Origin of the sequence: Halorubrum sp. Ea8 (assembly GCF_002252925.1) — an archaeon.
Lineage (GTDB): Archaea > Halobacteriota > Halobacteria > Halobacteriales > Haloferacaceae > Halorubrum.
Map to the genome: position 1 here is coordinate 1 of NZ_NHPF01000068.1, position 110429 is coordinate 110429.

A 110429-nucleotide genomic window follows, 5' to 3' on the forward strand; every position below is an offset into this window, starting at 1 on the left:
CCCGGCTCGCCGAGGCGGGTCGCCGCGACGAGCCCGGCGAGCCCGCCGCCGACGACGGTGGCGTCTCCGTCCATACGCCCGATTCGGGTCGAGAGCTTATAAGCGGCGGCGAGTCGGACGCGACCCGGCGAGTGCCGACCGGCGAGTCGCGCCGGCGGGGCGGGAACCGGGCCGTCGCGCGCTCCGGACCGCGTCGGTCACACCGCGCGTCGGTCACACCGCCAGCCGGACGTCCGGTTCCGCGGTGAACGAATCCACGCACCGGTCACAGAGCCGCAGGTCGAGCTCTCTGGAGCCGGAGTCCGCCTCGAAGACGAGCGAAACGCGGCCGAAGGCGGGAGCGCCGCAGTGGGTGCATCGCCCCGCCCGCGCGTCGGGACCCGGCTCCGACCCCGACGGGTCTCGACCGCTCATGTGCACCGGGCGCGGCCGCCTGCCCTCTCGGCTGACGGTCGCGGTCCTTCGGTAATCGAAGCTCGTGTGATCGACCTCCGTCGCGGTCCCGACCCGGAAGTCGTCGTCTCGTTCGCGATCGCGGCGGCTCCCGCGGTCGCGGTCGATATGGCAGATGGCCGCCAAGTCATCAGTGCTCGTTGATCTGTCGCGGAGTCGAATCAAACCGTACCCTGTCGGTGGCTTTCACGTACAAGCCGCTTTTATATACTTAATTAGCCGCGATTCCGACGCGCGTCCGGGAGGTCCAACGCGTCGTGGACGACGTTTCGCACCCCGCGCCGGACGCGCTCCGAGGCGGCCTGTTGGGTGATCCCGAGAGCCGCTCCGATCTCCTCTAAACTCGCGTCGCGCGGAACGTCGAAGTAGCCCCGCTCCGCGGCGGCGGAGAGCGCTTCGCGCTGCTCCGGCGTCCAGGGCTTCGACCCCCGGTCGGACCGTTGTTCCAGCTCGTAGATGCTGTCGATCCTGAACTCCGTGATGTCGTTGTCGGCGAGGTACTGGTAGAACTCGGCGACGTTCTGATGGTCGGGAAACCGGAGCCGCAGCCGCCAGAAGTCGTTCGTGCTCTTGCCTTCGAGCACCGCGCCGTCGGCGTCGACGATGCCTTTGACGACGTCGAGCTCGTCGGTCACCCACTCGACGCGGTAGAGGCGCTGGCGTTCCTCGGCGCCGTCGATCAGCAGCTCGTCGAGCACGGCGACCGAACGCGTCTTGTCGCTGGCCTCTAGCGACTCGGTGAGCGAGTCCAACGTCGCCGACTCCCCGGTGACCCACACGTACGGTATCACGCGGTCGCCGGTCGGAACGATGCGTTCGAGCTCGGCCTCCAGCGCGAGGTCGGCGACGAAGCCGCCGAGCTCGAAGCGGTCGACCGAGATGCCGAAGTCGACGAGGATGGTCATAGAACATGTTTCTAATACAATAGTTTATATGTTCCTCTCAGCAACAGTCACGGATCGGTACGGATCGGATCCGACCGACGGACCGCAGAGACCGGCTCCGAATCGGCGACGTCGCGCCCGTCCGCGCGTCGAGTGAGAAGCGATTAGTCGCCGCCGCCGCAAGGGTGCGTATGGAGTCGACGGAGACGACGACGGCGTTCCGCGGGCTGAAGAGTCGCGCGTCTGGCCGCGTTCACGAGACCGCGGACCCGACGGCGGTGTCGGCCGAGGAGCAGGCGCGCGGGCTCGACCCCGCCTACGACTACGACGCGGTCGACCCGGAGGCGCTGTTGGGGTCGCCCGAGGACGGCCCGGCGGGCGCAGGGCGCGGCCACTGGCGCTTCGACGCGCTGCTCCCGTTCCCGGCCGAGACGGCGATCTCGGCCGGCGAGGGCGCGACGCCGCTCGTCCCGACCGATCGGCTCGCCGACGAGCTCGACGTCGATTCGGTGTACGTCAAAGACGAGGGGCGGAACCCCACGGGGACCGTGCTCGACCGCGGCCTCTCGGTCGCGCTCACCGCGGTCGCGGCGCGGGCGGCCGAGGGCGCCGACGTCGAACCGCTCGCGTGCGCGAGCCCGGGCAACGCCGGGCAGTCGATGGCGGCGTACGCGGGCCGGGCCGACCTGCGCTCGTACGCGTTCGTCCCCTCGCGGTGCGCGTTCTCGAACAAGGCGATGACGAACGTCCACGGCGGCGACATGCGCGTGGTCGGCGGCCGGTTCCCCGCGGCGGCCGCGGCGGTCGACGAGCAGCTGGAGACCGACTACACCGACCTCGGCGAGTTCGCGACGCCGTACCGCCACGACGGCGCCAAGACGCTCGCGTTCGAGCTGGTCGCCGATCTCGGCGACGCGCCCGACGTCGTGGTCGTCCCGACTGGCTCCGGCGAAGTGATCGCGGCCGTTTATAAAGGGTTCACCGAGCTGGAGCGGATCGGCGCGGTCGACGCGGTCCCGCGACTCGTCGCCGCGCAGGCGGCGGGCTGCGCGCCGATCGCGGCGGCGGTCGAGCGCGGCCTCGACGAACCGGAGCCGTGGGAGACGCCCGACACGATCTGCGGCGAGCTGGAGATCGCCGACCCCGCGGGCGGCGCGGCCGCGGTCGAGGCGGTCACGGAGAGCGGCGGGACGGCGGTCGGCGTCGAGGACGAGGACGTGCTCGCGAGCGCGGTCGCCGTCGCCCAGAATGAGGTCATGGAGATGGGCGCTACCGGCGGCGCCGCGCCCGCCGGCGCCTGGGCGCTCAAGGAGGACGGATTCTTCGACGGCGACGAGACGGTCGTGCTGGTCAACAGCGACGCCGGGCTCAAGACGCCTGACGTGCTGCGCAGCCACCTGATGGGACAGGGTATCTGAGCGCGGGGGCGGCGAGCGCGGCCGGCTGGCCTCCACGCGCCGCCGCGGTCGCCGACGTCGGCCGGGGAACCGTTTTTACGTCGGCCCCCGTACATGAGAGTATGTACGTCCGCGACGCCAAAAACCGTGACGAGGCGTGGTTACTGGACGCGATCGAGCGGCTCGGGCTCGACGACGTCGCCTTCCGTTCGCGGGACTACGTGATCGCGGTCGACCAGGAGTCGGGCGACCGAGCCGGGTTCGGTCGGCTCCGGCTCCACCGCGGCGACGAGGGCGAGGAGAACCGGATCGAGCTCACCGGGATCGGCGTGCTCCCCGAGTGGCGCGGTCGTGGCGTCGGCGCGCACGTGGTCGAGCGCCTCGTCGACACCGCGGCCGCGGACGGGTTCGAGACGGTGTACGTCCTCACCGATCAGCCCGCCTACCTGACCCAGTTCGGCTTCGAGGAGGTCGACACCGACGAGCTCCCGCCGGCGCTCTCCGACCGGCTCGACGAGAAGCGAGAGTTCCTCGGCGGCGGCGTCGTCGGCCTGCGGCTCCCGGTCGACGCGTTCGAGATGCCGGACCGCTTCCGCGAGGCGTTCAAGGAGGCCGAGCCGGCGGAGTCGGCCGACGGCGACGAGACGGAGTCCCCCGAGGACTTCGGGATCGATCCCGAGTCGGCGACGTATAAGTACGACACCGGGCGGTGATCCGCGTCGAGGGCGCACCCGGAGCGCGGCCGCGACCCCGACCGCTTATCGCCCCGCCGGCCGACGACCGGATATGGACCTGATCGAGGCCGCGCGCGACGCGCTCGACGACGCGCACGTCCCGTACTCCGAGTACCGCGTCGGCGCCGCGCTCCGAACCGCCGACGGGACCGTCTACACCGGCTGTAACATCGAGAACGCGAACTACTCCAACAGCCTCCACGCCGAGGAGGTCGCGCTCGCGGAGGCGGTGAAGAACGGCCACCGCGAGTTCGACCGGATCGCCGTCACGTCCGGGGTGCGAGACGGCGTCACCCCCTGCGGGATGTGCCGGCAGACGCTCGCGGAGTTCGCGGCCGACCACCTCGTCGTCGTCTGCGACGAGGGCGACGGCGAGACGAGCGCGTACACGCTCGGCGAGCTGCTCCCGAACACGATCTCGGAGGGAACGCTCGACGACGCGAGGGACGTCTGAGGGCGGAGAGGAGGCCGAGCCGCCGGGCGGCGGATCGCGAGACGGAACTACTTTTAAACGGCTCGCCGAAGGGCGGAGACATGACCGACGAAAGCGAGACCTCCGCCGACGGCGCCGCCGGCGGCGACGGCGCCGCGGGCGACAGCGAGGACCCCAACGACGAGGCCGGCTACCACGTCGAGGTGGGGCCAGACGACGTCGCCGACGCCGTGCTCCTCCCCGGCAACCCCGAGCGCGTCGACAAGGTCACGACGCTGTGGGACGACCACGACGAGGTCGCGCACCACCGCGAGTACCGCACCGCGACGGGCAGCTACGACGGCGCGCCGATCTCGGTGACGTCGACGGGGATCGGCTCGCCGTCGGCCGCCATCGCCGTCGAGGAGCTCGCCCGGGTGGGCGTGGACACGTTCATTCGAGTCGGCTCCTGCGGCGCGATCCAGCCCGGGATGGACGTCGGCGACCTCGTGATCACGACCGGTGCGGTCCGGCAGGAGGGGACGAGCGACGAGTACGTCCGCGAGGACTACCCGGCCGCCGCCGACGGGGAGGTCGTCTCGGCGCTCGTCGCCGCCGCGGAGCGGCTGGGCCACGACTACCACACCGGCGTGACGATGAGCGCCGACTCCTTCTACGCCGGCCAGGGCCGTCCCGGCTTCGAGGGGTTCGAGGCCGCCGGCTCAGACGAGCTGGTCGCCGAGTTGCGGGACGCGAACGTGAAGAACATCGAGATGGAGGCGTCGGCGATCCTCACGATCGCGAACGTGTACGGGCTCCGCGCCGGCGCGGTCTGTTCGGTGTACGCGAACCGCGTGACCGGCGAGTTCCGCACGGAAGGCGAGTCGCGAGCGGCCGAGACCGCGAGCCTCGCCGTGAAGCTCCTCGCGCGTATGGACGAGGTCAAGCGGGAGGCGAGCGCCGACCGCTGGCACGCCGGGCTCTCGCTGTAGACCGGAAAGCAGTCCCCCGGTCTCGTCGCCCTCACGGACGTTCCAAAGCGACTTTACCCGCGCACTGCGGAACGATAGGCATGAGTACACAGGTCGTCGTCGTCGGCTCCGGCTACGCCGGGGCGGGTGCGGTGAAGGCGTTCGAAGACGAGGTCGGCGAAGGCGAGGCGGAGCTCACGTGGGTCTCGGAGCACGACTACCATCTCGTTCTCCACGAGGTCCACCGGGCCATCCGCAACCCCTCGGTCGCGGACAAGATCACCATCCCGGTCGACGAGATCAAATCGCCCGAGTCGGAGTTCGTGCAGGGGCGGGTCGTCAACGTCGACACCGACGAGCGCGTCGTCGAGACGGACGACGGGACGACCGTCGACTACGACTACCTGCTGCTCGGCGTCGGCTCCACGACCGCCTTCTTCGGCATCGACGGCCTGAAAGAGCACTCCCACCAGCTCAAGAGCCTCGACGACGCGAAGGCGATCCACGAGGACGTGCGGTCGGCCGCGGCCGAGGCGACCCGGTCCGACCCCGTCGAGGTCATCGTCGGCGGTGCCGGGCTCTCCGGTATCCAGACCGCGGGCGAGATCGCGGAGTACCGCGACAAGCACCGCGCCCCCATCAACATCACGCTCGTCGAGGGGCTCGACGAGGTCTTCCCCGGAAACGACGCCCAGCTTCAGGGCGCGCTCCGCCAGCGGCTGGAGGACGCCGACGTGGAGATCCTCACCGGCGACTTCATCTCGAAGGCCGACGAGGACGCGGTCTACCTCGGCGGCGGCGGGGACGAGGAGGCCGAGGAGCTCGCCCACGACGTCTTAGTCTGGACCGGCGGGATCACGGGCCAGCCGGAGCTGGAGAACGTCGAGGTCGAGAAGGACGAGCGCTCCAACCGGGTCCACGCCGCCTCCGACTTCACCACCAGCGACGACCGCGTGTTCGCCATCGGCGACACCGCCCTCGTCGAGCAGGGCGACGACGACGTGGCGCCGCCGACCGCGCAGGCCGCCTGGCAGGCCGCCGAGGTCGCCGGCGAGAACCTCGCGCGGGCCGCCCGCGGCGCGCCCCTCCAGTCGTGGGAGCACTCGGACAAGGGGACCGTCATCTCCGTCGGCGAGAAGGCGGTCGCTCACGACGTGGTCGGGATGCCGATCAAGACGTTCGGCGGCACCCCGGCGAAGCTGCTGAAGAAGTCCATCGCGGTGCGGTGGATCTCGAAGGTCTCCTCGCCCGGGCGCGGCGTGAGCGCGTTCGGCGACATGTAGGCTCGGCGGTCACGACGTAGGCCCGGCGGTCACGACGTAGGCTCGGCGGTCACGACACCGGTCGAAGCGGCTTTTCGCGGTCACCGGCTTTCGACTTCGACAGCGGCGGCGCTCTGGCCGTCGGCGGGTCGAGTGTGAGAGCGGAAGAGAGGTGTCGCCGGCGAGACCGTTGATTTCGGCGGTCGTCAGTGCTCGGCGGGCTCGTCGGGGGCGCGCATGTCGTCGATGCGGAGGATGAGGATGTTCGCGGTGTCGTCTTTCCCGTCGACGGTTCCGTCGATGACGAGCTTCGAGAGCGGCGTGGGGCCGACGGTGACTGAGTCGCCCTCGTGGAAGCTCCGGACGGAGCCCTGGACGTGGATCTCGGCGCGGCAGAGCTCGGGGTGGTGAACGCTGGAGAGGTCGATCCCGTCGACGTTGACGCCCGTTACCTCCTCGCCCTCGTGGAAGATCGGGACGTCGGCCGGCTCGTCCATGCGCTGGATGTCGAGCGCCTCGTACGCGTTCGAGGTTGGCTTGTAGCCGCCCTTCGGACCGGGGACGCCCTCGACCAGCTGGAGCGCTTTCAGGCTCTGCATCTGGTTGCGGATCGTGCCGGGGTTGCGGTCGACTTCCTCGGCGATCGCCTCGCCCTTGACGGCGTCTTCCTGTTCCCCGTACAGGTTGATGAGGGCCGTGAGGATGCTTTTCTGACTCGACGTGAGCTCGATCGATGACATGGTCGCGAATAGATTGCGGCACCGCTTAAATGCGATGGAAGCCCATTATAAACGATCGTGCGAGATCCGCCGATCCGCGCCGTCGACGGCTACGATCCATACGTCGACGGCTACGATCCGTACGTCGACGGCTACGACCCGTACCGTCTGCGCAGCCGGACGTACGCGAGCGGGCTCGAGAGCGCGACGACGACGCCGACCCCGATCAGGGCCAGTCCGAGGTCGCTCACGAACAGGGCGATCCCGGCGCCGACGAGGCCGATCACCGCCCCGGTGAAGGCCACGGCGATCATGCCGCCGATCGGTTCGATGTCGCTGCCGCTGACGTCGGCGGGGTCGAACTCGGGAGGTGGCTCGTCGGCGGCGTCGCTTCCGGCGTCGTCCTCGTCGGCGGCGGCGGAACTGCCGTCGCCCTCGTCGACAGCGCCGGAACCGCCGTCGGTGCCGCTCATACCCGACGATCGGGACGCGGCGACAAAACCGTGTGCGATCGCGTCCGGCGGTCGGTCCGGCTGGACCCCCGCCATTCAAGCGCCGGGACGCCGCGTCCACTGGTATGACCACCGTCAGGATCATCGGCGCGCCGACCGACTACGGGGCGAACCGACGCGGCGTGGACATGGGACCGTCGGCCATCCGGTACGGCGGGCTCGCCGACCAACTCGCGAGCGCGGGCGTCGAGACCGTCGACGCCGGCGACCTCGCGGTCCCGCGCGCGGAGGAGCGCGACCCGGACGCGGACGCCCCGAGCGGGGGGAAAGCGAAGTTCCTCGGGGAGACGGCCGACGTCTGCCGGCGCCTCGCGGACGAAGTGGGCGGAACGCTCGCCGACGGCGCCGTCCCGCTCGCGCTCGGCGGCGACCACTCGATCGCCATCGGGTCGCTCGCGGGGTCCGCGCGCGACGCCGACATCGGGGCCGTGTGGTTCGACGCTCACGCCGATCTCAACACGCCCTCGACGACCCCCTCGGGCAACGTCCACGGGATGCCGCTCGCGGCCGCGCTCGGCTTCGACGAGTTCGCGGGGTCGGAGTGGGCGAACGCGCCCGGGCTCACCCCGGAGAACGTCGCGCTCGTCGGGCTCCGCTCCGTCGACGAGTCGGAGGTCGAGGTCATCCGCGAGCACGGCTTCGCGGCGTACACGATGTCCGACATCGACGAGCGCGGGATCACCGACGTCACCGAGGAGGCGATGGCGACCGCGGGCGACGGCGTCGACGGCGTCCACGTCAGCCTCGACCTCGACTGGCTCGATCCCAACGAGGCGCCCGGGGTCGGGACGCCGGTCCGCGGCGGGGTGACCTACCGTGAGGCCCACAGCGCGATGGAGATCGTCGACGAGGCCGGCAGCCTCCGGTCGATGGAGCTCGTCGAGGTGAACCCGACGCTGGACCAGCACAACGAGACGGCCGAGCTCGCGACGGAGCTGGCGGCGAGCGCGTTCGGGAAGCGGGTGTTGTAAGGAGTGACCCGCGGCGGTCAGACCCCGCGGTCCAGCTCGTCGACGACGCGCTGGAGGTCGGCCTCGCGCTCGATCTCCCGTTTGATCTCCTCGCGGCGACGGACGGCCGCGGAGTCGGCGTCGTAGGCGCGGACGAACTCGGCGCGGGTGTGCTCGTCGAACGCGTGTCGGATCGCGAAGTAGCCGTCCGGGACGATCGTGCCGCACACCTTGCACTCGTGGCGCTGGTGGCCGTCGGTCTGGTGGACGATGGCCGACTCAACGTCGTCGAAGGCGGCGTCACAGCCGTCGATTCCGCACGTCCAGCGGGGCATGTGTTCCCGTCGCTCCCGCGGGGGATTAACCGTTTCCCCCGGCGGCGACGGGTCGTCGGCGCCGCCCGGGAGCGTCGGCGTCGGACGCGCTCGCTGTACCCCGCGCCGGAACCGGATCCGCTCGCCGTCGAACGATACCCCTTTGCTCGGGGACGCATATCGTGCATTCGTGACCCGATCGAGAACGCGCGTCGACGCCCACGTGAAGGTGCTCGACGACGACGTCGTGGCCCTCGCGAAGGAGCGGGGGATCGACGCGCTCGTGTACGCGCCACACTTCACCCGGCTCCGGACGGTCCAAGAGCGCGCGGGTCGGTACGCCGACGACGACCTGACGATCGTCCCGGCTCGCGAGGTGTTCACCGGCGACTGGGGGAACCGCCGGCACCTCCTCGTCCTCGGGCTGGAGGAGCCGGTTCCCGACTACATCACCTTCGAGGCGGCGATGGCCGAGTTCGAGCGGCAGGACGCCGTCGTGCTCGTCCCCCACCCCGGCTTCGCCACCATCTCGCTGACTCGGCCGGAGATCGCGGCGCACGCCGAGCGGCTCGCCGCGGTGGAGACGTACAACACCAAGCTCCTCCCGCACCAGAACGGCCGGACGCGACGGATCGCGGAGGTGACCGATCAGCCCGGGTTCGGCTCCTCGTACGCGCACCTCCCCGGCACCGTCGGCGAGGCGTGGACCGAATTCGAGGGCGACTTCGACGACGCCGACGCGGTCGTCGACGCCTTCCGACAAGAGCGTCCCCGGACAGTGGTCCACCGCGGCGGGGTCCGCCACCAGCTCCGCGGGCTCCTCGAGTTCGCGCACCTCGGCTACGAGAACACCTGGGAGAAGCTCGACCGGCTGTTCCTCTCCGGCGACGAGCCGACCCTGCCGACGAACGTCGTGTACGAGGGTCGGTTCAACGACGTGAGCGTCTACTCCGGGACGCTCTCGGACTACCGACCGAAGTGACGCGGCCGCCGTTCCGCGATCGCAGAGAAGTGAGACGCCTCAGACGCCGAGCCCCGCCGCCGCCTCCGAGGCGGCCGCCGAGAGATCGAGGTCGAGCGTCACGACGTAGGTGTGGAGCGCCCAGAACGCCGCCAACTCCAGCGCCGTGATGACGACGGTGACGAGGTCGGCGTACTTGCTGCTCGTCGTCACGCCGGAGGGGAGGCCGTACTCCGTGTCCGACAGCGGGTGGAACAGCGCGATCCCCCGGCGGCTCCCGACGACGTCGAGGAGGTAGTGGGTCAACACGCCGATCCAGACGTACTGGAGGTTCCCGAAGACGATCGGGTACGCGACGAAGACGGCGAGCACCGGGAGGCTGTGGAGGGTCTTCCGGTGGCGACCGAACGCGGTGTCGACGTCGGGGAACAGCGCCCCCAGCACGATCGGCACGGTGATCTGGGCGGTGGTCCGCGCCGTGGCCATGTCGAGCCCGGGCTCGATGACGAAGCCGAGTCCGAGCGCGAGCAGCAAGGCGTTGAGGACGTGGCCGCGTTTGTTCATACCACCGGGTGGCTGGGGCCGTAAGTGAAACCTCCGGATTCGGGCGACCGGCGGAGGGCGGTCCAGCCGGTCGCGCGAGCGCGCCGTCCGTTTGACTCGGGCGCGCCGCCGGTCGAAAGAGCCACGGCGGACGCCGCCCAGCGGTCGGTATGGAGTACGAGGAGCCGAAGTTCTTCCACGTGATGCAGTACGCGGCCGCGGCCGACCGCGACGTCATCGACATGGTGAGCGGCAACCCCGACTGGGAGCCGCCCGCCGCGCTGCGGGAGGCGCTCCGCGAGTACGCCGACCTCCCTCCGGACGCCTTCCAGTACCCGCCGAGCGAGGGCCTGCTGGAGCTCCGGGAGGCGATCGCCGAGCGGCGGAGCGTCGACGTCGACCGCGTCGTCGTCACGAACGGGACCGGCGAGGCGAACTATCTCGCGATGGCGCGCGCGTTCGATCGGGACGCCGGCGACGAGGCCGTCCTCCTCGATCCGGTCTACCCGTACTACCCCGGGAAGGTGGACATGCTCGGCGGCGAGGCGGCGCTCGTCCCGACCGAGCGCGACGGCGGCCTCGACGTCGCGGCGATCCGCGAGGCCGCGAGCGCGGACACCGCGCTGATCGTTTTGAACACGCCGAACAACCCCACGGGAGCCGTGTACGACCTCGACGCGGTTCGCGAGGTCGTCGAGATCGCGCACGCGGTAGACGCCCTCGTCCTCGTCGACGAGGTGTACGACCACTTCGACCAGACCGGCCGCTTCGAGTCGGCGCTGACGCTGGACTCCGACCGCGTGATCGTCACCAGCGGCTTCTCGAAGTCGATGGCGGTCACGGGCTTCAGAGTGGGGTACGGGATACTCCCGGCGGGCCACGTCGGCGACGCGAAGACGCGGCACATGCTCGTGAACGTCGCGGGCCCCCGGCCGTCGCAGTACGCGGTCCACCACGCGCTCGCGGAGACGCCGCCCGAGTACTACGCGGAGGCCCGCGAGCTGCTGGCGGACCGGGCGGACGCGTTCACCGACGCGCTCGACGCGGCCGGCGCGGAGTACAGCCGCCCCGAGGGCGCCTTCTACGTGCTGGCGCGCTTCGAGGGCTTCCCCGGGACGATGGCGAACGTGAAGCGGTTAGTCGACGAGGCCGGCGTCGCCGGGATGCCCGGCGAGGCGTTCGGCAGCGCGCGCGACGAGTGGATCCGGTTCGCCCTCGTCACCCCCCGCGCCGTGGAGGCCGCGGAGCGGCTGGCGGACTACTTCGGAGACTGATCCGCGGCGGATCGCGGTCGGCGCGTGCCTGCGAGGCCGCCTGGCGGCCGAGCAGCACGCGCGAGGGAGTCAGTCGCCCGGAGCGACGCGGAGGGCGACTGACGAGGCTGGGGAGGTTGAGGTGCGGGACGGTGCGGACGGGTGGGATTCAAAGGGGCAGGCGCGAGGCGGGCGGAGGCGACGCAAGCACCGTAAGGAGTGAGCGCAGCGAACGACTGAGGAGCGCAGCGAGCGTGCGCCCGCCTCGCGCCTGGGGCTTTGGCGGTGTTCTCCGTCGATCCCCGACCAGCGATTCAGTAACGTTCAACCGAAACGTACCGAACCGCGTCTAGCCGAAGTTCTCGATCTTCGCGGCGTCCGCGTCGCCGCCGGCGGCGTCGATTGCGGCCTCGGCGTCGGCCACCAAATCGGCGAAGCCGTACACGAAGACGGTCTCGCCGTCGACGCCCGTCAGCGCCTCGGCGACCGCGTCGTCGAGTTCCTCGTCGGCGTCGAGGAGGTGGATCGCGGCGCCGCGCTCCTTCAGCCGGTCCAGGCGGTCCGCGTGCGACACGTCGTCGTCGCGGTAGACGACCGCGGCCTCCGCGCCGTCGTCGAGCGCGCGCTCCGCGATGGCGACCGCCGGGCCGACGCCCGGGCCGCCCGCGATCACGACCGCTCGCGGCTCGCCGTCGTAGTGCTGGTCGCCGAACGGGCCCGAGAGCGTCATCTCCGTGCCCGCCTCCGCGTCGGCGAGGAACGCGGAGAACTCGCCGCCCTCCTCGGGATCGATGCCGACCGTGACCTCGAAGCTGTCCCCGACCGTGGGCGACGAGAGGGTGTAGAAGCGGGCGACCGACTCGCCGTCGATCTCGGTGCCGAGCCTGACGAACTGACCGGGTTCGGCGGCGAACCCGTCCGGCGCGTCGAACCGGAGGGCGTACGTGTCGCGGCCGACCGCCTCGACCGCGCTGACCGTCGCTGTCGTGTCCATACGACAGATCCGGTCGGCGGACACAAACGTGTTCCCGTCCGCGTCGGTGTTGCCCGCGTCTGAGACGACCGGCCGGTGACGGGCGCTCGGGATTCGACGAACGTCGAAAACCGACTGCGACGCAGAGGGTCGATCGTGAGGAAAAATGGAAAACGATCGTCCACCTGAGACGGTTTTAGATAGGAATTTTTTGTTGTATATCCATATATACGATTAAATATGGACGAATGTTTGAAAAGCCGCTGGTAGCTCCTTCCAGAAGTCTTTTGATGAGTCCGGCGAAAACTGCGACATAGCATGGCTGCGGACTTCAACTGGGCCGTCGGCGGGGAGGCCGGCGACGGCATCGACTCGACCGGGAAGATCTTCGCGCAAGCGCTCTCTCGGGCGGGTCGACACGTGTTCACGTCGAAGGACTTCGCCTCGCGGATCCGTGGCGGTTACACCGCCTATAAGGTGCGAACCTCCGTCGACAAGGTACAGAGCGTCGTTGACCGGCTCGACGTGCTCATCGCGTTGACCCCCCGGACCATCGAGGAGAACCTCGACGAGCTCCACGAGGGGTCGGTGATCATCTACGACGGCGAGCGGACCACGATGCAGGACGTCGAGATCCCCGGGGAGATGACCGGGATCGACGTCCCGCTCAAGCGGCTCGCCGAGGAGGCCGGCGGGGCGATCATGCGGAACGTCGTCGCGCTCGGCGCGGCCTGCGAGGTCGCCGATTTCCCCATCGAGAACCTCGACTCCGCCCTGGAGAAGCGATTCGCGGACAAGGGCCAGAAGCTCGTCGACAACAACAAGGAGGCCGCCCGCGCGGGGCGGTCGTACGTTGGCGAGGAGTACGACCACGAGTTCGACTACGACTTAGAGACCACCGACGAGGACTACGTCCTCCTCAACGGCGACGAGGCCATCGGCATGGGCGCCATCGCCGCCGGCTGCCGCTTCTACGCCGGCTACCCGATCACGCCCGCGACCGACGTGATGACGTACCTCACCGGCCGGATCGAGCGCTACGGCGGCCACGTCGTGCAGGCCGAAGACGAGCTCTCGGCGATCAACATGGCGCTCGGCGCGGCCCGCGGGGGCGCGCGGTCGATGACCGCGACCTCCGGGCCCGGGATCGACCTGATGACGGAGACGTTCGGGCTCATCGCCACCTCGGAGACGCCGCTCGTCATCTGTAACGTGATGCGCTCCGGCCCCTCGACCGGGATGCCGACGAAACAGGAGCAGGGCGACTTGAACCAGATGCTGTACGGCGGCCACGGCGAGGTGCCGCGGTTCGTGCTCGCGCCGACGACCATCGACGAGTGCTTCTGGAAGACGGTCGAGGCGTTCAACCTCGCCGAGAAGTACCAGCTCCCCGTCTACCTCACCGCCGACCTCTCGATGGCGGTCACCGAGCAGACGTTCTCCCCGGACACGTTCGACATGGACGCGGTCGAGGTCGACCGCGGCTTCGTCGTCGACGAGGCCGACATCGACGACCACATGAGCGACTCCGGCGGCTTCCAGCCCCACGAGATCACCGACGACGGGGTGTCGCCGCGGGCGTTCCCCGGCACCGCCGACGGCGCGCACATGTCCACCGGGCTCGAACACGACGAGCAGGGCCGCCGGACCGAGGACACCGAGATGCGCGTCGCACAGGTCGACAAGCGCAACCAGAAAGTCGAGACGGCCCGCGAGCGCGAGGACTGGAGCCCGCGCGAGTTCGGCGACGCGGACGCCGACACGCTCGTGATCACGTGGGGGTCGAACGAGGGCGCGCTCGCCGAGGCGGTCGAGATGCTCGACGACGAGGGGCTCGACGTGCGGGTGCTCTCGGTGCCGTACGTCTTCCCGCGGCCGGACCTCACCGACGACGTCGAGGCCGCGGAGAACGTCGTCGTCGTCGAGTGCAACGAACAGGGGCAGTTCGCGGACCTGGTCGAGCACGACGTGCTCGCGCGCGTCGACCGCGTGAACAAGTACAACGGCGTGCGATTCAAGGCCGACGAACTCGCAGCGGAGATCAAAGCGACCCTCGCGGAGGGGGCGGAGGCGTAACCAATGAGCTCAGACATTCGATTCACCGATTTCAAGTCCGACAAGCAGCCGACGTGGTGCCCGGGATGCGGCGACTTCGGCACCATGAACGGGATGATGAAGGCCCTCGCGGAGACGGGCAACGACCCCGACAACACCTTCGTCGTCGCCGGCATCGGCTGTTCCGGCAAGATCGGCACGTACATGCACAGCTACGCGCTCCACGGCGTTCACGGACGCGCGCTTCCGGTCGGGACCGGCGTCAAGATGGCCCGCCCCGACATCGAAGTGATGGTCGCCGGCGGCGACGGCGACGGCTACTCCATCGGCGCGGGCCACTTCGTCCACGCCGTCCGGCGCAACGTCGACATGACGTACGTCGTGATGGACAACCGCATCTACGGGCTGACGAAGGGGCAGGCGTCGCCCACCTCGCGCGAGGACTTCGAGACGTCAACGACCCCCGACGGGCCGAAGCAGCCCCCGGTCAACCCGCACGCGCTGGCGCTGGCGTCGGGCGCGACGTTCATCGCGCAGTCGTTCTCCTCCGACGCGCTCCGCCACCAGGAGATCATCCAGAAGGCGGTCGAGCACGACGGGTTCGGCTTCGTCAACGTCTACTCGCCGTGCGTCACTTTCAACGACGTCGACACGTACGACTACTTCCGCGACTCGCTGGTCGACCTGAAGGAGACGGACCACGACCCGGCCGACCGCGGCGACGCGAAAGACGTCATCCTCGACTCCGAGAAGGAACACCAGGGCGTCATCTACCAGAACGAAGAGTCGGTGCCGTACCACGAACAGCACGGCGTCGACGAGGACATGTCGGTCATCCCGGACGGCGCGCCCGAGGGCGCGACCGACCTCGTCCGCGAGTTCTACTGACGCCGCCGTCCGTCTTCGCGACCGATTTTTTGACGACCGGCGACCGCCGAAGCGCCCGACATTCCGACCTCGGCCGAGAGCCAAATTCCGGCGACGGAGCCGGCTCACGCCCTGTTCGTGACCGGTTTCAGCAAGCCTAATTACGTGGGTCCGAATTACGTTGTATATGGTTGATCGCTACGACGTCGTTATCGCGGGCGCCGGACCAGCGGGGGCGCAGTGCGCCCGCGACCTGGCGACACGCGACTACGACGTCGTCGTTCTCGAAACGGAGCCGGAGGCCGAGTTCCCCCGCCAGAGCAACAAGTCGACCGCGGGGACCTTCCCGTCGATGATGTCGGCCTTCGGGATCCCCGACGACGTCGTGATGTCGTACACCGACGACGTGGTCCTGGAGTCGCCGAACAGCTACTACGAGAGCTACCAGCCCGGCGCGGTCTTGGAGTTCGCCGACTTCAAGCGCTTCCTCGTCGAGGACGGCCGCGAGAACGGCGCGGAGTACCGGTTCGACTCGCGCGTCTCCCGCCCGATCCTCGACGACGACGGGGTCGTCGAGGGCGTTCGGTACGACGGCGACGAGGAGGTGTACGCCGAGGTGGTGGTCGATGCCACCGGCCCGGCCGCGCCGATCGCGAGCGCGCTCGACGTGGTCGACCTCGAACGGGAGAACCAGGCGATCGGCATCGAGTACGAGATGGAGGGCGTCGAGATGAACCACCCCGAGTACGCCGACCTGCGGCGGGCGATGATGCTCCGGCTCGACCACGACATCGCCCCCGGCGGCTACTCGTGGATCTTCGCGACCGGTGAGGACACCGCGAAGGTCGGCATCTGTTACATCCAGAACGACCGCCACCGCGAGTTCGCCGAAGAGGGGAAAACCGTCGACGGCTACCTCAACGACTGGATCGAGCGCGATCCCCGGTTCGCGGACGCCGAACAGATCGACGACACGATCCACCGCGGCTCCGCGCACATCCAGATGCCCGACGAGATGCACACCGACCGGTTCCTCGCGATCGGCGACACCGTGCCCACCATCGACCCGCTGTGGGGCGAGGGGATCCACAAGGGGATGAAGTCGGCCCGCGCCGCGGCCGCCACCATCGACCGGTGTCTCACCGACTCGGAGCGGCGCCTCGACGCCGAGAGCCTCGCCGTCTACGAGCGGCTCTGGCACCGGGACGTGGCCCCGCGGATGCGCGCCCGGCTGATGCTCACCCGACTGCTGTACCTCGCGCCGAACGAGCGGTACGACCGGTTCATGGAGGACCTCCGCCGGACCGACGACAACACGCTTGAACAGGCGAATCAGGGGAACAAGGCCGCGATGGCGAAGCTGCTCCACCTCGACGACCTCCCGTTGTTGACGAAGTTCGCCCGGGAGCGGTGGGGCGCGTAGGTCGCTCGGTTTAGAGGTCGGCCGCGTCGCGAGAGACCGCTGCCGCTCCGTCTACCGCTCGTCGATCGGAACGATCTCGGCGCTCTCGGGGCCGGTGTACCGGGCGCGCGGACGGATGAGGCGGTTGTCGGCCTGGTACTCGACCATGTGGGCGATCCAACCGCCGGCGCGGCTCATCGCGAAGATGGGCGTGTACATGTCGACCGGGATACCGAGCGAGTCGTAGACGGAGCCGGAGTAGAAGTCGACGTTCGGCGCGATACCTTTGTCTAACAGTCCTTCGTCGGTGAGGTACTCCTCGATCGCGGTGGTGTAGTCGAGCCACTTCGTGTCGCCTGACGACTCGGAGAGGTCCCGCAGCTTCTCCTGGAGGATCTTCGCCCGCGGGTCCTTCACTTTGTACACGCGGTGGCCGAAGCCGGGGATGCGCCGACCGTTCTCGCGGGCGTCTTTCACCCACGCGACCGGGTCCTTCGCGGAGTCGTCGATCTCGTAGAGCACTTCCATCACGTCTTGGTTCGCGCCGCCGTGGAGCGAGCCGGAGAGCGCGCCGATCCCCCCGGTGACGCCGGAGTAGACGTCGGCCAGCGTCGATCCGATCACCATCGCCGTGAACGTCGAAGCGTTGAGCCCGTGGTCGGCGTGGAGCGTGAGGGCCATGTCGAACGTCTCCTCGCTGACGGCGTCGGGCTCTGTGCCGGTGAGCATGTAGAGGAAGTTCCCGGCGTACGAGAGGTCCGGGTTCGGGGCGAGCGGCGCCTCGCCCTGACGCGCGCGTTCGAAGGCCGCGAGGACGGTGGGGACCTTCGCCGTGATCCGACGGCCCTGCCGGCGGGCCGTCTCCGTGACATCGTCGTCGTCCGTGTCCGCGTCGGGGTCGTACGCCGACAGCATGGAGGTCGCCGTCCGGAGGGCGGCCATCGGCCGCTCGCCGGCGTCGGCGAGGGTCCGGACCGTCTCGAGGACGTCGTCGTCGACGGCCCGCTCCGCGGCCAGGTTCGCGGCGAACGCGTCGAGCTCCTCGCGCGTCGGCAGCGAACCGTGCCAGAGGAGGTACAGCACCTCCTCGTAGCTCGCGCCGCGAGCGAGGTCCTCGATGTCGTACCCACGGTACACGAGCTTGCCGACCTCGCCGTCGACGTGGCTCAGCTCCGACTCCGCGACGAGGACGCCTTCGAGCCCGCGCTTTAACTCGTCTGACATGCAGTGACGTTCCGACCACCGCCAAAAAAGCGTTATCTTTCAGGAGGGATAAAGTTCGACGATCGACGAACCTCGGGGAGTCGAACGACGCCGATATCGGCGGGCGAGACGCGGCGTATCGGCCGCGTCAGCGAGCCGGAACGACCGTCACGGTTCGCTTGCGGTCGATCGCGTCCTCCAACTCCTCGGCGATGGCCGAGCCGCGGGACACCTGCACCTCGCCGCCGCGCCCCACGGTGGCGGTGAACAGGTACTCGCCGTCCGCGCGCACCTCCACCGTCTCGCCGACGCCGTCGTCGACGTCGATGACGACGTGCCGGGACGTGATCTCCGGCTGGACGACGGTGCCGCGCTCCTCGCCGACCTGTCCGCCTCGGCCGTCTCCCCCTCCGGCCGCGCCGCGGCTGCCGGCACCGGTGCCGCGCGAATCCTCCGGCTTCTCGTCGTGGGTGCGGACGTCGATCTCGATGCCGAGCCGGTTCTCGATGTCGCTGATGCGGCCGCCCCCCTTGCCGATGACGGTGCCGATGTCGCCCTCGGAGACGTACACGACCGCCTCGTCGTTCCCCCTGAGCTCGACGTCGACGTGGCCGTGCGCGACCGAGCGGATCTCGCGTTCGATCTCCTGTTTGGCGATGCGACCGACGCCGGTCTCGCTCTCGCCTTCGCCGTCCTCGTCGTTCAGCGGGACCGTGACGACCTGTCGGTTGAACGTGTAGATCTCGTACTCCGGACGGCCGGTCTCGAAGTTCGACACCTGGATGACCGGGCGGGCGAGGTCCTCGGCGGTGAGTCCGGCGGGCACCTTCACCTCGGTCGTCACGTCGTAGACCGTGTGGACCTCGCCGGCCTCGATGTACACCACGGTGTCGACGATCTGGGGGATCATCCCCAGCTCGACGCGGCCGACGAGCCGCTGGAGCGCGTCGATGGCGCGGGAGGCGTGGACGACGCCGACCATCCCGACGCCTGCCATCCGCATGTCGGAGAACACCTCGAAGTCGTTCGTCTTCCGCACCTCGTCGTAGATGGTGTAGTCGGGGCGGACTAAGAGGAGCGAGTCGGCCGTGTTCTCCATCTCGCCGCCGAGGGCGCCGTACTGGGTGATCTCCGGGCCGACCTGGAGGTCGCGCGGCTTCTCCATCGTCTTCACGGCGTAGTCGCTGTCGTTGAGGAACTCCGCGACCGCCTGCGCGAACGTCGACTTCCCGGCGCCGGGCGACCCGGAGATCAGGACGCCGCGCTTCCGCTCTTTGAACCGCTCGCGGAGCTCGTCGGCGAACTCGTAGTCGTCGAGCGTCGTCTTCGCGATCGGGCGGACCGCCGTGACCTCGATCCCGTCCGCGAACGGCGGTCGCGCGACCGCGATCCGGTAGTTCCTGAACTGGACGATGTCCATGCCGTCGTCGGAGAGCTCGATGAACCCCTCGTTGGACTGGCGGGCCAAGTCGACGATGGCGGTCGCCCACTCGTCCATCTGCGCCTCGCTCGTCGGCTCCTCGTCGATGATCTCGTACCGCATCTCGCCGAGGGCACCGCGCTTCGCCTTCGGCTTCGTCCCCGTCTTGAGGTGGACCGACATCGTCTCGTCGGTGAAGAACTCCTGAATCGGAAGCTCGTCGACGACGCCGCGGGCGACCGGCTCGACGTACTCGACGTCGATCCCCTTCGCGCGGGCGACCTCCGCCTGGACGATGTCGCTCGAGAGGAGCGTCGCGTCGTGGTCGGCCGCGATGTCGCGGATCAGGGCGTCGACGTCGCCCTCGTGGGCGTGCGATCGGGCGTCCCCGTCGGCGCGCTCGCCGACGTACCGGAGCTCGATCGTCCCCTCGTCGGCGAGGTCGGCGAGGCGCTTGAGCTCGCTCAGGCCGTCCCACCCCGACTCCAGCCCGTCGTTCGCCTGCGACTCCAGCTCTCCGACGACGGCCTCGGGGACGAGGACCGTCGCCCCCTCGTAGGTTCCGTCCGCGACGCGTTCGGACACGCGGCCGTCGACGACCGCACTGGTGTCCGGTACTACGTTCATACCGTGGTTCCGGGCGGGAGCGGTATAAGCGTGTTCGACCCGCGCGGCGTCCCGCTTTGCAGGGCCGAACCAGCGCCGCGGCCGCCGGGGCGCGACCGCTCAGTCGTCGGCCGCCGCCCGCGACTCGCGCTCCGATCGCAGCCGCCGGGCGTACTCGGTGAAGTTGTCGAACAGGCCCTTCACCTCGCAGGCGGCCTCGTGCGCCGACGGGGTGATGCCGTCGAGAACGGCGTCGACCCGGGCGTCGCCGAGCCGCTCGCGTTTCCCCTCGGTGACCTCGCGGGCGGTGTCGACGTCGTATTCCGGGTGGAACTGCACGCCCCAGCAGTGGCCGTCGCGGAAGGCGTGGACGCCGTGGTCGTTCTCGGCGAGCAGCGTCGCGCTCGGCGGGAGGTCGATCACCGCGTCGCCGTGGGTGGTGAACGCCGTGAACTCCTCGTCGATCCCGTCGAACAGCTCGTCGTCGCCGCGCCGACGCACGGCGTTGTACCCGATCTCGAAGCCGTCCATCCCCGCCACGCGCCCGCCGAGCGCCTCCGCGAGCACCTGGTGACCGTAACAGACGCCGAGCACCGGGACGCCGGCCTCGGCGGCGTCCGCGACGTAGTCCACGAGCGCGGGGATCCACGCCTCGTCCCAGTAGACCGACGACCGCGAGCCGGTGACCACCACGCCGTCGAAGTCGGTGTGGTCGGGAAGGTGTCCGTCGACCGCGTCGAACTCGACGAGGTCGGCGTCGAGCTCCCGTCGGAAGTTCCGCCGGGTGTCGGCGCCGTCGTGGGCCGCGTTCAGCAGGGCGAACCGAAGCCGTGTCATTGCCCGCACCGAGGCGGGACGGACGCAAAACGGTTGCGGCGGCGGGAAGCGCTACCGGCGTCCGGGAGGGGTCGATCCGAGGGGACCGAACGAGTCACCCGGAGAGCGGGTCGGCGCCGTGCTCCGCGAGCCACCCGGCCAGCGCGTCGTTGACCGCGGCCGACGCCTCGACGCCGACGAAGTGCCGCGCGCCCTCGACCACGTGGAGCTCGCCGCGGGGGAGCCCCTCCGCGAGCGTCTTCGCCGCCGACACCGGACAGACGGCGTCGTCGGTCCCGTGGACGACGAGCGTCGGCGTCGTGACCTCGTAGAGCCGGTCGGCGACGTCGAACGATTCGACGGCCGCGCGGTGCGCCTCGAACGTCTCGCGGTCGGCGTCCTCGGCGAGCCGCCACTCGGCGATCCGCGGGAGCGCGTCGGGGTGCGCCTCGCGGAAGTCGACGGAGAGCAGGCCGTGGAGGGATCCCTCCACCGCCGCCGGGTCGGTGGGATCGGCCCACACGCCGTCGGGGTTGTAAGCGTCGCCCGCGGGCGGCGTGCCGACGACCGTCAGGCTCGCCGGGCGCGAGGAGGCGAGCGCGGCCGTGAGCGCGACCATCCCGCCGAGGCCGTATCCGACGAGGTGGGCGTTCCGGATCCCCTCCGCGGCGCATACCGCGTCGACGTCGGCGGCGAGGTCTTCGACCGCGTACGGGCCGGGCGGCGCGTCGGACCGGCCGACCCCGCGCGTCTCGGGCGTTATCACCGTGTGCGGCCCCGCCAGCGCGGCGTGCTGCCAGCCGAACTGCCAGGCGCCGAGCCCGACGTCGCCGCAGAACACGACCGCCTCGTCGGGATCGCCCGCGTCCGGCGCGTCGACCTCGTAGCGGACCGAGACGCCGCCGTTGTTCGCGTGTGGCATGGTGAACTCGCGGGTGGTTAGGCCTCTTGGAGGCTCCGAAGGACGTCCGGCGCCGCCGCGAGCGCGTCGTCGAGGGCGTCGACGTCGGGGCCCCCGCCCTGCGCGAAGTCCGGGGGTCCGCCGCCGCCGCCGCCCACGCGGCCGGCGAGGTCGGCGACGACCTGTCCGGCGTTGACGTCGACGCCGTCGGGGACGCCGACGACGAAGCTCGCGGAGCCGTCCGCCCCGCTCCCGACGACCGCGACCTTCCCGTCGTCGACGTGCGCGTTCGCGGTCGCGCGCAGCTCGTCGGCGTCGCCGTCGAGCCGCTGGATCACGGCCGCGGCACCGCCCACGTCGACCTCCTCGGCGTCGGCGCCGCCGGAGGCCCGCGCGGCGGCGAGCTCCTCTTTCAGCGACTCGATCTCCTTGCCGCGCGCCTTCCACTCCTCGAAGAACCGCTCGGCCGTCTCGGGGATGTCGAGCGGGTCGACGTCGAGCACGCTCGCGGCGTCGTACAGCGCGTCCTCCGTGCGCTGGGTCGCCTCGATCGCCGCGCCGCCCGCGGCGAATACGATCCGCTCGACGCCGTCCTGGACGGGTTCCGTCTTCAGCACTTTGACGGCGCCGATCTCGCCCGTCCGCTCGACGTGCGTGCCCGCGCACGCCTGCACGTCGGCGTCGCCGACGTGGATCAGCCGAACGTTCGTTCCCGGCGGGACGCCGCCCTGGTAGAGGTCGAAGCCGTGCTCGGCCTCGGCCTCGTTACGGTCGGGCCACTCCTGGCGCACGGGCACGTCGTCGCGGACGAGCTCGTTGGCGACGCGCTCGATCCGCTTGACGTCCTCGCGGGTGATCCGCTCGTAGTGGCGGACGTCGAGCCGCGAGGAGTCGATCCCCTTCTGCGCGCCGGCCTGGCGGACGTGTTCGCCGAGCACCTCGCGGGCGGCGTGGCCGATCAGGTGCGTCGCCGTGTGGTGCGCGCGGAGTCGGTCGCGGCGGTCGCCGTCTACCTGGCCCTTGACGAACTCCCCCTTGCCGGGGTCGGCGTCGGTTCGATGGAGCACGACGCCACCTTCCTCCTGCACGTCGACGACGTCGACCGTCGTCTCGCCGGCGGTGAGCTGCCCGCGATCGGCGGGCTGGCCGCCGCCCTCGGGGTAGAACATCGTCTGGTCCAAGACGACGTCGTAGCCGTCCTCGCGCTCGAAGACGTCGAGGACGACGGCCTCGAACTCGGTTCGGCCCTGGTCGTCGTAGAACAGCTTCTCCGTCTCCGGGAGGTCGCCGAGCCGCTCGTCGGCCGCGTCTTCCGCCTCGTCGGCGTCCGCCTCCTCGTGGCGGTCGGCGACGAGCCCGTAGAAGTCGTCCGGCACGTCGACCGTCGCGCCCCGCTCGGCCGCGATGTCGGCGACCATGTCCGGCTGGATCCCGTGGGAGTCGTACAGCTCGAGGAGCGTCTCGGTCGGGATCGGTTCGCCGGTGCCGGCGTACTCGTCGGCGAGCGACTCCACCTTGCGGGAGCCGCGTTCAAGCGTCTCGCGGTACTTCCGCTCCTCGGTGCGGACGATCTCGCGGATCGTGTCGCGGTTCTCGTAGCCGAGGCGCTCGGCCTGCATGTCGACGAGCTCGTCGAGCGGGGCGTCGACGTCGACCTCGTCGACGAGCCGCTTCGTCCGCCGGAGCACCATCCGGGCGAGGTAGCCCGTGCCGACGTTCGAGGGGACGATCCCGTCGCCGAACATGTACGCGAGCGTCCGCGAGTGGTCGGCGATCGCGTAGATGGATTCGAGGGGCTCGACGAGCTCGCGGAGCCGGTCGACGTCGACGTCGAGCCGGTCGGCGATCTCGCCGCGCGCGTCTTCCACGTCGTCGACGTCGTCGATGTCGAGCCGACCGGAGAGCTTCGCGGCGCGGTGGACGAGCGCCTGCTCTTCCTCCGTGTGCTCGATCCCCGCGTTCTCCTTCAGGAAGTCGATCGCGTCGGGGTAGACGGCCTCGTACACGGTCGCCGTCCCCTGGCTCATCCACGTCCACCGCTCGAGCCCGTACCCGGTGTCGACGATGTACGTGTCCATGAACGAGTACGTGTTCCCGTCCTTCATTTCGTAGTCGCCGTCCGGGTCCCGCTCCATGCACATGAAGACGAGCGTCGCCAGCTCGGCGCCCTTGTAGATGACCTCGATCGCCGGCCCGGCGTTGCCGCCGCCGACCCACGGGTCCTCGATATAGGTGATCTCGTCCAGATCGGCGCCGAGGCTCTCGAACAGCTCGTCGCAGTACGCGACCGTCTCGTCCTTCCAGTACACCTCGCCGTGGTAGGCGTACTCGCCCTCGTCGACCTCCTCGCGCGTGTTGAACGCGTGGTGGGCCATCATCTCGAACGCCATCGTGTGCCGGCCGGTCTTGCCGACGTTGTCGATGTCCTGCATCCGGATGCACGGCTGCGAGATGGTGAGGGGGTTCGCCGGCGGCGGGGTCTGCCCCGAGGTGACGAGCGGCTGGAAGTCGTAGATCGACGCCTGCGTCAGGAGGACGTCGTCGCGCCAGCGGTTCGCCGCGACCGGGTACGGGTCGATCCGCTCGTGGCCGTGTTCCTCGAAGAAGGAGAGGAACGCCTCCCGCATCTCGGACAGCGACCGCGGCTCCGGGAAGCCGGGGTCGTCGATGAAGCTGTAGTCCTCGCAGGGCGGCTCCCCGCAGAGTTCGCGGTCGCCGTCTCGGGTCCAGAAGTGCGCGCCGCAGGAGGTGCACTCCTTCCGGACGAACCCTTCCTCCTCGAAGTAGTCGAGACGGTACTCCGCTTCGAGATCGCTCATTACAGGAACGTGACCCGTGTTCGTGCAAAAGGGTTCCGGGGTGGGTCGCGCCGGGTCGGCGGCCCGCGAGTCGGGGCGTCTCGAGCTCCCCCGACGAAGGGAATAGTTATCATCGCGTCGACCCGTTACCGGATCACAGTGAACGCCGCGCCGAGCGAAAGACCGGTCGTACTGGTCCTCGCTACCGATGCTCACATCTCAGCCGATCTCCCCGACGACGCGACAGCGCGATCCGCAGAGCCGAACGAGGTCGACGAGGAGAGCCTGCGCGACGTCGACCTCGCGGTCGTCAGCGACGCCGCCGGGCTCGCTCGCGTCCGCGACGGCCGCGAGTCCCTCCCGGTCGTCGCCCTCGTAGACGACCCGGCCGGTGACGTGGCGACGGCCCCGACCGTCGACGCCGTGTCGACGACGACCGCCGACGTGGCGGCGACCGTCCGGTGGCTCCTCGCGCGCGACGGGTCAGTCCGGTCCGATCCGTCCCGACCGCCCTCGCGGGTCGAGCGACTCAACGCCGGGGCGACGCGACTCGCGTCGGTCCGGTCCGTGGAGGAAACGCACCGGGCCGCGATCGCCGTCGCGGACGAGGTGTTCCCGCCGCACCACTGCCTCGTCGGCGTGCGCGACGGGAAGTGGATCGAGCCGATCGCGGCCTCGGCCGAGGTTCCGATCGAGGACTGCAACCGCGTCCGAGTCGGGAGCGGAGCCGCCGGGACCGTCGCGGTGACCGGCGAACCGGTCGTGGAACCGAATCCGAACGCCGAGAGCCCGTACGACACGGTTCTCACCCTTCCCGTCGGCGACGACACGGTCTTCCAACTGGTGACGGACGACCCGGACGGGTTCAGCGAGGCCGATCGACGCCTCGCCGGACTGCTCGCTTCTCACGTCGAGGAGACCCTCGATCGGATCCGGGCCGACGAGGCGCTCCGGAGCGAGCGCGACCGCCTGCTCGCGCTGTTCTCGAACGTCCCGGACCCCGCGGTCGCGTACGATTACGTCGACGGCGAACCGGTCGTCCACCGGGTCAACGACGCCTTCGAGGAGACGTTCGGCTACGACGCGGAGGCAGTCGGGGGCGAGTCCCTCGACGACTACATCGTCCCGGTTGAGGACGGCGCGGTCGAGGAGGCAATCGACCTCAACGAGCGGCTCCAACGCGGCGAGAACGTCCGGCGAGAGGTGACCCGGAAGACGGCGGACGGACTCCGCCACTTCATCCTGCACGTCATCCCGATCCGGCTCGACGCGGAGAACGCCTCCGGGTACGCGATTTACACGGACGTCACGGACCGGCGCGAGCGCGAGGCCACCCTCCGGGAGCAGAACGATCGGCTCGACGAGTTCGCGAGCATCGTCTCGCACGACCTCCGGAACCCGCTCGGCGTCGCGCAGGGGTACGTCGAGCTCGCGAGCGACACCGGCGACACGGCTCACCTCCCCAAGGCGGGCGAGGCGCTGGAGCGGATGGGCGAGCTCGTCGACGACCTGCTCTCGCTGGCCAGACAGGGCCGGTCGGTCGGCGAGACGGAGCGCGCCTCGATCGCGGCGCTCGCGAGAGACGCCTGGGCGAGCGTCGACACCGGCGGGGCCGAGCTGGTCGTGGAAGGGGACGTGACCCTCGACGCTGACCCCGCCAGAACGCGCGAGCTCTTCGAGAACGTGTTCCGGAACAGCGTCGAGCACGGCCCGACTGACGGCCGGGCGGAGCCCGGCGAGAGCGTCGAACTCGGGTCCGCCGGCGGCCGACCGACCACCGTCGACGACGGGTGCGCTGCGGAGGGCCTCACCGTCCGCGTGGGCGAGGCCTCGCCCCGATCGGACGGCGACGGAGGGACCGGGTTCTTCGTCGAGGACGACGGCTGCGGACTCCCCGAGGAGACGGAGCGCGTGTTCGACACCGGCTTCACGACGGACGAGGACGGGACCGGCCTCGGGCTCGCGATCAGCGAACGTATCGCCGAGGCTCACGGGTGGGAGGCGCGCGCGGTGACCGGCGAGTCCGGCGGCGCAAGATTCGAGTTCAGAACGTCGTAACCGGGTGCCACGACGCCGGTGCGGGACCGCGGCCGCGACGCGGGTCGCCCGGCGTCTGCGGCCGCGCGGGTCCGAAACGACCTTAGGCCGCGCGCTCGCCTCTCCGGTATGGTCGAGAACGTCGTCTATCCCGCGTACTTCGACGCCGAGCGGTCGCGCTCGGAGGGCCGCCGCGTGCCGGCGGACCTCGCGATCTCCGAGCCCACCGTCGACGAGATCGCTAAGGCGGTCCAGCAAGTCGGCTACGACGCTGTGATCGAGCGCGACAAGACGTACTCCCGCGAGTTCGAGCCGCGGGGCGCGGTCGTCGTGCGCGGCACCGAAGACACCGCGAAGAACGACCTCGTGCAGGCGGTCGCCGCCTACCTCGGGGTCATCCGCGAGTGACGATGCGGCGAGTCGGTACCGTGGTCCGCACCGCCGGGGGGCTCGCGATCGCCCGCGGCGACCGCGGCGAGGAGCCGCCGCGGATCGGCTCGGCCGTCGTCGACGAGTCGCTCTCGACGGTCGGCCGCGTCGTCGACGTTTTCGGCCCAGTCGACCGGCCGTACGTGGCCGTCACCCCGAACGACGGCGACGGGCTCGCGGCGCTCGTCGGCGGGAAGCTGTACGCGCGCTGACTCAATCTCCGGCCGCTGCCTCCCCGTCCTCGGCTAGAGCCTCCCCGTCTCCGGCCGCTGCCTCGTCCTCGCCGACCGTCGCTTCCCCCTCCACGACGTCGAAGTCGGCCAGCGTCTTCGTCGAGCGGACGAGCCGCTCCGAGACGATCAACTTCTCCGTGCGGTCCAGCCGCGCCCAGTCGAGCTCCGCGGGCGGCGACTCCTCGAACGCGCGGAACTGCTGAAACACCGCGTCGTTGACGAACCGCTCGAACGAGCCGCAGTTCGGACACGTCACCGAGAGGTGCGACGTGTCGAACTCCCGGCTCACGGTGTGATCCAGACAGTTCAGACAGCGGTACGTCCGATTCCTACTCATACTGGATATTAACACTGGACGCGGGAATACCTGCGGTTACCGGACGGCTGATCGATCGGAAAAAACGAAAAGCGGGCGCGAACCGCGACGCCGCTAGAACAGCGCCGACGCGGCGGCCTCGGCGGTCTCGATGACCGGGCCGAAGCCGGGTAACAGCAGCACCGTCGCGACTGCCGCGAAGACGACCGCGGCGTACAGCGCCGTCGGCCGCACGTCGATCGTGTCCAGCGCGGTCGGCGACGCGGGATCGTCGATGAACAGCGCCTTCACGACCCGGCTGTAGTAGTACAGCGAGATCACGCTGTTGACGGCGCCGATCGCCGCTAGCCACAGGAAGCCGTTGTCGATGGCTCCCATGAACAGGAAGTACTTCGAGAAGAACCCGGCGAACGGCGGGAGCCCGGCCAGCGAGAACATGAACACGGCCATCGCCGTCGAGGCGACGGGCGCGCGTTTGGCCAGCCCGGCGTAGTCCTCGAAGGTCCGGCCGACGCCCCACCGCTCCGCCATCGCGACGAAGAGGAACGCACCGGTGTTCATGAAGCCGTAGACGAGCAGGTGCGCCATCGCCGCGCCCATCACGGCGCCGTTACCGCTCCCGTCCGCGGAGAGCGCCGCGATGCCGATGAGCGCGTAGCCGGCGTGGCCAATCGAGGAGTACGCGAGCATCCGCTTGACCTCCTCTTGGACGGCCGCCGCGAAGTTCCCCAGCGTCATCGTCACAGCCGCCAGGATCCCGAAGGCGAGCACCCAGTTGATGTCGGCCGCCAGCGACGCGCCGACCGGGAACGCCTCGGTGAACACGCGGAACGCGACCACGAAGCCGGCCGCCTTCGACGCCGACGAGAGGAACGCGCTCACGGGTGCGGGCGCGCCCTCGTACGCTTCCGGCGCCCAGAAGTGGAACGGGACGGAAGCGGTCTTGAACGCGACGCCGCCGAGGATCATCACGATCCCGAGGCCGGCGATCCCGCTTCGGCTGCCGATCCCGTCGGCGTCGGAGGCGATATCGCCGAGGACGCCGGCGACCTCGCCGAGCATCAGCGACCCCGTCGCCGCGTACACCAGCGAGATGCCGAACAGGAAGATCGCCGAGGAGAGCGCTCCGACGAGGAAGTACTTCAGCCCCGCCTCGACGCTCCCGCGGTTCTGCTTCAGGAACGCGACGAGCACGTACGACGGCAGCGACACCATCTCCAAGGCGACGAACACGACCGCGAGCGAGTTCGCGACCGCGAGTAGCGACATGCCCGTCGCCGCGAACAGCGTCAGCGAGTAGAACGTCGCCGGGTTCGGGTGGTCGTGGAAGTAGTCGTGGGCCGCGACGACGACGAGCGACGTCACGGACGCGAAGATGGCCGTAAAGAACAGCCCAAGCGTGTCCACCTTGACCGCGTCGGCGAACAGCAGGATCGCGCCGCCGGTGTCGCCGCTCCCGGTCCCGGAGGCGACGAACCAGACCGTCGCGGCCAGCGATGCCAGCGCGCCGAGCGCGCTCACGACCGCCATCGAAGTGTTCGACCGCGTGTCGGGACGGAGCGTGTCGACGAGCAGCAGCGCGAGTCCGGTGAACCCGAGCAGCAGCACCGGCAGCAACGCCGTCACCTGCGGGAGCGAGTTAACCATCGATGCTCACCCCCTCGACCACGGGAACGGCGGCGTCACGGATCATCTCGAAGAAGATGTCGGGAGCGACGCCCAGCACGATGATCGCCACCAGCAGGACCGCAAGCGGGGCGACGTCGTGGAACGGCGCAGGACCGACCTCGTAGTCGGTTGAGAGCTCGAACGGCCCGAATAGCGTGCTCTGCATCGCCGACAACAGGTAGCCGGCGACGATGACGATGCCGAACATCGCGAGCGCCGTGAACAGCGGCGCGTACGGGAGCGCCGGCGCGGAGAACGACCCCACGAAGATGAAGAACTCACCGGCGAAGCCGGCCATCAGAGGCAGTCCCATGTAGCCGAACGCGCCGGCGACGAGGATGCCGACCGTGACCGGCATCCGGTCGGCCATCCCCGCCATGTCGCCGACCATCCGCGTGTGGGTCGCGTTGTAGACGACGCCGACCGCCATGAACATCAGCCCCGAGATGAGGCCGTGCGCGACCATCTGGAACGTCGCGCCGCCGACGCCGTACTCGGTGAACACGACAAGCCCGAGGATGACGTACCCCATCGACGAGACGGAGGAGTAGGCGACGATGCGCTTGAGGTCCTTCTGCGCGAGCGCCAGCATCGCACCGTAGATGACGCTGATGACGGCGATCGCGGCGATCGGGACCGCGAGCGCGGACGCCTGCTCCGGGAGCATCGTGAAGTTGAACCGGAGCAGCGCGTACGTCCCCATCTTCAGGAGGACGCCCGCCAGGAGCACCGACACAGGGGTCGGCGCCTCGACGTGGGCGTCCGGCAGCCACGTGTGTACCGGAACGATCGGGACCTTCACCGCGAAGCCGGCGAACATCGCGAGGAACGCGACCATCGCGATCCGGTCCGGCGAGATGCCGAACCAGGTTCCGAGTCCGCCGTCCGCGATTGCTTGGGTGATCTCCGGGAGCGCGAACGAGGTCACGGAGTCGCCGAGCGCGAACGTCAGCGACATGAACCCGATGAACATCAGCAGCGACGCCGCGTTCGTGTAGACGAAGAACTTGATCGCGGCGTACTTCCGGCGCGGGCCGCCCCAGACGCCGATGAGGAAGTACATCGGGACGAGGACGGCCTCCCAGAAGACGAACCAGAGGAAGAAGTCCAGCGCCGTGAAGACGCCGAGGAGGTTCGCCTCCATGAACAGCATGAGCCCGTAGAACTGGCTCTGGCGCGAGTCGATCGGCGTCCACGCGCTGACTATCGCCAGCGGGACGAGGAACGTCGTCAACACGACGAGCGGGAGGCTGATGCCGTCCAGCCCGACGAACCACGAGACCGAGCGGCCGCCGACTTCGAGCCACTCGATCTGGGTCTGGTAGGCGATGTCGCCGCCCGTGAGAGCGTTTCCGGAGCCGTTGAATCCGGACCAGAGGTACAGCGATCCCGCGAACGGGATCAGGCTCAGCGCGAACGCGAGCCGGCCCGCCCACTCGTTCGGCGAGAGGAGGACGACGAGCGCGCTCACGAAGACGACCGCGATGAGCGCTTCGAGTATCACAGGAACCACCCCCCGGTGACGCCGAGCACGAGAATCAGCGCGACCAGCCCCAGCGTGAGCAGCGCGGCGTACTGCGAGACGACGCCGTTCTGCACCTGCCGGATCCGGTCACCGCCGATGAGACTCACCGAGGAGACGCCGTTGACGACGCCGTCGACGATACCTTGGTCGAAGGTGTCGGCGCCGCCGGCGACGTCCTCGGTGCGATACGCGAGCCATACCTGCAGTTCGTCGAGGTAGTAGTTGTTGTACAGCACGTCTTTGATCCCGCCGAGTTTCGCCGTGTGCTCCGTCGGCGACGGAACGTTGTAGAGCCGCCACGCAACCAGCAGACCGGTCAGCGCCAGTCCGAGCGAGACGGCCGCACCGACGAGCACCGTGGCGACCTCGCCGCCGACGATGTACTCGCTACTGTACGGTCCGATGTCGCCGTAGTGGTGCGAGGAGAGCCCCTCAATTCCGCCCCAGTCGTTGTCGAGCCAGCGGTGGAGCAGGTCGATCCCCTCCAGTCCGAGGACCTTCTGGACCGGCACCATGTTAATGAGGCCGGTGACGACCGCGAGCGAGCCGAGGACCGTCAGCGGCCCCTTCACGTTCCATCGGACGGGTTCGGGGTCGCGCGCGGTGTCGGTGCGGGGCTCGCCGTGGAAGGTCAGGAAGACCATCCGGAACGTGTAGAAGGCGGTGACGGGGACCGCGAGCAGCCCCATCAGGTAGCCGCCGAACAGCAGCGGCTCGCCCGGCGCGTGGACGAGCGCCTCGTAGAGGATCTCGTCTTTCGACCAGAAGCCGGCGAACGGGAAGATGCCCGCGAGCGCCAGCGACCCGGCCAGGAAGGTGTAGTAGGTGACGGGCATCTTGTCCTTCAGCCCTCCCATGTCCCACATGTCTTCGTTGTGGTGCATCGCGATGATCACCGCGCCCGCGCCGAGGAACAGCAGGGCCTTGAAGAACGCGTGGGTGGTCAGGTGGAAGACCGCGGCCACGTAGCCGCCCGCGCCGAGCGCGAGCATCATGTAGCCGTACTGCGAGATGGTGGAGTACGCGAGGACCTGCTTCAGCTCGTCTTTGACGACGCCCATCGTCGCCGCGAACAGCGCGGTGAAGCCGCCGATGAAGGCGATGACCGCGAGCGTCGTCGGCGTCAGCGCGTAGAAGCCGTACATCCGCGCGACGAGGTAGACGCCGGCCGCGACCATCGTCGCGGCGTGGATCAGCGCGGAGACGGGCGTCGGGCCCTCCATCGCGTCGGGGAGCCACGTGTGCAGCGGGAACTGCGCCGACTTCCCGACGACGCCGCCCAGGACGAGCAGGCCGACGGCGGTGAGCCACGTCTGCAGGTCGAGTCCGCCGGGAGTCCACGCGACCGAGCCCTCGCCGGCGAGCGCCGCCTCGGCGAGGTGCGGGAACGACTCCGGCCCGGCGAACTGCGCCGTACCGAACGTTCCGATCACGGCGACGACGCCGACGAGGAAGAAGTAGTCCCCGAAGCGGGTGACGAGGAACGCCTTCTTCGCCGCCGACGGCGGGCCGGGCTGCCGGAAGTGGAACCCGATGAGCAGGTACGAGCAGAGCCCGACCAGCTCGAAGAACATGAACGCCATCAGCAGGTTGTCGGCGACGACGAAGCCGAGCATCGACGCCGTGAACAGGCCGAGACCGGCGTAGTATCGGGGGAGCCCCGTCTCGCCCTCGTCGTTCATGTACCCGAGCGAGAACACGTGCACGAGCAGCGCGACGAGCGTCACGATGACGAGCATGAGCGCCGACAGCGGGTCAACGAGGATGCCGAAGGAAAGCTCGACGTCCGTCGGGCCGATCCCGCCGGCGCTCGCCCACGTGTAGATGGTTCGATTCGCCGCCTCGCCCCCCGCGACCGTCGCGAGCACCCACAGCGAGAGCAGGAACGAGCCCGCCGTCGCCGCGATGCCGCCGAACGCGCCCCCCTTGGGGAGGTATTTGCCGGCACCGAGCGCGATCAGGAACGAGAAGAACGGGAGGAGTACGATCGCCGGAACGTATGAGAACACGTCTATCATGTTACCACCTCATCTCCGTTGGGACGGTCACGTCAGTGACCCCGAAGTTGCGGTATAGCACGAGGATGATGCCGATACCGATCGCGACCTCCGCGGCGGCGAGCGCGATGACGAACAGCGCGAACACCTGTCCCGTGAGGTCGCCGTAGTACAGCGCGAACGCGACGAAATTGATGTTCGCCGCGTTCATCATGAGCTCGACGCTCATCAGGAAGTACAGCGCGTCGCGCCGCGTGAGCACGCCGAACAGGCCGATACAGAAGACGGCGGCCGCGAGCAGCAGGTACCACTCCGGCGGAATCGAGGAGGCGACGGCGGTCATCAGCGCTCACCTCCGTCGCGGCCGCCGTCGGTAAACGCCTGTCCCACGGCGGCGATGATCGAGCCGCCCTCCTCACGTTTCGCCAGGTACACCGCGCCGTCGACGGCGACGTCGAGGGCGACCGCGGCGATCAGGAACGCGGCGAGGAACCCCTCGGAGGGGATCGTCGCGATGTCGTACTCGCCGAGGTTGAACAGGGCGTACCCGATGTTGTGGACGACGGACGCGTCGGCCGGGAAGCCGGCACCCCCTGCGGTGAAGTCCGCCGAGAGCGCCGTCAGGGCCATCGTGACGAAGAGGAGCCCGACCACCGCGGCGGGGACGAGGCGTCCCCCGCGGCCCGAGTCGTCGTCGCTCATGCGCTATTCACCTCCGTTTCCGTCTCCGATCGCGTGAGCATCACGCCGAACGTGACTAAGATCAGGACCCCGCCCACGTAGACGAGGATCTGCATGGCGGCGATGAACTCCGCCTGCAGCATCACGTAGTGGACCGCGACGCTCGTCAGGGCACCGCCCAGCAGCAGCGCGGCGTGGAACACGTCGCGCGCTAGGACGACCCCGAGGCCGAACGCCAGCGTGACCGCGGCGAACAGCCCGAACGCGATGGTAGGATAAACCATTGTGTTTGTCTCCTATGAGAACCCCTTTGAAGATTTCGAGACGCGCCCGCTACTGGTAGTCGACCTCGCCGTCGCCCTCCCCGATCCACGCGCCGCGATCGGGGTTCCGGGACTCCAGCGGGTCGATTCCCTTGTACCACGGGACGTTCTTGAGCTGTTCTTTGTTGAACACGAAGTCGTCCTTCGTGTCCGCGGTGAACTCGAAGTTCTGCGTCAGCAGGATCGCGTCGACGGGGCAGACCTCCTCGCAGAGCCGGCAGTAGATGCACTGCCCGATGTGGAGGTTGTACTGCTCCCCGTTACGCTGGTCGTCCTGCACGATCTGAATCGTGTCGTTCGGGCAGACGTTCTCGCACTGGCGGCACCAGATGCACCGCTCCTGGCTGAACTTGTGGACCCCGCGGAATCGCGGGCTCACCTCGGGCGCGTCCTCCGGGTATTCCACCGTGAACGTCGTCCCGTCCAGCGCGTGTTTCATCGTCGTCGCCATGGATTTCATGAGTCCGATCATATTACGCGATCACCCCCACGATTACGGCCGTGAGCACCAGGTTCGCGAACGACAGCACCAGCATTCCCTTCCAGCCGATCTCGATCAGCTGGTCGATACGGACGCGCGGCAGCGCGGAGCGGGCCCACTGCGTGAACAGGAAGAAGCCCCAGATCTTCACCACGAACCAGATGAAGCCGATGCTCTCCGGGCCCGGCCCGGAGGCGCCGCCGAGGAACGTCACGGCGAGGATCGCGCCGCCGAGGAAGATGTGCACGAACTCGCCGAGGTAGAAGAGGACGAAGTACGCGGAGGAGTACTCCGTCTGGTAGCCGGCGACGATCTCCGTCGGCGCCTCCGGGATGTCGAACGGGTTCCGGCCGATCTCGGCCATGTTCGCGGTGAGGAACAGCACGAACGCGAACGGGTTCACGAAGGCGTACCACGCCGGGATGTCGATCCCGGCGATCGTCACCAGCGTCGTCGTCTGCGCGCCGACGATACCGCTCATCTGGAGCGTGCCCGCGAACAGCACGACGGACATCGCCGTGACGATGAGCGGGATCTCGTACGCGAGGTTCTGCGCCACCGCGCGGAGCCCGCCGAGCAGCGAATACTTGTTGTTCGACGCGTAGCCCGCCATAACCAGGGATATCGAGGCGATGGAGGCGAACGCGAACACCAGCGCGAAGCCGACTTCGGGGTCGGCGAGGTGGAAGTTGATCGGGCCGAGACGACCCATCGGGATCACCGAGAAGCCGAGCAGTGCCGACGCGGGCAGGATGACCGGAGCGATGTCCCAGGAGGGACGGTCGACGCCCTCGGGAACGATGAGCTCCTTCGCCAGCAGCTGGACCGCGGACGCCGGGATGATCAGGAGGCCGAACGGCCCGACCCGGTTGACCGCGATGCGGTCGGTGAACGCCGCCGTGATCTTCCGTTTCGCCCACGGGCCGGCGACGCCGGTAAACGCGAGGACGATGTTCCCGACGACGGCCGCCGCGATCAGCGCCGCGACGACCTCGCCGAGCACGCCCGGCAACCCGAACGTCTCGGCGAGGAACTCGGGGAACAGCTGTGCGGGTGCCGTCCCCATCAGCGGTCCACCTCCCCGAGCACGATGTCGAGGCTCCCGAGCGCCGCGATGACGTCGGGGATGTACTCGCCGTTGGCCATCTCCGGCAGCGTCTGGAGGTTCGAGAAGCACGGCGACCGGATCTTGAACCGGGCCGGCTTGTCGGTGCCGTCAGAGCGGATGTAGATGCCGAGCTCGCCCTTCGCGGCCTCGACCGCCCGGTAGATCTCGGCGTCGTCGTCCGGCCGCAGCGTGCGGGGGACGTTCGCCTGGATGTTGCGCTCCTCCTCGGGCCAGTCCTCGAGCAGGTCGACGCACTGCTCGATGATCTTCGCGGACTCCTCGACCTCGCGCATCCGGACGAGCAGGCGGCTGAAGTTGTCGCAGCCGTCCTCCGTGACGACGTCCCAGTCGAGTTCGTCGTAGTAGCCGTACGGGTCGTCGCGGCGCAGGTCGTAGTCGACTCCCGATCCGCGGGCGACGGGACCGGTCGCACCGTAGTTCTTCGCGACCTCCGGCGGGAGGATCCCGGTGTCGATCGTCCGCATCTGGAAGATCTCGTTGGAGGTGACGAGGTTGTGGTACTCCTCGACGGACTCCGGCAGTTGATCGAGGAAGTCCCGAGTCTTCGAGAAGAACTCCTCGCGCGGCTCCGGGAGGTCCCAGACGACGCCGCCGAGCCGGAAGTAGTTGAACATCAGCCGCTGGCCCGTCAGGTCCTCCAGCAGGTCCTGCACGCGCTCGCGGTCGTTGATCGCGTACATGAACGTCGCGGTGAAGTCGCCGTTCACGTCGAGCGCGAACGTGGCGAGCGCGAGCATGTGCGCGGCGATCCGGCACATCTCGGCGCCCATCGTCCGGATGACCTGCGCGTACTCCGGCACCTCGATCTCGGCGAGGTCCTCGGCCGCGCGGGCGTACGCCCACTCGTTGAGCAGCCCCGCCGAGATGTAGTCCCAGCGGTCGGGGTACGGCATGATCTGGTGGCGGTACGTGCCGGCTTGTGCCATCTGCTCCTCACAGCGGTGGAGGTAGCCGATGTCGGGCTCGACGTCGACGACCTGTTCGCCGTCGAGCGTCGTCTTCAGGTGGAGGACGCCGTGCGTCGCCGGGTGGTGCGGCCCGATGTTCAGGAACATCGTGTCGGACTCGGAGTCCTTGTGGTGCTCCTGCAGCGGGTTCGCGTGCTCCGGCAGCGTGGCGATCTGCGGCCGGTCCTTGTCGTAGTCCATCGACAGGGGGTGTCCCTGCCACGTCTCGGGCAGGAGGATCCGGCGCAGGTCAGGGTGGTCGTCGTACTCGACGCCGATCAGGTCGTACGCCTCCCGCTCGTGCCAGTCGGCGGTGCGGAAGACGGGCTCGGCCGACTCAGAGACCGGGTCGTCCTTGTCGGCCGGGACGACGACGCTGACCTCCTGGGTCGGGTCGTCGAACTTCTTCAGGTGGTAGATCGACTCGTAGCGGTTCTCGTACTCCTGCGCGGAGACCACCGAGAGGTGATCGTAGCCCGCCTGTTCTTTCAGGGTCGAGAGCGTCTCCTGAACGGTGTCCGGTCGGATGACGAAGCCGGGGGCGTTCAGGTGGTCGTCGCGTTTGACGACGAGGTCGCCGAGGAGCGCCTCCAGTTCGTCCGGAGTGCGCTCGAGCGCCGCGTCGTCGGTGGTGTCCGGTCGTTCGAGGCTCATGGCGAATCAGCGAAGTTGTACCGCATGACGAGTTCGTCCTCGTCGATCTGGTCGGCGAGCTTGTCGACGAGCTCGTCCCGTTCGAGGTCGGAGAACTCCTCCAGTTCGTACGGCTTGACCGTCACGGGCGCGGCCTCGCCGTTGGCGACGCGCTCCTGCAGCTTCACGACGCCGTAGACGAGCGCCTCGGGACGGGGCGGGCAGCCGGGGACGTGGATGTCGATCGGGATGACCTCCTCGGCGCCCTTGATCACGTTGTACCCCTCCTGGAACGGGCCGCCGGAGATGGTACACGAGCCCATGCCGACGACGAACTTCGGCTCGGGCATCTGGTCGTAGACGCGCTTCATCCGCGGCGCGAACTTCGAGACGATCGTCCCGGGGACGATCATCACGTCCGCCTGTCGCGGCGACGCGCGGGGGACCCCGCTCCCGAACCGGTCGAGGTCGTGTTTCACGGCGTAGGTGTGCATCATCTCGATGCTGCAGCAGGCGATGCCGAACTGCAGCATGAACATGGAGGAGCCGCGACACCAGTTCAGGAACTTGTCGAACTTGGTGAGGATGAACGGCGAGGAGCCGAACGCCTCACGGAGGCGGGAGTTAAACCGGTCTCCCTGCCCGGTCATCCGGGCGTCTCGGGTCTCCGTTACGACTTGCGATTCGTCGGTGATGAATGGTTGATCGCTGCTCATTAGTTGAGGTCACGCTCCGTTTTTCTGCTGGTCGCGCGGGGACTCCGAGCCCAGCTGATCGCCCCCGACCGCCACGCCCAGACGAGCCCGATCGCGAGGATCCCGACGAACGCCAACATCGGCCACAGCAGAGCAGTCATCGGCACGCCGGCCTGGATGGCCGGGCGGTAGATGACGGCCCACGGGAACAGTAACACGGTCTCGATGTCGAACACGACGAACAACAGCGCGACCATGTAGTACTGGATGTTGAACCGGATCTTCGTCCCGCCAGTCGGGGTCTCGCCGGACTCGTAGGTGGTGCTTTTACCGGTCTCAGGCACGCTCGGACGGAGCAACGCCGACACTGTCATCATCCCTATCGGGATGAGCAGGCCGACGGCCGCCAAGGCGCCGATCGCTATCCAATCGCTCATATAGGTCTCCGTAACGTGCTGAGGTTTGGACCGCCCCCTCATAAGCGTTGAGTCTTCAGGGCATCGCCGCAAGGAGGCCGCAGACGACCGCGAGACCGCTCAACACCCGATCCGTCCGTGCTCGGTTCCGCGGTCGACCCGGTCGTCCGGACGCGTCCGAGACGATCCGTCGGGGGCTACTCCAGCAGACCCGTCCGAGGCTACTCCTCGTCTCGCGCGCGGAACCCGTCGATACCGAGGTCGTGGAGGTCGGCCGAGACGTCGGCGACGCCGCCTTTGAGGTCCTCGTGGTACGCGATCAGCCGCTCTTCGATGGCGTCGTGCTCGCGTGCGAGCACCTGTGCGGCCGACAGACCGGCGTTGAACGACTTCCCGGCGTCGACGGCGACGATCGGCGCCCCGGTGGGCATCCCGATCACGGAGTCCACCGACTTCTCCTGTACCGGCACCCCGATGACCGGGATCGGGTACGCGAGCGACGCGGTCATGTTCGGGAGGTCAGCGGACTTCCCGCCCGCCCCGGCGATCACCACGTCGAGGCCGCGGTCTCCGGCGGTCTCCCCGTAGGCGTACATCAACTCGGGGGTTCGATGGGCGGAGACGACGTAGCTCTCGTAGGTGAACCGGGCGTCCGGCGCCTCGTCGAAGTCGGTCTGCTCCGCGAAGCCGAGCTCCTCGAGCGCGTCGAACGCGCCTTCCATCGTCGGGAGGTCCGAGTCCGAGCCCATGATGATCCCCACGTCGGGAGTCGTTTCGGGATCGGCGTCGGACTCCGCTTCCGCTTCGAGCCGCCGGATAAGGTCCTGCACCGTTGGCATGGACGAGGGTTCGGCGGAGGGCTACAAGGAACCCTCGGATGCGGCGCAGCCGCCGGGTGCTGCGAGGCGTCAGTCGCCCCGGGGGATCAGACGCCCGGAGGACTAGTCGCCCCGGAACGTCGTCGCGTCGCGGAGTTCTCTCGCCCGCGAGAGGAGGGCGTCGCGGTCGCTTTCGCCGTCTCCGGTCACCGTCAGGTGTCCCATCTTCCGGAGCGGGCGGACGTCCTCCTTCCCGTACCAGTGGAGGTCGGCGTCGGGCGCCGCGAGGACCGATTCGGCGCCGCGGAGGGTCGCCGGTCCCGTCTCCTCGACGTCACCGAGGGCGTTCGCCGTGACCGCGGGCGCGGCGAGGTCGGTCGGACCGAGCGGCCATCCGAGGACGGCCCGGACGTGGTTCTCGAACTGCGAGGTCCGCGCGCCCTCGATGGTCCAGTGGCCGGAGTTGTGGGGGCGCGGCGCGATCTCGTTGACGAGCACGTCGCCCTCGCGGGTCTCGAACAGCTCGATCCCGTAGACGCCGCGTCCGTCGAGGAACTCCAGCACGTCGCCGGCGACCGACTCGGCCTCGGCGACGACAGCGTCGTCGGCGCGGGCGGGCGCGACGCTCTCGCGGAGGATCTCCTCCCGGTGGATGGTCTCCGTCACGGGGTAGGTACGCGTCTCCCCGTCGGCGCCTTTCAGCCCCATCACGGCGATCTCGCGCTCGAAGTCGAGGAGCTCTTCCGCCATCGCGTCCCCGCCGACCTCGTCGAGCGCGTCGGCCGCGTCCGCGGGGTCCTCGACGGGGACGTTCCCCCGGCCGTCGTAGCCGCCCTCGCGGGCCTTCAGCATGACGCCGTCGAACTCCTCGACGACGCGTTCGAGCCCCTCCCCGGTCGCGACCGCGACGAACTCCGGGACGGGGATGCCGGCGTCCGCGAGCGCCTCCTTCTGGACCAGCTTGTCCTGGATCGTCCGGAGGGTGGCGGGGTCGGGCTGGACGGGCACGTCGTGCTCCGCGCTCGCCTCGGCCAGCAGGTCCGGATCGGCGAGTTCGATCTCGAAGGTGAGCGCGTCGACCCGGCTCGCGAGTTCGTGGACCGCGTCGGGGTCGTCGAAGTCGCCGACGATCTGGTCGCTGACGACGGGAGCGGCCGGGCACTCCGGCGTCGGGTCGAGCACGACGACCTCGACGCCGAGCCGTGCGACCGCCTCGCCCATCATCCGACCGAGCTGTCCGCCGCCGACGACGCCGAGCGTCGGTCCCGGCAGAGTGATCGACATATACGGCCGCGTACCCGACGTTACTGCATAAATATTCCCACATCGGAGCGAGAAATACGCACGAATATGGGCACTTTCGAGCGAGGCTGGGCCCACGCAACCGTTTTCCGTTCGGGATTGCTCCTCGCAGGTGTGACCGCGATACGGGGACTCTACGAGCGGGTCGACGAGTGGGCGCGCGGCCTCTCCCGAGGGCGGTACGCGGCCCTGTTGGGAGCGTCGGCTGGCGTCGGCGTGCTCGCCGTCGGACGCGCGTTGAGCGGGGACGTCCTCCTCGTTCGGGCCCTCACGATGGCGCTCGTCATGTTCGGTCTGGAGTACACGTTCGGCGCCTTCAGCGGATCGTGAGACCTTTCAGCGGAACATGAGGCCCTGCGGAGCGAGAGACCAGTGACCGGAGCGCCGAGCGAACGCGGTCGGAGTCCGGTGGCCGCACCCGTCCGACACGTCGGCGACGCCCTCAGAGTTCGGCAGTCGCCAGGTCGCTCTCCAAGTCGTCTACGAACTCGTTGTACGCCTCGACGAATCCGCGGAACGAGTCGGCGTACTCGCGGACGTCGGCCGCGGAGGGCGCCTCATACTGCGAGAGGAGGTAGAGCCCGCCGGAACCCCCGACGCGGAGGTACGAGACGGTCCCTTCGTCCCACTTCAGCTCCCAGCGGTCGCCGTCGACGCGGGCGGTGTACGTCCCGTAATCGTCGCCCTCGTAGCGGTGGATCTCGCCGGCGATGAGGGTGCAGGTCTGACGGATCGCGCCCAGCACGCGGTCGCGCTCGGCGACGACTCCGTCCGTCGAGGCGGGCTCCGGGAACTCGGCGCTCACCCCGTCGAGGACGCCCGACAGCGACGCGACGTACTCGTTCCACGCGGCGACGAGGTTCGCGTAGTCGTCGAGGGCGGCCGCGAGGTCGGTCGGGTCCGGCGGCTGTTTCGTCGAGATGACGTACACGTCCGAGCCCGACTTCGGCGAGAACAGCAGGAACTCCAGCTCCCCGGCCTCGTGCTTGACGGTCCACGTCCCGCCCGGCGTCGACAGCTCCCGTCGACCGTAGTCGCCCCCCTGGAGCTTGGCGAGCTGGTAGGCGATCGTTCCGGCGTGATCGCGGACCGCGGCGACGATCTCGTCGCGCCGGTCGGCGACCGCGTCCGTGTCGCTCACGTCGAGGTCGAGCCCGAGGTCGGCGTGCGTGGTCACGATCGGTCTGGGCGCCACAAGGGGTTAATCGGTTCGGGTCGGGGGAGGGAGAGCCGACCCGCGGCCGCCGGTCACGCGATCGATTCCCGGATCTCTCGGACCCGCGCCGGCTCGTCGATCCCCGAGCGCAACACCACGGCGAACACCCCCTCGCCGTCCGGCTCCGGCGCGTCGCCGCTCAGTATCGCGTCCGAGCCGGTCTCCTCGGCGAGCCACCGCCGACCGTCGGCGATCGCCTGTCGGTTGAGCCACGCCGGCGGGCCGCCGACGACGAGGAGCGTCCGGTCCGCGCGGCCGTCGGGGACCTCGACCGTCGACTTGCCGCGGGCCGCCTTCCGGATCGTGGTCTCGATGGCCGACACCGCTTCGCCGGTGTCGACCTCGGCGGGTTCGTCCGAGCCGAACAGCCCGAGGCCGAACCGCGACCCCGACTCAGGCGGTTCGACCGCCTGCGTGGCGTGGCCGACCGCGGCGATCTCCCCGTCGTCGCCGACCGCGCGGGCGACGTCGCTCGCGTCGAGCACCTGCTGCGGGGTCGACTCCCGGTCGCTCGACTCGCCGGCACCGAACAGCGCCGCGATCCGGTCGGCGACGACGCCGTTCAGCCGGTCCCGGGCGTCGACGAGCGTCTCGCCGGGGCGGAGCCACGCGTCGTTGTCGAAGGGAAAAACGGCCGCACAGCGGTCAGAGAGCGCGTCGAGCGTCCGGGCCGCGTTCTTCTCCGCGAGGGGGCGACGCGGCTCGCGCTCCGCGGGTTCGGTCGCGCTCCCGCGGACGGGATCGACCTCGCTCGCCGCCGACTCCGCCGGCGTCGGGAGCGCCCCGACGGCGTACACCGAGACGTCGTAGAGGCGCGACAGCTCCTCGGCGAGCGCCGGCGCCGCCCCGGCCCCCGCGCCGCCGCCGAGGCCGACGACGATCACGAACGCCTCCGCGGCCGAGGGGTTCTCGTCGTCCATGACGCGGCCGAGCTCGCTCGCGTGGGCGTCACCGAGCCGCCTGCCGGCGTGGAGGTCGCCGTCGAGCCCGCTCCCGTCGGCCGCGTCGCCGAAGCGGTAGCGCCGCGACTCGTCGAGCGAGCGCAGGGCGTCGAGCGCCGCCGCGTCCGTGTCGAACGCGTTACACCCGTGCAGGAACCGGTCGTCGCCGTGATCGGCCGCGAGCCGGTCGGCGATCCGGCCACCGGCGCCGCCGAGACCGATGACGTGAAGACGCATACGTCACTCCGGTCGGCGAGCGGGGGCTTATCTCTTCGGCTCGGCGGCGAGCGGAAGCCCGCGCGGCCGCGGTGCGGGCGGTCAGAACTCGTCCAGTCGCCGCTGTCCGCGGGGGACCGCCGCCGGGCGCCCGTCGGTGTCGGTCTCGTCCGGGCTGCCGCCGAGCAACCGGATCAGCGCCGTGTCCGCGAAGGTGAGCGCCAGCACCAGCACGATCGGCGCGAGGAACAGCCCGTGGAAGCCGAAGACGACGGGACCGAAGATGTACGCGAGCATGAGCAGTCCGACGTGGGTCGTCTTCCCGCTGAAGTACGGCCGGAGCACGACGTCGGGGATCGTGTCGACGATGACCGCCGCGACGGCGAGGAAGACGGCCACGTAGGCGAGCAGCGCGAGGTCGTCGCCGCCCAGGAGCGTCGGTACCGAGGTCACCGCCGCCAGCGGGACGTACACGATCTTCATCCCGATCACGGGGATCAGGCTCGCGATCCCGGTGAGCGCGCCCGCGAGCGCCGGATACGGTACCTCGACCGGCGGCGGCGCGACCACGTTGTAGGCGGTGTAGGTCACGACGGCGATGATCGAGATCGCGATGACGTTGAGCAGGTTCCCGTACAGCACCGCCTCCAGCTCGGCGTCGGCCGTCTCGAGGTACTCTCGGACGACCGCGTCGTCGTCGAACGTGAGCAGCCACTCGTGGAACTTCGACCCGTCGAGCAGGAGGTAGTACGTGACGACGACGACGATGAGGAGGTTGAGCGCGAGCCCCCCGAGCGTGCTCGCCAGCAGCGGCGCCTGCTCGGAGACGAACTCGATCAGCGGATCGAGCTGACCGGAGCGGTACGCGGCGACCATCCCGTCGAGAGTCGGGTTCGAGAGCTCCGCCAGGTCCCCGACCCAGGAGTTCTCCGCGCCGACCGTCTCGGCGACCGGGTAACGCCCGATGAACCGGCGCGCCTCGATCAGCACCAAGAGCACGGTGTAGCCGATGAGCCCGATCAGCGGAACCCCGATGAGCGACAGGGAGACGGCGGCCCGGACGCGCGCGGGGAGGTGGAACTGTTCGAGCCTGTGGAAGAGCCGCCGCGTCGAGTAGTACAGGAACACGGCGACCGTGAGCGGAGCGACGAACCGGTACCCGATGAACCCCACGACGAGCGCGACCGCGATACCGAAGAGGGCGATGACGAACCGCTTCTGGTCCATGGCCGCTCGTCTCGGTGTGCCGACATAAAATATACGCCTTCGAACCGGACCGTCGACCGTCAGTCGTCGTCGAGGTCGACCGACCGACCGCCGGCGTCTCCGTCGACCGACCGGCCGCCGGCGTCCCCCTCGGTCGACCGACCGCCGACATCCTCGTCGACCGACCGACCGCCGGCGTCCCCGTCGCTCCGCGGGTCGATCCCACGGTCTTCCATCGCCTGCTCGAACCGCGCCGCCTGTTCGCGGTGCAGCGACAGGATCATATCAGCCAACACGCCGAAGATCAGCAGCTGGATACCGAGGACCGTCGCGCCGACGGCGCCGATGGCGATCACCTCGTGGCTCACGCGGAACGCGAGCCACTCGTAGAGGACGTACGCGGTCATGAGCGCCCCCGCGGCCGTCGAGACCGCGCCGACGCTCCCGAAGTAGAACAGGGGGTTGTTCGTCTTCGCCTTGCGGTACAGTTCGAGGAATATCACGCCGCCGTCGCGGATCGGGTGGAGGTTGGTCGCGGATCCCCCGGGGCGTTCGCGGTAGGTGATCGGGACGACCGCGACCGGCACCTGGTTCTTCACGCACTCGACCGCCATTTCGGTCTCGATCCCGAACCCGTCGGCGGTGAGGTGGAGCCGGAGGAACGACTCCCTGGTGAACGCCCGGTAGCCGGAGAGGATGTCCCGGTATCCCTCGCCGTGGATCGCGCGGAACGCGAGGTTGATGATCCGGTTTCCGATCCGGTTCAAGCGGGTCATCGCCCCCGGTCGCATGTCGGCGAACCGGTTCCCGATGACGTGGTCGACCTCGCCGGCCAACAGCGGGTCGAGCATCGCGTCGACGTCGTCGGCGTCGTACGTCGCGTCGGCGTCGGCCATCACGACGTACGGCGCGTCGACGTGGTCGCGCACCGCCTCGCGGACGGCCTGCCCCTTCCCGCGGCCCGACTGTTCGACGACGCGCGCGCCGGCCTCCTCGGCGGCCCCCCGCGTCCCGTCGGTGGAGCCGCCGTCGACGACGAGGACGTTCCCGATCCCGGCGTCGCGGAAGGCCTCGACGACGCGCGCGACCGTCTCGACCTCGTCCATCGTGGGCAGCAGGACGCAGACGTCGTCGTAGTCGCTCATGTCGGGTCGACGGCGGGCGAGTCCCTAAACTCTGCCCTTCCGACGCGACGATCCCCGGGAGCTGAACGCTCCGATCGTCGAGCCGCGCCGACGGTCCTGCGGCCACCCATACGCTCATGTGTCCGACGACAGATCGTGTGAGCATGTCGCATCCACCCGATCCCCACGTCGACGAACTGCTCAGCGCGGCGCGGACGGCGATCGGCGACGAACTCCGGAGCCTCACCTACTTCACCGCGGACGAGGTCACCCAGCTGTACCTCCGCAGCGACCTGAGCCGCACCGCGGACCTCGTCGGGTTCGCGGAGAACGAACGCCAGGGGTTCCACTCGCAGTCGCTGTACGCCAACACGCAGCTCGGCGACTACCAGTTCACCGTTCGCGTGTTCGAAAACGGGTATCTCACGAGGGTTATCGCCGGGGAACACGGCGTCTGGGTGACGACGGATTCGATGCAGATGGACCGGTTCGAGGAGCTCGCCAGCGCGCTCTCGGCGATCCTCCGATCGTTCGGCCCGGCGTGACGGTGGCGACTCGGTCCGGGGAAACGGACCGACCCGGATCCCGGTCGCTCAGCCGAGGTGGCTCTTCAGCTCCGGGACCAGCTCATCGGGATCGACCGGCTTGGTGACGTAGCCGTCGGCGCCGGCCTTCACCGCCTCCATCATCTTCTCCTGCTGGTCGACGCTCGTGCACATCACGACCACGGCGTCCGGCCAGCGGTCCTTGATCGCCCGCGTCGCCTCGATCCCGGTCATCTCCGGCATGACGACGTCCATCGACACGGCGTCGGGCTCGTGCGCCTCGAACAGCTCCACGGCCTCAGCGCCGTTCTCCGCCTCGCCGACGACGTCGAACGACCCCTCCAGCGCGTCCCGGACCACGGTCCGCTGGAACGAGGAGTCGTCGACGACGAGTACCCGCTCGGTCATGGCGAGTAATCGGCAATTGAACGGCATAAGCGCGCGGATCGCCCGGCGCCCGACCTCGGACGGTGCGTCCGCTCCGCGCAACAACACCTTGTATATTCGTCGAAGCGTATAATGAACATAGGAACAACGTTAAGGTGTATCCCGCGGTACTTTACCGCATGGAAACGCGGAAGGTCCAACGGCTGGGTCCGTCGACGCTGGCGATGACCCTCCCCGCCGAGTGGGCACAGGAACACGGCGTCAACAAGGGCGACGAGGTGTCGCTCCGGATGGGCGGAAAGGGAACGCTCACCGTTCTCCCGGAGTCGGTGAGCTCGGAGGAGTCGGAGGCCGTCATCAACGCCGACGGGCTCGACGCGCGGTCGCTGGAGCGGGCCATCGTCGCGCAGTACGTGCTCGGGCGACGCGTGATCCACGTCCGGAGCGAGGGCACCCTCGACAGCGAACACATCAACGCCGTCTACAAGGCCGAGACCCAGCTGATGGGGCTCGGCGTCATCGAGGAGACGCCGGAGGACATCTCCATCCGCTGTTCGGTCGACCCCGAGGACTTCACCCTCGACAACCTGCTCGAACGGCTGGAGAACACCGGGTCGACGATGCGCGGCGAGGCCGTGAAGGCGCTCGCCCACGGCAACCCCGACCTCGCGCAGCGCGCGCTCAACCGCGAGCGGCAGGCGAACAAGATCTTCGTCCTGCTGCTCCGGCTCATCTTCACGGCGTACCAGAACCCGAACCTCGCCCGCGCGGTCGGATTGGAGGAGGGGTTCCCCCTCATCGGCTACCGCTCCGTGGCGAAGAACCTGGAGCTCACCGCCGACAACGCGGAGGACATCGCCGACATCGTGATGGAGGCCGAGGGTCACACGCTCGACGTCGACAGCGCCACGATGCGGCAGATCCGCGAGTTCACCGATCAAGTGGACGACCTGACGGCGCTCGCGGTCAGGGCCGTCGTCGAGCGCGACTACGACCTCACCGTCGAGTGCCGCGACATGTTCGCTCGGCTGGAGGACCGCGAGCAGGAGATCCTCGGCGAGCTCCCGAGCGACCTCGACAACGACACGCTGCTGATGACCCGCGAAGTGCTCGTCAGCCTCCAGCACACCGCCGAGTACGCGATGCGAAACGCGGAGATCGCCGCGAACCTCGCGCTCAACGAGGAGTCGGAACACGTCGAGATCATCTGAGGCGTCGTCCGAGTCGCCGGTTTCGACCCCCGTCGGCCCGCGGCGTGGCCCAGTGCCGCGCCCGCGACGTGGCCCGGCGTCGCGCCCTTCGTATGAACTAAGTAGCCGCCCGCGAAGCGACGGGTATGAGCGAGGGATCTATCGAGTCTGACATGGAGATCGGCGTGGCGCTCGCGTTGGGGGCCATCGCGCTCGTTGGCACGGCGCTGATGTTCGGATACCCGTCGCAGCTGGGCCGCGCGTGGGGGTTCGCGGCGGCGTTCGTCTTCGCCCTCTGTTCGGTCGCCGCCGTGCAGCTGTTCGACTGAGCGACCGATCGACGAGAAACCGTTAAGGACGTCTGACGCCTACGTTCACGCCATGAGCGAGTACACCGAGGAAGAGCAGCGGATCCTCGCGTACCTCACGGACAGCGTCACCCGTGGCGAGCGGTACGTCCGCTCGAAGACGATCGGCGACGCCATCGGCCTCACGGCCAAACAGGTCGGCTCGCGACTCCCCCGACTGGCCGAGAAATCCGACGATGTCGACATCGAGAAGTGGGGCCGGGCCCGGTCGACGACGTGGCGCGTGACGCCGCAAGGGTGAGGGCGGTTCGGGCGTCCGACGAGTCCCTCCGCCATCGAGGCCGGTGCGAATCTGATCGACCCCTCCGCAGTCGAGGCCGGGGCGAATCTCTTCGGCCCCGCTGCCGGACTCGCGTGTTTTTAACCCCCGTAGCACCAACGGGAATGTATGACCGTCCGAGTCTCCCGGACGTTCGAGTTCGACGCGCCCGCGGACGACGTGTGGGCGTTCATCTCGGACGCCGAGAAGCGCGCCGGCGCGATCAGCGTGGTCGACACCTTCGACGTCCACGACGAGAGACGCGCGACGTGGCACGTCGCGCTCCCGATCCCGATGATCCGGTCGACGATCTCCGTCGAGACCGAGGAAGTCGTGCGCGACCCCCCGAACCGAGTGAAGTTCGTCGGCAAGTCGAAGGCGTTCCGCGTGACCGGCGAGCACACGATCACCGAGACCGACGGCGGCTGTCGGCTGGCGAACGAGTTCGTCGTCGACGGTCGACTACCGGGGGTCGAGTCGTTCTTCGAGCGCAACTTCGACGCGGAGCTCGACAACCTCGAAGACGCGCTGCGGGCCTCGATGGGCCCTAACGAATGAGGATCGCCTGCGTCCAGCTCGGCGTCGAGGGCGGCGCCGTCGCGGCCAACGTCGAGAACGCGGTCGAGCGAGTCCGCGCGGCCGGCTGTCCCGGTTCGCGGCCGTCGCGACCGACGCCGACGTCAACGTCCTCGCCGGGACCGTCGTCGAGGACCTGGCCGCCTCCGCGGCCGACGGGGTCGACGTCCAGGCGGCGGAGGGGCTCGCGAACGCGGCCGTGCTCTTCGACCGCGACGGGGAGCGCCGGCCCGTCTACCGGAAGCACCACCTGTTCGGGTACGGCTCCGAGGAGACCGATCGAATGGTCCCCGGCGAACGGGTCCCGGTCGTCGACTTAGAGGGCGTCCGCGTCGGCGTCACGACGTGTTACGACCTCCGGTTCCCGGAGCAGTTCCGCGACATGGTCGAGGCCGGCGTCGAGTGCGTGCTGGTGCCGAGCGCGTGGCCGTACCCGCGCGTCGAGCACTGGCGGACGCTCGGTCGGGCCCGGGCGATCGAAACCTCGCGTACGTCGCGGCCGTCAACGGAAGCGGCGCGTTCGACGGCGACGCGCTCTGTGGCCGGACGGCCGTCTACGACCCGTGGGGGACCACGCTCGCGTCCGCGGGAGAGGAGCCCGCCACGGTGACGGCCGAGGTCGATCCGGAGCGAGCGGCGGCGGTGCGCGAGGAGTTCCCCGCGCTGCGGGACCGGCGCTGACCGCCGACCACCGAGCGGCGGTCCCGAAGCCGCGGCCGCCGAGCGCGGACCGTCTGGTTTATACCGGAGAAGCGTTAAGGAGCATTCGCCGAAGTCCGACGCTTTTCTCGTTGGAGTTCGGCGACAACAACGCGCGCCCGTCCCGACCACTCGGGCGGCGACGCCGACGACAGCCCGGGGGTCCGCTGTCCGGCTGCCGCCCGCCCGCCTCCCGTCCACCCTTCGCCGTTCGCCGCGTCCCGCCTTCCCGTTCCGCCTTCCCTCTCACTGGCCACCGGACGATATTTGTGGCCCGTCGAGTATCGGTCTCGATAATTCGAGCGGTAGCTTCTTGTTCCGAATCGGACTGGTCGTAGACGCCGCGGACGAAACCGGCTGTCCCGTCCAGTTTCGGGCGGGACGGCCGGACACTCGCTTCCACCGTCCGTCGTCCGTCGGCCCTCGGGTTCGGGTCCGACCGCTCCCACACCGTACCCGAACCCGTTCTGCGGCGCGCGGCGAAAGTTATCGTTCCGACGTTCTCGGCACCTGATAGTCGATACCGTCGTTCGCGGCATCGGGTGCCTCCCGCGACGGACGCGGTTCGAACCCGCCTCGACCGGGTCGGCCCCGATCCGTCCGCCGAGACCGTCACTCGTCCGGAAGCGGAACGCGGCCGGACCGAAGCGCAAGGACGAAACCCCCCGATCCCGAACCGTCGGTCGAATGTTCCCCCGCGAGTACCGCGGCGTCGCCTTCGTCGTCGGCCTGTTCCTCGTCGTCCAGCTCGGCGCGCTGGCGCTGGTCCCCGAGTTCGCCGAGAGCGGGTACCAGGCGGTCGAGAACCCGGACGACCCGACGAACAGCCTCGTGTACGTTCTCGCGATCCTCGTCATGACGGGGCTGATGCTCGCCGCGTTCAAGTACAACTTCGACGGCGCGATCCGACTCCTCATCGTCGGCGTCTCGGCGTGGCTCTCCTGGTACGTCTTCTCCGCGCTGGTGTCTCCACTCGCCGCGGCCGTGCCGGCCGTCGCGGTCGGCGTCGGGCTCCTCGTCTACCCCGAGTGGTACGTGATCGACACGGCCGGGGTGTTGATGGGCGCCGGCGCGGCCGGGCTGTTCGGCATCTCGTTCGGCCTGCTCCCCGCGCTGATCCTGCTCGCCTTCCTCGCTGTCTACGACGCCGTCTCGGTGTACGGCACCGAGCACATGCTGTCGCTCGCGGAGGGAGTGATGGAGCTGAACATCCCCGTCGTGCTCGTCATCCCGCTGTCGCTGTCGTACTCGCTTCTCGGCGGCGACGAGGCGGAAGACGCGGACGGTCCCGACGGCGCGACCGTCGCCGGGGACGACGGGGTCGACGAGAGTGACGGGGGCGACGGGAGTGACGGGGACAACGAGATGGATCGAGGCGGCGAGCGCGCGGACGACGACGGCGCCGACGTCTCGGACCCCACGCCGATCGAGGAGCGCGACGCGTTCTTCATCGGCCTCGGCGACGCCGTGATCCCGGCGGTGTTGGTCGCGAGCGCGGCGACGTTCTCCCCCGCGGCCGGGCTCGCTGTCCCGCTGATCGGGATCAACCTCCCCGCGCTGCTCGCGATGGTCGGGAGCCTCGCGGGGCTCCTCGTGCTGATGAGTTGGGTGATAAAGGGCCGGCCGCACGCCGGACTCCCGCTTTTGAACGGGGGCGCCATCGGCGGCTACCTGATCGGCTCCGTGGTCGCCGGGGTCCCGCTCGCGGACGCGATGGGGCTCGCCGGGTTCCTCTGAGCGCCCGCAGTCGGACCGCGCGAGGCGGTCGGCGCGCCCGCCGGTCGACACCGTTTTTCCGTCGGTCGCCGTCGTTCGAGCCGTGTCCGATCCGACTCCGCACCACGTCGGCGTCACGGTCGCCGACCTCGACCGCGCCGTCGACTTCTACACCGAGACGTTCGATCTGGACGTCGCCGCCGAGTTCGCCGTGGGCGGCGAGGCGTTCGCGGACGCCGTCGCCGTCGACGGCGCGGCCGCCGACTTCGCGCACCTCGTCGCCGGCGGGGCGGGCGACGAGACGGTCGTCGAACTCGTCGCGTACGAACCGGCGGGCGAACCGACGCCCAATCCGGAACTGAACCGACCGGGCGCGATCCACCTCGGGCTCTCCGTGGACGACGTGGAGGGGTTCTACCGCGGTCTCGACGGCGACGTCGAAACCCTCAGCGAGCCGCGAACGACCGAGAGCGGGACCACGATCCTGTTCGTCGTCGACCCCGACGGGAACCTGATCGAAGTGCTCGACGCCTGAGGACGGAGAAAAGCGAGACCGGTTCTTACTTGACTTTCGTGCCCGGCCCGGCGTCCTCGTAGGTCGTGAGGAGGTCGGCCTCGTCGCCGGCAGCGAGCACCATCCCGTTCGATTCGACGCCGAACAGCTCCGCCTTCTCCATGTTGGCGAGCACGACGACCTTCGTCCCGGGCAGGTCGTCGACGTCGTGGAGCTGTTTCAGTCCGGCGACGATCGTCCGGGTCTCGGCGCCGAGGTCGACGCGCAGCTTCAGGAGGTCGTCGGCGCCCTCGATCCCCTCGGCGTCCTCGATCCGGCCGATCCGGATGTCCAGTTCCTGGAAGTCGTCGAAGCCGATGCGGTCGTCGCTGAGGGGCTCGATGTCGGTCATGTCGGTGTCGTCGGTCGCGTCTTCGTCGGTCGCCGCTTCGTCGTCCGATCCGTCCTCATCGCCGTCGCCTTCGTCGCCGTCGCCCTCGTCGCCGTCGGCCGCCTCCGCCTCGGCGACCCGCGACTCCAGCTTCTCGTTGAGCGCCTCGACGCGCTCGTCTTCGATCTGCTCGAACAGCTCGGTCGGCTCCGCGAGGTCGCCGGCGGGCCCCTCGCGGGCCGCGTCGACGGTGACCTCGTGGACGGAGCCGTCCTCGCCGAGCTGGGCCCACAGGCGCTCGCACTTCTCGGGGGCGATGGGCTCGAAGAGGACGGCGATCGCCTTCGCGATCGCGACGCAGTCGTGGATCACCCGCGCGGCCTCGTCCGGGTCCTCGTCGACGAGGTTCCACGGCTCGCTCCGCTGAATGTACTCGTTGCCGAACCGCGCGAGGTCGGTGACGGCGTCGCCGAGCGCGCGCACGGAGTAGTCGTTGACCGCGGCCTCGACGTCGTCGATCGCCTCTTCGATCCGGTCTCGCACCTCGTCGCTCGTCGCGTCCGCGATGGGCGCGTCGTCGTAGTTGCGGTGGGCGAAGAGGAGGGAGCGGTAGAGGAAGTTGCCGACCGTCCCCACCAGCTCGGTGTTGACGCGGTCGCGGAACTTCTCCCACGAGAAGTCGACGTCCTGCTGGAAGCCGCCGTTGGTCGCGAGGTAGTAGCGCAGCGGGTCGGGGTGGAACCCCTCGTCGAGGTACTCGTCGGCCCAGACGGCGCGGTCCCGGCTCGTGGAGAACCCCTTCCCGCCGAGGGTGACGAAGCCGCTCGCCATCACCGCGCGCGGCTCGGCGTGGCCCGTCGCCTCCAGCATCGCGGGCCAGAATATCGTGTGGTGCTGGATGATGTCGCGGCCGATCACGTGAACGATCTCGCCGCCCTCGGGGTGGGCGTCGCTCGCGCCCTCCAGCCAGGCCGCCTCCCAGTCGAAGGCGTCGGCGCCGACGCGCTCCGAGTACTGCTTCGTCGAGGAGATGTACTCGATGGGGGCGTCCACCCAGACGTAGAGGACGAGGTCGTTGTCGGCGGTTTCACCGCCTCCCCGAGGCGACTCCGTCGCCTCGCCGCCCGGGTAATCGATCCCCCAGTCCATGTCGCGGGTGATACACCAGTCCTGGAGCCCCTGCTCGATCCACTCGCGGGGCTGGTTCCGGGCGTTCGACGTCCCCTCGAGTCGGTCGAGGAAGCCGGAGAGGTAGTCGGAGAACTCCGAGACCTCGAAGAACTTGTGGGTGCGCTCGCGGTACTCGGCGGGGTTGCCGGTGATGGTGGAGACGGGGTCCTCGACCTCGCCCGGTTCGAGGTGGCGCTGGCACCCTTCGTCGCACTCGTCGCCGCGGGCGTGCGCGCCGCAGTACGGGCAGGTCCCCTCGACGTAGCGGTCGGGGAGGTACTGGTCGTCGACGGGGTCGTACGCGACCATGATCTCCTTCTCGTAGACGTGACCGGCGTCCTCCAGGTCGCGGACGAGCTCCTGGGTGACCGCGATGTTCGTCTCGTCGTGAGTGTGGCCGTAGTTGTCGAACTCGACGTTGAACTTCGGGAACGTCGCGGCGTACCGGTCGTGCCAGTCGAGCGCGAACGCCTCGGGAGAGACGCCCTCCTGTTCGGCGTTGACCGCGACGGGCGTCCCGTGCATGTCCGAGCCGGAGACGAACGCGGTCTCCTGGCCGAGTCGTTCGAGCGCGCGGCTGTACACGTCGCCGCCGACGTAGGTGCGCAGGTGGCCGATGTGGAGGTCGCCGTTGGCGTACGGCAGTCCACAGGTCACCACCGCCGGGTCGTCGGTGGGGAAGTCGTCGTGGCTCATGTGGTGGGTGTATCGAGTTGTCGTGGATACGGGCCTAAAGCCCGCTGATTTTCGGGTGGAATCGAGGCGGGTCGCTCGGTCGGGGGGGAAGCCGCGGCCGATCGCTCAGACGGCTTCCGCACGCGGGCACGGCGACGGTTCCGAGGGGACGCCCCTCAGGGTTCCATCGACCGTTCGGCGCGAGCGGTGAGCCGGTCCGGGTCGAGCCGGTAGAACTCGAACTCCACCCGGCTCGCCGGCTCGCCGAAGACGTCGACGATCGGTATCTGGTCCGTCCGTCCGAGCCCGGCGAGCGACTCCGTGGAGATCGACTCGTCGGTGGTCGACACCAGCCGACCGCTCGCCACCACGCTCTTCCACCGATCGTCGCGCTCGCCGTAGGTGACGAACGTGGTTCCGCGGTCGGTCGGATTCGCCTTTCCGCTCTCTTCCCCGACGGCGAGCCGGAAGTAAAACACCTCCTCGACGGGGTCGTATCCGTACGACACCGGGACCGAGTGCGGGGGATCGCCGGCGGCCGTCGACAGGGAGAGGACTCCCGTTCCCGACCGCCCGAGGAACTCGTCGCGCTCGTCGTCCGCCATCCGAACCGCGTCGGGATCGGTCATACCTGACGTTGGACGGGCGCGGTAATGAATGTCAGCCACGGATCACGGTGAGAGCGGGCCGCGTCGGTCCGCCTCGTCCCCTACACGATCCCGCGGACGACCGCGGCCGCCTCCGACGCGGTCGGGGCGATCACGTACACGATCGGCTCGACGCCGACCGCGCCGGTCTGGTAGAGGACGAGCGTCGCCGCGTCGTCGCCAGCCGGGAGGTCGGCCGCGGCGACCGCGCCGGCGACCGCCTCGCTGGTCTCGCGTTCGGCGTCGAACTCGACGGTCGGGTGCGACGCGGCGAGCGCCGCGACGGTGTCGGGGTCGTACCGGACGTTCACGGCGCCGCGGGCGGTCGACCCCGCCTCGCGGGCGGCGAGCAGGACCGTCGCGACGTGCTCGCTGACGCCGAACTCGGGTTCGCCGGGGACCATCGCCTGCCCCTTCACGTCGACGAGGCGGCCGGGGACCGCGGCGACGTCGTCGATCGTCCGGGCGTCGTCGAGGCACTCGGCGACGTTGGCGCCGACGTTCGGAATGAGCGCGGCGAAGCCGGAGGCGTTCGTCAGGGTGCGGAGCCCGCGCCGCACCGACCCGAGGACCCGCTCGCGCTCGCGGAGCCCGCTGTCCGGGTCGTGGACCGAGAACTCCACCTCGGCGTCGGCGAGCGCCGGCATCGCCTCCTCGTGGAGGTCCGCGAGGAGGTCGCCCTCCTCCAGACGCCGGATCAGCACCTCGATTTCGACGAGCGCGCCGACGGGGCTCAGGTCGCCGTCGGCGAGCCCCTCGCCGATTCGATCGACCAGATCGCGGACCCGATCGTCGGCGACGATCCGGTTGTTGCGGGCCACTTCGCCGTGGGCGTACTTCGAGACCGCGGACTGGGAGATCCCCAAGGCGTCGGCGACCTCCCGCTGCGTGAAGCCGCGGTCGCGGAGGTCCTCCGCCAGCATCGAGCGGACCGTCGGGAGGAACTCGTCGACGACGACCTCCTCGATGAACTTCATGAGCGGTCCCCCCTCGCCCCGTCGTCGCCCTCGGCGGCGCTCGTCGAGGTCCCCGCTGCGCTCCCGTCGCCCTCGAACTCCGGGTCGTCGCCGATCCGGGAGGCCTGCGGGCCGTCCTGGTCTTGGTACTTCGACCCGCGCTCCGCGCCGTACGGGCGGTCGGCGGGCGACTTCAGCTCGGTGAACGTGAGCTGGGAGACGCGCATCCCCGGCGAGAGCGCGACGGGCGCGGTGCCGAGGTTCGAGAGTTCGAGCGTGATCTGCCCCTTATAACCGGGGTCGCACAGGCCGGCGGTGGCGTGGACGACGATCGCGAGCCGCCCGAGCGACGAGCGCCCCTCGACGTGCGCGACGAGGTCGTCCGGGATCTCGACGCGCTCGGTCGTCGTGCCGAGCACGAAGTCCCCGGGGTGGAGGATGAACTCGTCGCCCTCGTCGACGGTGGTCTCAGTGACGTACTCGCCGACCTCGTCGGCCTCGGTCGGGTGGATGCAGGGGATGTTGGTGCGCTGGAACTCCAGGAATCGCTCGCCGAGCCGTAGGTCGACGCTCGCGGGCTGGACCTGCTGGTCGACGTCGCCGAGCGGCTCGACCACGAGGTCCCCCGCCGCGAGCCGGTCGAGGATGTCCGCGTCCGACAGGATCATGTCGGGAGACGGAGCCCGCTCGGCTTAAAAACTCCCGAATGCGGCGGCTCGCGGTGCGGGGGGTCACGGAGGTCACGGTGCGCGGGGATCGCGGGACGCCTGCGGCGCCGCGAAGGTGCGGCGACGCGAGGGTGAGGCAGGCCCTCACACCGCCGCGAGAAGGAACGCGAGCACGGCGAACGCACCGGCGACCGCACCCGCAGTCCCGCGGTCGAGGTCGTGGGCCGCTTCCAACCCCCCGACGACGATCACCCACTGGACCGCGATCACGACCGCCGAAGCGGCGAGCAGGGGCGCCTGCATCGCCTCGATCGCGGCGACGATCTCGTTCGCTATCGCCTCGATCGTGGCGCCGTCGACCGCCGCCGTCGAAAGCGCGTACCAGACCGCCGCGACACCGGCTCCGAGTCGGACGATTTCCGGGAGGATCGCCCACGCCGCGATCACGAACGAGTCGCCCACGGAGCCGCTCCCGCCGGCGAGGCGCGCGCCGCCGTGGAGGACGAGCGCGAAGATCCCCCACCAGATCGGCACACCGAACAGGCCGTACGCGACGTAGTCGCCGGTCGCGCTCCGGAGTTCCTCCCCGACGTCGACGTCGACCCGTTTCGGGCGGTCGCACCGCTCGCCGACGAGCGAGTCGTCGTCGCCGAACGCCTCACAGGTCGCCTCCGGCGGTCGGTCTGGGTTGTCGACGGTGACCTCCCGGTCGATCGTCGCGTCGAACGCCGCGCCGAGCGCGGCGATCCCGCCGACCGTCGAGACGGTGACGAGCAGGACGAGCCCGATCGCGACCGCGCCGGACCGCGAGCGGGCTCTCTCGAAGTGGCGGCGGGAGCGGTCGAGAAGCGAACCGACGGCTCGGGAGAGGGGGGCGATCGGGGAGGGCATAACCGGGGTATCCGCGAGGCCGGACAAGTGTCTTGTCCACCCGAGTCCCGAGCGGCCCCGGGGGGATCACTCGCGTTCGGTCTCGGTCTCGGCGTCGGCCTCGCGTTCCCCGTCGGTCTCCGCTTCCAAGTCGTCCCCGCCCGCGGCCTCGGCGGCCTCCTTCCGGGCGCGGTCCGCCGCGAGCTCTTTGTCGATGTCGTCCTCGACGTATCCCATCGACTCGACGGTGACGACGTTGCCGCCGCCGGGATCGACGACCATCACCTCCTCGCCCTCCTCGATCGTGCCCTCGATCGAGCGCGCGGAGTAGTAAGGGTTGAAGCCGCCGCCGGAGAGCTTCACCTCGCCGCCGGAGGTCGTCACGGCCTCGGTGACGGTGCCGGTCTTCCCTTTCAGCGAGTCGCTGTCGCTGGTCTGTTGCTGGCCCTTCCCGCCGTACAGGTCGAACTCGTGGTAGCCGTAGAAGGCGGCCGCGCCGAAGAGGAGCGTCAGCAGCGCCATGACGAGCGTGAGGCCCGCGCCCGCGATACCGAGCGACGTCAGCAGGAGCCCGCCAAGCCCCGCGCCGATCAGCGCGATACCGACGACGATGAAGTTCGCGCCCGGCGCGAGCGCCTCCGCCATAGAGAGCAGCAGGCCGGCCGTCAACAGCAGGAGGGGAAGCGTGTCCGGCCCGATCAGTCCGGACTGGAGGAGCGATCCGGCGCCCGTGATCAGATCCATGTCCGGACGTACGGCCGCGGCGGTATAAGTGGTAGTACGAGGGCCGGGCCGTCAGCGGCGAAAACGCGGGAACGCGCGCCGTCGGCTGAGAACCGGGGAAGACGCGCGCCGTCGACGAGGTGCCTCAGAACCCGAACACCAGCACGCCGACCGTGATCGCGACCCCGAGCGCGACGAACACGGCGTTCTCGACGTCGATGGGTCCGGGTTCGATCGGCTCCTCTTCGGGAGTGCCGGTGTCCTCCGTGACGCCGTCCGGGCCGACGTCGTCGACGGCGAACCGCCACTGGCGCTCGCCGGCGCCGTCGGTGTCCCGGGCCTCGTTCGCCCGGCTCCGCGTGTCGCCGTCGGCGTCCTCGTCGCTGGACATACCCGGTGATAGGCGCGTCGGTGATAAATGGCTGGCGGGTACGGGTCGGCGAGGGAGGCCGGCTATCGATTGCGCGCCGCCGCGATCACGTCGCCGTCGTAGATGACGCCGCGCTCGCCGTCGAGCGTGACCACGCTCCCGTCGGCGACGCTCTCGGGGAGCGTCGCGCCGGCGACCATCGGGACGCCGAGCTCGCGGGCGACGACGGCGGGGTAGCCGGTCATCCCCTCGCGGGCGTCGATGATCCCGACGAGCGCGTCGAGGTCACCCGAGAACTCGCCCTCGAAGCCGGGGCCGAGCGCGACGATGGAGCCCGCGGGAACCTCGCTCAGGTCGCCGTCGTCGGTCCGGTGGACGGGCGCGGCGACGCGGCCCGCGACCGCCGCCTTCCCGGTCACCAGCGTCTCGGCCGCGACGTGGACCTTCAGCGTGTTCGTCGTGTTCGTCCCCTCGAACTCGGTCAGCATCCCGGAGAGCACCACGAGCGTGTCCCCGGACGAGGCGCCGCCGGTGTCGAGCGCGGCGTCGACCGCGTTGTCGAGGATCGCCTCCATGTCGCTGGCGTACCCGGTCAGGACGGGTCGGACCCCCCACGAGAGCGCGAGCTGTCGCCGGACCCGGTCGTTCGGGGTCGTCGCGACCACGGGGACGCCCGGCCGGAACATCGCGGTCTTACGGGCCGTGAAGCCGGACTCCGACACCGCGACGACGGTGGACGCGCCGATGTCGCGGGCGAGGTAGCGGGCCGAGCGCGCCAGCGCCTCGGTTCGCGAGCCCTCCGCGGCGGCCGGGACGCGCTGCTCGCGCGTCTCGGCGTACTCGTCGCTGGACTCGACCTCGCGGACGATGCGGTCCATCGTCTCCACGACGTTGACGGGGTCGTCGCCGATGGCGGTCTCGCCCGAGAGCATCACCGCGTCGGTGCCGTCGAGGACCGCGTTGGCGACGTCCGAGGCCTCCGCGCGGGTCGGCCGGCGCGNNGGTTCTCGACCGCGCCGGCCCGCTCGATCTTCGCGACGACCGGGATGTCGTCGCCGCCGCGCTCCTCGAGCTCGTCGGCGATCTCGTAGACGTCGGCGGCGTTCCGCACGAAGGAGGCCGCGACGAAGTCGGCGTTCGTCCGGACGGCCAGGTCGAGCTCGTCCTCGTCCTCGGGCGTGATCAGGTCGACGTCGATGGCGACGCCGGGGAGGTTGACGCCCTTCCGCGAACTGAGCTCCCCGCCGGAGACGACGGTGGCGACGACGGCGTCGCCGTCGACCCGCTCGACGCGGCACTCGATCCGGCCGTCGTCGAGGAGGACCGTGTCGCCCGGGCCGGCGGCCGCGATGGAGTGCGTGAGCCCCACGCGCTCGGGAGTGGCGCCGTCGCCCTCCGCGAACGTCACCTCGGAGCCCGTCGCGAGCCGGATCGGCTCGTCGAGCTCCGCGGTGCGGACCTCCGGACCCTTCAGGTCGACCATCACCGCGAGCGGGTCATCGATCGCGTCGTCGACCGCGCGGGCCCGCTCGATGACCTTCTCGCGGTGGGCCGTCGTCCCGTGGCTGGCGTTCAGCCGGACGACGGACATCCCCGCGTCGGCGAGGGCGCGGATCGCGTCCCGGTCGTCCGACGCGGGACCGATCGTACAGACGATCTTTGCGTTGCGCATACCGCCGGGTTCGGCGCACGCCCGCAAAAAGGCACACGGTTGAGTCGGGAGCGAGTGAACGTTCGTGACGTTCGTCGGGCGTCGGACGCGGTCACGCGTTCGGTCAGGGAGTGAGTCCGACCGACAGCGCGAGGGCGGCGGCGCCGACCCCGAGGAACAGCCGGTTCGCTCGCGGGTTCGCCGCCGGCGTCAGGTCGAGCGTGACGTGCCACGCCGAGAGGGGGCGAAACGGCCGGATCCCCATCGGCGTGATCGCGTCGCCGGCGACGTGCGAACAGAGCGAGAGGGTCGCGACGCCGCCGACGAAGGCCGGGGTCCACGGCGGGAGGGCGACCCCGGTCGGCGCGCCCGCAGGGAGAGCGACCCCGGCCGCGAGCGCCGCGAACGCCCCCGCGGCGACGGCGAACGCGACCGTGTGCGTCGGGCCGCGGTGCGCGACCGGCAGTCGGTGGTCGAGGTCGGGGAGCGTCGAGCACGCGACGGCGACCGCCGCGCCGAGGACCGCCAGTCCGGGCTCGCCGGCGACCCGGACCGCCCCCGCGACCGGCGCGTACGCGAGCAGCGCGATGCCGACGTGGCCCCGCCAGTACATGGGTGTCGCTCTGCGGATACCGACAATAAATCCGTCGGGGGAGGAGCGCCGTCAGCGGGGCGCTGAGCGTTGGCGGGGGGAGGTGTTCGCGTCTCGGACCGCGCCTCAGTCGTCGGCCGGCGCGGGCGCGTCGCCCGCGGAGAGACGGACGTCGGGGCCGTCGACGCCGAGTTCGTCGAGCGCGGACTGCGCGGCGCGCTTCCCGGAGACGAGCATCGCGCCGAACGTCGGGCCCATCCGGGGGAGGCCGTGAGCGGTCGCGACCGCCATCCCGGTCGCGATCAGTCCGTCGTGGACGACGCCGGTGTGCTCGACGACTCGGTCCTCGCTCTCGCCGACCCACATGGAGTCGTGGCCGGGCGAGTCGTGGCCGGGGGCGCCGTACTCGCCGTCGCCGGTCTGGTCCATCCCGGTGTTGTGCTCCTTCGCGTGCTCGATGCCGGGCGCCGAGAGGACGCCGCGCTCGTCGAGCTTGCTGATCGCGACCGCGTCGTGGCCGGTCGCGTCGATCACGAGGTCGGACTCGACCGCGATGGGGTCGACGCAGGTTATCTCGCGCGGGAGCGCGTGGACGGGCGTCCAGTTCATCACGATCCCGCCGACGCGGTGGTCCTCGCGGACGACGAGGTCGGTGAACTCCGTCATGTTCTGGACGCGCGCGCCGGCGTCGCAGGCGGCCTTGATCAGCCCGGAACAGGCCTCGGGGCCGGCCGCCGTGTAGAGGCCGTCGACGTCCTCGACCGGCTCGTAGTCGACGTCGAGGTCGTCGAGGACCTCTTGGGCGGGGTCCCGGACGGTGACGGTGTTCATCAAGAACCCGCCGAGCCAGAAGCCGCCGCCGAGGTAGTTGTTCTTCTCGACGATCATGACCTTCACGCCGCGCTCGGCCAGCTCCTTGGCCGCCATCAATCCGGACGGACCGCCGCCGAGGACGATGACCTCGGAGTCGGTGAACTCGAGGAAGCCGTCGGTCCACTCGTTGCCGATCGCCTTCGTCACGTCGGTCTCGCTCACGTCGCTGAAGCCGTCGAATCCTTGCATACAACTTAGTGATATTACTTAGTTGTGAAAGGCGTTGCGGTCGATGCGCGGAGTACGGACCCGGCGATACGGTCGATTACTTATAAACAGTAACCGCTGGAACGGCAGCGAACGCCTCCGAAGCCCCGGCCACTCGGCTAGACGTGGTCGACAACGGATCGAAACCGAACGCCTCCAAAGCCCCTTTGAGTCCCGTCCGACCGCACCGTGATACGCCTCACGCCTCCCCGGCCTCGCGGTTCGCGCTCTCCGAGCGCTCACCGCGTCCCTCGCGGGCCCCTCGCGGTCGCCGATGGCGACCGCTCGGCGGCGCGCCGCCGCTTCAGTGTCTCAGTTGACTACCGATGTCAGACTCGCGAATCGAGCGCCCGCAGCGGGGTCGAAGCGTCGATATCTCCGCGTCTCTGGCTCGGTCGGCCCGTCCCCCGCGGCGCCCCCGACTCGTAGCCTTTTTACCCGCGCTGGCGGTAGACGGACTCACTATGGCTGAGGACAAGGCACGAAGCACCGGTAGTGCGGGCCGATTCGGCGCTCGCTACGGCCGGGTCTCCCGCAAGCGGGTCCAGGACATCGAAGAGGAGATGCGCAACGCGACCGTCGACGGCGACGACGTCACGCGCAAGGGCACCGGCATCTGGGTGAACGAGGAGACCGGCGAGACGTTCACGGGCGGCGCGTACCGCCCCGAGACGCCCGGCGGCCGCACCGTCCGCCGCTCCATCCGCGCCGCGCTCGCTGACGAGGAATAGGTAATGAGCTACAAGTGCTCCCGCTGTAAGCGAGACGTCACCCTCGACGAGTACGGCGGCGTGCGCTGCCCGTACTGCGGCCACCGCGTCCTCCTGAAGGAGCGCGGCGGCGACGTGAAGGAAGTGAACGTCGAGTAACCGTCCGGGCCGATCCGACCGTGACGGCGTCCCGCGCACACGAGGCGGTCCTCTCGTTCGCCTACCCCTCCGAGCGGCGCGCACGGCTCGTCGCCGACGCGCTCGCCCCCGAGGTCGGCGAGATCGACGACGCGCGCTCGGCCGCGACCGTCTCCCGCGACGGCGACGCGGTTCGGGTCCGGGTCGCCGCGGACGACCTCGTCGCCCTCCGCGCCGGGATCAACAGCTGGTCCCGACTCGTCGAGGTCGCGGAGCGGGTCGAGGCCGCGTCCGGTCGCGGGTAACCGCCGACCCGATTCGGAGATCCCCCGCTGTCCGCCCGCTCACGGTCCCTCTCCGGCGGTACGGCCGATGGGGACGAAGACGTGGGTTTTTCCGTCCGGACCGCCTCGCTTCGCCTATGCAAGGGAACATGCCGCCCGAGGCACAGGAGAAGATCGAGGAGCTTCAGGAACTGCAGGAGACCGCACAGCAGGTCGCCGAGCAGAGGGAGCAGGCGCAGACCGCGCTCAACGAGTCGAAGACGGCGCTCGACGCCCTCGAAGACGTCGACGAGGACGCCGGAATGTACCGCGAGATCGGCGAGGTCCTCGTCGAGACGGACTACGAGTCCGCCTACGACGACCTCGAGAACAAGGTCGACTCGCTCGAGGTCCGCGTCGAGCAGCTCCAGAAGCAGGAGGAGCGCGTCGAGGAGCAGTTCGACGACCTGCAGGGCGAGCTCCAGCAGATGCTTCAGGGCGGCGCCGGCGGCGGCGGTCCGATGGGCCCGGGCGGTCCGGGCGCGGGCGGCGCGTAAGCGTTCGATGAGCGACGAGCCGTCGGACGACGAAGTGGTCCGCACCGCGGCCGAGGCCGCGGAGGGCGTCATTTTCGCCCACTACGACCAGTCGGCGGTGACCGACCTCGACGTCACGGTGACGTTCGAGGAGGGCGTGCTCGACGTCGACGTCTACCTGAACGCCCCGGAGGACCCCGACCCCGACGCGGTCGCCCGCGAGGCGGCCGAGACCGCCGGCGAGGCGGTCGATGAGCTGTTCGCGGAGTAAGCGGTCGTTTCCTCCCGCTTTTCGACGAGTCCGACGAGCCTGGCGACGGGTCCGACTACGCTGACGACGGGTCCGACTATCCCGACGACGGGTCCGACCGTCGCGGCCTCGACGCGCGTCACGGGTCCGAGAGCGACGCACGGGAGCGGCGCGGTCCCCACGGGACCCTCACCGACAGCTATTAATCGAAGTATTGTGAACTGTTACCGCATGTCATCGAGCTACGGCGGCACGTCGGCGTTCGATCGGCTCCGTGCTCGGCTCGACGGAAGCGCCCTCGCCTGCGAGGAGTGCGGGTTCGTCGACGACGAGGGCGAGTGGGAGGCGGTCACCACCGGCGGGACCGTCGAGTACCGACGTGAGTGCCCGAGCTGCGGGACCGAACACGTCCACCGGTACCGGCTCTGAGCCGCGGGGGAAGACTCGGCCGCGATGTACGACGAGATCCTCTGTGCGACCGACGGGAGTCCCGGGAGCGATGACGCCGTCGAACACGCGGGCAGCATCGCCGAGTTGGCCGGCGCGCGGATCCACGCGCTGTTCGTGGTCGACGAGACGATCGCCGGCGCCGACCGCTGGGACGTGGTCGTCGAGCGCGAGGAGGAGCGCGGCGAGCGCGCGCTCGACGCCGTCGCCGCGGCCGGCGCGGAGCGCGGCGTTCCGGTCGAGAGGCACCTCCGGCGCGGCCGGCCGCACGAGGCGATCCTCGACGCCGCGGACGACTACGGGGCCGACCTGATCGTGATGGGGACGCACGGTCGGACCGGGGTCGGCCGGTTCATCGCGGCCGGGTCGGTCGCCGAGCGGGTCGTGCGACACAGCGAGGCGCCGGTACTGACCGCGCGGGTGGAAGAGTGAGCGGGGCCGAAAACGGGGGGAGCGTCTACGCCGACTCGCAGATCGAAACGAAGTTCTCGAACACCTCGTCGCCGCGCTCGGTGTGGGCGACCTCCGGGTGCCACTGGACGCCGTACAGGTCGGCCTCCGGGTTCGACATCGCCTCGATGCCGCAGACGTCGGAGGTGGCGGTCCGGGCGAACCCCTCCGGGAGCGACTTCACTTCGTCGGCGTGCGAGGCCCACACGCGGGTGTCGGGCGAGAGCGACCCGACGAGCGGGTCCTCGTCGTCGACGATCTCCACGTCGACGTCGGCGTAGCCGCCGTAGTCGCCGCCGCCGACCTCGCCGTCGAGCTCGGCCGCGATCAGCTGCATCCCGAGGCAGATACCGAAGACGGGGACGTCCAGATCGAGGTAGTCCGGCGCGTTGCCGACGCGGTCCATGTCGGGGCCGCCGGAGAGGACGACCCCGTCCGCCTCCACCTCGTCGGCCGGCTCCTCGGCCGAGACGATCTCGGTGTCGACGCCGATGTCGCGGAGCGCCCGCCGCTCGAGGTGCGTGAACTGGCCGTGGAGGTCGATGACGACGATCCGGGTCATGGCCCCGATTGACGGCTCCCGCACAAAAACGGCTCGGAACGGGCCGCAGTATCGTGGTGTTTTCGACGCTCTCGACGCCTCGGTAATGCACGAACGAGGATCGGTCGAGGGTCCGCGCCCCGCTCAGAGGTCGAGCGGCCCGCTCTTCGTGAACTCCCGGAGCAGCACGGTCGCGTACGATCCGCTCGGGAGCGCGAACGCGAACCGGGGGTCTCCGTCCGAGAACGCCACGTCGAGGTCGGTGCGCAGGAGGAGCGCCCGGCGCGTGCCCGCGGAGTCGAACTCGCCGGGGAGCGCGAAGTCGCCGGGCTCGATCCCGGCGTCGGCGAGGACCTCGCGCTCGATCTCGCCGGGCTCGCCGTCGCCGAGTTCGGTCTCGGTCCCGACGAGCGGAGCCGTCACGAACGCCCGGCCGCGCTCGCAGTGCCGGGAGACGACCGACACGCGGTCGGCGTCGACCCGCTGGAGTCGGTCTGTATCGGGGGCGTACAGCTCGTCGGGGGCGTCGCCGTCGGCGAAGCAGACCACGTCGCCGGCGACGGGGCGATCGAACGGGAGGCCGCGCCGGAGCCGCTCGCTCGCGATCCGGTTGAAGAGGAACGACTGGGCCGCGTTGACGAACAGGCGCTGGAGGTTCGACGGCACCGCCTCCAGCGCGTGCCACCAGTCCTCGTCGTCTGGCGGCGCGTCGGGGGCGACGCCGCGGTCGGCGAGCCGGTGGACCATCGAGCGCTCGAACCGGAGCTTGCCCGGGATCGCGTCGAGGCAGGCGCCCCAGTCGCCGTCGCCGGTACCGTCGGCGGCGGAGCGCTCGGCGTCGGCGACGTCGGCGGCGGCCGCCCCGCCCGCGATACCCTCCCCGGCGACCTCGGGGTTCACGCCGAACGCCGCGTCGACGCGGTCGCGCGCGGCCCGCGTGTCGTCAGGCTCCGTCTCGGCGGGGTTACCCGCGTACAGCCGGACCGCCTCGCGCGGGTCGTTCCGGGCGATCGCGAGCCCCACGACGTGGGTGACGGGCCGCCGGCTTCCGAACCGCTGTTGGCCGAAGTAGTTCGGGACGCCGACGGTCGCGCCGCTCGCGAGGTCGGCGTCGGCGCTCGCGGCGTCGGCCGAGTCGCTCTCGTCGCCCGCGAACCCACGGAGGTCGCGCACCGCGTCGGCGACGCGGCCGGGCGCCTCCCCCACCGCGTCGGCGACCCGGATCTCGAAGGCGTTGCCGGCCAGATCGCCGAAGGAGAGCCGCCGGCCGGCCCGACCGAGCGCCTCGATCTCGGCGCCGCGGATCGCGGGGAGGTCGTCGGGGTCGACCTCGCGGAGCGTGAACAGCTGCGTCGTGACCGCGCGCTTGTCCTTCGTGCCGGCCCACGAGACGCGCTCGCGGCTGATCCCGAGCGCGTCGGAGATCCGGCGCGCGAAGTCGTTCGTGTCCCAGTCGCGCAGCGTGACGCGGACGACAAGTTCGGGGTAGCTCCCGCGGTCTACGCCGAGCGGCTCCGGCTCGAACGCCTCCAGTTCGCGGACGCGGAAGTCCTCGGGAGACTCCCGGAGCCGGCCGCCGATCCCGTCGGCGTCACTGACGTAGTAGTCCATGCCGACCGCGCGCTCGGTCGGGTGCGCCTCGCGGAGGTCGCGTTCGGAGGCCATCTAGTACAGCGAGAGGTCGCCGGTCACGCGGTCGACGGTGTCGTCGCGGGCGGGCCCGACGGCGAGCGCGGTGACGGTCCCCGGCTCCAGTTGGGTGTGGCCCGCGTCTCGGACGATGGCGTACGGGATTCCCTCCGTCTCCGCCTTGTCGGCCAGCGCGAACAGCTGGCTCTCGGAGTCGCCCTTCAGCACGACCTTCTTCTGTCCGTCGCCCTGCCACTTCTTGCGGGCGCGGCGCCCCGCGTCCTGGTACGCCGACAGCGACGCGTGCGCGACCTGCGCGGCGAGCTTCCCCTCGCCCATGCCGATGTCCGTGCGGGCGACGATGGCCTGCTTCATGTCCCGTTCCACCGCCGCCGCGGGTTTAGCGCTTTGCTCTCGGCCGGACCGGCGGCCGACCGGCTGGACGGAGCGATGGCAAAAAGGAAGAGTGGAACCGCGGGGCGGTCGGCCGGCCTCAGTCGTCGGCGGGCGAGGCGCCGCCGGAGGCGGAGCCGAGGCCCGAGGCCATCTTGGCGACCGCGCTCTCGTTGTCGACGACCCACCGCAGGAGGAGGAACGCGAAGAGGTACTTCGCGATGATGTCCATCCCGCTGTACGCCCACGAGGTGATCGCGACGTCGAGCACCGCGAGCCCCTCGGCGCCGAGCGCCCAGAAGATCGGGTAGCCGAGCCACAGGACCACGGTGAGCACCTTCAGCGTGTTGAAGATCTCGGCGGTGCCGGCGACCTCTGCGTCCCGTGCCCACTCGGCGAGCAGGATGTAGAGGACGACGGCGAAGAAGGCGCAGCTGATGACGTACCAGACCCAGCGTAGCATGTATGAGGACGTGGTCAGCGCGGCCGCGAGACCGGTGACGCACATCCCGACGTCGGCCACGACGGCCGTGAACAGCTTCGTCATGTTCGAGCCGGCGAGCAGGCCGAGCGCGATGAGGATCATCGGCGTCGACAGCGCCCACGTGAGATACCGGCCCCACGGAGTGAGCACCTCCTGACCGGCCAGCGCGTGTCCGGCCGGCATCTCGAGGAAGCTGACCGTGAGTCCGGAGACGAGTCCGGTGTAGCTCGATATCGACACCAGCGGTACCATCAGCGTGGCGACGAAGATCAGCTGAGCGCGGGGGTCCTCCACGTTCCGGCCCATGTACACGAACAGGAGGATGGACAGGCCCGCGAGGGCGATGTTTATCCAGAGCGACGCGCTCAGGAGCTGATCGCTCTGAATCGCTTGGAACACGTCGGTTTGAGTCATTTCGAGCGGGACGATTCCCTGCGCGAGTAGGTCGGCCGCTGCTGTTTCGATCATGCGACGTACCTCCTTACGTCGCGGGACAATTAAATGGACCAACCTGACAGGTAAGGGTTTCTCAACGGATTCCGGTCTCGGCCGGAATAGTTCGAAAACCTCAGCTTCTGCGGCCCGATAATGAACGGTCGATCCAAAGTCTCCCGTTCATCGCCCGATCAGCGGAATCCGGTCGAAAGGACCGCCGGCGACGTCCGCCGCGACCGCGTCGGCGCAGTGCTCCCCGCTCAGCAGGCACATCGGGACGCCGATCCCGGGGTTGCTGCTCCCGCCGACGTAGTAGAGCCGGTCGACCCCCCGGACCCGCGGGCCGGGGCGGAGCGGTCCCGTCTGTCTCATCGTGTGCGCGAGCCCGAGCGCGCTCCCGCCCGGTCGGTCGAACCGGTCGGCGAAGTCGGAGACGGACGCCGACTCCTCGACGACGATCCGGTCGCGGAGGTCGGTCCCGGTGTACGACGCGACCGCGTCGAGGACGCGCTCGCGGAACGCGGCCCGGCGGTCGGGGCCGTCGTCCAAGCCTGGCGCGATCGGGACGAGCGTCACGACCGTCTCGTGGCCCTCCGGCGCGACCGACGGGTCGGTGCGCGAGGGCACGTTCACGTATATCGTCGGGTTCTCGGGCCACGCGGGCGACTCGAAGATGGCGTCGAAGTGGGGCTTCCAGTCGGTCGGCAGCGCCAATGTGTGGTGCGCCAGCGAGTCGAGGGACCCCTCCACGCCGAGGTAGAGCAGGAAGGCGCTCGGGCCGTACGTCCGCCGGTCCCAGTAGTCGCCGAAACGGGGCACCGCGCCCTCGGGGAGCAGCTCGCGCTCGACGTGCTCGGGCGGCGCGTTACAGACGACCCGGTCGTGGACGTAGCGGTCGCCGCCCAGCTCGACGGCGACCTCGTCGGGCCCCGGCTCGATTCCGGTGACGCCGACCCCCGTGTGGACGTCCGCGCCCTGCGCCGTCGCGACCGCCTCGATCGCCTCGATCACCTCGTACATCCCGCCGAGCGGGTAGTAGACGCCGTGCCCGAAGTCCACGTGGCTCATCAGCTGGTACAGGGCGGGGGTGTTGTACGGCGACCCGCCGAGGAAGACGAGGGTGTACTGGAGCAGCTGGCGGAGCTTCGGGTGCTCGACGTACGACGCGACGTGTTCGTCGAGCGTGTCGAACAGGTTGAGCTTGCGGCCGCCGGCGAGGACGTCGGTCGAGAGGTAGTCGCGGAACCGCGACCGCCCCGGCCGCACGAAGCTGTCCATCCCGACCTCGTAGGCCGTCTCGGCGTCGTCGAGGTACCGGCGAAACGCGTCGCCCGCGCCGGCCTCGTACGAGTCGAACAGCGCCGCGGCCGCGTCCGGGTCCGCGGGGACGTCGACCCGGTCCCCGTCGTCCCAGAACACGCGGTAGTGCGGGTCGAGCCGCTCCAGCTCGTAGAAGTCCTCCGGATCGCGGCCGAATCGCTCGAAGAAGCGTTCGAACACGTCCGGCATGAGGTACCACGAGGGACCGGTGTCGAACCGGAACCCGTCGCGTTCCAGCCGGCCGGCCACCCCGCCCACGCGCTCGCGGCGCTCGTAGAGCGTCACCTCGGCCCCGGCGTCGGCGAGGTGCGCGGCCGCCGAGAGCCCGCCGACGCCGCCGCCCACGATACCGATCGAGACCCCGTCGAGCCCGCGCGCTGTCATCGTCGATAGAACGGTTTCCGGCCGGGAGAGTCGTGTCCGTCCCACGACGGGGTTTTATAAATTCCACGCGCGGCTCGGTCGACGGACGTACTCGTTCGGGACCGTTCTTTTACCGGTCCGTCGGCTTAATTCGAACATGTCGCGGGGGTCACGTCGCTCGTCGTCCGCCGACGGTTCGACCGACCCCCACGCCGACGATCCCCCCGACGACGACCGCGACGGCCCGATACCCGACGAGCCCGCCGGCGGGTCGCGGGGCGTCCGCGCTCGCCTCGCCGTCCGGGACCCGCCGCACGCGCCGGTCGCCGAGGCGCTCCCCGACGGGACGGTCGCCACCGGCGTGGAACGCGTCCGCCTCGACGACGCCGTCGTCTCGGAGTTCCGCACAGAGCGGCCGATCGACGCGGATCCCGTGTTCGCGGCCGACGGCGAGTACGTCTACCGGATCCGGAGCCCTCCGACGGAGCCGTACCCCTGCCGGTCGATCGAGTCGCTCGGCCACCCGGTCTCCGACGTCACGGTCCGGACGGACCCCGACCGGATCCTGCTCACGCTCTCGTTGCCCACCGGCGACCCGATCGGCGACATCGTCGAGACCGTCGAGGCCACGGGGGCGTCGGTCACGCTCGAACGGCTCACCCGGTCCGGCGCGTCGGGCGACTGCGACCCGGTCGTCGTCGATCGGGACCGGCTCACCGACCGACAGCGCGAGGTCGTCCGGACCGCCCACCGGCTCGGGTACTTCGAGTACCCGCGCGAGGCCGACGCGGAGGCGGTCGCGGCGGCCGTGGGGATCGCCCGGTCGACGTTCGCCGAGCACCTCGCGGCCGCGCAGCGGCGGGTGTTCGACGAGCTCGTGGACCCGTGACGGGGGCCGAGCCGTCGGACGGAGCGGTCCGCCGCTTCCCGAGGCCCGCGACGGTTCCCACGCGGTGGGGCGAACCGCGATATTGAAACGACTGAAACCCCGAGGACGGGTATGCATCGCAGACGGTTCCTCCGGCGGATCGGGGCGGCCGGCGTCGGCACCGGGGCGACCGCGTCCCTCGCCGGCTGCGCCGGCGTCGGCGGCGAGCCGGACTACGACGTCGGGATGGTCGCGTCCGGGTACCGCCCCGCCGAGCTGACCGTGTCCGTCGGGGACACGGTCGTCTGGGAGAACACGAGCTCGCGGGCGCACACGGTGACCGCCTACGAGGCGGCGATCCCCGACGCGGCGGAGTACTTCGCCTCCGGCGGCTACGAGGACGAGGAGACCGCCCGCGAGGCGTGGGCGTCCGACTTCGGCGGCGGACTGGAGAACGGCGACCGCTTCTCGCACACCTTCGAGGTCGCCGGGCGCTACGACTACGTCTGCATCCCGCACGAGACCGGGGGGATGTACGCGACCGTCTTCGCGGAGGAGTGACGTGCGCCGCAGCCGTCGCGGACCGTCGGTCTCGTCCCCGACGAAACCCATTACCGCCCGCGACGCCAAGACGCGGTAACACACGCCCATGGACATCTCGACGCTTCTGGGGACCGACGTCCTGCTGTTCCTGGCCATCGGGCTGCTCGGCGGCGCCCACTGCATCGGCATGTGCGGCCCGCTCGTGACGGTGTACGCCGGCCGGATGCGCGAGGGGGACGGCCGGACCGACGGCGGGGGCGCGGCGAGCGGCGGGGCCGCCGCGTCCGCGGCCTCCGACGGTCGCGGGAGCCACCTCACGACCTACGAGGTCCGCCAGCACGCGCTGTTCAACCTCGGCCGCGCGGCGAGCTACGCGACCATCGGCGCGGCGCTCGGCGCGCTCGGCGGGGTCGTCCTCGTCACGACGGCGACGCTGACCGGCGCGGCGGAGCTCGTCCGGGGCGTCGTCGGCCTCGGCGTCGGCGCGGCCGTGATACTCGTCGGCGTTCGGTACGCGCTCGGCGGCGCGACCGGGGGGATCCACCTCCCGGGACTCGAACGAGTCACCGGCTGGCTCACCGGCCACGTCGACCGGCTCGCGAACGGCCCCGGCATCGTCGGGCTCGGCGCGGTCCACGGCCTCCTCCCCTGCCCGATCCTCTACCCGGCGTACCTCTACGCGTTCGCCAGCGGCTCGGCGGTCAGCGGTGGAATCGCGCTCGCGGCGCTCGGGATCGGGACGATGCCCGCCGTCTTCCTCTACGGCACCGTGATCGAGAGCGTCGACGCCGTCCACCGGCGCCGGATCCACCGGCTGCTCGGCGTCGCCTTCGTCGCGCTCGGCTACGTCCTGTTCGCGCACGGGCTGATGTCGGTCGGGATCTCCGTGCCGCACCCGCGGCTCCCGTTCTGGAACCCGCTCGACGCCGGGACGATGGGGGGGATGTGACCGATGAGCGCGCCCGACTGCACCCTCTGTGAACTCCCGACCGACGGCGTCGACGTGACCGACGACGCGGGCAACGAGTTCTGCTGTCCCGGCTGTCGAGACGTGTACGCGGCCCTCGGCGACGTCGACGTCGACGCCGACGCGGTTCGGGAGCGTCGACGCGCGGGCGACGAGGGCGGGGAAGCCGGGGGCGACGAGGCCGGCGACGACGTCCCGGCCGACCACGAGGCGACGTTCCTCGAGGTCGACGGGATGCACTGCGCGACCTGCGAGGCGTTCATCGAGACGGTCGCGACCCGGACGGAGGGCGTCAGCGCCGCGAGCGCCAGCTACGTCACGGACACCGTCCGGATCGACCACGACCCGGACGGCGTCTCGACCGACGACCTCTCGGAGGCGGTGAGCGGGCTCGGCTACAGCGCGTACCCCCGCGACGACGCCTTCGCGCGCCGGCAGGCCGACAACATGGCGACGGCCCGGCTCGCGGCCGGCGTGCTCGTCGGGATGGCCGTCATGCTGCAGTACATCGTCATCATCTATCCGACCTACTTCGCGTTCCCCTTCTACAACGAGCGCACCCTGGAGTACCTCGACCAGGCGATGTCGTCGACGTCGGGGACGTACTTCTTCATCGTGATCGCGGTCCTGACGACCGTCGTCCTCCTGTTCACCGGGAAGCCGATACTGCGGGGCGCCTACGTCAGCGCGAAGACGCGGTCGCCGAACATGGACCTCCTCGTCGCCATCGCGGCGGTGAGCGCGTACGTCTACAGCACGCTCGCGGTGATATTCGTCGAGTCGCCGTCGATCTACTACGACGTGACGGTCGCGATCATCGTGATCGTCACCGTCGGCAACAGCTACGAGGACTCGATCAAGAAGCGCGCGACGGAGCTCCTCTCGGACCTCACCGCGGTGCAGGTCGACAGCGCTCGGCGGGTCGTCGGGACCGGCGACGCCTCCGGCGGCTCCGATGCGGCCGATGCGGGGGCCGTCACCCAGACGGAGGAGGTCGCCATCGACGCGCTCGAACCCGAGGATCGCCTGCTCGTGCGGGCGGGCGAGCGCGTCCCGGTGGACGGCGAGGTCGTCGCCGGCGACGCCGCGGTCGACGAGTCGGTCGTCACCGGCGAGTCGATGCCGGTCCGGAAGACCGCCGGCGACGACGTGGTCGGCGGCTCCGTGGTCGCCGACGGTTCGCTGACGATCGCGGTCGGTCCCGACGCGAGCTCCAGCCTCGACCGCGTCGCGGAGCTCGTCTGGGACCTCCAGAGCGGGAACCACGGCGTCCAGAAGCTCGCCGACCGGCTCGCGACGGTCTTCGTCCCGGTCGTCCTCGCGGTGGCCGTCGTCGCCGCCGCCGCGAACCTCGCGCTCGGCAACGGCGTCACCGAGGCGATGCTCGTCGGGCTCACGGTGCTCATCGTCTCGTGCCCCTGTGCGCTCGGGCTCGCGACCCCGCTCGCGGTCGCCGCCGGGATCCGCGACGCGCTCGAGCGGTCCATCGTGATCTTCGACGACACCGTCTTCGAGCGGGTCCGCGACGCGACCACCGTCGTCTTCGACAAGACGGGGACGCTCACCACCGGCGAGATGGAGGTGATCGCCGCCGACGTCGACGACGACCTCCTCCGGCTCGCGGCCGCGTTGGAGGAGCGGTCGGCCCACCCGGTCGGCCGGGCCATCGCCGCGGCGCGAGCGCGCGGAGACGCTCGCGGAGACCCGGACGCGTCGCCCGCCCCCGCGGCGGTCGCCGACGGCGGGACGACCGAGTCGGCGTCGCCCGACGACGGAGCCGGCGCGACCGACGCGCTCGCGGTCGAGGGCTTCGAGAGCCACGCCCGCGGGGTCTCCGGGACGGTCGACGGGACCGACGTGGTCGTGGGCCACCCCGCCCTGTTCGACGAGCGCGGCTGGACCGTCCCCGACGAGATCCGGCGGGCGGTCGCCGAGGCGCGCGACGTGGGTCGCGTCCCCGTCGCGGTGGGGCGCGACGGCGCCGCCGAGGGCGTCGTCGTGGTCGGCGACGAGCTGCGCGAGGGGTGGGAGGAGACGGTGACCGCGCTCGCCGACGAGGGCGTCGACGTGGTCGTCCTGACGGGCGACGACGAGCGCGCGGCGACCGTCTTCGAGGAGCACGAGGCGGTCTCCTCGGTCTTCGCGGGCGTCCCGCCGGAGGGGAAAGCCGAGACGATAACGCGGCTGAAGGCGAGCGGGCTCACGGTGATGGTCGGCGACGGGACCAACGACGCGCCGGCGCTCGCCGCCGCGGACCTCGGGATCGCGCTCGGCGGCGGCACGGCGATGGCGGCCGACGCCGCCGACGTGGCGATCGTCGACGACGACCTCGGCTCGGTCGCGACCGTCTTCGAGCTGTCGCGGGCGGCCGGCCGGCGCGTGAAGGGGAACATCGGCTGGGCGTTCCTGTACAACGCGGTCGCGATCCCGCTCGCGGTCACCGGCCTGCTCAACCCCCTGTTCGCCGCGGTCGCGATGGGCGCGTCGAGCCTGCTCGTCGTGACGAACTCCTCGCGGGCGCTGCTGGAGTGACGGGCGGCGGGAGGCCGCGCTCAGTACATCAGCACGGCGGTGAGGAGCCATCCGACCCCGACGGCGACCGACGCGGCGGTCGGCGACCGGGTCGGTTCGGTCGGCGGGTTTCGGAAGAGAATCTCGTAGAGGACGAGCGTGGACACGAGGCTCCCGCCGGCGAGCCCCTGGTGAAGGGCCACCGCGGAGTGGACGCTCGCCCCGACACCGACGATCATCGCGGCCGCGATCACCGCGAGCAGCCAGTCGTAGTAGCTCGCCATTCCCTCGTCGATACTTGTGACTCAGTTGCCAAGTATCGCTCGTCGCTTCCCGCGAGCCGATAACCGAGGGCGCGGGCCGACGGATGACCGGAACCGCAACCGACTTTCCCCTCACACGACTACCCGGAGCCATGTCACAGCGACAGCGGTCCTTCGACGTACCGACCCGCGACGGGATGCCCGTGCTCGGGCTCGGCACGTGGGAGAACGACGAGCCGGCGCAGTGCACCGAGTCGGTGAAGACCGCGCTGGAGACCGGCTACCGCCACGTCGACACCGCCCAGATATACGGCAACGAGGCGGCCGTCGGCGACGGGATCGCCGCGGCCGACGTCGACCGCGACGACGTGTTCCTCGCCACGAAGGTGTGGATCGACCAGCTCGCTCCCGAGGACGTGGCCGCGTCCACCCGCGAGAGCCTCGAGAAGCTCGGCACGGAGTACGTCGACCTGCTGTACGTCCACTGGCCGGCGGGCGCGTACGACCCCGAAGAGACGCTGCCCGCGTTCGCCGAGCTCCGCGACGACGGCCTGATCGACCGGATCGGCGTCTCGAACTTCGAGCCGCACCACCTCGACGCCGCGACCGACGCGCTCGGCGAGGCGCCGTTCGCGAACCAGGTGGAGATGCACCCGCTGCTCCGGCAGGAGGAGTTGCGCGAGTACGCCGACGCCAACGGCGTCGAACTCGTCGCCTACTCTCCCCTCGCCCGCGGGGTCGTGCTCGACGACCCGGCGATCACTCACATCGCCGAGAAGCACGGCGTCAGCGCCGCGCAGGTGAGCCTCGCGTGGCTCCGCGAGAAGGGCGTCACCGCCATCCCGAAGGCGACGGGAGAGGATCACATCGTCGACAACTGGGCGAGCATCGGGCTCGAACTGGACGACGAGGACGTCGAGGAGATCGACACCCTCGGTCGGACCGACCGCCAGCTGAACCCGGACTTCGGCCCGGACTGGTAGTCGGACCGATGACGGCGCGGCCCCGTTAGGGACCGGTGACGGCGCGCGTCGCGCCCCTCATTTTCCGCCGACGTCCCGCTGTTGGAGCCCGGTCCACTCGTCGATCTCGAAGCTGTAGCCGCGGACGCCGCGCATCGGATGCGCTGACGAGAAGACGTTCGGGTGCCACGCGTTCTCCATCGCGCTCCGGAGCTCGTCCCACTCCCCCTCCTCGACGGCGGTGATTCGGCCGGTCAGCGAGACGCTCTGCCAGTCGTACATGGACTCGGCGCGGTAGACCAGAAACTGAGCTCGTCCCGCCTCGGTCACGAGCGTCTCCTTCCGGCTCTCGGACCCGAACAGCAAGAAGACGAAATACAGCGTCGCGTCCCCGTCGAAGCCGAACGAGATCGGGAGGAGATACGGGAGGTCGTCGGTCGGGAGCCCGAGCGTTCCGACCCCCTCCGCTTTGAGGAGCTCCCCCATCTGGCCCTCGCTCATCGAGGCCGCCGTGGACTCGGCGATTGCGTCGATGCCCATGATAGATAATGTTTGTCGTACAGCATAAGACTACTGCGACCCCTCACCGTCCCGTCGACGAGCCGAATCCCGGGGCGCTCGACGCGATATCCCGGGCGTCGGTCCCGCGCCGGCTCCGCACTTCACCCCGCGTCCGATCTCCATCTCAGACGCGTCGACTCAGACGTGCTCGGCGAGGAAGTCGACGACTTCGCGGTACGCCTCGATGCGGTTCTCCAGCTTCGCGAAGCCGTGCCCCTCGTCGTCGAAGATCAGCTTGCGCACCGGGACGCCCTGCTCGCGCGCCTCCTCGACGATCTGTTCGGCCTCGTCCACGGGCACCCGCGGGTCGTTCGCGCCGTGGAGGACGAACAGGGGGGAGTCGATGGCCTCGATGTTGTTGATCGGCGAGATCGACGCCAGGAACTCCCGGTCCTCGTCGAGCGAGCCGTACTCGGCCTCGCGGAGCTCGCGGCGCCAGTCGCCGGTGTTCTCCAGGAAGGTGACGAAGTTCGCGATGCCGACGATGTCGACGCCGGCGGCCCACAGCTCGGGGTACTCGGTGAGCGCGGCGAGCACCATGAAGCCGCCGTAGGAGCCGCCCATCGCGACGACGCGGTCGGGATCGACCTCGGGGTGGTCGTGGAGCCACTCGACGCCGGCCTCGACGTCGGCCACCGAGTCCATCCGCTTCTCCACGTCGTCGAGCGCGGAGTAGGCCTTCCCGTACCCGGAGGAGCCGCGGACGTTCGGTTCGAAGACGGCGTAGCCGTTGTTCAGCAGGTACTGCTTCACCGAGGCGAACGAGGGGCGGCGCTGCGACTCCGGCCCGCCGTGGATGTCGACGACGACGGGGTAGCCGCCCTCGGGCGGCTCCGTCTCGGGGACGGAGAAGAAGGCGGGGATCTCCCGGCCGTCGAAGGTCGGGTAGTGGACGAGCTCGGGCTCGACGAACGTGTCCGGCGGGATCCCGGCGGTCGAGGCGGCGGTCCAGCGCTCCGTCTCGCCGGTGGTCGCGTCGACGACGTAGGCGTTCGCGTTGTGGGTGCTCCCGGTCGCGGTGATCGCGAAGCGGTCGCCGTCCGGCCCGAAGCTCACGCCGCCGGCGACGCCCCTCGGGAGGTCCGGGGCCGGGAACGGGTCGATCCGGTCGGGGTCGACGAGCTCCCCGACCGTCAGCTCGGTGTAGCCGTCGACGTTCCGCGAGTAGACGACGCGGCGGGACTCCTCGTCGACCGCGACGCCGTCGACGTTCCAGCCGTCGTCGCCGCCCGGCTTCTCTGGGGCGTCGTCCGACACGTCGGCGCCGGCGCCGCCCTCGAGGGCCGACCCCTCGCCGGACGCGACCACGGTGAAGTCGCCGGTCGCGAGCTCGAGCCGCTCCAAGCGGAGCGTGTCGCTGTCGCGGTCGGTGACGAGGTACAGCGACTCGCCTTCCGGTCCCCACTCCGGACTGCCGTACCGGACGTCGCCCTCGTGAGGCGTGTGATGCGTCAGGTCGCCGCTCGCGACGTCGAGGGTGTACACGTCGTGATCGAACGAGGAGTGCGCCTCGTGGACGATCAGCCGGTCGTCGCTCGGCGACCAGCCCGCGACGGAGAGCCAGCCGTCGCCCTCGCACACCAGCTCGGCGTCGTCGCCGGTCGCGTCGCGGTCCTGCACGTACACGTCGAACACGGACTCGTCGCGCCGGTTGGAGGCGAACGCGAAGCGGTCGCCCTCGGAGTCCCAGCCGCCCCAGCGGTGCTTCGCCTCGGGGCGCTCGGTGAGGTCGACGATCTCGCCGGACTCGTAGTTGAGCCGGTAGAGCTGCGCGCGCTCGTTGCCGCCCTCGTCCATCCCGAAGACGGCCTCGGCGCGCTCGGGCGACGAGTCGACGAACGAGACCGCCTCCTCGAAGAACGTGTGCTGTTCGGGCCACCCCAGCGGCTCGTCGAGAGACCACACCTGGCCGGTGCCGGTCGTGTTCAGCAGGAAGGAGAGCCGACCGTCGGGCCCCAGGTCCGCTCCGCCGGCGTTCCGCACGTTGAGGTACCGTTCGATGTCGTACCGGTGCATGGGGTCCGGTTCCGCCCGCGGTGGGAAACCGTTTCGGGTGGCGGAGGGGCGGTTTCGGACCGTTCCCGTGCGCCCGACGACGTCCGCCCGACGCCGCCCCGATGCCGTGTCTTTTTATTCGGGCCCGTCGTCCGGTCGCCGTATGCGCGTCGCGTTCGCCTCGCTTTTCGCCCCGGGTCACGGCGACACGCCGGCCCGGGAGCGGACGCGACGAGTCGCCCGCGGACTCGCCGACCGCGGCCACGAGGTCGTCTGGCTCTGTTCGCGCTGGTGGGGCGGCGACCTCGACGCCTTCGAGGAGGACGGGATCGAGTACCGGTCGGTGACGACGGACCCGTCGCCCACGGCGTTCGCGGCGCGGCTCCCCGTCGCGCTCCGCCGCGTCGATCCCGACGTCGTCCACGCGGTCAACAGCCCGCCGACGCCGGGGCTCGGCGCGACGGTCGCGGGGACGCTGACGAGGACGCCGGTCGTCGTCGACTGGTGGCGCGACCACCCCGCGGACGCCGCCCGGCGGTACCGCTTCCTCGCCCGGGGCGCAGACGCGGTCACCGCCCCCTCGCGGACGACGAAGACGCGGGTCCGCGAACACGGGGCCGACGGCGACGACGTGCGGGTCGTCCCGGAGAGCGTCGACTTCGAACTCGTCGAGTCGGCCGGCGTCGACGACCGGTTCGACGCGGTGTACGCCCGACGGTTGGACCGCCACGCGAACGTCGAGACGTTCCTGCTCGGACTCGCGGAGCTCCGCGGACGCGACTGGACCGCCGCCGTCGTCGGCGACGGCCCCGAGCGGGAGCGGATCGAGGCGACCGCGCGCGACCTCCGGATCGACGACCGGGTGTCGTTCCTCGGCGACCTCCCGCGCCGCGAGCGCGTCGAGCTGTACAAGGGGACCCACGTCGTCGCCGCGACGGCGACGTGGGAGACGTTCGCGACCGAACTGTTGTGGGCCCTCGCATGCGGCTGCGTCGCCCTCGTCGAGTACCAGGCGGACTCGAGCGCCCACGAGCTCGTGGAGGGTCGCGAGCGCGGCCGCCTCGTCACGAGCCCGGCCGAACTCGCGGACGAGTTCGTCGCCGTCGGCGACCTCGAACGGAAGCCGATCGAGCGGGAGTTCGCGAGCTACGACCGCGACGCGGTGTTAGACCGGTACGTCGAGACGTACCGCGGGCTCCTCGGCGAGTGAACTGAAAAGGCGGGTCGAAATCTCGGATCGGCGACGCGCCCGCCGACCGCCGCGCGGTCGCGCCGAACGCCGACTACTCCTCGTCGCCGGTTATCGTCCCGCCGTACTTCATGAAGACGAACGCCAGCCCGAGCGTGCTCACCATCGCGATGAACGTGGCGATGCCGAGCGCGCGGGCGCCCTGCGGGACGAAGACGGCGTTCGATCCGCCGCCGCCGCCCGTCGACTCGGTCTCGATGTCCCCGCCGACGGCGAGGCCGGCGTGCATGCCGACCGCGGTGTGGGGAACGCAGTGGTAGTGCGTGATGCCGACGTCCTCCTCGCTCGTCTCGTACTCGTAGGTGTACCCCTCCTCGCCGACCGGGTCGCCGCTGTCGAGGCTGGCCGGGCCGCCGCCCTCGACGGTCTGGACGTTGTGGGCGCCGCCGTTCCCCGTCCATTCGAAGGTGATGGTCGTTCCCGGGTCGACCCACAGGAGGGTCGGGTCGAAGGCGAGACCGCTGTCGCCCGCGCCGACGGAGACGGTCACCTCGCTCTCGCCGCGGGCGTCCTGATACGACCCGACGTTCCCGCTGCTGGCCCCGCTCGGCCAGACCGGCTGTTCCTCCTGTGCCGCCGCGGTCCCCGCCGTCGCCGTCGCCGCCCCGGCGGCAGCGGTCGCGCCGCCCGCGGTCCGCATGAACGCGCGCCGGGAGACGTCGTCCGAGCTCATATCACCCGGTTCGTGACGGGTTGTAGTGAATATGTTGATCCGGACGCGGGCGGGATCGGCGTCCGGCCCCGCCGGCGAAGGCCGACGCGTCGGCGACGGGCGTATAAAAACGGCGCCCGTACGTCGGCCATGAGCTATCCGGTCACCTACTACTGTCCGCACTGCGGGACGCTCGTCGAGCTCGAACGCGACGGCTACCTCGCGGACAAGGCCGTGACGCCGTACCCCCTCGAGGGGTGGACGTACGTCGCCCCCGGGGAGCCGTTCGAGGATCGGGACGGCGTCGACGGCGTCAGATTCGTCTGCGGCGAGAGCGACGGGGTCGTCTGGGACCCGCACGACGGGGTCCGCGGGCCGGACGTCGGCGGGGCGGTCGCCAGCGACGGAGAGGGCGGGGACGAGCGGGAAAGCGAAGTCGACGACCCCGGCTGCGGCGAGCCGTTCTACCTCTCGTTCGTCCGGTACGACGAGGGACGCGAGATCGACCCGCGCGCCGAGAGCGAGCTGGTCGAGATCGACCCCGACCCGCGGCCGAGCGGACCGCGCGGGCCGAGCGGGCCGGGCGGCGTCGGAGACGACGGCGACTCCGACGGCGGGTTCTGGTAGCGCGAAACCGCGGACCGACTCCGGACGCCGATCCGTCACGATCGACCGTACAATTATCACCGTGAGGCGTGACGAGGCAGGTATGCCGGACACCAAATCGGGGCGCGACAAGCAGGCCCGCGACGAGGAGCGCCGACGGATCGAGCGCGACATCTCGGAGGCCCGCGAGCGCGGCGACGAGGCGGAACCGTCGGACGACGGCCCGGAGGAGTGTTACCGACGCGGCTGCGACGAGCCGGCCGCGTTCGAGGTCACCGAGCGGTATCAGGAAGAGACCGGAACCGGCGCCGTGGAGGCGACCGCCCTCCTCTGCGTGGACCACACGGCCGCGGAAGGGCCGGCCAATCTGGACAGCGCGTACGAGGGGTACGTCTTCCGCGTCGAACCGATCTCGACGGGCGACGGCGACTGAGCCCGGGAGTCCACGGCGGCTGAACCCGGGAGTCCACGGCGACTGAGCGGAGCCGACGGGCGCGCGACGCGGACGGCGGTGCCAACAGACAAACCCCTTAACCGGGGAGCGAAAAGTATCGAGCATGGAAAGCATCAATCGGACCGCGATCGAGCTCGTCGACGAGGCGCTCGACTTCGCCGGTGAGCTCGACGTCGTCGGCTACGAGCTGGAGAACGGCGCCACCGTCGTCGACTTCGGGATCGACGCCGCCGGCGGCGTCGAGGCCGGGCTCCTGCTCGCCGAGATCCAGACCGCCGGCCTCGCGAACCTCCGCACTCGCGTGGGCGAGGTCGCCGGCGCGCCCCGCCAGTACGTGGAGCTGTCGACGGACCACCCCGCGATCGCGCTGCTCTGTTCGCAGAAGGCCGGCTGGGAGCTCGACTTCGAGTCCGGTTACGAGGGGCTCGGCTCGGGTCCCGCCCGCGCGCTCGTCGGGCAGGAGGCGGAGTTCGAGCGCGTCGGCTACTACGACTCCTCCGAGTTCGCCACGCTCACCGTCGAGTCGACCGCGCTCCCGACCGAGGAGGTCGCCGAGCACGTCGCCGACCTCGCCGAGGTCGACCCCGAGGGCGTCTTCCTCCCGGCGTACGCGACCGGCTCGACCGCCGGCTCGGTCGCCACCGCGGCCCGCGCGGCGGAGCTCGCCGTCTTCCGCCTGCTGGAGCTCGGCTACGAGCCGACCGACGTGCTCCACGCGTCCGGCGCCGCGCCGATGGCGCCGGTGACCCGCGACGAGGACCTCGCGATGGGTCGGACGAACGACGCCCTCGCGTACGGCGGCGAGGTCCACCTGCAGGTCGCGCGCGACGACGACCGCTTCGACCAGATCGTCTCGACCGCCCGCGAGGAGTACGGCACCCCCTTCGTCGAGGTGTTCGAGGACGCGGGCTGGGACTTCTACGAGGTCGACGAGCGCGTCTTCGCGCCGGCGAAGGTCACCGTCGACGTCGTCGACGGCCCCGTCTACGCCGTCGGCGAGACGGACGAGGAGCTGCTCGCCGAGTCGTTCGACTACCGCTGAGACGGTCGCGGATCGACGTCGATGCGAATCAAGCCCGTCCCCGACCCCTCGGCCGCCGTCGACGACCTCCGCGAGCTCCAGCGCGCGGTGCCGCTCGTCCCCGGCAGCACCGACGACTGCTGCGCCCGCCTCCGCGACCGGTGCGGGCTCGCCGACCGGCGGGTCGCGAACGACTGGCTCGCGTTCCTCCGCGCGCTCGGACTCGTCCGGGAGACGTCGCGGGGGTTCGTGCGGACCGACGCGGAGCCGACCCCGGAGCTGGTCCGCGAGGGACTCCGCGAGGGCGTCCTGCTCGCGCCGGAGGCGCTGGCCGCTCTCCGGGAGGCCACGCCCGAGGACCCGGTCACGCCCGAGGCGCTGTTCGAGGCGACCCGCGAGTCGGTCCCGCGACACGACCGCGCTCGCGACCCGGAGTGGGAGGCGACGTGGCGCGACCGGGCGGCCCGGCTGCTGGCGTGGCTCGCGCTCGTCGACCTCGCCCGGCGGGTGTCGAACGACGGGGAGAGAGACGGCGACGCGGGGGGGACTCCCGCCTACGTCGCCGGCGACGAGGCGGAGACGTCTCCCTGAGCGCCCCGCGCGCAATCGGCGGGAGCGCCCCGCGACAAGCCTTTTAGCCGGCGCCGGAGAGGGTGTTCGCATGGGACGATTCGACCGGCGGGAGTCGCCGCTGTCGGTCACGTACGAGCCGACGAGCGTGAAGGACCTGCTCGTGGAGATGAAAGACACCGCGGAGCTGCTGATCGATCTGTCGTACTCGGCGGTGCTCCACGGGAGCCCGACGATCGCCGAGGAGGTCGTCGAGCTCGAACACCGGATGGACGTCCTCCAGATGCGCGCGCGGATGAGCCTCATGCTCGCGGCGCGGAGCCCCGACGAGGCCGAGACGCTCGCGCCGGTGCTCGGCGTGGTCGGCGCGGCGGACAAGATCTCCGACGCCGCGGGCGACATCGCGAAGATCATCACCGATGAGATCGGCCTCCCCGACGCGATGCGTGGCGCGCTCACGGGCGGCGTCGAGACGCTCGTCCGCGGCACCGTCGCGTCGGACTCCGGCTACGCCGGTCGCACGCTCAAGGACATCGACTTGGAGTCGAAGACGGGGGTCCGAGTCATCGCGATCCGGCGCGACGACGACTGGATCCTCAACCCCGGACCGAAGACGCGGATCGAGGTCGGCGACGTGACGCTCCTCCGCGGCCCGGAGACGGGCGTCGTCGAGGCGTACCCCGAGCTGGCGGGCGAGCCGTTCGAGCCGGCGGAGCCGGTCGAGCCCGCGATCGACGACCTGGAACGCGCGGTCGACTCGATCGTGCTGATGAAGAACCTCTCCGAGCTCGCGGTCGACCTGGCGTACGGCTCGATCCTGTTCAACAACGAGGAGCTCGCGGAGGAGGTGTCCAACCTGGAGATCGAGGTCGACGCGCTCCAGTCGCGGTTCGAGGCGTGGACCCTCCGCGCCGCGCGAGAGGCCGACGACCCCGTCTCGCTCCGCGGGCTGATCCACCTCGGCGTCGCCACCGAGGAGATCTCGGACGCCGCGGTGAAGATCACCGAAGGAGTCAGGCGCAACTTGGGCGTCCATCCCGTCGTGGAGATGGCGGTCCAGGAGTCGGACGAGATCATCACGCGGACCGTGGTCCGTGAGGGGAGCGCCCTCGCGGGGACGGGCGTGGAGAACGGCATCCCGACGACCGACGTCTCCACGAGCGTGATCGCGATCCGCCGTCCGGACGAGGGATGGCTGATCGGTCACGACATCGACACGGTCCTGCGTCCCGGCGACGCCGTCATCTCGAAGGGCACTCGCACCTCCGCCGAGGAGTTCGAGGCGCTCGCGTCGTGACCGCCCCGCCGACCGCGGACCCCGAGGGCCTCGCCCGCGCCTACTACGACGCGCTCGACGCCGGCGACTACGAGCGGCTCCGGGCGCTGCTCGCCCCGGACTTCGCCCAGCGACGCCCGGACCGCACCTTCGAGGGGCGCGACCGCTTCGTGGCGTTCATGCGCGACGAGCGGCCGATGACGGACACGACCCACGCCGTCGACGCCGTGTACCCGTCTGGCCCCGGCGTCGCCGTTCGGGGACGGCTGCTGGACGCCGACGGCGACGAGGTGTTCGCGTTCGTCGACGTCTTCGACGTCGCGGACGGGCGGCTCGCCTCGCTGGAGACGTACGCCGGCGACGGGGAGTGAGTCGTCACTGCGAAGCCGCTCTCACGCCCGGATCCGGTCGAGGTCGGCGACGAACGCTCGGAGCGCATCGCGGGTCACGTGGGGCATGCAGACGACGCGGAGCTCGCCCGCCGCCGTGCGCGACACCTTCCAGCCGGCCTCCCGGAGCGCGTCGAACTCGGCCTCGGGGAGCGCCGCGGCGACGAGCGGGAGCGTCGGCTCGACGACGTCGTAGCCGCGCTCGGCGAGGGCGTCGGCGAGCCACGCGGCGTCGTCGGTCGCGCGCTCCGCGGTCTCCCGGTAGCCGTCCGGCCACAGCGCCTCCATCGCGGCGACCGCGCCGGCGACGCCCGCGCCGCTCCGGGTGCCGGTCAGCGTGGCCTGCGACCGCGTCTCCAGGTAGGGCGTGTCGACCGCGAGCGCGTCCATCGCGGCCGGTTCACGGGCGAGAAGTCCGCCGGCGGGAACGGGGGCCTGTCCGAACTTGTGGGGGTCGATCGTCAGCGTGTCTATCGGGGCGTCGCCGAACGACCACGCGCGGTCGGCGAACGGAAGGACGAACCCGCCCCACGCGGCGTCGACGTGCATCATCGCGCCGGCGTCGTGGGCGATCTCGGTCAGCGCCGGGATCGGGTCCACGCGCCCGTACTCCGTGCTGCCGGCGACGCCGACGACGAGGGCGGTGGCGTCGTCGACGGCGGCGGCAACCGCGTCGGTCCGGGCCCGGTAGTCGCCGTCGACCGGGACCGTCCGGAGCTCCACGTCGAGCAGCTCCGCCGCCTTGTGAAACGAGAAGTGGCCGCTCTCGGGGACGACGACGTTCGCGTCGCTCGCGTCGTGTCGGTTGCGCGCAGAGCGGACCGCCTGCACGTTCGCCTCGGTCCCGCCGGCGGTGACGTAGCCGGCCGCGTCGGTCGGCTCGGGGTGGTCCGCGAGCGTCGCGAGCAGCTCGACCGCGCGCGTCTCCAGCTCCGCGACCGCCTCGTAGGTGGCCGGGTCGCCGGGGTTCGTCGCGAGGTAGCGCTCGGCCGCCTCCCGGGCCGCGGGGTGCGGCTCGGTACACATCGAGGAGAGCACGCGGTCGAACGACTGCGGCTCGGGCTGCTGCATTCGGAGAAACGTTACCGCGGAGGGTCTTACCCGTTCCGTTCTCCGGTGTCACGGTCCCCCGACGGGGAACCGCGGCCCGCGGCCGCCTGAGGGACCGGCCGCGTCAGCGCACCGAGTCGAGGAGGAGCCGCTGTTCCGTCCGCTTCACCTCGTGTTGCACGTCGCGGACGGCGTCGATGTTCGCCGAGATCGAGGAGACCCCCTCCTCGACGAGGAAGTCGACCATCTCCGACTTGGAGCCGGCCTGCCCGCAGATGCTCGTGTCGACGCCGAGCTCGCGGCACGTCTCGATCGTGTCGCCGATCAGCTGGAGCACCGCGGGGTGGAGCTCGTCGAACCGGCCGGCGACGTGCTCGTTGTTGCGGTCGACCGCCAGCGTGTACTGCGTGAGGTCGTTGGTGCCGAAGGAGGCGAAGTCGATGCCGGCGGCGGCCAGCCCCTCGATCTGCAGCGCGCTCGCCGGCGTCTCGATCATCACGCCCCACCGGTGCGTCTCGGGGTCGATGCCGGCGTCGCGCATGTGTCCCGTTATCGCTTCGACGTCGGTCGCGTCGTTGACGAGGGGGAACATCACCTCCAAGTTGTCGTACCCCATGTCGAAGAGGCGCGCGAACGCGGCGAGCTCCTGCCGGAACGGGTTGGGCTTGTCGAGGCTCCGCCGGATCCCGCGCCACCCGAGCATCGGGTTGTGCTCGTTGGGCTCCCCCTCGCCGCCCTCCAGCTCGCGGAACTCGTCGGTCGGCGCGTCGATGGTACGCACGCGGACCGGCCGCGGGTAGAACTCGTCGGCGACGCGGCGCACGCCCTCGATCAGCTCGTCCTGGTACGCGCGGGCGCCGTGGTCGTTGATGTACTTCTCGGGGGTCTTCCCGAGCGAGAGCACCATGTGCTCGATCCGGAGGAGTCCGACCCCGTCGGCGCCCGTCGCGGCCGCGCGTTCGGCCGCCTCGGGGATCGAGACGTTCACCTTCACCTCCGTCGCCGTCATCGGCTTTACCGGCGTCTCGGGGCGGGCCGCCTCCACGGGCTCGAACTCCTCGCCGGGCTCGGCCTCCTCGTCGACGCCGGCGCGGACGGTGCCCTTGTCGCCGTCGAGGGTGACCTCCTGGCCGTCCTCGAGCAGCCGCGTCCCGTTACCCGTCCCGACGACGGCTGGGACGCCGAGCTCGCGGGAGATGATCGCGGCGTGGCTCGTCATGCCGCCCTCGTCGGTGACGATCCCCGCGGCGCGTTTCATCGCCGGGACCATGTCCGGCATCGTCATCTCCGTGACCATCACGTCGCCCTCTTGTACCTGGTCGAGGTGGTCGAGCTTGTGGACGATCCGGACCGCGCCGGAGACGACCCCCGGGCTCGCGCCGAGCCCGTCGACGAGGACGTCCTCGTCCGCGCCGGCGGATCCGCCGTTGGCCGCGCCGGGCCGGCCCGACGCGCCCCCGACGGTGGACTTCTTCGGGGTCTCTCCGCCGGTCCCGCCCGCGTCCGCGCCGCCCTCGTCGCTCTCGTCCTCCTGAATCGTCGTGATCGGTCGCGACTGGAGCATGTATATCTCGCCGTCGCGGATCGCCCACTCGACGTCTTGCGGCGTCCCGTAGTGGTCCTCGACGCGCTCGCCGAGCGCGACCAGATCCCCGATCTCCGCGTCGGAGAGGACCCGCGCGGTGCGGCGCTCCTCGTCGACGTCGAGCTGGACCGTCTCGCCGGTCTCGGCGTCCTTCACCATCTCCACCTTCTTGTCCGCGACGGTGACCTGGTCGACGGCGCCGCGCTCGCGGTCGTACACGTAGTTGTCGGGCGAGACCGTGCCGGAGACGACCGCCTCGCCGAGCCCCCACGCGGCCTCGATGGTGATCTGCGGGTCGCCGGTCGAGGGGTGGCTGGTGAACATCACGCCGGACTTCTCGGCGTCGACCATCCGCTGGACGACGACCGCGATGTCGACGTCGGCGTGCGGGAACCCCCGCTGCTGCCGGTAGTAGATCGCTCGCTGGGTGAAGAGGGAGGCCCAGCACTCCTTCACTCGGCGGAGCAGGTCGTCCTCGCGGACGTTGAGGAACGTCTCCTGTTGCCCGGCGAACGAGGAGTCCGGGAGGTCCTCGGCGGTCGCCGAGGACCGCACGGCGACGAACGCCTCCTCCTCGCCGCCCATCGAGCGGTACCGTTCCAGGATCTCCTCGCGGACCTCCTCGGGGAACGGCGTGTCGAGGATGAGCTCTTCCGCCCGCTCCTCGGCCGCGCGGAGCGCGGCGGAGTCCTCGGGATCGACGTCGACGGCCGAGAACAGCTCCTCGTCGATCCCCGCCTCCTCGATGAAGGTCCGGTACGTGCCCGCGGTGACGGCGAATCCCGGGGGAACCGGGAGTCCGGCGCCGATGAGTTCACCGAGCGACGCGGCCTTCCCGCCGACGGTCCCGACGTCGTCGGCGTCAACGTCCTCCAGCCAGAGTACTGCCATTCGTGTACCCGGAGGATCCGCGAGCCGACCTATGAAGCTTCCGGCCGACACTTCGGTGAATAAAAGATTACTCAGTCGCGAGTTACGGGTGCGCCGAGGGCGGCGACCGAAACCGGACGTCACGGTCGGTCAACGGATCGAACGCGGGGAGGTGGGCCGAAGCGGGCGATCGAGAGAGGGCCGAAGCAGTCAGGGAACGACGAACCGTCCGTCGGTCCGTACCCGTTTTTCATCCCCGTTTATCGTATACTTACCCCCCGTCAAGAGAGTCAGCACCCGTAACGTGTTACAGGTGTTGTAACATCTCGCCACGAACGGTCACTCGTCGGCGAGCCGCTCGCGCTCCGCGCTCAGGATCCGCTCCCAGACGCCGAACAGCCGGCTGTTCAGGTCGTACCGATCGTTCACTCGGCGGACCCACGCGTCATCGGCGAACAGGAGGCGTTGGAACCGACGGACGGGCGGCGAGAGCGACGCCCGGTCGCCCCCGTAGTACGACACCGTCTCCTCGCGAGTCCGCTCGACGAGGTCGGGCGGGACGCCGATCCCGTCGGCCGCGGCGGCGTGGTTGAACCACTCCAAGTGTAACAGCGCGTCGGCCAGCAGGAAGCGGTCGCGGAACCCCGAGACCCCCGCGAGCGCGGGTCGGCCGTCGACGGTCACGTCCCGCGGGCGGGAGAACCGCGGGGCGGCCACCGTCACGCCGGCGGCTCCCGCGACCGCCGCGGCGACGCGCCGAAGGCGCCAGTCGCCGTACCGAACCGGAGCGATCAGCGCGAGCTCGTACCACGTCGGCAGCCACTCGCAGTACGGTTCGGAGAAGGCGCCGTCGGCGAGCAGCGTCGCCGCGACCGACCGCGCCTCGGCGGGCGACAGCGTCGTGTGATCGGTCCGGAGCCGCTCGACGACCCGCGCGCCGTCGACCGCGTCGGCTCCCGCGAACCCCATGCCGTCGGCGACGTGGCGGGTGTACGCGCGGCTCGCCGCGTACCAGTCGGCGAAGTCGGCGGGCGCCGTCAAGCGGAGGAGTCGGAGGACCGTGATGCGTCGGTTACGGCCGCGGCCGACAAAACCGCTCCGCCCCGTCGCCCCGTCCCGTTCCGTCTCATTCCGCCCTGTCCCGTTCCGTCTCGTCCCGTCTGTTCCATCCCGTCTCTCCCCGTCTGTTCCGTCCCGTCTCGCCCCGTCTCGATCAGCGCTCCGGTCCGGACTCGCTCGCGGTCGCGAGGTCGGCGTTGGGGTCGTCGCCCCCGGGGTGCTCGTCCGCGAGCGCCGCGTCGAGCCCCCACTCGTCGGCGCGCTCTGCCGCCTCCGCCCGCGCCTGCTCGCGTATCGCCTCGATCCGGTCGTCGTCCGCGAGGAACGCCGCGACGGCGTCGGCGTCGTCCGCCCCCGGGTCGTCCAGCCGCTCGTCGGGTGCCGCGTCGCGGGTGCGGTCGGCGAGCGCCGGGTCGTCCGCGAGCTCCGTCGCCGCCGCGCCCGGGGCGACGCGGAGCGCGTCTGCCTCGTGGGCCGCGTCGAGCCCGCCGCCGTCGACCGCGTACAGTTCGACGCGGTACGGGCCGGGCACCGCGAGCTCCGCGAGGGCGTCGGGACCGCCGCTGTCGGTGACGGTGTTGTACGCGAGCACGGGAACCCCGTCCGCGAAGGTGAGAACGCCGCGCGCGTCCCCCTCCAGGAGGAGCGTCTCCTGCGGGACGATCGTCGCGTAGCCCGTCAGACCGCGGTCCAGCGCCCGCGAGAGCGTCGTGGCCACGTCGGAGACGACGCGCGACCGGAGGAGGGTCCCGCGGGGGATCCGAAGCTCCGGGGCCTCGTTCGACTCCCCGGGCCCCGTCGGTCCGTCTGCGGACCCCGTCATGGCGTGTCCGGCACGACCGCGCTCCGGAACCGGTCGGCGACCGCGTCGCCGTCGCCGTCGCGCACGTCGAGTCGGGCCGCGGCCCGTCGGTAGCCGGCCGCCGCGTCGCTCTCCGGCGCGTGCGCGACGAGGGGCTCTCCGGCGCGGCGCGCGTCCCGGACCACGTCGCTGTCGGGGACGCGGGCGAGCACCGGCCCCCCGAAGTGGCGCTCGGCCTGCTCGGCCACGTCGGCGGCGTCTTCCCGGACCTTGTTGAAGAGAACGCCCGCAGTCTCCGTCCCGTACGAGCGGGCGTACTCCTGAACCTTCAGTCCGTCCGAGAGCGCGGGAATCGTCGGCTCGACGACGACGACGACCCGGTCCGCGAGGACGACCGGAAGCACCGCCGACTTCGAGCCGAGCGCGGCCGGCGAGTCGAGCAGGAGCACGTCGGTGTCGCTCGCGAGCTCGGCGACGACGTCGCGGAGCCGCTCGGGCTCGGCCGCCTCGAACCCCGCGAGCGACGTGCCGCAGGGGACGACGGAGAGGCCGAACCGTTCGTACGTCGCCTCCGTAACGCCGGTCGCGGTCCCCTCGACGAGCAGGTCGTGGAGGGTGACCGCCGCGTCGTCGAGCCCGGCGTGAAAGAGGAGGTTCGCCATCCCCGTGTCGGCGTCCACGACGGTGACGTCGTGTTCGTCGGCCAGCGCCATCCCGAGCGCGAGCGTGCTCGTCGTCTTGCCCGTGCCGCCCTTCCCGCTGGCGACCGCGAACGCCTCGACCATGCGCACACCTGTCCGGTCGCTCGGCTAAAGGCTGTCCATCGCGAGTGCGAGCGAGCGGGCGACCGCGGACCGGACGCCGCCGTGGGCCGGACGCGGCCGCGGGCGCGGGCCGAACCCCACCGGACAGCGTTTTGCCGTTCGGCGCCAATCCCCGACCATGCCAACCGTCATCGACGCCGACGCGTTCCGCGACGCGATCGACGAGCGCCGACGCGGCGAGCGGCCGTTCACGCTCGTCGACACGCGGCCCCGAGGGAGCTACGAGAGCTGGCGGATCGCCGACTCGGTCCACTACTTCTACAAGCCGTTCCACGAGTTCGACGTCGACGACTTCGAGGCCGAGACCGGGGTCGACGCGGACGACGCGATCGTCACCGTCTGCGCGAAGGGAAAGGCCTCGCTCGACTTCGCCGAGGAGCTCGAAGCGGCGGGCTACGACGACGTGACCGTCGTCGCGGACGGGATGCGGGGCTGGTCGGGCGTGTACGACCGGACCGAGGTCCCGCTCCCGGACGCGGGCGACGACCCGCTCGACGTCGTCCAGATCCAGCGGCGCGCGAAGGGGTGTCTCGGGTACCTCGTGGTAGGCGACCGGCCGGCGGACGGCGACGCTGAACGGGACGGCTCCGACGGCTCCGACCGCGTCGCCGTCGCTGATTCCGACGGCTCCGACCGCGTCGCCGTCGCTGATTCCGACGGCTCCGACCGCGTCGCCGTCGCTGTCGACGTCTCGCGTCACGGCGACGAGTGGCGGGCGGCGGCCGCCGAACGCGACGCGTCGATAGGGGCGGTCCTCGACACGCACGTCCACGCCGACCACCTCTCCGGTGGTCGGGCGCTGGCCGACGAGCTCGGCGTCCCGTACTACCTCCCCGCGGCGGCCGCCGAGCGCGACGTCGCCTACGCGTTCGAACCCCTCGCGCGCAACGAGACGCTCGACGTCGGCGGCGTGGCGGTGAAGGCGCTCGCGACCCCCGGCCACACCGATGACGGCGCGAGCTACCTCGTCGGGCGGTCGGCGGTTCTCACCGGCGACACGCTGTTCACCGACAGCGTCGGTCGGACGGAGCTGCAGTTCGCGGCGGGCGGCGACGACGCGGCCGGCGGCGGAAGCGAGTCCGCGGGCGCCGCGACCGGTGCCGAACGGCTCTACGACTCGCTCCACGCGACCCTGCTCGCGGAGCCGGACGGCGTCGTCGTCTGTCCCGGCCACTTCGCGGTCGGGAACGACGGGACGACCGGCGACGTCGAGCCCGGCGAGCCGGTGACGACGACGGTGGGCGCGGCGCGCCGGGAGCTCGACGTGCTCGGACTCGACCGCGAGGCGTTCGTCGACCGGATCACGGCGACGCTCCCGGAGAAGCCGCCGAACTACGAGCGCGTCATCGCGGCGAACCGCGGCGTGGAGTCGCTGCCGGACGAGACCGCGGCGATCGAGCTGGAGCTGGGTCCGAACCGGTGTGCGGCGGACGCGGGCGGGGAGTCGACGGCGGACGACTGAGTCGGCGGTGGTCGAGGCGCCGCCCGTCGCTGATCGATCCTCCACGGTATCGCGACGCGCGCTCCGGTTCGAGCGCCGCGGTCACCCGCTCGCGGTCACTCGTCGCCCGACCGGTTCGCGATCCGGGTCGCGAGCTCGCGCGCGGCGGCGACGCGGTCGTCGGCGTCCGGGTCACCGGTACCGTCGACCTCCGCGAGCAGCGTTCGGATCTCGTCGGCTCGCCTGGCGACGGTCGCGTCGTCGAGGCCGCCGTCGGCGATCTCCGCGGCCAGCGCCTGTGCCTCCCCGAGTCGCCAGCCGGCCTCGCGCTCCACGGGTAGCTCCTCGGTGGCCGCGAGGTGCTCGTGCAGCGCCGCGGCCGGGTCGAACTCGTCGCTCACGGTTCCGTCACTGTCACGTCACTCGTCGTGGATGAACACGAGCCGCTTCGTCTCGGTGTTACACAGGCAGAGGTCGATCCCGTCGCGGGTCGCGCCGATCTGCTGCCAGCCGTGGTCGCTGACGAACAGCGTCTGGAACACGCCGCGGTCGCAGTCCGGATTCGGGCAGCCGACTCCGGCGGCGTTCTTGTAAACGGTCGTCCCCCCGCCGGAGCTCTGGCGCACTAACCCGTCGCGCAGCGAGCGAAACTCCTCGGCAGACATCGGTCCGTCCGTGTCCTCGTCTCCCATGTCTTGGCGTTCGCGGGCCACGATATATAAACCGGCGGTCCGTGACAATCGATATCATGGCCGGCGCGCCGGTCGCTCGGGGAGTCGAAGGGATTCGCAAGCCGATCAGCCTCGCGGGTCAGTCGGACTCGCTGTTTGATCAGTCGGACTCGCTCTTTACGGCGTCCGCGTACGCGTCCGCGAGCCGGGTCGGCTCGGGGAGCTTGTACCCCGCGCACAGCGCGTCGACGAGTTCGACGGTCGTCTCGGCCGAGACCCGGTGTCCGGAGCTCACGTACAGGGGATTCACGCGGCGGCTGTTCGGGTACTGCCGCGACTGAAATGCGTGACCGATAACGGGGGCGACGTCGCCCGCGTCGGCGCCCCTCTCGATCGTCTCCACCGAGTCGTCCGCGCGGATCGGCGTCCGCCACCCCTCGGGCCGCTCCTCCGTCGTCGATTCGGGCTCGCCGCACAGCAGGCGCTTCGCGACGCCGACGCTCGGGACGTCGAGCAGGACGCCGACGTGGGTCGCGACGCCGGCCTCCCGGAAGTGGATCCGGCCGGAGCCGTCGCAGACCAACAGGTCCGGCTCGGCGTCTAACGCGTCGAGCGCGGCCAGCATCGGCTCCCCCTCGCGAAACGCGAGGAGACCCGGAACGTACGGGATCGAGAGCGGCGTGGTCGCGCTCGCGTACTCGATCACGGCGCCGTCACGGATCGCGACCGCGGCCGAGACCGCTCTGTCCTCGCCGTCGTCCGGGGTCAGGAACGCCTGATCGACGCCGACGACGACCGGCGCGTCGGGATCGCCGGCGTCTCGGTGCGTACCCGGGAGCGACTCCTGGCGCGCGTCCGGAAGCCCCTCGGTCAGATCCGCGGGCTCGTCGATCGCGACCGCGGTCGGGTCGATGCCGTGGTCGTCCGCGAACGTCGCCGTCGCGGCCAGGTCGCGCTGGAGCGACTCCATCTCGGCACGGGAGAGCGCGGGGTCCGGGAGGAACTCAGGGCGCGCGACGGCGTCGGGATCGACCGGCGACCGCTCCGGTGGGGCCATTTAAAATCGCCCGCCGGGACCGCCCGGACCACCGGGACCGCGCGGGCCGCGCACGCCTCCCATGTTCGTCCCGCCGGGACCGCCCGCGGACCGCGCGAGGCTCTCGTTGCGCTTCCCGAACGCGAGGCCGATCGCGAACCCGATCAGGTGCGCGAGGTGCGCGATGCCGCCGACGCCGCCCGTGCCGCTCTGGATCACGAGCACCGCCGAAATCAGGGCGATCCCCCACGTGAGGTACTTGATCTTCATCGGGATGACGAAGAAGAGGAGCACCTGCATGTTCGGCCGCCACACGGTGAGCACGCCTAAGATTGCGAAGCCGGCGCCGCTGGCCCCGAGCACGCCCGTCGTCGGCGCGCCGGTCGCGACCGCGAACAGGACGTGGCCGAGGCCGGCGAGGATCCCCGCGCCGAAGAAGAACGCCACGAAGCGGCGCGAGCCGACCGCGCGCTCGACGAGCGGGCCGAAGAACAGGATCACGATGCTGTTGCCGATGATGTGGAACAGCTGGAGTCGGGAGTGCGATAGCACGGACGTCACCCACGTCCAGACGCGACCGATCGCGTCCGACCGGAGGACGAAGATCTGACTGTGGGCGGCGTCGCCGAGGGTGAGCGTCACGACCCACTGCGCGAGGAAGGTGATCCACATCGCCGCCAACAGGGCGTACGTGGCGTTGCCCCGAAAGTAGCTCACCAGGCCGCCGGTGCTCGTCTCGCGGTCGATGCGGCGCTTGACGCGGTCCGCGACGCCCGCGGACTCGCCGCCGGAGGCGCTCGATCCGCCGGCCTCGACGCTCTCGTCGAAGCCGCTGTCGAACACCCCGCCCGGGTCGTTCCACTCGGAGAGGCCCGGACAGTTGTGGTTCTCCGGCAGACGGTGTTCGGCGCAGAACGTCTGTCCGCACCGCTTACACTGATACGGGAGGTTCTCGTACTCCCCACACACGTCGCACGTCGCCATTACCTCTACTTACGGGGGCCTTCCTAAAGCGGTTTGGCTCTCAGACGTGGTGGGCGGGAAAACGATTCGTGAGCAGGACGGCTATTTATAAGAACGAGAACGGGTTTCACCCGAGAACACCGACCTAGTACCGGCTGTTTGCATATAAACCGTCGCTGACGCGGTGGACACCGCCAAAGCCCGAGCCGCTCGGCGATACGTCTTCGACGACCCCACACCAAACGCCTCCAAAGCCCCGGCCGCGAGGACTCGCGTGACTCGCTGTCGTTCGAAAGGCGCGGAGCGCCTTTCGTGATGTCGTCAGAACGCCCTGCGTTCTGACTGCCAGCCGGGAATCTCTGATTTCCGGCGATGACGAAACGGCTCCGCCGTTTCGAACCACGCGCTTCAGTCGCTCGCGGTGCTCGCTCCTTCCAGTGCTCGCGTCGTCAGGCGTCGTCCTCGCGACTGCCCGCTTGAGTCCCGCCCCGCACAGCACCGCACCTCACGCCTCCCCAGCCTCGCCGGTCGCCCATCGCTTCGCTCGGGCGACCGACTCCAGCGAGAGACCGGAGGTCTCTCTGGCAGCCGGTGGCGACGCCGCCGGCGACCTCGCGCGTGCGACTCGCGCCCGTCGGGCGCTCGCCGGCACGCGCCGCCGCTGGTTGGTTTATGAGTGATCTACCGTTTATGAGTGATCTACCCGTCCACGTCGTCGCCACGCAGTCCGTCGACGAGGCCGCGGAGCGTCGCGAGCGGGTACTGCCCGGGCGCGGTCGCGTTCGCGGGGTCGACGGGCGCGTAGCCGATCTTCGAGCCGTAGATCGGGGTGACGGCGCGGGTGTGACGGCCGGGCTCGCCCATGCACATCGTCGCGACGCGGTGGCCGGCCGCGGTCGCCTCGTGGGTCGCCTCGATCATCGCGAGCGCGTCCCGAGGGGCGGTCGCGGTCGTTGCCAGCTTCCCGACGTCGCCCTCGCTCGCCGCGTCGGCGAGCAGGTCGACGAGCGCGGCCGGCTCCGGCGTCGACTCGAAGTCGTGGACGGAGACGACGACGCTGACCCCCTCCTCGCGGGCCGTGTCGCGAAGCGCGGTCGCGTGCGACTGCGCTCCCTGGGGCGCGTTCCCGCGGAGCGCCGCGAGCTCGACGTCGACCGCGGCGACCGCGTCGTCTCCGAGCGCGGTCGAGAGCTCGTCGTACCGTGCCACGTCCTCTGCCTCGCCGCCCTCCCACGACGCGCGGTTCGTGACGAGAAGCGGGAGCTCGCCGTCGTAGGCATCGAGCTGGACGAGCGGGGCGTCCGCGAGGTCCATCCGGAACTCCACGGCGTCGGCGTGCTCGCGGGCGCGCGGCTCCTCGGAGAGGTCGGCCGTGCTCGCGGTCAGGACGAACTCTTCGAACATACCAGGGCGTTCCGCGGCCGGGGACTTAGCTGTGTGCGTGCGCGTCGAGAACGGGCCGCAGAAACGGAGGACGCGAGAGCCTTACGCGACGAGGCCGTCCTCGGCCTCCAACAGCTCGTGGTACCGGTTCCGGATGGTGACCTCGCTGATGTCGGCGACCTCGCTGACGGCGGCCTGCGTCGTCTTCTCGTTGGTGAGGAGGGCGGCGGCGTAGACGGCGGCGGCCGCGAGGCCGACCGGCGACTTGCCGGAGTGGACGCCCTTCTCCTTGGCGTTGCGCAGGAGGCTCTTCGCGCGCATCTCGGACTCCTCGGAGAGCTCCAGGTCGGAGGCGAACCGGGGGACGTACTGCTCGGGGTCGGCGGGCTTCACTTCGAGCTTGAGCTCGCGGACGACGTAGCGGTACGTCCGGGCGATCTCGGCCTTCTCGACGCGGGAGACGTCGGCGATCTCGTCGAGGCTGCGCGGGACGCCGGCCATCCGGGCGGCGGCGTACACGCAGGAGGTGGAGACGCCCTCGATGGAGCGGCCGGGGAGCAGGTCCTCGTCGAGCGCGCGGCGGTAGATGACGGAGGCGGTCTCGCGGACGTTGTCCGGGAGCCCCTGCGCGCTGGCCATGCGGTCGATCTCGCCGAGCGCCTGCTTCAGGTTGCGCTCCTTCGAGTCGCGGGTGCGGAACCGCTCGTTCCACTTGCGGAGCCGCTGCATCTTCTGGCGCTGACGCGCGCCGAGCGACCGTCCGTACGCGTCCTTGTCGCGCCAGTCGATGTTCGTCGAGAGCCCCTTGTCGTGCATCGTGTTGGTCGTCGGGGCGCCGACGCGGCTCTTCTCGTCCTTCTCGCGGGAGTCGAACGCGCGCCACTCCGGCCCGCGGTCCACCGAGTCGGCCTCGACGACGAGCCCGCAGTCGGCGCAGACGCTCTCGCCGTGCTCCTCGTCGTTGATGACGTTGCCGTCGCACTCCGGACAGCTCAGCGTCTCGTCGGTCTGTTCCGATTCCTTCTCGTCGGTCTCAGTTCGGGAGCGACTCCCCCGCGTGTGTAATCGTTCACTCATGGCTAAACCCTCTCTCGGTAACTGAACACGGTCCGAGAGCGATCTTGCCCGATAGACGGTAGAACCGAACTTAAAACGACCGGAACGTGTCGCCGGAAACCCGACGAAAGGACACGATCTATCACGTGTTTTCGAGGTGCGACACGACCGCCGATCCTGACCGACCGTCGGCCGACGCACCGCGGGCTTCGCACCGACCGAAACGCTTGGGCCGTCGGCGCCCCGAGTCGGCGATCATGACCGCGCCCCGCGTCGTCTCGCTGGCCCCGAGCGCGACCGCGACCGTGACCGCTCTCGGCGCCGCCGACGCGCTCGTCGGCGTCACCCACCACTGCGACCCGCCCGCGGATGCGGGGTCGGCGCACGGGAGGGAGTCCCCGCTCGCCGTCGGCGGGTGGCTGAACCCCGACCTCGACCGCGTCGCCGACCTCGATCCGGACGTCGTCCTCACGAGCGACGGGCTTCAGACCGACCTCGCCGACGCGTGTCGCGAGCGCGGCTTCGACGTCCGCCACCGCGAGCCGGCGACGCTCGGCGAGGCGGTCGAGGCGTTCGCCGCCCGCGGCGCCGACGTGGGGCGGCCGGAGGCGGGAGAGCGGCTCGCCGCGGAGGCCCGCGGGCGGCTCGATCGAGTCGCCGAGGCGGTCGCGGACCGCCCCCGACCGACGGTGTACTGCGAGGAGTGGTCGGACCCGCCGATGGCCGCCGGCAACTGGGTGCCCGACGCCGTGCGCGCCGCGGGGGGCGGCTACCCGTTCGTCGACCCGGGCGAGCGCTCCCGCGAGGTCACTCTCGCGAGCGTCGAGGCGGCCGATCCCGACCACCTCGTCGTCCACGTCTGCGGGCACGGCGACCGGGTCGACCCCGCGAGCGTCGCGGAGCGCGACTGGACCGTCGACGCGCCCGTTCACGTGATCGACGACTCCCTCCTGAACCAGCCGAGCCCGGCGCTGATCGACGGCGTCGAGCGACTGGCCGAACTGTTCCACCCGGAGGCGTTCCCGGGGTCGACGTCGTAGCCGCGGCACCGACCCGCGGCGCCGACCCGACGGCTATTCGTACTCCGTCGCCCAACCGCCGGTATGCGAGTCGGCGTCGGCAGCGGCAACCCGGTGAAGCGGCGCGCGGTCGAACGGGTCCTCGAGTCGTCGCGGGGGCGGGACCTCGCCGCCGAGCGCTCCCCGGACCCGACGACCGTCGCGGTCGAGTCGGTCCCCGTTCCGTCCGGAGTGAGCGAGCAGCCGACCGGTCACGCAGAGACTATCGCCGGCGCGGAGAACCGCGCCGAGACGGTCCTCGACGCGGGCGCGTACGACCTCGGCGTCGGGATCGAGGGCGGCGTGGCGCGGTTCGACGGCGCCGAGGAGCTGTTCCTCGTCATGTGGGCGGCGATCGACGACGGGTCGCAGATGGGCCGCGGGAGCGGACCGAGCGTCGCGCTCCCCGCGGACGTTAGCGCGCGGATAGCCGGCGGCGAGGAGCTCGGTCCCGTGATGGACGACGTGCTCGACACGACCGGCGTCGCGAAACGCGGCGGCGCCGCCGGGGCGCTGACGGCCGGCCGGGTCGACCGCGCCGACGCGTTGGCGACGGCGGTGGCGGGGGCGCTCGGCCCGTTCGTGTCCGACCTGTACTGAGTCGGCGACGGGTCTCGGTCCCGCGGCGTTCGGTTTTCGTACCGAAACCGGGGACCGGTCCGGTGGTCGACGGTCTTTTTTCGGGGACGAATCACCCGACTGCGGCGTGTTAACCGGGTCTACCAACCCGCTTATGGGCGGACGTCGCCTGTATCGGGTATGAGCACGGTCCAATCGGACGCCGTCGTCGTCGAACCCGCCGGCCTCTCCGCGAAGCAGGCGCGGATCCTGCGCTACCTGCGCGAGAACGCCGGCGACCGGACGTACTTCAAGTCGCGGCTGATCGCCGACGACCTCGACCTCTCCGCGAAGGAGGTCGGCGCGAACATGGGCGCCGTCGCCGAGGCGGCCGCCGACATCGATGTCGAGAAGTGGGGGTACTCCTCCGGCACGACGTGGATGGTGACGGAGTAGAGGCGGGAAGGGTCGGAGAATAGCATCGTCGGCTACGGTTGTCGGCTACAGCCCGTCGACTACGGGCAGTCGATTACGGGTCGTAAGCGACGATTTCGGCTGCGTCGTCGGCGAACGCGACGGCGTCGGCGTCGAACGAGTCGGCGTATCGGACCACGAGCGTGAGCAGCCGTTCCGGCTCGGTCAGCACGTAGCCGTCGGTCCGGTCGAGCAAGCCGGCGTCGTCGAGCGCGCCGGCCGCGGCGCTGATCGTCGGCCGCGACACGTCCAGCGCGGCCGCGAGCTCCGCTCCCGTCGCGTCCGGGTCGCGCAACAGCGCGAGCACCATCCCGCGGGGCGTGTCCCGTCGGAGGTACCCGAGCGCTCGCTTGTCGAGGTCGTCGAACCGACCCGACGGGAAGTACCGGCGGTAGTCGGCGTCCTTCGTCGACTCGATCTCGCCCGCCTCCTCCAGCTTCCGGAGGTGGTACTGCGCCTCGCCGGTCCCGAGCCTGAGGTCGTCGCGGAGCTTCGAGAAGTGGGCGCCGGGGGTCGTCGGCACGTAGCCGCGGATCGCCTCGCGGGTCTCGTTGGCGTCGTCGCCGCCGTCGGCGCTCGCGGTCCCGACGAAGGGCGCGGCGGCTCCGATGGCGGCGAACCGCCGGAGCGTCTCGCGCTTCCGCCCGTCGAACCCATCAGTCACGCGAGAGGATAGTCGGCCGCGCGACAAAAGCACTTCGTTCGGGGCAGCGTCAGAATATCCGGTCGTTCGGGCGGCGATACGGGAGATACGTATCGCTGGCGACGGCGGTATCGGCGTCGCGGCCGATCAGGATTTTCGAGGTGGAGCCCCCGACCTCAAGGAGCGAACGGAGTGAGCGAGTAGGTCGGGGAAGAAACCGACATGGTACGACACAACCGCCACACTGCGACCGACCGATTCCCGTGTCTATAACTACCGTCGGGTACCCTCTGAAAACATGGATGTGCGTCGAACCGCCGTCGTGAAACTCGCCGTTTCCGACGAGCAACGCGACGCACTCCACCGAACCGCCGAGCAGTACCTGTACTGCGCGAACCGAACCGCCGACTACTGTTGGTCCGACACCTCCTACACCGAGTGTAAGACCAACAAGCGAGAGGTTCGTGACGCGCTCTATTCCGAACTTCGAGAGGAGACAGACCTACAGGCCCAACTTGTCCAAGCCGCTATCAAACGCGCTGTCGAAGCGGTCAAAGCGTGTGTCGAACGGTGGAAAAAGGGACAGCGCGTCTCTCAACCGACGTTCACCGCCGAAACGATGGACTACGACACCCGGAACGCAACCTTCTACCGGAACAAGGTGTCGCTGGCAACTGTTGAGGGCCGAGTCGAACCGTCGTTCGTTCTCCCGGCAGACAGTCCGACGCCCTACGAGCGGTACGTACTCTCCGAGAACTACGAGTTCCGCGAGAGTACGCTTCGGTACGACACGGCCACTGACGAGTTCTATCTCAACATTTCGATGCGACGGACAGACGGTGATGGGGTTTCGGAAGATACCGGGCACTCCGACCAAACTGTCCTCGGTATCGACCTCGGCGTCAATAGCCTCGCTGTGTCCTCAACCGGCACGTTTTGGCAGGGGGACGACTACGACCACTGGTGTCGTGAGTTCGAGAAGCGACGTGGCGAGATGCAACGGCGCGGCACGCAGGCCGCACACAAGGCCCTGCTTCGCCTCGGGAAGCGTGAAGAAGCCTGGCGCAAACAGTATATCCACACGATCGCCAACGAACTCGTCTCGGAAGCCGTCGAACACGACTGCGACGTGATCGCGTTCGAAGACTTGAGCGACATTCGAGAACGACTTCCACAGGCAGAGTGGCACCACGTCTGGGCGTTCCGACGCTTGTTTGAGTACGTCTCCTACAAAGCCCCTAAACAGAGTGTCTCCGTGGAACAGGTCGAGCCGAGCCACACATCCCAACGCTGTTCTCGGACGGACTGTGGGTTCACGCACGAGAATAACCGCCATGGAGAACAGTTTGAATGCCAGAAGTGTGGGTATGAGGTGAACGCGGATTACAACGGCGCAAAGAATATCGGGCTACGGCACGCTCGAAAGCGGACACACAGACTCCGTTCCTCGCCCAAGTCGGGGAGCGGAGACGCACAAGTAGACGTGCGTGTGAATGGTGGGACGTTGAACGGTGAGAGTCACCAGCCTATTGCTGGCGACTGATTGCCGGGAGTCTACATCAAAGTCTCATCACCAGAAATCTCTGATTTCTGGTTAGCAGTCAGAACGCGGCACGTTCTGACGACACCCTCAAGGACCGAGGCGCGGAGCGCCGAGGGAGTAGGGTGGGGTAGTTTACGTCTCGCGCTCGACCTCTTCGTCGACTGGCTCCTCGTCCATCTCCTGAATGACCTCGTCCGCGGACTTGATGTCCGCGCCGGCGCCGCCGGCCTTGACCGCTTCGGCCTCCTTCTCCAGCTCCTCGACGTCCATCTCGGCGGACTCCTCGATCTGCCCGAGGATCTCGTCGATGTCGTCGAGCCCGAGCATCTTGCGGGTGTCGTCGTCGAACTCCTGTCCCTCGAGCCCCTCCATGTCCTGAACGTCGGAGCCGGAGAGTGCCTTGCCGTAGCGGCCGACGAGGCTGGTGAGCTCCTGCGGGAGGACGAACGTCGTCGATTCGCCCTTGCCGATCTCTTCGAGCGTCTCCATCCCGCGCTCGATGATGGCGCGCTCGCCCATCGACTCCGCGGACCGCGCCCGGAGGACCGTCGAGATCGCGTCCCCCTGCGCCTCGAGGATCTGGCTCTGCTTTTCCCCCTGCGCCCGGATGATGTTCGACTGCTTGTCACCCTCGGCCTGCTCGACCGCCGAGCGGCGTTCCCCCTGCGCCTCGAGGATCATCGCGCGGCGGCGGCGCTCGGCGGAGGTCTGCTGCTCCATCGCCTGCTGGACGTCCTTCGAGGGGTTGACCTCACGGACCTCGACGCTCTCGACGCGGATCCCCCACTCGTCGGTCGGCTCGTCCAGCTCCTTCCGGATCTTCGCGTTGATCTCCTGGCGCTTGTTCAGCGTGTCGTCGAGCTCCATGTCGCCGAGGACGGCCCGGAGCGTGGTCTGCGCGAGGTTCGAGACCGCCTTCTTGTAGTCGTCCACCTCGAGGAACGCCTTCTTCGCGTCCATCACCTTGATGTAGACGACCGCGTCCGCCGTCACCGGCGAGTTGTCCCGCGTGATCGCCTCCTGGCGGGGAACGTCGAGCGTCTGCGTCCGCATGTCGAACGCGTACGTCCGGGAGACGAACGGCGGGATGAGGTTGATACCCGGTTCCAGCAGCTTCCGGTACTCGCCGAACACCGTGAGCGTCTTCTTCTCGTAGGCGTCGACGATCTCGAACGACTGCCAGAGCGTGATGACCACCAGCAACAAGAAGAGTAGGCCGATGCTCACCAGGCCGAAGCCGAAACCGGATTGGAGGGGAGTCGGGTCCATACCCCGAACTTAGGCCATCCCGTTCTTAATACTTCGCCCACGTGAGGGCTCGTTCCGCCGATTCTGGCGCAAGTCGCGGCCGCGGGTCACGCCCCGTCCGCCTCGAACCGCTCCGCGACGGCGTCGAGGGTCGCCCGCACCTGCCGCTCGTTGAACCGCCGGACCACGGGCTCTCCGAGGGAGGTCAGCGCGTTCTCCGGGAGGTCGTACTCCGCCGCGTACGTCAGTCTCGTCCCGCCGTCCGTCGGCTCGAACGTCAGGTCGATCGCGCCCGTCAGCCGACCGCGGAGCTCGAATGTCATTCGCTCGGTCGGTTCGTGGACCGTCTGGACGATCTCCCCGTCGATTCCGAGGCCCGCCATCCGGTAGGTGTACGCCAGACGCTTCCCGCCGTTCGGGAGCCGCTCGACGTCCCTGACGGCTTCGAGGCGGGGCGTGACGGCGGCGTGGTTGTGCGGGTCGTCGAGGAAGTCGAAGACGGACTGCGGGTCGGCGTCGATATCGGCGGAGTCGCGTGCGCTGAACATGGAGCGAACCGGTGTTCAGTTCCGCGAGCGCGGGTCGACGTACGCCTCGACGAGCTTGCGCTCGGCCGCCCGGAGGTGCTGGTGGAACGTCTGTCGGGTGATCCCCATCCGCTCGGCGATCTCGGAGCCGTCGACCGGGCGGGGCCACTCGAAGTACCCGTTCAGCTCGGCCGTCTTCAGCGCCGACCGCTGGCGGTCGGTGAGGCGGTCGTCGACGGCCGCCGCGAACTCCGTCAGGCTCCGGTCGCGACTCTCGCGCTCGACGCGGGAGCGGAGCTCGACGCTCTCGTACTCCGCGCGGAACACGTCGAGCATCCCGCGTACGTCCTGCTCTGGCGGCGCCTCGATGGTGATGCTCGCGCTCGTCGCGTCGGCGGTGGCCTCGACGACGACGCCGCCGTACTCCGCGAGCCGCGTCAGCGGCGGCGACTGGGTGGCGGTCACGGCGATCGTGACGTCGCCGTTCGTCTCCGAAACCAGCCGGGCCGACTCGACGAACGGAAGCGCCTCGACCTCGCTCACGTCCTCGGTCGGGTCCGACGCCCTGAGGTACAGCTCGCAGGCGTCGTCGTCGAGGCGCGTGGTGCCGAGGTGTTCGATCTCCCCGCCGAGCGCGGCGGCGACCCGCGAGAGCGAGAACGAGGGGTCCCCGATCGCGACCCGGAGCTCCACGACGCGGTCGGTCGTGAGGATGCGGGTCGTCTCCACCGAGTGGAGCCCGTTGGCGATCATCTTCCCGACCGACTCGCACACCTTCCGCTCGCGCCGGTCGAGGGCGTTCCCCTCGCTGCTGTAGATGCCGAGGAGGCCGTACCGCCGGTGGCCGTACGTGATCGGGACGACGAGGAGACGGGGCGCGCCGACCGCGCTCGGTGCGAGCCGGCCGTCCGAGCCGCTCCCGGCGGCCCGCCCGTGGACCTCCTCGGTCTCGATCGCCTCTCTGACTTCCGGCGGCGTCTCGTCGAGGGAGAACGACGCTCCCGCCTCGAGCGAGATCCCGCTCGCCGCGGTCACGTCCAGCCGCCCCGTCGCCGACGAGACCTCCGCGATCCAGCCGCCCATGTATCCCGGCTCGTCGGCGATCTCCTCGCAGACGCGCTCGGCGATCGTCTCCGAGTCCCGGCTCTCGACGAGTATCCTGCTGATTTCGCTGAGCAGTCCGTTCACCCGGCCGAGGACACGGTCGAGGGCCTGTCGCTCCGTGGCGAGCTTCTCCGCGCGCTCCTCCGCGAGCTGCTCCGCGCGCTTGCGGTCGGTGACGTCGTTCTGGAACCCGACGTAGTGGGCCAGGTCGCCGTCGGCGTCGTACACCGGGGCGACCGTCAGCTCGTTCCAGAAGGGGGTTCCGTCCCGTCGGTAGTTCCGGATCTCGACGGTGATCTGCTCCTCCGCCGAGATCGCGCTCGAGAGCCGTTCGACCGTCTCGGGGTCCGTCCCGGGACCCTGTAGGAAGCGGGGGTTCCGACCGATGGCCTCCTCGGTCGGATACCCCGTGTGATCTTCCCACGCGTCGTTGACGTACACGAGCGGGTAGTCGGGCAGTTCGGGGTCGCTGAGACTGACCCCGACGGGCGCCTCGCTCACTGCGCGGCTGACCTCCTCCACGCTGGGCTCGTGCCCCGAGACGTCCTGCTTGGCGCCCGGCGCGCCCTCCGCGGAGCAGACCGTCGAGACGTCGGTCACCAGGCGATCGATCGACGCGGAGCCGTTCTTGTGGAGGAACTCGTCGACGCCGCTCTCGAAGGCGGCCTCCAACACTTCCTCGTCCTCCACCGCGGAGAACATCACGACCGGAATCCGAGCGTCGGACTCCTCGATCGCCTCCGCCAGCGCGAGACCGTCGTCGCCCGGCAGGGAGTACTCGCTCACGATGCAGTCGTACTCGCCAGTGGTCACCTTCGCCACCGCGGCGGTGGCGTTGTTGACCGTCGTAACGTCGAACCCCGCGGCGCCGAGCGCCGACGTGATTCGATCGCTCCCCTCCTCCGGATGGACCAAAAGGGCCCGAGAACCCGGCATAGGATGCCTTTCGTCGGCCGAGGAATTAAGGTTTGATACCGGCGAAGGATGACCGGGTTACTTAAAAGACTCCATAATTTCGGCGTGCACACAACACGCTCGGACCCGTACATGCGGACATGTCCACGCGAGCCGTGAGCCGCGCCCGTCGCCGACTTTTCGGAGAACCGGAACGGACCGCTATCGACGCCTCGCGCGCCGCGCTACTGGTCCTCACCGTCGCGTTCGCCGGCGTGTACGCGACCGGCACCGAACCGAGCCTCCGGACGCAGATGCTCGTGTACCTCGTCGGGATGGTCGCGCTGAACCTCCCGCACGGCGGGTACGAGCACTTCTCGAACCTCCGGCGCCGCGGGCTCCCCTTCGGCGCGCGCTACGTGGGGCTGTACCTCGCGTTCGTCGTCGGCTTCGTGGGGCTGTTCGTCGTCGCCCCGATGCCGGCGCTCGCGCTCGCGTTCGGCACGGCGGTCGCGAAGGGGGGGCACGGCGACCTCCACGTGATGGACGCGCTCGTCGGCACCGACCACCTCGTCTCGCGGCCGCAGCGCGCGCTCGCCGCCCTCGTCCGCGGCGGCGCCGTGATGATCGTCCCGGCCGTCGCGTGGACGGAGACGTTCTACGGCTTCACCGGCTACATGCTGAACGTGTTCGACGGGTCGCTCGTCGGTCCCGCAGCGAGCTCGCCGGAGGCGTTCACCACGGCGCTGGGCGCGGCCTACGGGCTCGGCGTCCTCCTCCACCTCGGCGGCGGGCTCGCGACGGGCGGGGGCGTCACGCGGTCGTGGGTGCTCGACGCCGCCGAGACGCTGCTGCTCGTCGGCTACTTCGTCTTCGTGCCCGTGGTGATCGCCATCGGGCTCTACTTCCCGCTGTGGTACTCGCTGCGGCAGTCCGCCCGGAGCATGGTCGTCGAGGAGGCGCGGCCGAGTCGGACCGAAGGCGTCTCCGTCGTGATGGCGTGGGGCGTGCTCGTGGTCGGCGCGCTCGTGACCGCATCGGTCGCGAGCGCGCTGTGGCTGGTCGCGCCGAACCCGCTCGCCGGCGGCTCGCTGCTGCCGGGGGCGGTCGCCTTCTACACGATCTTCGTCTGTATCATCGCGCTCCCGCACGTCGTCGTCGGCGAGTGGCTCGACTTCGGACGGGGGATCTGGTACGTTCCCTGAGCCGACGGCCGCACGCGTCTCGACCGGCCGCGACCCGGCGTCTGCGGCCCGGTCGCTCGACAGATAACAAGCACTAAAACCCGGCTCGTCGACCGATCCGGTATGCGTTTCCGGTTCGTCGAGCGGCTCGGGCTCGCGGACGCGGTGACGGTGGCGAACGCGGCCGTCGGCTTCCTCGCCGTCGTCGCGGCGGCCGTCGACCTCGAGCTCGCCGCCCGGCTGGTGCTGCTCGCCGCCGTCGCCGACGGGCTCGACGGGGTGGTCGCGAGACACCGCGGCTCGACCGACGCGGGGCCGTACCTCGACTCGCTGGCCGACGTGGCCTCGTTCGGCGTCGCGCCGGCGACCCTCGTCGCGGTCGTCGTCCTCGACGCGGCGTCGTTCGCGAGCGACCCCGTCTTCGTCGCCGTCGGCGTCGGCGCCGGCGCCCTGTTCGTCGCGACGGCGGTCGCCCGGCTCGGGCTGTACACCGCGTACGACAGCGACGCCCGCGAGACGGTCGGCGTGCCGACCACGCTGGCGGCGACGATCCTCGCGGCCGCGGTGATCGCCGGCTACACCGACCCGAGCGTCCTGATCGCGGCGACCGCCGCGTTCGCGCTCCTCATGGGGACGACGGTCACGTACCCGGACCTCCACGCGCAGGACGCGCTCGTGATGGGCGTCGTGCAGGCCGCCGTCATCCTCACTCCGGCCGGACACATGTTGACCGACGCTCTCCCGGCGTGGATCGGCGAGGGATTCGCGTTCGCGCTCCTCTTCCTGGCGTGCGGCTACCTCCTCCTCGGCCCGCGGTTCTACTGGGGCGACGGGATCCGGTCACCCCCCGACGACGCGGACGAACGCGGGGTCTGACCCGCGGCGGGCCGCGAGGTCGCCGGGGCGGATGCCCGACGACGCGGAGTGCGTACCGAGCCGGCGGCTCGGCGAACGCGGATCGGGGAACGGAAAAACGGCGTCGAGGCGTCGGCGTCGGAGCGGCTTACAACAGGTCGTCGAAGTCCTTGTGTCGGGTGATGTCGACGCCGTCCTCGGTAACGACGGCGACGTTGATGCCGTTGCCGGACGCGAGGTCGCGCTCGACGGCGGACTGGATCGCCTTCGCGGCGATGGTCTTCGCCTCGTCGACGGTGACGTCGTCGTGGTACTCCTGTTCGAGGACACCGAGGGCGTACTGGGAGCCGGAGCCGGTGACGGTGTACTCCTCCTCGGTGGTGCCGCCGAGGGCGTCGATGGAGTAGATGTGGGCGCCCTCGTCGTCGACGCCGCCGAGGATCGGCTGGACGATGAAGAACGCGCCCGTCCGGAGGAGGTTCCCGGTGAGCGTCGACAACGCCTCCATCGACATGTCCTGGCCGCGACGGGTCTCGTAGAGGCTCGTCTCGGCCTTGAGCGTGGAGATGAGGTTCTGTGCGGCGGAGACGGAGCCGGCGATTGTGAGGGCGCCGCGGGGGTGGATCTCCTCGACCTTCTGGACGTCCTTCGAGGAGACCATGCCGCCGAGGGAGGCGCGCATGTCGGTCGCCATCACGACGCCGTCCGCGGTCCTGATGCCGACGGTCGTCGTCCCGGTCTTCATCTCGCCCTCGCCGTCGGCCTGCGCCGCGCGGCGCTCGCTGTGTTCGAACTCGCCGAGCTCGGGTCCGAAGACGGGCTGGTCGCGGCCCAGCTCGTCGGCCGTCCCCTCGGAGAGGTCGCCAGTCGGTGTTCGCATTACGCCTTCGTTGGCCCGGCGCGCAGATAAAGGCAACCCTTCGGGGACCGCCCGCCGGTTCCGACGGGCATATTCGTCGCGGGCCGTCGCGGCCCGCGCGTCGCGGTCGAGTCGGTCGATCGTCGCGACGAGGCCACGGCTCCGCGGAACGTGAGACGGAGAGCGAGCGGGGACGAACGGGCGGCCGAACCGACGCGAGCGCCGTCGCTCGGCGATGGGAACGGACGGTCCGGGTCGAAAACGGTCGCCTACTCCTCGACGCGCTCGTACACCTCGCCGGTGGTCTCGACGAGTCGGCCGACGGGGACGTTGATACCGAGGCGCGTGCGGGCGAAGACGGCCACCGGGAACAGCGAGATACCAATCGCGACGGTCGCCTGGTGGATCCCGAAGATGGCCGCCGAGCGGATGCGGTCGAACATGGGTCTTCGAACGACCGGAACGGAGTTGTATATAAATACTTTCCGGCGCGTGCTGACCGGCTACCCCGACGCAGTCATGCGTTTTCGTATCATAGATTAACGATTATGAAATATAATCGGCGGACTGTCACGATCGGCATATCCACGGCGGTGTGAACCCCGCTCGTTTCCATAAGTTACGAGTAACCATCGCACCTCGTGCGCCTCGCATCCGGGGGGCGAAGGGGTCCCCGCGACCGTCGTCGAGACGCGGCGGCGGACCCCGTTCCGGCCGCGGACCGAACGGGATTTATCCGGGGCGTCGCGTACGGAGAGACGTGCAGAACGTTACGGACCGGACGCGCAACCCCTTCGGGATGCGCCCGGACTGCCGGTCGTTCGTCCCCGGTTACGGCGACGCCAACGCCGACTTCCACGTCGTCGGCGACCGCCCTGACATCCACGGCGGCGTCGAGACGGGAATCCCGTTCACCGGCGAGCCGTGGTCGCCGGCGTTCCTCTCGGCGCTGACCGAGGGGGGACTGCTCGCGGGGATCGCCGAGGGCGCGGCGCCGGACGGTACGAGCGGGACCGATGGGACCGCGCCGGCGACGAGCGACGAAGCCGCGCCGGCGACGAGTAACGAGATCGCGGCGAACGGGGGGCGATCGGACGGAGACGCGGAGTTCGAACCGCTCCGCACCGAGCGCACGTACTTCTCGTACCTCCACATGTGCGTGCCCGACGGCGAGCCGACCGAAGCGTCGTACGACGACATGGAGCGCTTCTTCGACGCCGAACTCCGCGCGATAGCCGCGCACGTCCTCCTCCCGGTCGGCGCCCGGGCGACCGCACACGTCCTCGAGCAGTACACGGCGCGGGCGTGGAAGACCGAGATCGACATGGACGCGCTCCACGGCGAGGAGCTCCTCGGCTCCGGGTGGCTCGTCCTCCCGGTCAAGGACCCGGCCGAGTGGGCGGCGGGCGACGCCGAACGGCTCGTCGACGCCCTCCGGGAGCTGCGGTCGACGGACTTCCGTCGCGAGAGCGACCTCGGACGCTTCATCGCGGGGAGCGACCCGTACCTCGTTCGGTGAGCGAGTCGCGCCGACCCAGGCGGAGTCGATCGGACCGCGCGTCGGCCGTCGGACCGCGCGTCAACCGTCGGATCGCGCGTCGACCGTCGGCCGGATACGCGTGCGGTTTCGGCCCTCCTCCGACGTGTGGATCGGCACATCCGAATAGAGAGCGGCGATTCGGTGCCCGATCGTCAGCTATACCTCTACCGCGCCAGCCATATTTGTCACTACTCCCCGAATTTTATACCGGTCCCCGTTATTCGTCACCAGACGCCCGAACGATCGGGCGTCGGCCGTAGGACTGGTACTCCATACGGCGGCTTGGTCAGCAGCGGCCCTCACGGGCCGTTTTCCGACGAAAAAACTCAGTCGCGGAGCGCCCGCGCCGTCGAGTCGTCCCGTTAGCGACGACGCGAGCGGCGTCAGTCGCCCGCCAACAGGTCCTCGAGGTACCGGCCGACGTGGTCGTCCATGCGCCGCTTGAACCCGGCCCGCCGGGCGAGGCGGTCGAGTTCCCGAGAGACGTAGGTCCCGTACTGGACCGCCTTCTTGTCGGCCGTCCGGACCGACTCCGGCACGCGTCCGGCCGCCGCCCGACGGAGCGCGACCTTCCGTTCCCCGTCGCTCGCGAGCAGTTCGCCCGGCAGCGCGAGGGCGGCCGAGACGACGCGGTCGTCGAGCAGCGGCGCGACCGGTTCGACCCCCGCCGCGCGGAGCGCGAGCACGTCGCGTTCGAGCTGGGCCGGTAGCGTCCGGACGGTCTCGGTCCGGGCGCCACGGACGGTGTCCGCGTCGACGCGGTCGTCCGTCGCCGGCTCGACGACTTTGCTGTAGCCGCCGAACAGCTCGTCCGCGCCCTGCCCGACCGCGAGCCGATCGACCCCGTCGGCCGCGGCCGCCTCGGCCGCGAGGTACAGCGGCACCGCGATCGCGAGGTCCATCGGGTTGCGACGTCCCGTGACGCCGGCGACCGCCCGGACGGCGCGCAGTAGCTCCTCGTGCGTGATTTCCACGACGCGGAGCTCGCGGTCCATCGCCGCGGCCGCCTCGCGTGCGGCCGCGACGTCGTGACACCCCTCGAAGCCGGCGACGTAGCAGGGCGCGTCCGGGGCGCCGGCCGCGACGAGCCCGGAGTCGACGCCGCCGGAAAAGGCGACGGCGAGCCGGCCGGGTTCGGCCTCGAGCCCACCGAGCGCGGCGTCGACCGCGTCGTCGACCGCCGCCTGCGCGGGACCCGGGGCCGCCGGCGCCTCGTCGGGGAGGGCCCAGACGCGTTCGACCCCGGTCGCGGACGCGACGCTCCCCGGCGGAACCGGCGTCGGGTCGTCGAGGGCGGTCCGCGAGAAGCTCCACGCGTCCGGGTCGGTCGGTCCGTGGCCGGCCGGGGCGCCGGCGGTCACGGGATCGATCGCCTCGCGCTCGACGAACAGCGGCTGGCGCCCGAGGACGTCCCGGACGAGGACCGGCCCGTCGCGGCCGGGCGCGTCGAGGAGACGGCCCGCGAACCCGCGCCCGCCGGGGAGGGGATCGCCGTCGCGGAGGGCGTCGCGAACGCGGTCGGGCGACGTCCCGCGCAGGTCGGCGGAGGGGAGTTCTGCCATCGCGGTCTACCGCAGCGCGTCGAGCGCGC

At 70.3% G+C, this 110429-nt stretch carries 117 protein-coding genes and 2 pseudogenes (1 of these 119 running past the window's edge); 50 read left to right on the forward strand and 69 right to left on the reverse strand.

Annotated features, from left to right (window positions below; translation table 11 throughout):
* Positions 1-213 precede the first annotated feature (213 nt).
* Both DJ74_RS18605 and DJ74_RS05660 read right to left on the reverse strand, forming a co-directional pair.
* The gene (locus tag DJ74_RS18605) at positions 214-414 is read right to left on the reverse strand and encodes a hypothetical protein (protein WP_141212023.1); all 201 of its coding nucleotides are present in this window, start codon (positions 412-414) and stop codon (positions 214-216) included.
* 254 nt (positions 415-668) lie between these two features.
* On the reverse strand, positions 669-1358 hold the full coding sequence (locus DJ74_RS05660; RefSeq protein WP_094524589.1) for a helix-turn-helix domain-containing protein: 690 nt from the start codon (positions 1356-1358) through the stop codon (positions 669-671).
* A gap of 170 nt (positions 1359-1528) precedes the next feature.
* Between DJ74_RS05660 and DJ74_RS05665 the strand changes: the two genes are divergently transcribed.
* From DJ74_RS05665 to DJ74_RS05685, 5 genes are all read left to right on the forward strand, one after another.
* Entirely contained in the window at positions 1529-2755 is a 1227-nt protein-coding gene (locus tag DJ74_RS05665) for a pyridoxal-phosphate dependent enzyme (RefSeq protein WP_094526632.1), read from the forward strand.
* Positions 2756-2856: 101 nt separating this feature from the next.
* Positions 2857-3447 carry a GNAT family N-acetyltransferase gene (locus tag DJ74_RS05670; RefSeq protein WP_094524591.1) on the forward strand — a complete coding sequence of 197 codons (591 nt, stop codon included), beginning with the start codon at positions 2857-2859 and terminating at the stop codon, positions 3445-3447.
* 73 nt (positions 3448-3520) lie between these two features.
* A complete protein-coding gene (cdd, locus tag DJ74_RS05675) occupies positions 3521-3922 on the forward strand; it encodes a cytidine deaminase (RefSeq protein ID WP_094526633.1) in 402 nt (133 codons plus the stop codon).
* 80 nt (positions 3923-4002) lie between these two features.
* Positions 4003-4872 (forward strand): nucleoside phosphorylase, encoded by an 870-nt coding sequence (locus DJ74_RS05680; protein WP_094526634.1) that lies wholly within the window; start codon positions 4003-4005, stop codon positions 4870-4872.
* 80 nt (positions 4873-4952) lie between these two features.
* Positions 4953-6134: an NAD(P)/FAD-dependent oxidoreductase gene (locus DJ74_RS05685; RefSeq protein ID WP_094526635.1), complete on the forward strand. Its 1182-nt coding sequence runs from the start codon at positions 4953-4955 to the stop codon at positions 6132-6134.
* A 185-nt stretch (positions 6135-6319) separates the two neighbouring features.
* On the opposite strand, the gene DJ74_RS05690 is transcribed toward DJ74_RS05685, so the two are convergent.
* Both DJ74_RS05690 and DJ74_RS05695 read right to left on the reverse strand, forming a co-directional pair.
* A complete protein-coding gene (locus DJ74_RS05690) occupies positions 6320-6853 on the reverse strand; it encodes an Rrf2 family transcriptional regulator (RefSeq protein WP_094525408.1) in 534 nt (177 codons plus the stop codon).
* Between the two features lie 131 nt (positions 6854-6984).
* A complete protein-coding gene (locus DJ74_RS05695) occupies positions 6985-7305 on the reverse strand; it encodes a hypothetical protein (protein ID WP_094526636.1) in 321 nt (106 codons plus the stop codon).
* A 104-nt stretch (positions 7306-7409) separates the two neighbouring features.
* Between DJ74_RS05695 and rocF the strand changes: the two genes are divergently transcribed.
* Positions 7410-8315, forward strand: coding sequence for an arginase (gene rocF, locus DJ74_RS05700; RefSeq protein WP_094525406.1), 906 nt, complete (start codon positions 7410-7412; stop codon positions 8313-8315).
* Between the two features lie 17 nt (positions 8316-8332).
* Here rocF and DJ74_RS05705 read toward each other — a convergent pair whose 3' ends face one another.
* Positions 8333-8629, reverse strand: a complete 297-nt coding sequence (locus tag DJ74_RS05705) for a hypothetical protein (RefSeq protein WP_092561897.1) — start codon at positions 8627-8629, stop codon at positions 8333-8335.
* Between the two features lie 169 nt (positions 8630-8798).
* Here DJ74_RS05705 and DJ74_RS05710 point away from each other — a divergent pair, with 169 nt between their 5' ends.
* Positions 8799-9590 (forward strand): PHP-associated domain-containing protein, encoded by a 792-nt coding sequence (locus DJ74_RS05710; protein WP_241881348.1) that lies wholly within the window; start codon positions 8799-8801, stop codon positions 9588-9590.
* Positions 9591-9629: 39 nt separating this feature from the next.
* On the opposite strand, the gene DJ74_RS05715 is transcribed toward DJ74_RS05710, so the two are convergent.
* Positions 9630-10133: a metal-dependent hydrolase gene (locus DJ74_RS05715; RefSeq protein WP_094525404.1), complete on the reverse strand. Its 504-nt coding sequence runs from the start codon at positions 10131-10133 to the stop codon at positions 9630-9632.
* Positions 10134-10282: 149 nt separating this feature from the next.
* Here DJ74_RS05715 and DJ74_RS05720 point away from each other — a divergent pair, with 149 nt between their 5' ends.
* Positions 10283-11386 (forward strand): pyridoxal phosphate-dependent aminotransferase, encoded by a 1104-nt coding sequence (locus DJ74_RS05720; RefSeq protein ID WP_094526637.1) that lies wholly within the window; start codon positions 10283-10285, stop codon positions 11384-11386.
* Between the two features lie 328 nt (positions 11387-11714).
* On the opposite strand, the gene DJ74_RS05725 is transcribed toward DJ74_RS05720, so the two are convergent.
* Positions 11715-12359 (reverse strand): FAD-dependent oxidoreductase, encoded by a 645-nt coding sequence (locus DJ74_RS05725; protein ID WP_094526638.1) that lies wholly within the window; start codon positions 12357-12359, stop codon positions 11715-11717.
* A 297-nt stretch (positions 12360-12656) separates the two neighbouring features.
* Between DJ74_RS05725 and DJ74_RS05730 the strand changes: the two genes are divergently transcribed.
* The 3 genes from DJ74_RS05730 to DJ74_RS05740 all read left to right on the forward strand — a co-directional run bounded on the left by DJ74_RS05730 (position 12657) and on the right by DJ74_RS05740 (position 16683).
* On the forward strand, positions 12657-14414 hold the full coding sequence (locus DJ74_RS05730) for a 2-oxoacid:acceptor oxidoreductase subunit alpha (protein WP_094526639.1): 1758 nt from the start codon (positions 12657-12659) through the stop codon (positions 14412-14414).
* Positions 14415-14417: 3 nt separating this feature from the next.
* Entirely contained in the window at positions 14418-15281 is an 864-nt protein-coding gene (locus DJ74_RS05735) for a 2-oxoacid:ferredoxin oxidoreductase subunit beta (protein ID WP_094526640.1), read from the forward strand.
* Positions 15282-15447: 166 nt separating this feature from the next.
* Positions 15448-16683: a digeranylgeranylglycerophospholipid reductase gene (locus tag DJ74_RS05740; protein WP_094525399.1), complete on the forward strand. Its 1236-nt coding sequence runs from the start codon at positions 15448-15450 to the stop codon at positions 16681-16683.
* A 51-nt stretch (positions 16684-16734) separates the two neighbouring features.
* On the opposite strand, the gene citZ is transcribed toward DJ74_RS05740, so the two are convergent.
* The 5 genes from citZ to alaS form a co-directional block, all read right to left on the reverse strand.
* Positions 16735-17886 (reverse strand): citrate synthase, encoded by a 1152-nt coding sequence (citZ, locus tag DJ74_RS05745; protein ID WP_094525398.1) that lies wholly within the window; start codon positions 17884-17886, stop codon positions 16735-16737.
* 127 nt (positions 17887-18013) lie between these two features.
* Positions 18014-19912: a PINc/VapC family ATPase gene (locus DJ74_RS05750; protein WP_094525397.1), complete on the reverse strand. Its 1899-nt coding sequence runs from the start codon at positions 19910-19912 to the stop codon at positions 18014-18016.
* Positions 19913-20011: 99 nt separating this feature from the next.
* Positions 20012-20728, reverse strand: a complete 717-nt coding sequence (locus tag DJ74_RS05755; RefSeq protein WP_094525396.1) for a type 1 glutamine amidotransferase — start codon at positions 20726-20728, stop codon at positions 20012-20014.
* 94 nt (positions 20729-20822) lie between these two features.
* Positions 20823-21629 (reverse strand): alpha/beta fold hydrolase, encoded by an 807-nt coding sequence (locus DJ74_RS05760; protein ID WP_094526641.1) that lies wholly within the window; start codon positions 21627-21629, stop codon positions 20823-20825.
* 17 nt (positions 21630-21646) lie between these two features.
* A complete protein-coding gene (gene alaS, locus DJ74_RS05765) occupies positions 21647-24427 on the reverse strand; it encodes an alanine--tRNA ligase (RefSeq protein WP_094526642.1) in 2781 nt (926 codons plus the stop codon).
* Positions 24428-24565: 138 nt separating this feature from the next.
* Between alaS and DJ74_RS05770 the strand changes: the two genes are divergently transcribed.
* From DJ74_RS05770 to DJ74_RS05780, 3 genes are all read left to right on the forward strand, one after another.
* On the forward strand, positions 24566-26464 hold the full coding sequence (locus DJ74_RS05770) for an ATP-binding protein (RefSeq protein WP_094526643.1): 1899 nt from the start codon (positions 24566-24568) through the stop codon (positions 26462-26464).
* Positions 26465-26572: 108 nt separating this feature from the next.
* Entirely contained in the window at positions 26573-26851 is a 279-nt protein-coding gene (gene srp19 / locus DJ74_RS05775) for a signal recognition particle subunit SRP19 (protein ID WP_094525392.1), read from the forward strand.
* A 2-nt stretch (positions 26852-26853) separates the two neighbouring features.
* Complete coding sequence (locus DJ74_RS05780) at positions 26854-27084, forward strand: H/ACA ribonucleoprotein complex subunit GAR1 (RefSeq protein WP_094526644.1); 231 nt, start codon at positions 26854-26856, stop codon at positions 27082-27084.
* Between the two features lies 1 nt (position 27085).
* Here DJ74_RS05780 and DJ74_RS05785 read toward each other — a convergent pair whose 3' ends face one another.
* The 14 genes from DJ74_RS05785 to DJ74_RS05850 all read right to left on the reverse strand — a co-directional run bounded on the left by DJ74_RS05785 (position 27086) and on the right by DJ74_RS05850 (position 40018).
* Positions 27086-27442 carry a hypothetical protein gene (locus DJ74_RS05785; protein ID WP_094525390.1) on the reverse strand — a complete coding sequence of 119 codons (357 nt, stop codon included), beginning with the start codon at positions 27440-27442 and terminating at the stop codon, positions 27086-27088.
* A gap of 93 nt (positions 27443-27535) precedes the next feature.
* Complete coding sequence (locus tag DJ74_RS05790) at positions 27536-29068, reverse strand: NADH-quinone oxidoreductase subunit N (protein ID WP_094526645.1); 1533 nt, start codon at positions 29066-29068, stop codon at positions 27536-27538.
* Positions 29061-30593, reverse strand: coding sequence for a NuoM family protein (locus DJ74_RS05795; RefSeq protein ID WP_176451312.1), 1533 nt, complete (start codon positions 30591-30593; stop codon positions 29061-29063). Before DJ74_RS05795 ends, DJ74_RS05790 begins: the two co-directional genes overlap by 8 nt.
* Positions 30590-32632 (reverse strand): NADH-quinone oxidoreductase subunit L, encoded by a 2043-nt coding sequence (gene nuoL / locus DJ74_RS05800; protein WP_094525388.1) that lies wholly within the window; start codon positions 32630-32632, stop codon positions 30590-30592. Before nuoL ends, DJ74_RS05795 begins: the two co-directional genes overlap by 4 nt.
* A gap of 1 nt (position 32633) precedes the next feature.
* Positions 32634-32954 (reverse strand): NADH-quinone oxidoreductase subunit NuoK, encoded by a 321-nt coding sequence (gene nuoK / locus DJ74_RS05805; RefSeq protein WP_008004452.1) that lies wholly within the window; start codon positions 32952-32954, stop codon positions 32634-32636.
* Positions 32954-33313: a hypothetical protein gene (locus DJ74_RS05810; protein WP_094525387.1), complete on the reverse strand. Its 360-nt coding sequence runs from the start codon at positions 33311-33313 to the stop codon at positions 32954-32956. The genes nuoK and DJ74_RS05810 overlap by 1 nt, the downstream gene beginning before the upstream one ends.
* Positions 33310-33576: an NADH-quinone oxidoreductase subunit J gene (locus tag DJ74_RS05815; protein WP_094525386.1), complete on the reverse strand. Its 267-nt coding sequence runs from the start codon at positions 33574-33576 to the stop codon at positions 33310-33312. The genes DJ74_RS05810 and DJ74_RS05815 overlap by 4 nt, the downstream gene beginning before the upstream one ends.
* A 49-nt stretch (positions 33577-33625) precedes the next feature.
* Complete coding sequence (locus DJ74_RS05820; protein WP_006113010.1) at positions 33626-34087, reverse strand: NADH-quinone oxidoreductase subunit I; 462 nt, start codon at positions 34085-34087, stop codon at positions 33626-33628.
* A gap of 1 nt (position 34088) precedes the next feature.
* Positions 34089-35162, reverse strand: a complete 1074-nt coding sequence (locus DJ74_RS05825; RefSeq protein WP_094525385.1) for an NADH-quinone oxidoreductase subunit H — start codon at positions 35160-35162, stop codon at positions 34089-34091.
* A complete protein-coding gene (locus DJ74_RS05830) occupies positions 35162-36826 on the reverse strand; it encodes an NADH-quinone oxidoreductase subunit D (RefSeq protein WP_094526646.1) in 1665 nt (554 codons plus the stop codon). Before DJ74_RS05830 ends, DJ74_RS05825 begins: the two co-directional genes overlap by 1 nt.
* Positions 36823-37521 carry an NADH-quinone oxidoreductase subunit B gene (locus DJ74_RS05835; RefSeq protein ID WP_094525383.1) on the reverse strand — a complete coding sequence of 233 codons (699 nt, stop codon included), beginning with the start codon at positions 37519-37521 and terminating at the stop codon, positions 36823-36825. The genes DJ74_RS05830 and DJ74_RS05835 overlap by 4 nt, the downstream gene beginning before the upstream one ends.
* Entirely contained in the window at positions 37521-37937 is a 417-nt protein-coding gene (locus DJ74_RS05840; protein WP_092562085.1) for an NADH-quinone oxidoreductase subunit A, read from the reverse strand. Before DJ74_RS05840 ends, DJ74_RS05835 begins: the two co-directional genes overlap by 1 nt.
* A gap of 200 nt (positions 37938-38137) precedes the next feature.
* Positions 38138-38755 carry a 5-(carboxyamino)imidazole ribonucleotide mutase gene (purE, locus tag DJ74_RS05845; RefSeq protein ID WP_094526647.1) on the reverse strand — a complete coding sequence of 206 codons (618 nt, stop codon included), beginning with the start codon at positions 38753-38755 and terminating at the stop codon, positions 38138-38140.
* A gap of 102 nt (positions 38756-38857) precedes the next feature.
* On the reverse strand, positions 38858-40018 hold the full coding sequence (locus tag DJ74_RS05850) for a 5-(carboxyamino)imidazole ribonucleotide synthase (protein WP_094526648.1): 1161 nt from the start codon (positions 40016-40018) through the stop codon (positions 38858-38860).
* 132 nt (positions 40019-40150) lie between these two features.
* On the opposite strand from DJ74_RS05850, the gene DJ74_RS05855 reads away from it, so the two are divergent.
* Complete coding sequence (locus DJ74_RS05855; RefSeq protein WP_094525380.1) at positions 40151-40366, forward strand: hypothetical protein; 216 nt, start codon at positions 40151-40153, stop codon at positions 40364-40366.
* Between the two features lie 112 nt (positions 40367-40478).
* Here DJ74_RS05855 and DJ74_RS05860 read toward each other — a convergent pair whose 3' ends face one another.
* From DJ74_RS05860 to aglJ, 4 genes are all read right to left on the reverse strand, one after another.
* Entirely contained in the window at positions 40479-41213 is a 735-nt protein-coding gene (locus tag DJ74_RS05860) for a hypothetical protein (protein ID WP_094526649.1), read from the reverse strand.
* Positions 41214-41284: 71 nt separating this feature from the next.
* A complete protein-coding gene (locus DJ74_RS05865; protein WP_094525378.1) occupies positions 41285-42430 on the reverse strand; it encodes a cell division protein FtsZ in 1146 nt (381 codons plus the stop codon).
* A gap of 81 nt (positions 42431-42511) precedes the next feature.
* Positions 42512-43636, reverse strand: a complete 1125-nt coding sequence (locus DJ74_RS05870; protein WP_094525377.1) for an AI-2E family transporter — start codon at positions 43634-43636, stop codon at positions 42512-42514.
* Positions 43637-43695: 59 nt separating this feature from the next.
* On the reverse strand, positions 43696-44760 hold the full coding sequence (gene aglJ, locus DJ74_RS05875; RefSeq protein WP_094526650.1) for an S-layer glycoprotein N-glycosyltransferase AglJ: 1065 nt from the start codon (positions 44758-44760) through the stop codon (positions 43696-43698).
* A 143-nt stretch (positions 44761-44903) separates the two neighbouring features.
* Between aglJ and DJ74_RS05880 the strand changes: the two genes are divergently transcribed.
* Positions 44904-45284 carry a hypothetical protein gene (locus DJ74_RS05880; protein WP_094525375.1) on the forward strand — a complete coding sequence of 127 codons (381 nt, stop codon included), beginning with the start codon at positions 44904-44906 and terminating at the stop codon, positions 45282-45284.
* Positions 45285-45332: 48 nt separating this feature from the next.
* On the opposite strand, the gene DJ74_RS05885 is transcribed toward DJ74_RS05880, so the two are convergent.
* Positions 45333-45692, reverse strand: a complete 360-nt coding sequence (locus DJ74_RS05885) for a response regulator (RefSeq protein WP_094525374.1) — start codon at positions 45690-45692, stop codon at positions 45333-45335.
* Between the two features lie 158 nt (positions 45693-45850).
* Between DJ74_RS05885 and DJ74_RS05890 the strand changes: the two genes are divergently transcribed.
* The 7 genes and pseudogenes from DJ74_RS05890 (at position 45851) to DJ74_RS05920 (ending at position 51014) form a co-directional block, all read left to right on the forward strand.
* Complete coding sequence (locus DJ74_RS05890; protein WP_094525373.1) at positions 45851-46882, forward strand: phosphate uptake regulator PhoU; 1032 nt, start codon at positions 45851-45853, stop codon at positions 46880-46882.
* Positions 46883-47007: 125 nt separating this feature from the next.
* Positions 47008-47190: a hypothetical protein gene (locus tag DJ74_RS05895; protein WP_094525372.1), complete on the forward strand. Its 183-nt coding sequence runs from the start codon at positions 47008-47010 to the stop codon at positions 47188-47190.
* A 52-nt stretch (positions 47191-47242) separates the two neighbouring features.
* Positions 47243-47470 (forward strand): hypothetical protein, encoded by a 228-nt coding sequence (locus tag DJ74_RS05900; RefSeq protein WP_094525371.1) that lies wholly within the window; start codon positions 47243-47245, stop codon positions 47468-47470.
* A gap of 147 nt (positions 47471-47617) precedes the next feature.
* Positions 47618-48046 (forward strand): CoxG family protein, encoded by a 429-nt coding sequence (locus DJ74_RS05905; protein ID WP_094525370.1) that lies wholly within the window; start codon positions 47618-47620, stop codon positions 48044-48046.
* Positions 48043-48745, forward strand: a pseudogene (locus tag DJ74_RS05910) (nitrilase-related carbon-nitrogen hydrolase). The gene DJ74_RS05905 and the pseudogene DJ74_RS05910 overlap by 4 nt, the downstream one beginning before the upstream one ends.
* 705 nt (positions 48746-49450) lie before the next feature.
* Entirely contained in the window at positions 49451-50500 is a 1050-nt protein-coding gene (locus DJ74_RS05915; RefSeq protein ID WP_094526651.1) for a presenilin family intramembrane aspartyl protease PSH, read from the forward strand.
* Positions 50501-50582: 82 nt separating this feature from the next.
* Complete coding sequence (locus tag DJ74_RS05920) at positions 50583-51014, forward strand: VOC family protein (RefSeq protein WP_094526652.1); 432 nt, start codon at positions 50583-50585, stop codon at positions 51012-51014.
* 25 nt (positions 51015-51039) lie between these two features.
* On the opposite strand, the gene metG is transcribed toward DJ74_RS05920, so the two are convergent.
* From metG to DJ74_RS05970, 10 genes and pseudogenes are all read right to left on the reverse strand, one after another.
* Positions 51040-53229, reverse strand: a complete 2190-nt coding sequence (gene metG / locus DJ74_RS05925) for a methionine--tRNA ligase (RefSeq protein ID WP_094526653.1) — start codon at positions 53227-53229, stop codon at positions 51040-51042.
* 155 nt (positions 53230-53384) lie between these two features.
* Positions 53385-53837 (reverse strand): pyridoxamine 5'-phosphate oxidase family protein, encoded by a 453-nt coding sequence (locus tag DJ74_RS05930; RefSeq protein WP_094525366.1) that lies wholly within the window; start codon positions 53835-53837, stop codon positions 53385-53387.
* An 80-nt stretch (positions 53838-53917) separates the two neighbouring features.
* Entirely contained in the window at positions 53918-54832 is a 915-nt protein-coding gene (locus DJ74_RS05935; RefSeq protein ID WP_094526654.1) for a thiamine-phosphate synthase family protein, read from the reverse strand.
* On the reverse strand, positions 54829-55479 hold the full coding sequence (gene dcd, locus DJ74_RS05940) for a dCTP deaminase (protein WP_094525364.1): 651 nt from the start codon (positions 55477-55479) through the stop codon (positions 54829-54831). The genes DJ74_RS05935 and dcd overlap by 4 nt, the downstream gene beginning before the upstream one ends.
* Before the next feature lie 144 nt (positions 55480-55623).
* Positions 55624-56370 (reverse strand): Yip1 family protein, encoded by a 747-nt coding sequence (locus DJ74_RS05945; RefSeq protein WP_094526655.1) that lies wholly within the window; start codon positions 56368-56370, stop codon positions 55624-55626.
* A gap of 66 nt (positions 56371-56436) precedes the next feature.
* Complete coding sequence (locus tag DJ74_RS05950) at positions 56437-57093, reverse strand: NfeD family protein (RefSeq protein ID WP_094526656.1); 657 nt, start codon at positions 57091-57093, stop codon at positions 56437-56439.
* Between the two features lie 124 nt (positions 57094-57217).
* Positions 57218-57463: a hypothetical protein gene (locus DJ74_RS05955; protein ID WP_094525361.1), complete on the reverse strand. Its 246-nt coding sequence runs from the start codon at positions 57461-57463 to the stop codon at positions 57218-57220.
* A 62-nt stretch (positions 57464-57525) separates the two neighbouring features.
* A pseudogene (locus DJ74_RS05960) lies at positions 57526-59114 on the reverse strand (pyruvate kinase).
* A gap of 103 nt (positions 59115-59217) precedes the next feature.
* Positions 59218-59706, reverse strand: coding sequence for a metal-dependent hydrolase (locus DJ74_RS05965; protein WP_094526657.1), 489 nt, complete (start codon positions 59704-59706; stop codon positions 59218-59220).
* A gap of 105 nt (positions 59707-59811) precedes the next feature.
* Positions 59812-60747, reverse strand: a complete 936-nt coding sequence (locus tag DJ74_RS05970) for a thiazole biosynthesis protein (protein ID WP_094525358.1) — start codon at positions 60745-60747, stop codon at positions 59812-59814.
* A 482-nt stretch (positions 60748-61229) separates the two neighbouring features.
* Here DJ74_RS05970 and DJ74_RS05975 point away from each other — a divergent pair, with 482 nt between their 5' ends.
* The 7 genes from DJ74_RS05975 (at position 61230) to DJ74_RS06005 (ending at position 63541) form a co-directional block, all read left to right on the forward strand.
* Entirely contained in the window at positions 61230-61496 is a 267-nt protein-coding gene (locus DJ74_RS05975; RefSeq protein WP_086220860.1) for a 50S ribosomal protein L37ae, read from the forward strand.
* A gap of 3 nt (positions 61497-61499) precedes the next feature.
* A complete protein-coding gene (locus DJ74_RS05980) occupies positions 61500-61634 on the forward strand; it encodes a DNA-directed RNA polymerase subunit P (RefSeq protein ID WP_004049526.1) in 135 nt (44 codons plus the stop codon).
* 20 nt (positions 61635-61654) lie between these two features.
* The gene (locus DJ74_RS05985) at positions 61655-61918 is read left to right on the forward strand and encodes a KEOPS complex subunit Pcc1 (protein ID WP_094525357.1); all 264 of its coding nucleotides are present in this window, start codon (positions 61655-61657) and stop codon (positions 61916-61918) included.
* Positions 61919-62046: 128 nt separating this feature from the next.
* Positions 62047-62433, forward strand: coding sequence for a prefoldin subunit beta (locus tag DJ74_RS05990; protein WP_094525412.1), 387 nt, complete (start codon positions 62047-62049; stop codon positions 62431-62433).
* Positions 62434-62440: 7 nt separating this feature from the next.
* The gene (locus tag DJ74_RS05995) at positions 62441-62683 is read left to right on the forward strand and encodes a DUF3194 domain-containing protein (protein ID WP_094525356.1); all 243 of its coding nucleotides are present in this window, start codon (positions 62441-62443) and stop codon (positions 62681-62683) included.
* A gap of 210 nt (positions 62684-62893) precedes the next feature.
* Positions 62894-63091 (forward strand): HVO_0649 family zinc finger protein, encoded by a 198-nt coding sequence (locus tag DJ74_RS06000; protein ID WP_094525355.1) that lies wholly within the window; start codon positions 62894-62896, stop codon positions 63089-63091.
* Between the two features lie 24 nt (positions 63092-63115).
* Positions 63116-63541: a universal stress protein gene (locus tag DJ74_RS06005; RefSeq protein ID WP_094525354.1), complete on the forward strand. Its 426-nt coding sequence runs from the start codon at positions 63116-63118 to the stop codon at positions 63539-63541.
* Between the two features lie 25 nt (positions 63542-63566).
* On the opposite strand, the gene DJ74_RS06010 is transcribed toward DJ74_RS06005, so the two are convergent.
* The 5 genes from DJ74_RS06010 to DJ74_RS06030 form a co-directional block, all read right to left on the reverse strand.
* On the reverse strand, positions 63567-64121 hold the full coding sequence (locus DJ74_RS06010) for a GMP synthase subunit A (protein WP_094526658.1): 555 nt from the start codon (positions 64119-64121) through the stop codon (positions 63567-63569).
* 123 nt (positions 64122-64244) lie between these two features.
* Positions 64245-65765 carry a tRNA pseudouridine(13) synthase TruD gene (truD, locus tag DJ74_RS06015; protein WP_094526659.1) on the reverse strand — a complete coding sequence of 507 codons (1521 nt, stop codon included), beginning with the start codon at positions 65763-65765 and terminating at the stop codon, positions 64245-64247.
* On the reverse strand, positions 65766-66104 hold the full coding sequence (pth2, locus tag DJ74_RS06020; RefSeq protein WP_094525351.1) for a peptidyl-tRNA hydrolase Pth2: 339 nt from the start codon (positions 66102-66104) through the stop codon (positions 65766-65768). It abuts the gene before it with no gap.
* Positions 66105-66222: 118 nt separating this feature from the next.
* The gene (locus DJ74_RS06025) at positions 66223-67020 is read right to left on the reverse strand and encodes a bacteriorhodopsin (protein ID WP_094526709.1); all 798 of its coding nucleotides are present in this window, start codon (positions 67018-67020) and stop codon (positions 66223-66225) included.
* Positions 67021-67221: 201 nt separating this feature from the next.
* The gene (locus DJ74_RS06030) at positions 67222-68745 is read right to left on the reverse strand and encodes an NAD(P)/FAD-dependent oxidoreductase (protein ID WP_094526660.1); all 1524 of its coding nucleotides are present in this window, start codon (positions 68743-68745) and stop codon (positions 67222-67224) included.
* Between the two features lie 136 nt (positions 68746-68881).
* On the opposite strand from DJ74_RS06030, the gene DJ74_RS06035 reads away from it, so the two are divergent.
* From DJ74_RS06035 to DJ74_RS06050, 4 genes are all read left to right on the forward strand, one after another.
* Complete coding sequence (locus tag DJ74_RS06035; protein ID WP_094526661.1) at positions 68882-69613, forward strand: helix-turn-helix domain-containing protein; 732 nt, start codon at positions 68882-68884, stop codon at positions 69611-69613.
* A gap of 111 nt (positions 69614-69724) precedes the next feature.
* Positions 69725-70153 (forward strand): plastocyanin/azurin family copper-binding protein, encoded by a 429-nt coding sequence (locus DJ74_RS06040; protein WP_094525348.1) that lies wholly within the window; start codon positions 69725-69727, stop codon positions 70151-70153.
* An 88-nt stretch (positions 70154-70241) separates the two neighbouring features.
* Positions 70242-71084 carry a sulfite exporter TauE/SafE family protein gene (locus tag DJ74_RS06045; RefSeq protein WP_094525347.1) on the forward strand — a complete coding sequence of 281 codons (843 nt, stop codon included), beginning with the start codon at positions 70242-70244 and terminating at the stop codon, positions 71082-71084.
* A gap of 3 nt (positions 71085-71087) precedes the next feature.
* Entirely contained in the window at positions 71088-73634 is a 2547-nt protein-coding gene (locus DJ74_RS06050) for a cation-translocating P-type ATPase (protein ID WP_094526662.1), read from the forward strand.
* Positions 73635-73654: 20 nt separating this feature from the next.
* On the opposite strand, the gene DJ74_RS06055 is transcribed toward DJ74_RS06050, so the two are convergent.
* The gene (locus DJ74_RS06055; protein ID WP_094525345.1) at positions 73655-73897 is read right to left on the reverse strand and encodes a hypothetical protein; all 243 of its coding nucleotides are present in this window, start codon (positions 73895-73897) and stop codon (positions 73655-73657) included.
* A gap of 176 nt (positions 73898-74073) precedes the next feature.
* On the opposite strand from DJ74_RS06055, the gene DJ74_RS06060 reads away from it, so the two are divergent.
* Positions 74074-74859 carry an aldo/keto reductase gene (locus DJ74_RS06060; protein ID WP_094526710.1) on the forward strand — a complete coding sequence of 262 codons (786 nt, stop codon included), beginning with the start codon at positions 74074-74076 and terminating at the stop codon, positions 74857-74859.
* A 57-nt stretch (positions 74860-74916) separates the two neighbouring features.
* On the opposite strand, the gene DJ74_RS06065 is transcribed toward DJ74_RS06060, so the two are convergent.
* Both DJ74_RS06065 and DJ74_RS06070 read right to left on the reverse strand, forming a co-directional pair.
* Positions 74917-75378, reverse strand: a complete 462-nt coding sequence (locus DJ74_RS06065; protein WP_094526663.1) for a pyridoxamine 5'-phosphate oxidase family protein — start codon at positions 75376-75378, stop codon at positions 74917-74919.
* Positions 75379-75537: 159 nt separating this feature from the next.
* On the reverse strand, positions 75538-77415 hold the full coding sequence (locus tag DJ74_RS06070) for a S9 family peptidase (RefSeq protein ID WP_094526664.1): 1878 nt from the start codon (positions 77413-77415) through the stop codon (positions 75538-75540).
* Positions 77416-77557: 142 nt separating this feature from the next.
* Here DJ74_RS06070 and DJ74_RS06075 point away from each other — a divergent pair, with 142 nt between their 5' ends.
* Positions 77558-78604: a glycosyltransferase gene (locus DJ74_RS06075; protein WP_094526665.1), complete on the forward strand. Its 1047-nt coding sequence runs from the start codon at positions 77558-77560 to the stop codon at positions 78602-78604.
* A 73-nt stretch (positions 78605-78677) separates the two neighbouring features.
* Here the strand turns inward: DJ74_RS06075 and DJ74_RS06080 are convergent, their stop codons facing one another.
* The gene (locus DJ74_RS06080) at positions 78678-79316 is read right to left on the reverse strand and encodes a halocyanin domain-containing protein (protein ID WP_094525341.1); all 639 of its coding nucleotides are present in this window, start codon (positions 79314-79316) and stop codon (positions 78678-78680) included.
* A 129-nt stretch (positions 79317-79445) separates the two neighbouring features.
* Here DJ74_RS06080 and DJ74_RS06085 point away from each other — a divergent pair, with 129 nt between their 5' ends.
* The 6 genes from DJ74_RS06085 to DJ74_RS06110 all read left to right on the forward strand — a co-directional run bounded on the left by DJ74_RS06085 (position 79446) and on the right by DJ74_RS06110 (position 83593).
* Positions 79446-79922: a hypothetical protein gene (locus tag DJ74_RS06085; RefSeq protein ID WP_094526666.1), complete on the forward strand. Its 477-nt coding sequence runs from the start codon at positions 79446-79448 to the stop codon at positions 79920-79922.
* Positions 79923-80004: 82 nt separating this feature from the next.
* Positions 80005-80334: a hypothetical protein gene (locus tag DJ74_RS06090; RefSeq protein WP_094525339.1), complete on the forward strand. Its 330-nt coding sequence runs from the start codon at positions 80005-80007 to the stop codon at positions 80332-80334.
* Between the two features lie 124 nt (positions 80335-80458).
* The gene (gene mch / locus DJ74_RS06095; protein ID WP_094525338.1) at positions 80459-81397 is read left to right on the forward strand and encodes a methenyltetrahydromethanopterin cyclohydrolase; all 939 of its coding nucleotides are present in this window, start codon (positions 80459-80461) and stop codon (positions 81395-81397) included.
* Between the two features lie 21 nt (positions 81398-81418).
* Positions 81419-81967, forward strand: coding sequence for a hypothetical protein (locus DJ74_RS06100; RefSeq protein WP_094526667.1), 549 nt, complete (start codon positions 81419-81421; stop codon positions 81965-81967).
* A 70-nt stretch (positions 81968-82037) separates the two neighbouring features.
* A complete protein-coding gene (locus DJ74_RS06105) occupies positions 82038-83243 on the forward strand; it encodes a potassium channel family protein (protein WP_094526668.1) in 1206 nt (401 codons plus the stop codon).
* Positions 83240-83593 carry a nuclear transport factor 2 family protein gene (locus DJ74_RS06110; RefSeq protein ID WP_254922145.1) on the forward strand — a complete coding sequence of 118 codons (354 nt, stop codon included), beginning with the start codon at positions 83240-83242 and terminating at the stop codon, positions 83591-83593. Before DJ74_RS06105 ends, DJ74_RS06110 begins: the two co-directional genes overlap by 4 nt.
* 21 nt (positions 83594-83614) lie before the next feature.
* Here DJ74_RS06110 and mfnA read toward each other — a convergent pair whose 3' ends face one another.
* The 5 genes from mfnA to DJ74_RS06135 form a co-directional block, all read right to left on the reverse strand.
* Entirely contained in the window at positions 83615-84682 is a 1068-nt protein-coding gene (mfnA, locus tag DJ74_RS06115; protein ID WP_094526670.1) for a tyrosine decarboxylase MfnA, read from the reverse strand.
* A gap of 103 nt (positions 84683-84785) precedes the next feature.
* On the reverse strand, positions 84786-87137 hold the full coding sequence (gene ppsA / locus DJ74_RS06120) for a phosphoenolpyruvate synthase (RefSeq protein ID WP_094526671.1): 2352 nt from the start codon (positions 87135-87137) through the stop codon (positions 84786-84788).
* Positions 87138-87455: 318 nt separating this feature from the next.
* Positions 87456-88085 carry a hypothetical protein gene (locus tag DJ74_RS06125; RefSeq protein ID WP_094525409.1) on the reverse strand — a complete coding sequence of 210 codons (630 nt, stop codon included), beginning with the start codon at positions 88083-88085 and terminating at the stop codon, positions 87456-87458.
* Positions 88086-88329: 244 nt separating this feature from the next.
* A complete protein-coding gene (locus tag DJ74_RS06130) occupies positions 88330-88998 on the reverse strand; it encodes a hypothetical protein (RefSeq protein ID WP_094526672.1) in 669 nt (222 codons plus the stop codon).
* On the reverse strand, positions 88995-89762 hold the full coding sequence (locus DJ74_RS06135; RefSeq protein WP_094526673.1) for an AAA family ATPase: 768 nt from the start codon (positions 89760-89762) through the stop codon (positions 88995-88997). The genes DJ74_RS06130 and DJ74_RS06135 overlap by 4 nt, the downstream gene beginning before the upstream one ends.
* Positions 89763-89919: 157 nt before the next feature.
* Here DJ74_RS06135 and DJ74_RS06140 point away from each other — a divergent pair, with 157 nt between their 5' ends.
* A complete protein-coding gene (locus DJ74_RS06140; protein ID WP_094526674.1) occupies positions 89920-91263 on the forward strand; it encodes a rhodanese-like domain-containing protein in 1344 nt (447 codons plus the stop codon).
* 95 nt (positions 91264-91358) lie between these two features.
* Here the strand turns inward: DJ74_RS06140 and DJ74_RS06145 are convergent, their stop codons facing one another.
* The 6 genes from DJ74_RS06145 to DJ74_RS06170 all read right to left on the reverse strand — a co-directional run bounded on the left by DJ74_RS06145 (position 91359) and on the right by DJ74_RS06170 (position 96372).
* Positions 91359-91643 carry a hypothetical protein gene (locus DJ74_RS06145; RefSeq protein WP_094526675.1) on the reverse strand — a complete coding sequence of 95 codons (285 nt, stop codon included), beginning with the start codon at positions 91641-91643 and terminating at the stop codon, positions 91359-91361.
* 18 nt (positions 91644-91661) lie between these two features.
* The gene (locus DJ74_RS06150) at positions 91662-91934 is read right to left on the reverse strand and encodes a hypothetical protein (protein ID WP_049906210.1); all 273 of its coding nucleotides are present in this window, start codon (positions 91932-91934) and stop codon (positions 91662-91664) included.
* Positions 91935-92073: 139 nt separating this feature from the next.
* Positions 92074-92970: an endonuclease V gene (locus DJ74_RS06155; RefSeq protein ID WP_094525329.1), complete on the reverse strand. Its 897-nt coding sequence runs from the start codon at positions 92968-92970 to the stop codon at positions 92074-92076.
* Positions 92971-93933, reverse strand: coding sequence for a rhomboid family intramembrane serine protease (locus DJ74_RS06160; RefSeq protein ID WP_094526676.1), 963 nt, complete (start codon positions 93931-93933; stop codon positions 92971-92973).
* A 678-nt stretch (positions 93934-94611) separates the two neighbouring features.
* The gene (locus DJ74_RS06165) at positions 94612-95316 is read right to left on the reverse strand and encodes a type I 3-dehydroquinate dehydratase (protein ID WP_094526677.1); all 705 of its coding nucleotides are present in this window, start codon (positions 95314-95316) and stop codon (positions 94612-94614) included.
* Between the two features lie 81 nt (positions 95317-95397).
* Positions 95398-96372, reverse strand: a complete 975-nt coding sequence (locus DJ74_RS06170; RefSeq protein WP_012659836.1) for a transcription initiation factor IIB family protein — start codon at positions 96370-96372, stop codon at positions 95398-95400.
* Positions 96373-96608: 236 nt separating this feature from the next.
* Here DJ74_RS06170 and DJ74_RS06175 point away from each other — a divergent pair, with 236 nt between their 5' ends.
* The 3 genes from DJ74_RS06175 to DJ74_RS06185 all read left to right on the forward strand — a co-directional run bounded on the left by DJ74_RS06175 (position 96609) and on the right by DJ74_RS06185 (position 98423).
* A complete protein-coding gene (locus DJ74_RS06175; RefSeq protein ID WP_094526678.1) occupies positions 96609-97391 on the forward strand; it encodes a cobalamin-binding protein in 783 nt (260 codons plus the stop codon).
* A gap of 63 nt (positions 97392-97454) precedes the next feature.
* The gene (locus DJ74_RS06180) at positions 97455-98009 is read left to right on the forward strand and encodes a DUF84 family protein (RefSeq protein WP_094526679.1); all 555 of its coding nucleotides are present in this window, start codon (positions 97455-97457) and stop codon (positions 98007-98009) included.
* A 159-nt stretch (positions 98010-98168) separates the two neighbouring features.
* Positions 98169-98423 carry a hypothetical protein gene (locus DJ74_RS06185; RefSeq protein ID WP_094525324.1) on the forward strand — a complete coding sequence of 85 codons (255 nt, stop codon included), beginning with the start codon at positions 98169-98171 and terminating at the stop codon, positions 98421-98423.
* Positions 98424-98496: 73 nt separating this feature from the next.
* Here DJ74_RS06185 and DJ74_RS06190 read toward each other — a convergent pair whose 3' ends face one another.
* Positions 98497-99105: a MarR family transcriptional regulator gene (locus tag DJ74_RS06190; protein ID WP_094526680.1), complete on the reverse strand. Its 609-nt coding sequence runs from the start codon at positions 99103-99105 to the stop codon at positions 98497-98499.
* 277 nt (positions 99106-99382) lie between these two features.
* Between DJ74_RS06190 and DJ74_RS06195 the strand changes: the two genes are divergently transcribed.
* Positions 99383-100627 carry an RNA-guided endonuclease TnpB family protein gene (locus tag DJ74_RS06195; protein ID WP_094526681.1) on the forward strand — a complete coding sequence of 415 codons (1245 nt, stop codon included), beginning with the start codon at positions 99383-99385 and terminating at the stop codon, positions 100625-100627.
* 132 nt (positions 100628-100759) lie between these two features.
* On the opposite strand, the gene DJ74_RS06200 is transcribed toward DJ74_RS06195, so the two are convergent.
* From DJ74_RS06200 to DJ74_RS06210, 3 genes are all read right to left on the reverse strand, one after another.
* Positions 100760-101896: an SPFH domain-containing protein gene (locus DJ74_RS06200; RefSeq protein ID WP_094526682.1), complete on the reverse strand. Its 1137-nt coding sequence runs from the start codon at positions 101894-101896 to the stop codon at positions 100760-100762.
* An 86-nt stretch (positions 101897-101982) separates the two neighbouring features.
* On the reverse strand, positions 101983-102423 hold the full coding sequence (locus DJ74_RS06205) for an SRPBCC family protein (RefSeq protein ID WP_094526683.1): 441 nt from the start codon (positions 102421-102423) through the stop codon (positions 101983-101985).
* A 15-nt stretch (positions 102424-102438) separates the two neighbouring features.
* Complete coding sequence (locus tag DJ74_RS06210; RefSeq protein WP_094524790.1) at positions 102439-104442, reverse strand: bacterio-opsin activator domain-containing protein; 2004 nt, start codon at positions 104440-104442, stop codon at positions 102439-102441.
* Between the two features lie 119 nt (positions 104443-104561).
* Between DJ74_RS06210 and DJ74_RS06215 the strand changes: the two genes are divergently transcribed.
* Together DJ74_RS06215 and DJ74_RS06220 are read left to right on the forward strand one after the other, a co-directional pair.
* Positions 104562-105605, forward strand: a complete 1044-nt coding sequence (locus tag DJ74_RS06215) for a Brp/Blh family beta-carotene 15,15'-dioxygenase (protein ID WP_094526684.1) — start codon at positions 104562-104564, stop codon at positions 105603-105605.
* Between the two features lie 102 nt (positions 105606-105707).
* Positions 105708-106460 carry a protein sorting system archaetidylserine synthase gene (locus DJ74_RS06220; RefSeq protein ID WP_094524792.1) on the forward strand — a complete coding sequence of 251 codons (753 nt, stop codon included), beginning with the start codon at positions 105708-105710 and terminating at the stop codon, positions 106458-106460.
* Between the two features lie 127 nt (positions 106461-106587).
* Here the strand turns inward: DJ74_RS06220 and psmB are convergent, their stop codons facing one another.
* Complete coding sequence (psmB, locus tag DJ74_RS06225) at positions 106588-107319, reverse strand: archaeal proteasome endopeptidase complex subunit beta (protein WP_094524793.1); 732 nt, start codon at positions 107317-107319, stop codon at positions 106588-106590.
* A 248-nt stretch (positions 107320-107567) separates the two neighbouring features.
* Entirely contained in the window at positions 107568-107741 is a 174-nt protein-coding gene (locus DJ74_RS19075; RefSeq protein WP_170938344.1) for a hypothetical protein, read from the reverse strand.
* 317 nt (positions 107742-108058) lie between these two features.
* Here DJ74_RS19075 and DJ74_RS06230 point away from each other — a divergent pair, with 317 nt between their 5' ends.
* Positions 108059-108817, forward strand: a complete 759-nt coding sequence (locus tag DJ74_RS06230; RefSeq protein ID WP_094526685.1) for a uracil-DNA glycosylase family protein — start codon at positions 108059-108061, stop codon at positions 108815-108817.
* Positions 108818-109221: 404 nt separating this feature from the next.
* Here DJ74_RS06230 and DJ74_RS06235 read toward each other — a convergent pair whose 3' ends face one another.
* Together DJ74_RS06235 and DJ74_RS06240 are read right to left on the reverse strand one after the other, a co-directional pair.
* A complete protein-coding gene (locus tag DJ74_RS06235) occupies positions 109222-110400 on the reverse strand; it encodes an asparagine synthase C-terminal domain-containing protein (protein ID WP_094526686.1) in 1179 nt (392 codons plus the stop codon).
* Between the two features lie 6 nt (positions 110401-110406).
* Positions 110407-110429: the end of a PHP domain-containing protein gene (locus tag DJ74_RS06240; protein WP_094526687.1), read on the reverse strand. 661 nt of this gene lie beyond the right edge of the window; only the last 23 of its 684 coding nucleotides appear in the window; its start codon lies off the right edge, out of view; its stop codon occupies positions 110407-110409.

Coding starts and splice junctions, on each gene's coding strand:
- DJ74_RS06050 (WP_094526662.1), top strand. CDS start 71,088: ATGAGCGCGCCCGACTGCACCCTCTGTGAACTCCCGACCGACGGCGTC.
- DJ74_RS05990 (WP_094525412.1), top strand. CDS start 62,047: ATGCCGCCCGAGGCACAGGAGAAGATCGAGGAGCTTCAGGAACTGCAG.
- DJ74_RS06200 (WP_094526682.1), bottom strand. CDS start 101,896: ATGGACCCGACTCCCCTCCAATCCGGTTTCGGCTTCGGCCTGGTGAGC.
- citZ (WP_094525398.1), bottom strand. CDS start 17,886: ATGTCAGACGAGTTAAAGCGCGGGCTCGAAGGCGTCCTCGTCGCGGAG.
- DJ74_RS05890 (WP_094525373.1), top strand. CDS start 45,851: ATGGAAACGCGGAAGGTCCAACGGCTGGGTCCGTCGACGCTGGCGATG.
- DJ74_RS06070 (WP_094526664.1), bottom strand. CDS start 77,415: ATGCACCGGTACGACATCGAACGGTACCTCAACGTGCGGAACGCCGGC.
- DJ74_RS06010 (WP_094526658.1), bottom strand. CDS start 64,121: ATGACCCGGATCGTCGTCATCGACCTCCACGGCCAGTTCACGCACCTC.
- DJ74_RS05935 (WP_094526654.1), bottom strand. CDS start 54,832: ATGAAGTTCATCGAGGAGGTCGTCGTCGACGAGTTCCTCCCGACGGTC.
- DJ74_RS05995 (WP_094525356.1), top strand. CDS start 62,441: ATGAGCGACGAGCCGTCGGACGACGAAGTGGTCCGCACCGCGGCCGAG.
- DJ74_RS05720 (WP_094526637.1), top strand. CDS start 10,283: ATGGAGTACGAGGAGCCGAAGTTCTTCCACGTGATGCAGTACGCGGCC.
- DJ74_RS05915 (WP_094526651.1), top strand. CDS start 49,451: ATGTTCCCCCGCGAGTACCGCGGCGTCGCCTTCGTCGTCGGCCTGTTC.
- DJ74_RS06105 (WP_094526668.1), top strand. CDS start 82,038: ATGGGACGATTCGACCGGCGGGAGTCGCCGCTGTCGGTCACGTACGAG.
- metG (WP_094526653.1), bottom strand. CDS start 53,229: ATGAGCCACGACGACTTCCCCACCGACGACCCGGCGGTGGTGACCTGT.
- DJ74_RS06150 (WP_049906210.1), bottom strand. CDS start 91,934: ATGGGAGACGAGGACACGGACGGACCGATGTCTGCCGAGGAGTTTCGC.
- DJ74_RS05930 (WP_094525366.1), bottom strand. CDS start 53,837: ATGACCGATCCCGACGCGGTTCGGATGGCGGACGACGAGCGCGACGAG.
- ppsA (WP_094526671.1), bottom strand. CDS start 87,137: ATGGCAGTACTCTGGCTGGAGGACGTTGACGCCGACGACGTCGGGACC.
- DJ74_RS05840 (WP_092562085.1), bottom strand. CDS start 37,937: ATGAGCGATTGGATAGCGATCGGCGCCTTGGCGGCCGTCGGCCTGCTC.
- DJ74_RS05905 (WP_094525370.1), top strand. CDS start 47,618: ATGACCGTCCGAGTCTCCCGGACGTTCGAGTTCGACGCGCCCGCGGAC.
- DJ74_RS05690 (WP_094525408.1), bottom strand. CDS start 6,853: ATGTCATCGATCGAGCTCACGTCGAGTCAGAAAAGCATCCTCACGGCC.
- DJ74_RS05970 (WP_094525358.1), bottom strand. CDS start 60,747: ATGCAAGGATTCGACGGCTTCAGCGACGTGAGCGAGACCGACGTGACG.
- aglJ (WP_094526650.1), bottom strand. CDS start 44,760: ATGAGCGACTACGACGACGTCTGCGTCCTGCTGCCCACGATGGACGAG.
- DJ74_RS05830 (WP_094526646.1), bottom strand. CDS start 36,826: ATGAGCCTCGAACGACCGGACACCACCGACGACGCGGCGCTCGAGCGC.
- DJ74_RS05975 (WP_086220860.1), top strand. CDS start 61,230: ATGGCTGAGGACAAGGCACGAAGCACCGGTAGTGCGGGCCGATTCGGC.
- DJ74_RS05695 (WP_094526636.1), bottom strand. CDS start 7,305: ATGAGCGGCACCGACGGCGGTTCCGGCGCTGTCGACGAGGGCGACGGC.
- DJ74_RS05955 (WP_094525361.1), bottom strand. CDS start 57,463: ATGTCCAGCGACGAGGACGCCGACGGCGACACGCGGAGCCGGGCGAAC.
- DJ74_RS06055 (WP_094525345.1), bottom strand. CDS start 73,897: ATGGCGAGCTACTACGACTGGCTGCTCGCGGTGATCGCGGCCGCGATG.
- DJ74_RS05735 (WP_094526640.1), top strand. CDS start 14,418: ATGAGCTCAGACATTCGATTCACCGATTTCAAGTCCGACAAGCAGCCG.
- DJ74_RS06210 (WP_094524790.1), bottom strand. CDS start 104,442: ATGCCGGGTTCTCGGGCCCTTTTGGTCCATCCGGAGGAGGGGAGCGAT.
- truD (WP_094526659.1), bottom strand. CDS start 65,765: ATGGCCTCCGAACGCGACCTCCGCGAGGCGCACCCGACCGAGCGCGCG.
- DJ74_RS06205 (WP_094526683.1), bottom strand. CDS start 102,423: ATGTTCAGCGCACGCGACTCCGCCGATATCGACGCCGACCCGCAGTCC.
- DJ74_RS05945 (WP_094526655.1), bottom strand. CDS start 56,370: ATGCCCTCCCCGATCGCCCCCCTCTCCCGAGCCGTCGGTTCGCTTCTC.
- DJ74_RS06060 (WP_094526710.1), top strand. CDS start 74,074: ATGCCCGTGCTCGGGCTCGGCACGTGGGAGAACGACGAGCCGGCGCAG.
- DJ74_RS06030 (WP_094526660.1), bottom strand. CDS start 68,745: ATGACAGCGCGCGGGCTCGACGGGGTCTCGATCGGTATCGTGGGCGGC.
- DJ74_RS05680 (WP_094526634.1), top strand. CDS start 4,003: ATGACCGACGAAAGCGAGACCTCCGCCGACGGCGCCGCCGGCGGCGAC.
- DJ74_RS06195 (WP_094526681.1), top strand. CDS start 99,383: ATGGATGTGCGTCGAACCGCCGTCGTGAAACTCGCCGTTTCCGACGAG.
- DJ74_RS18605 (WP_141212023.1), bottom strand. CDS start 414: ATGAGCGGTCGAGACCCGTCGGGGTCGGAGCCGGGTCCCGACGCGCGG.
- DJ74_RS05755 (WP_094525396.1), bottom strand. CDS start 20,728: ATGACACGGCTTCGGTTCGCCCTGCTGAACGCGGCCCACGACGGCGCC.
- cdd (WP_094526633.1), top strand. CDS start 3,521: ATGGACCTGATCGAGGCCGCGCGCGACGCGCTCGACGACGCGCACGTC.
- DJ74_RS06000 (WP_094525355.1), top strand. CDS start 62,894: ATGTCATCGAGCTACGGCGGCACGTCGGCGTTCGATCGGCTCCGTGCT.
- DJ74_RS05685 (WP_094526635.1), top strand. CDS start 4,953: ATGAGTACACAGGTCGTCGTCGTCGGCTCCGGCTACGCCGGGGCGGGT.
- DJ74_RS05665 (WP_094526632.1), top strand. CDS start 1,529: ATGGAGTCGACGGAGACGACGACGGCGTTCCGCGGGCTGAAGAGTCGC.
- mfnA (WP_094526670.1), bottom strand. CDS start 84,682: ATGCAGCAGCCCGAGCCGCAGTCGTTCGACCGCGTGCTCTCCTCGATG.
- DJ74_RS05825 (WP_094525385.1), bottom strand. CDS start 35,162: ATGGGGACGGCACCCGCACAGCTGTTCCCCGAGTTCCTCGCCGAGACG.
- DJ74_RS05730 (WP_094526639.1), top strand. CDS start 12,657: ATGGCTGCGGACTTCAACTGGGCCGTCGGCGGGGAGGCCGGCGACGGC.
- dcd (WP_094525364.1), bottom strand. CDS start 55,479: ATGATCCTGTCGGACGCGGACATCCTCGACCGGCTCGCGGCGGGGGAC.
- DJ74_RS19075 (WP_170938344.1), bottom strand. CDS start 107,741: ATGTTCGACCGCATCCGCTCGGCGGCCATCTTCGGGATCCACCAGGCG.
- DJ74_RS05870 (WP_094525377.1), bottom strand. CDS start 43,636: ATGGACCAGAAGCGGTTCGTCATCGCCCTCTTCGGTATCGCGGTCGCG.
- DJ74_RS05715 (WP_094525404.1), bottom strand. CDS start 10,133: ATGAACAAACGCGGCCACGTCCTCAACGCCTTGCTGCTCGCGCTCGGA.
- rocF (WP_094525406.1), top strand. CDS start 7,410: ATGACCACCGTCAGGATCATCGGCGCGCCGACCGACTACGGGGCGAAC.
- DJ74_RS05820 (WP_006113010.1), bottom strand. CDS start 34,087: ATGATCGGACTCATGAAATCCATGGCGACGACGATGAAACACGCGCTG.
- DJ74_RS06175 (WP_094526678.1), top strand. CDS start 96,609: ATGACCGCGCCCCGCGTCGTCTCGCTGGCCCCGAGCGCGACCGCGACC.
- DJ74_RS06140 (WP_094526674.1), top strand. CDS start 89,920: ATGCCAACCGTCATCGACGCCGACGCGTTCCGCGACGCGATCGACGAG.
- psmB (WP_094524793.1), bottom strand. CDS start 107,319: ATGCGAACACCGACTGGCGACCTCTCCGAGGGGACGGCCGACGAGCTG.
- nuoL (WP_094525388.1), bottom strand. CDS start 32,632: ATGATAGACGTGTTCTCATACGTTCCGGCGATCGTACTCCTCCCGTTC.
- mch (WP_094525338.1), top strand. CDS start 80,459: ATGGAAAGCATCAATCGGACCGCGATCGAGCTCGTCGACGAGGCGCTC.
- DJ74_RS06235 (WP_094526686.1), bottom strand. CDS start 110,400: ATGGCAGAACTCCCCTCCGCCGACCTGCGCGGGACGTCGCCCGACCGC.
- DJ74_RS05660 (WP_094524589.1), bottom strand. CDS start 1,358: ATGACCATCCTCGTCGACTTCGGCATCTCGGTCGACCGCTTCGAGCTC.
- DJ74_RS06130 (WP_094526672.1), bottom strand. CDS start 88,998: ATGACGGGGTCCGCAGACGGACCGACGGGGCCCGGGGAGTCGAACGAG.
- DJ74_RS06135 (WP_094526673.1), bottom strand. CDS start 89,762: ATGGTCGAGGCGTTCGCGGTCGCCAGCGGGAAGGGCGGCACGGGCAAG.
- DJ74_RS06155 (WP_094525329.1), bottom strand. CDS start 92,970: ATGGCCCCACCGGAGCGGTCGCCGGTCGATCCCGACGCCGTCGCGCGC.
- DJ74_RS05705 (WP_092561897.1), bottom strand. CDS start 8,629: ATGCCCCGCTGGACGTGCGGAATCGACGGCTGTGACGCCGCCTTCGAC.
- DJ74_RS06165 (WP_094526677.1), bottom strand. CDS start 95,316: ATGTTCGAAGAGTTCGTCCTGACCGCGAGCACGGCCGACCTCTCCGAG.
- DJ74_RS05810 (WP_094525387.1), bottom strand. CDS start 33,313: ATGAGCGACGACGACTCGGGCCGCGGGGGACGCCTCGTCCCCGCCGCG.
- DJ74_RS06160 (WP_094526676.1), bottom strand. CDS start 93,933: ATGGCGACGTGCGACGTGTGTGGGGAGTACGAGAACCTCCCGTATCAG.
- DJ74_RS06045 (WP_094525347.1), top strand. CDS start 70,242: ATGGACATCTCGACGCTTCTGGGGACCGACGTCCTGCTGTTCCTGGCC.
- DJ74_RS05895 (WP_094525372.1), top strand. CDS start 47,008: ATGAGCGAGGGATCTATCGAGTCTGACATGGAGATCGGCGTGGCGCTC.
- DJ74_RS06040 (WP_094525348.1), top strand. CDS start 69,725: ATGCATCGCAGACGGTTCCTCCGGCGGATCGGGGCGGCCGGCGTCGGC.
- DJ74_RS05670 (WP_094524591.1), top strand. CDS start 2,857: ATGTACGTCCGCGACGCCAAAAACCGTGACGAGGCGTGGTTACTGGAC.
- DJ74_RS06005 (WP_094525354.1), top strand. CDS start 63,116: ATGTACGACGAGATCCTCTGTGCGACCGACGGGAGTCCCGGGAGCGAT.
- DJ74_RS06180 (WP_094526679.1), top strand. CDS start 97,455: ATGCGAGTCGGCGTCGGCAGCGGCAACCCGGTGAAGCGGCGCGCGGTC.
- DJ74_RS06090 (WP_094525339.1), top strand. CDS start 80,005: ATGCCGGACACCAAATCGGGGCGCGACAAGCAGGCCCGCGACGAGGAG.
- DJ74_RS05835 (WP_094525383.1), bottom strand. CDS start 37,521: ATGAGCAGCGATCAACCATTCATCACCGACGAATCGCAAGTCGTAACG.
- DJ74_RS06185 (WP_094525324.1), top strand. CDS start 98,169: ATGAGCACGGTCCAATCGGACGCCGTCGTCGTCGAACCCGCCGGCCTC.
- DJ74_RS06075 (WP_094526665.1), top strand. CDS start 77,558: ATGCGCGTCGCGTTCGCCTCGCTTTTCGCCCCGGGTCACGGCGACACG.
- DJ74_RS05785 (WP_094525390.1), bottom strand. CDS start 27,442: ATGAGTAGGAATCGGACGTACCGCTGTCTGAACTGTCTGGATCACACC.
- DJ74_RS06100 (WP_094526667.1), top strand. CDS start 81,419: ATGCGAATCAAGCCCGTCCCCGACCCCTCGGCCGCCGTCGACGACCTC.
- DJ74_RS05780 (WP_094526644.1), top strand. CDS start 26,854: ATGCGGCGAGTCGGTACCGTGGTCCGCACCGCCGGGGGGCTCGCGATC.
- DJ74_RS05850 (WP_094526648.1), bottom strand. CDS start 40,018: ATGTCGATCACTCTGCCGGGACCGACGCTCGGCGTCGTCGGCGGCGGA.
- DJ74_RS06125 (WP_094525409.1), bottom strand. CDS start 88,085: ATGGGGTTCGCGGGAGCCGACGCGGTCGACGGCGCGCGGGTCGTCGAG.
- alaS (WP_094526642.1), bottom strand. CDS start 24,427: ATGAGCGATCTCGAAGCGGAGTACCGTCTCGACTACTTCGAGGAGGAA.
- DJ74_RS05740 (WP_094525399.1), top strand. CDS start 15,448: ATGGTTGATCGCTACGACGTCGTTATCGCGGGCGCCGGACCAGCGGGG.
- DJ74_RS05790 (WP_094526645.1), bottom strand. CDS start 29,068: ATGGTTAACTCGCTCCCGCAGGTGACGGCGTTGCTGCCGGTGCTGCTG.
- DJ74_RS05760 (WP_094526641.1), bottom strand. CDS start 21,629: ATGCCACACGCGAACAACGGCGGCGTCTCGGTCCGCTACGAGGTCGAC.
- DJ74_RS05865 (WP_094525378.1), bottom strand. CDS start 42,430: ATGCGTCTTCACGTCATCGGTCTCGGCGGCGCCGGTGGCCGGATCGCC.
- DJ74_RS05725 (WP_094526638.1), bottom strand. CDS start 12,359: ATGGACACGACAGCGACGGTCAGCGCGGTCGAGGCGGTCGGCCGCGAC.
- DJ74_RS06170 (WP_012659836.1), bottom strand. CDS start 96,372: ATGAGTGAACGATTACACACGCGGGGGAGTCGCTCCCGAACTGAGACC.
- DJ74_RS05750 (WP_094525397.1), bottom strand. CDS start 19,912: ATGAACGTAGTACCGGACACCAGTGCGGTCGTCGACGGCCGCGTGTCC.
- DJ74_RS05885 (WP_094525374.1), bottom strand. CDS start 45,692: ATGACCGAGCGGGTACTCGTCGTCGACGACTCCTCGTTCCAGCGGACC.
- DJ74_RS05950 (WP_094526656.1), bottom strand. CDS start 57,093: ATGGATCTGATCACGGGCGCCGGATCGCTCCTCCAGTCCGGACTGATC.
- DJ74_RS05815 (WP_094525386.1), bottom strand. CDS start 33,576: ATGGTTTATCCTACCATCGCGTTCGGGCTGTTCGCCGCGGTCACGCTG.
- DJ74_RS06065 (WP_094526663.1), bottom strand. CDS start 75,378: ATGGGCATCGACGCAATCGCCGAGTCCACGGCGGCCTCGATGAGCGAG.
- DJ74_RS06085 (WP_094526666.1), top strand. CDS start 79,446: ATGAGCTATCCGGTCACCTACTACTGTCCGCACTGCGGGACGCTCGTC.
- DJ74_RS06035 (WP_094526661.1), top strand. CDS start 68,882: ATGTCGCGGGGGTCACGTCGCTCGTCGTCCGCCGACGGTTCGACCGAC.
- nuoK (WP_008004452.1), bottom strand. CDS start 32,954: ATGACCGCCGTCGCCTCCTCGATTCCGCCGGAGTGGTACCTGCTGCTC.
- srp19 (WP_094525392.1), top strand. CDS start 26,573: ATGGTCGAGAACGTCGTCTATCCCGCGTACTTCGACGCCGAGCGGTCG.
- DJ74_RS05880 (WP_094525375.1), top strand. CDS start 44,904: ATGTCGCATCCACCCGATCCCCACGTCGACGAACTGCTCAGCGCGGCG.
- DJ74_RS06215 (WP_094526684.1), top strand. CDS start 104,562: ATGTCCACGCGAGCCGTGAGCCGCGCCCGTCGCCGACTTTTCGGAGAA.
- DJ74_RS05965 (WP_094526657.1), bottom strand. CDS start 59,706: ATGTACTGGCGGGGCCACGTCGGCATCGCGCTGCTCGCGTACGCGCCG.
- DJ74_RS06220 (WP_094524792.1), top strand. CDS start 105,708: ATGCGTTTCCGGTTCGTCGAGCGGCTCGGGCTCGCGGACGCGGTGACG.
- DJ74_RS06080 (WP_094525341.1), bottom strand. CDS start 79,316: ATGAGCTCGGACGACGTCTCCCGGCGCGCGTTCATGCGGACCGCGGGC.
- DJ74_RS05980 (WP_004049526.1), top strand. CDS start 61,500: ATGAGCTACAAGTGCTCCCGCTGTAAGCGAGACGTCACCCTCGACGAG.
- DJ74_RS06025 (WP_094526709.1), bottom strand. CDS start 67,020: ATGACTCAAACCGACGTGTTCCAAGCGATTCAGAGCGATCAGCTCCTG.
- DJ74_RS05900 (WP_094525371.1), top strand. CDS start 47,243: ATGAGCGAGTACACCGAGGAAGAGCAGCGGATCCTCGCGTACCTCACG.
- purE (WP_094526647.1), bottom strand. CDS start 38,755: ATGCCAACGGTGCAGGACCTTATCCGGCGGCTCGAAGCGGAAGCGGAG.
- pth2 (WP_094525351.1), bottom strand. CDS start 66,104: ATGAAGCAGGCCATCGTCGCCCGCACGGACATCGGCATGGGCGAGGGG.